Raw genomic sequence first — 115343 nt, forward strand, 5'->3', positions numbered from 1 at the left:
AAGAGTACCCGCATGATAAACGAATTAGAGTTAGTGCATGGGATCAAGCATCGGGTGTGGCACAACCACCGACGGCGTTAGGATGGCAATGCAGCTAACGCTGCATTGAACCACGAACATAGACTGAAGACAGGTGCCACGACGAACTAAGTAAGGTCTGCTCTGTTACTAGAAATAGTAATAATCAACGAATATCAGCAAGATAACCGACGACATTACTTGCTTCATCCTATGTATTAACTCGCTCTAATTCGAGCAGAAGTAATTATGGCTTAAAAAGTTAGGCAAGGGTCAGTGCGTTTAACTTGACAGTGGGAGTCATACCAACGCCCATTTAAGGGGCTGTTAATTGTTTGCTAAAATGTGTAGCGTAGCGAAACCGAGCAAACTGTTAGCAGTCCCGCTTTAAATTCTTGTTAGGTGTTTTTATCACTTTTGTCTGGAATATCATTGCACAAAGCACACTCTACACCTTTACGTGATTGATATAGTCTTGAACATATAAACACTGCTGTTGTAATCAATGACCAAGTACAAGCAAAAATTAATGCTTCTTGAACTGAGTGCTGTTTAAGCAACTCAACTATAAAAAGTAAGGCTGCTACTCCAAGAAATACTTTTAATGCTCTAACGAACCAAAACTTAAATCCCATTTGAACTCCAAACCTTAGAAACACCTAACAATTTGATAGTGCGCTCGTCGCGTATGTTTCTGCCAACGTCACGCTAATATATTTATTAATTACTTTTTTAACAAATAACTTAACTCATTGCCAGCTAAAATTTTTTCTTGCTACTAAATATAATAAGAAAGAAGAAAGTGCGCTCAGCGCTCATTTTCTTGAATATGGGAGCAAAACAACTAGACTGTATATTTATACAGCCTTCAATATTGGTGATGATATGAAAATGCGTTCCCCATTTTTAAATTATATCGCTGATTATATGTTGGTACGTCAGTATTCATTACGTACCGTAAATACCTACCTGTGATGGATTGCATCTTATATTCATTTTCATGATAAGCGCGATGACGTAAGAAGAAGTTAAGCTACTTATGACTCATTAAAAGCGCTGTAACATGGAGGTAATGCAATAAAAGCACATTCACCAAAAGGAGCTAACGTATGTTAGCACCTTTTGTGTGCATTCTATTTATAATGTGTTGTTTAGTAACAACAAACCATAGCCAGCGAGTTGCTCGCCATTGAGGTCGTGTTGCCAGCTAGGCGTAAAACCCTCGCGTTTAATACTGCTAATGCTTTGTGCGTTAGCGGTTAAGTTAAGCACAAACATACTTTTACTGCCGTTTAACTCGCGGGTTATTTCAACTAGGCCGTTGTTGTGTTGCGTTAATTCATAACTGCCTTTAATACCCAGCTCTGGGCGCTGTTTTTTCTGCGAAATTAAGTGCTGGTACAAGCGCCATAATGAGTTTGGCTGCATTTGCTGTACTTTAACATTGCGATCACCTGCGCTAAGCTGCTCGGCTAAAAATTCAGGCCACCAGCTTGTAAAGTCTTTACCAAATAATTCACTTTGTTCAACCCAGCTCGTTTTAGCTTTGGTAAAACCGGCTTGATTGCTGTTGTCCCATTGCATAGGCGCACGTTTATAAACATCGTGACCTGTGCCACCTTGTGTTAAGCCTATCTCTTCACCGTAATAAATATACGGCGTGCCAGGAGAGCTAAATAACATGGCGGCGGCAAGTTTTGCTTTATCGTCGTGCTCTGCAAGTTGATAAGCGATACGTTCTTGGTCGTGATTAGTTAAAAACGGTGCAAAAAAATCAAGCGGTGCATTTGAATCAATACGCTGTTGTAAATTTTGTTTGAGCACATTGGCATAAACTGTATTCACTTGTTGATTAGATTGCATGGTGCCAAATTGCGCTTCACCACTGGCATTGGGTTTTAATAAGCCCAGTATTTTATAGCCCACTTCAAAATCAAAGCCCTGATCAAGCCCTTTACCTTCGCCGTAGTATTTTGCCGCCACAGGAATATCTGCCCAGGCTTCACCCACCAAATATGCCTCAGGGTTTACACTTTTTACATACTGATTAAAGTGCTGCCAGTAAGCTATGGTTTCGTCTGTGTCGGCCTGTGTATTGCCGCCGCTTTCCATGGCAAAGCGTACAGCGTCTAACCTAAAGCCAGCAACGCCTTTATCAAGCCAAAACTTAGCCATTTTTTCCATTTCGGCAACAACATCTGGGTGGCGTAAATTCAAGTCAGGTTGGCTTGCTCCAAACGCACCATAGTAATACTGCTGGCGTGTTTCATTCCAATGCCATACTGCGTCGGGTTGGTCGTTATTACTCCAAGCATGCCCCCAACCACTTCCTGCTTTTGGCATATCGTCGCGCCAAATAAAGTAATCTGCATAAGGAGCTTGTTGTTTTGCTGAACGCTGAAACCATTCATGGTTACTTGATATATGGTTTATAACTAAATCAAGTATGACTTTCATGCCTTTGTCGTCAGCAGCTTTTATAAAGGCTTCAAACTCGGCCATGCTGCCGTAGTCGTTTTCTACTTGGTAAAATTCAGTAAAATCATAGCCATGATACGACGGTGCTTCAAACATCGGGGTTAACCACAATGCGTTAACGCCAAGCTCTTGTAGATACGGGAGCTTTTGGGTCATACCATTAAAATCGCCATGGCCATCAGCATCGCTGTCGTAAAAACTGCGGGGCCAAATTTGGTAAAATACCGCATTTTGCCACCAAGGCGTTGCGTGTTGTTCAGTATTTAGTAGCGATGTTTCGGTGTTATTCGTGTTGTTATTTAATGATGGTGCGCTTTGGCAGCCTGTTAGCATGATTGCTAATGCTAATGCGCTCAAGGTAAATGTTTTCATTTCAGCCTCGTTATTATTGTAATAAATAACATAGCCGTATTTTACTACGGCTATGTTAATTAACCTGAACTGCGGATAGTTTGTGGTTATTTTAGTGCGTTAGTTACCACCGGATAATGATCCCATACTTGTTTGTCGCTTAGTGAGCGCACTAGCTTCACGTATTCAGCATGCGTCCACGCCAGTGGTGTGGCCGAGTTTGTACCCTCGCCTAACGTGTATCCTGCTTTATTTACGCCTACGCCATCCCATACTTGTTCAGGTAGCATCATGCCTTCGTTAGCAAATTGCTCTAGCCCTTTTACATAGCTATTTTTAATAGCCTGTTGTTTTGTTGCATCTAAACTATTATTGGCATTTGCAGCGGCAATTTCGTAATGACCACGTTCACCGGTAAAAAATGGCCAAACTCGCCCACGTTGCCCTGGGCTGTTTTTTCCACCTTCGGCATAGTTAGCGCCCGTTACTTCGTCTTCACCGTATCCGTCGTTACCATAACGGCGGTAGCCTGCAAATGTGCCGCTGCCGTCAGTAAACTCAAAGCTGTATTTTACTTGTAGGTTATCGGTTAGGGTTTCGTCATCATATTCTGGGAGTGTTTTTACTATGCTAGGCGCTAGCGCATCACGAACGCCATAGCGAACGAGCTCTAAAAATCCACCATCGAGAATTTGCTTTTTATTAAACCCTTCACGGCCATTATTAGCGTTAATTTTAGTATTTGAATTGGCGTCTTTGTCTTGGCCAATACGTATAAAATACTCGCCGTCTGATGCGTTTGATTCTAAATTTCCTGCGGTGGTAAACATCATGCTTTCTATATCGGCGTTGTAACTTTTTGCTGTTGCAAGGTAGCGTTTAGCATTTACCTCATCACCTGCCATTTTTGCAATATCAGCGGCGGTAATTAAACCGGCAATAACAGCAGCGGTGGTTGATGGCGAATACCCTTCTTGCTCTTCCCAACGCTCTTGTTGAGTCGCAGGTGGGGTTATTTGCATGTCGTTCCATAGGATTTTAGCGCGCCCACCGTCTACCAAAAAGTCAGCGGCCGGTTTTAACATGCGGGTATACCAATCAGTTAGCTCAGCATCACTTAACACATCTGCCTGATGAAGCTTCCACGCTAGCATAATAGGCATAGCGGTTTGGTCTAGCTGTACGCCTACCCATTCAAGTTCGCCATCTACGTGCGTTTTTTGTAAAAACCAACCTGTGTCGCCGTTGTTGCCCGGGGTTTTGCTGTTTACTTGTACTTTTTCAAGGTATTCAAATGCGGTTTTAGCTGTTGCAGTATCGCCCATGGCCATAAACGCCATGGCAACTTGATAAAAGTCGCGCACCCATACCGCTTTGTAACCGGTAGAGCCGGTTTTCGCCGATACGGTTTCACCCCATGGGTTAGATAAAGAGGCAATAAGTGCCCCAGCATGAGTTTTGTCTTCTTGCGCTTTTAACACCATAGCACTGGTGTAAAGTAACTTGCCGTTATCAGCGGTTTGTTCGCTCATTTTATTTAGCGGTGCAAGGCTTTGCAGGTAGTCTTGCCAACCAAGCGCTTCGCCTTTACCGTTGTAATTATCAAGCACAGCTTGGTAACCTTTGGCTAGCGTAGCTTGCCCTTGTTTAAAGCTTGATTGCTGGTTGTTACCAAAGCTTAGGGTTAAATCGAACTGGCTGTTTTCACCAATTTCACCCAGCTCTGCAAGTAGGCTAACATTACCCGATTGTTCACCGGTAGTTTTATAAACACGGGTAAGCTGCTGAGTTTTTTTAAGCTGGCTTAAACCATCGCTCACACCTGTAAAACCAACACTTGTTTGTTTAAATGGCTGTGCACCTTGCAATGACAAGTAATTATCGCCCTGCCACGCTACCAACCCTTGCTCGGTGGTTTTTGCAAAGTCATCTAAGCCGTTGTTGTTTATATACGGGTTAATTGTTACATATGCTTTTACACCGTCAAGCTGGGTATTAAAAATACTGCGTACAAATAAGCTTTGACCGTCTGGATCGGTAAATATATGTTTTTCGAGGCTAAAGCGACCTTGCTTATCTTTGCTTACTACTTTGTATGCTAATGATAACGGGCGGCCTTTATCGTCTTTGTATAAGTAATCAATGGTAACGTCTAAATCGTCAGCTTCAGTGACTGTAAAATCTTTTCCGACTACAACAAATTGCATGTCTTTAATTTGCGCTTGATGAATAAGCCCGAACATGGTTTCGGTGATCATCCCTTTGGCAATCGAAAACCATACTTTTGACACTTTACCTGTAGGTGCTTCGTCACTGTAATGGCCATTTTGGTATTGCTCAAAAGACGTGCCTATCCCAGTTTTGCCTGCGTATGCCCAAAATGGGGCTTCGCCTGGTGCGCCTGGCGCACTCACTGATGTTTGCGCTACTGCACTGGTTTGCGTATTTTGCACGCCACAACCTACAAGGCCTGCGGCCAATATTGTCGCGGTAATTAGGTTATATTTTTTCATTTTAGCCCCTTAAATTAAGACTGTTTAACACGCAGTACGGCAACCGCTGCAAGTACAAAAGACACAGCACCTAGCATCAATGCGTAAATAGGTTGATTTTGGAAAAAGTGACGGAGTATCAGGCCAAGTACACTGGCGGCTAATAATTGTGGGATCACAATAAAAAAGTTAAATATTCCCATATACACACCCATTTTATGACTCGGTACTGAGGTACTTAACATGGCGTAAGGCAACGACAATATAGACGCCCACGCAAAACCAATTCCTATCATTGGCCAAATAAGTAAGCTCGGTTCTTGTATAAACATAAAGCTCGCCAAACCTAACGCACCTAAAATAAGGTTAAGTGCATGTGCTAGTTTTAAACCAACACGCTTAACGATGATCGGGATACATAAAGCCGCCAATGCAGCAAAACCGTTGTAAGCCGCAAATAAAATACCCACCCAGTCTGCACCATTGTTATACGCCGCTGAACTTGTGTCGCTGCTACCATAATGAAAACTTGTTACCGCTGAGGTGGTGTAAATCCACATGGCAAATAAGGCAAACCAGCTAAAAAACTGTACCCAAGCAAGTTGTTTCATCGCCTCTGGCATGGTGAACACATCGTTAACGACTTGGTAAAAGCCACCGCTGGTGTGGCTTTTTGCTTGTAGTGCGGCTGCAATAAATTGAATTACGCCAAAACTCACTAACCCAGCTGCTAATAGGTACAGCTCTTTTTCTAGGTTTAATCCCGTGACTAAACCAAGTACGGCAAGCCCTAACACGGTAAATACACTGCCGCCTTTACTAAAGTTAATTTGTGCACAAAGCGTCTGTTCAACTTGAGCTTGCTCTTGTTGATTAAATGCGGCCAATTCTTCAGGTGAATATTCTTTGGTGGTTATAATTGTCCAGCCCACTGCGACCAGCAATACAACTGCACCAAAGTAAAATGAGTACTTTACTGAATCAGGAATTTGCCCTGCAGCGGCGGTGTTGGCAATATCAAACCAGTTTGTCATCATCCAAGGCAGTGCAGAAGCAACCACGGCGCCTACGCCTATAAAAAAGCTTTGCATTGCATAGCCCGTAGCACGCTGTTTGTTTGGTAGGTTATCGCCTACAAGGGCGCGAAATGGTTCCATGGTGACGTTAATCGATGCATCCATGATCCATAACATGCCCGCTGCAATCCAAAGTGTTGGTGAGTTTGGCATAATAAATAACGATAATGTGGTTAAAATAGCGCCGTATAAAAAAAACGGACGACGGCGACCTAATTTACCCCACGTTTTATCACTCCAGTAACCAATAATTGGCTGTACAATTAAACCGGTAAGTGGTGCTGCTACCCACAAAATAGGAATATCGTCGACATTAGCGCCAAGGGTTTGAAAAATCCGACTTACGTTACCGTTTTGCAATGCAAAGCCAAATTGAATGCCTAAAAAGCCAAAGCACATGTTCCAAATTTGCCAAAAACTTAAATCTGGTTTGTTTTTATTGTTATTCATTTTTCAGCCTTATTAATTAAAACCGCACTACTAAATGCATCAAGGGTCAGTGTAAAGGTGGCGTTTTGTTGATCGTGATTAACCAAAATACCGTTATGCGCCTCTAACAGGTCATTTAACGTTGAATTAGGTTTGAGAGTTAAAGCTTGGTGCGGGCTAAGTGTAACGGTAACCGTTTGCGATTTTTGGCTAAAGTTACTCAGCACCCATAATGATTGTTGGCCTAAGGTACGCACAAAACCAACCACGCTGTCACTCCCCGTGATCATCAGTTGCGCCATATCGCCGGCAACAATCGCTGGTAAATCGTTAAGTGCCATAATTGAAATGTAATATTGGCGTAATTGCGCTTGTTCAGTTGTTAACTGACCGCCATCAAATTTACCGTTGTTCATCCACGCTTGGTGAGCAGGAACACCAATATAGTCAAAAATACTGGTGCGAGTTGGGCTACCAAACCCCGCGTTTTCTGAGCCATCTTCACCCACATCTTGACCAAAATAAAGCAAGCTTGGCGAGCGACTGATTAAGTGAGAGACCACCATTGCTGGCTTGCCCAACGCGGCATCGCCGGCAAAATCAGGACTTGCGATACGTTGCTCGTCATGGTTTTCTAAAAAGTGCAGCATATGTTGTTCTATGTCAGCCACTTTTTGCTGAGCATTAAAAATACTACTTGCGGCTTGCTTGCCTTGCATTATGGCTTTTAAGGTGTCGTAAAAGCCTACTTTGTCATACAAGTAATCCATTTTACCTTGGTGAATATAAGTTCGGTACATCAATGGGTTGTACACTTCTGCAAGTAAAAATGCATCGGGTTTATGCATTTTTATCGATGAATTTAAAAAGCTCCAAAATTCAACCGGCACCATTTCAGCCATATCATAGCGAAAGCCATCCACGCCTTTATCTAACCAATAAAGCGCAATATTTCTAAATTTATACCAGCTATTAGGCAACTCTTTATCTTGCCAAAAGGCGTAATGAGCGCGGTAGTCTTGGTTTTCTAGCGCCTTAGGTAAAGTTGGAAAATCTAGGCTACCATCGGGTTTAACACCGTAGTTTACTTTTACTGTTTCGTACCAGTCGTTTATATTAGGCTGTGGAGAGCGTGCACCGTTTCCTGTCCATTTAGCCGGTGTTTCATTAAATTTACCATCAGCTAAGGGATGAGAATTTCCGCCAAGCACTTGATAACTGTCGCTCGAAGGCACTTGAAATGACTCACCAGGTACATAATAAAAGTTATTATTAACATCATAGTCTTTGCTGGTATCGTCTTGTTCACCAAAGTCTTTAACGCCATAAGGCTTAGCCGTTGAGTGGTAATCACGTGCAACGTGATTGGGCACAATGTCTATTATCACTTTCATATCATGATCGTGGGTACGTTCAATAAGCGCGCTAAACTCTTCGAGTCTGTTGGTAACATTTACCGCCAAATCAGGATTTACATCGTAATAATCTTTAATTGCATAGGGCGAGCCTGCACGCCCTTTAACCACATCTGGATCATCCTGACTAATTCCATATTCGGTGTAATCACCCACTAAGGCATGATGTAAAACGCCGGTATACCACACATGGGTCGTTCCTAATTCTTTAATGCCTTTAAGCGCAGCATCGTTAAAATCAGCAAACTTACCCACCCCATTTTGCTCTTTAGTACCCCATGGAATGTTTGCGGTTTGAGTATTACCAAATAAACGGGTAAACACTTGATAAACAACTGGCTTTACAGGCTCTGTTTTATTAACAACCGTTTTTGCTTGTGTGCTTTTATTATCATCACTGCAGCCTTGCACAACTAATGTGCTTGATAGCAACAAGGGTATGTAAAATCTTTTTTTCATTGTGTGTGTCATTTTTATTTCAGTGTTGTCATTGGTTTATACTAAAGCTAACTGTAGTTTGGTTACAGTTGCTGCATACGTATTCACAGCTATATTCAGACCCTGTTAACCCAAGAATTAAACTGCTAAGCATGTTACTAGCCAAGGCACTTATTTTGGTTTTAAACTACTTAAAAATACTGTGTGACTTGGCAGTTGCTCTACTGTTGAATTTATTAATGTTTTTAAATTACTAAATAACTCTGTTAATTGCTCATTGGATAATGAATCTGCTAGCGCAGCGTAATCATCGGGTAATAGGCCTTGTCCTATCATGACTTGTTGCCACGCCACTTCGGCAAATAACTCATCGTCTTCACGGATGAGCTTGCCTGTATGTTTAAACAATTCGATTTTCTTTTTCAGTGAATCAGGAATGCTCATTTGTTGGCATTGGCGCCAAAACGGGCTATCGGTACGCTCGGTCAACTTGTAATGCAAAATAATAAAATCGCGAATATGTTCAATTTCGATTTGGCTTTGCTGATTAAATGTCTCCACTAATGGCTCACTAATGCCGTTATGGGGAAATAACTTAATTAAACGCGTTACAGCGCTTTGTATTAGGTGAATACTGGTTGATTCAAGTGGCTCTAAAAACCCACTCGATAAGCCAATAGCAACGACGTTTTTGTGCCACTGTTTTATACGACGACCCGTTTTAAACTTAATTAACCGGGGGTCAGTAATAGGCTCTGCGGGAAGGTTGTTGAGTAATAATTGTTTTGCATCGTCATCAGATATATGGCGGCTACAATACACCAAGCCATTGCCCATTCTGTGCTGTAATGGAATTTGCCACTGCCAACCGGCACTGTGAGCAATTGAACGTGTATAAGGTTTTAGTTCATTATTTGATGCTGTTTGCACTGCAATGGCGCTATCGCAGGGTAAGTAGTGCGACCAATCTACAAACCCAGTATTGAGTGTTTGCTCAATCAGTAAGGCACGCAAGCCCGTACAATCTAAAAATAAATCGCCACTGATACTGCTGCCATCATCAAGGGTTAGGCTCTGAATATTGCCACTGGTTGGGCACTGCGTAACCTCACTAATTTTAGCATCTAGGTGTTTTACACCCCGCTCTGTGGCTAAGTGCTTTAAAAACTCCGCATACAAACTGGCGTCAAAATGATACGCGTAGCTTAATCCTGGCAACGACGTGTTAGAAATGGTATTCAGTGGAGCAAATTTATTGTTTTTTGCAGCCTGATAATTTAATGAAAAGTCCCAAAAATCATCTTTGCACCCTTGCGTTTGGCCTTTAAGCCAAAAATTATAAAAATCACAAAAAGGAAAGTTTTTACCCAAGGTGCCAAACGCATGCATATAACTGTGCGCTGGTGTTTTCCAGTTTTCAAATTCAATACCTAGCTTAATCGTTGCGTTAGTGGCGTTTATAAAGTGTTGTTCATTGATACCCAATGCATTATTTAGCTGCATTATAGGAGGGATAGTAGCTTCCCCTACGCCCACTGTGCCAATGTGAGTTGATTCTATTAGGGTGATATTAATTACTTTACCTAATACTTTATTTAACAGTGCAGCGGCTATCCATCCAGCTGTACCACCGCCTGCAATTACGACGTGTTTTATTGGTTTCATATTATTGTCCACGTTTATAAATCAGAGTTTAAAAAGTTTGATAAAATTTAGGTAAAGTAGCTATAAAAAAGCCCTTGTAAAACAAATCACAAGGGCTTCTAAACACAAAATTTATTATAGCTTGTAACTAAAGCCTAACAAGTAAGTACGACCGTAATCTTGGTAGTCACGCACTTGCAGCGCATTATCGCCTGATAGCGATGTAAACGGCTCTTCTGTTAGGTTTTGTACTTGAAATTGCACGGTTAGTCCTTCAAGTCCTGTTATACCCGCTTCAGAGAAGTCGTAACCGGCTTGAATATCCCAAATAGTTTCACCTAAGATATTTACTTGGTCTGTGTTAAAGCCTAAACCATACACATCACCTTTAAAGCTACTGCGTTTACGCATGCTTGTACGTAATTGAAGACCGTGCATTTCATAATAAACAGTTAAGCTTTGGATTTTATCTGAAAGACCAGGTAGCTCGTATTCGTTACCGTTTTGATCTTCGATGTCTGATTCAATCCCTGTATGGCTGGCAATTAAACCAAAACCTTCAAGAGATGGATGGAAAATCTTAAATGGTAACGCTAAAGATAGTTCGTAACCCCATAGGTCACCACCGCCACCATTTACTTTACCACTACCTGTACCAACATTTGTTGCTGGCAACTGACCTGTAGATGGGTCTTCAACACCTGTCATATCAATTTCGTACGTGCCATCGAAAATCCACTGAGTTAAGTCTTTGTAGAAAAATGCAGTTGAGAAGTAACCTTCATCACTAAAGTAGTTTTCGTAAGTGATGTCGTAACCTGTTGCTTCTTTCGCTTCAAGTTCTGGGTTACCACCCGAAACGGACCAGTAGTTGCCGTTTTCGTCTGGTGTTTGATTATATGATGCATTAACCGAGGCATTCATTTCATCCAAACGTGGGCGAGAAATTGTTTTAGCTGCACCAAAACGTACGGTTTGCTGCTCATCAAGTGCTAATGATAAATTTAAGCTTGGTAATACGTTTGAGTAATCGTGGCTAATGTCTGTTGGTGACGTTAATACTAACCCATTTACAGAACCAAACGCGTTACCTTGTGAAGATTGCTCAGTTTGAATGTAACGAACGCCAACATTACCAGTTAACAAAAGACCATTAACTTCAGTGTTAATATTTGCTTGAACAAATGCAGAGGTAACTTCCTCTTCTACCGTCCATGATTTTGTCGCGTGGCTTGGATTAGTTAAACTCTCTGCAAGTAAGTTGTAGTAGCCATCATTAACCAGACCATTTGTGTCATAGGCAATCATATTACCCATACCTATAAAGTCTAAATCTACACTACCTTGGCGGTACTGCTCAGGTACACTCACCATTCCTGGGTTATCAAGTGAGAATGCTGAAAGCGTCATAAAGTAGCCTTCAGAGCTCTTTGATTTTTCACGTTGACGATGCGAAATACCAAATTCGATTGAGCTTAGATAATCATTTTCAAGTACTTTTGACGCTGCAAACTTTAACGTTGTTAGTTCGTCATCAATGGTAGGCGCATTAATAAAACCATCTTGAGCTTGGTTTTCATACTCTGTGCCTGTAATTCCATATTTATCATTTAGCGCTGAGCTTGCGCCCCACGAAAGCGGACCACCTAACTGGATCAGGTCATAGTCGCTGTAATCAAGATCGTGTGTAAATGTTGCACCTGTGTTGCCACCATTAAAAGTGTAGCCTAGGTTATCGGCAGCACCACGTGAATCACCACGCCCTGTACCTGAATAACTTTCAATGCTCCAGATTTTACGGTCTACTTGTGAGTAGCTTGCATCAAATTCTACTGACCAAGTATCATCGATGTCATATTTAGTATTAAAACCAAATGCTGTTAGTTCGGCTTTACGTTCTTCATAATCGTTACGAACTACAACGCGTTGACCTTGCGTGGTTGCACTGGTAATAAACCCTGATTCTGCATCAACAGTCGTTGAGTCTTCGTTAATCGAACCTTGACCCCATGCAAATGGTATCTCAATACCACGAAGTATTTTTTCGTCTGAAAAGTCTACATACAACGCATCAAATGACATATGTAGCTTATCTGATGGAGCAGCTTCTAAAACAAGCATTGCAGAGTCACGCTCAAGCGTTGAAGAACGCACATAAGGTTTTGCACCGCCTAAAATAGAGTAGTTATTTCCATCAGCAGTGAACTCTGGGTAACCCCAAGAATTCCAGCGCTTTTCTTGGTTTGGTGAGCTCATTGTGTTCAAGGCAAATGCAACACCAATTGTGTCATCTGCAAACTGATCGATATACGATAAAGTACCGCGGTAACCATCGTTGTTGCCGTCTGGGTTTAATTTATCAAAACTTGTTTTTTCGTACTGACCGTTAACCTGTACTACACGCTCGCCTTTACTTAAAGGCTTTACTGTTTGCATATTAATTACACCAGCGATACCTTCTGCATCAATGCTAGCACTTGGTGTTTTATATACGGTTACACCGCTCATTATTTCTGATGGGTAAAGGTCAAACTCAACGCCACGGTTATCACTAATTGAAACCTGTTCACGGCCATTAAATGTTGTACCACTTTCGTTTTCACCAAAACCACGAATAGTTACTCTGCTTGCACGACCATCAAGACGCTGCGCCGTTAAACCGGGTAAACGTGCGATTGACTCTGCAATTGACGAGTCTGGAAGTTTACCAATATCTTCTGCAGAAATTGACTCAACAACCTGTGTTGAAAAACGCTTAGTATTAATTGATTCAACAACACTACCGCGAAAGCCTTTTACTTCAATGATTTCTACATCATCATTTTTTATTGTTTCTTCTTGTGCCGCAGTGGTGGCAAAGCTTGATAGTCCGGCAGCAGTTAATGCTAGCGTTAGTATACTTGGTTTGAACATAGCCATAATGTTTTCCCGTTACCCATAATGTGATACCCGCTTACTTGCTTAAGTGATAGTTAAGCATGCGAGCTTATTTTGTTGTCAGGATGAATATTAACGCTCGTATTATTTTATTAACAACTTTATGCATACGTATTCAAAGTTACACCACACGCATTAAGTTAACATTAAATTTACACACTATTTTATAAGTGACTGTTTTATTATGAGTTATTTTAGTGCAATTAGCATTTATAGCTTTAATGATAGTCATTATTTATTTTTTGATAAAATAAGTGTGTCATTAAACATAAATAAAGTGACACGACGCTATTTTATTTTCTAATTTATTAGTATGGAGAACATTTATTTATGTACAATTGGTAAGACCAATATTAATAATCACCAATTTAGTGCACCCCCTTATTTTTAAGCACCTAAATAACGCAAACAATAAATTAACAATTTAACAAACCAAATTGGTAAAGAGATATTCAATAAACCGGCGTTAAAATCGATGAAATAAGCGATTGATTTAACCTCTTTTAATGGCCTTAAAACGGTGCATACGTATGCAGACTTTTTACAGTATGACGGGCTTCAAGTATGCTTTTTCAAATAAACGAGGATTAACACCTCTAAAAAAGAACAACACAAAGACAGTGTGAAAACGGAGAAAGGCATGGCCCAAAAGCAATGGTATAAAGGTGCGGTTATTTATCAGGTTTATCCGCGTAGCTTTCAAGATAGCAACAACGATGGCATTGGTGACTTAAAAGGGATAATTAATCGCATTGATTACATTAAAAGCTTAGGGGTGGATGCTATCTGGATCTCACCTTTCTTTAAATCACCTATGAAAGATTTTGGTTATGATATTAGCGACTATCGCGATATCGACCCCCTTTTTGGTAACTTAGATGATTTTGATGAGCTCATTGCGCAAGCACATCAACGCGATATTAAAATTATTATAGACCAAGTGCTTAGTCACACCTCAGATCAACACCAATGGTTTATTGATAGCCGTGAAGATTTAACCAACGATAAAGCTGATTGGTATGTATGGGCCGATGCTAAAGAAGACGGAACAGCACCAAACAACTGGTTGTCTATTTTTGGTGGCGGTGCATGGCAATGGGAGCCGCGTCGTGGACAATACTACTTACATAACTTTTTCACGGAACAGCCTGATCTTAACTTTCATAACCCTGATGTTCGCCAAGCTGTATTAGATAATGTTGAGTTTTGGCTTAAAAAAGGCGTTGATGGTTTTAGGTTAGATGCAATTAACTTTTGTTACCATGACGCACAGCTTCGTGATAATCCTGCAAAACCAAAAGAAAAGCGTCAGGGCCGTGGTTTTAGTGAAGACAATCCGTATGCTTTTCAGTATCACTACTACAACAACACACAGCCAGAAAACATTGAGTTTATGCGTGACATTCGCACCTTACTCAATAAATACCCAGGAACCGTGTCACTAGGTGAAATTTCATCTGAAGATTCATTAGCCACCATGGCAGAATACACCCAAGGCGGCGATAAATTGCACATGGGTTACAGCTTTGAGCTACTAACTGATGACTACTCGAGTGAATATATAAGAAACACCGTTACTACACTTGAACAACGTATGACTGAAGGCTGGCCTTGCTGGGCATTTAGTAACCATGACGTAGAGCGCGTTGCAAGCCGTTGGAGCGAAACGGGTGAAGTAAACCCTGCGCAATGTAAGATGTTAACCGCCCTATTGGCCTCGTTACGTGGTAGCGTGTGTATGTATCAAGGTGAAGAACTCGGGCTCGGTGAAGCAAGCGTTGCGTTTGAAGATTTACAAGACCCATACGGCATTACGTTTTGGCCAAACTTTAAAGGCCGTGATGGTTGTCGTACCCCAATGCCTTGGGAAAACCTTGATAGCTCACATGCCAATGCTCACAATGCGGGCTTTAGTGAAGTAAAACCGTGGTTACCTGTTGATCAACAACATAGGCTGCAAGCAGTTGCTGAGCAAGAGAATGATTCAAACTCAATATTAAATGCGTACCGTGAATTTATGGCATGGCGTAAAAACCAGCCGGTATTACTTGAAGGTGATATTGAGTTTTTACAAACCGAAGAGCCAATCTTAGCGTTTTACCGTACTCTAAACGATGAAAAAATGTTGTGTGTATTCAATTTGAGTGCTTCACAAGCAAAACTTACTACTAATGCAAGTGTTGAAAATGAACATAACGACCTTTCTCATCACAACGCAAAGCTTGATAATGAAACACTGACAGTTGAGCCATTTGGTTGTTATTACGCCCACTGCAGTTAATATTTACATTATTATAAAAAACCCGAGCACTGCTCGGGTTTTTTTAGCATTTTTTAATGGCTAATTGTTTTACTATTTAAGTAATCAGTAAATGCAAACAGTACACCCGACACAACAAAGGTAACGTGTATCAGCACTTTCCAGAGTAATTCATCATTTGAATGAGATGCAGAGCTTATAAACACCTTTAATAGCTCAACGGCTGAAATGGCGACTATTGCACTAATCAGTTTCATTTTTAAACCAGAAAATCCTACTTTTCCCATCCATACGGGACGGTCTTCATGATTTTCGATATTAAGCTTAGAGACAAAGTTTTCGTAGCCACTAAATATAATAATTAATAAAAGTCCAGCTAACAAAGCGGTATCAACCAAAGTTAATATACCCACCAACAACTCTTGATTACTGGCAGTAAACGTTGCGATCCCCATCAAATACAGCTGTTTAAAAAATTTTATTAGTAATAAAACCACAGCAAATAGTAAACCGACAAAAAATGGGGCTAATAACCAGCGTCCTTTGAATATAAACGACTCAAGAGCATGCTCTACTTTATGAACAGGTTGTATTTTTTTATTTATATTATTTGTATGTGGCTCTGACATAAGAACACCTAAAAATTAAAACGCGACATTAGCCTAAATTTAGCTGTAACACAATTAGTTAAGGTTAAACACTTTTACGCGATACGCTCATCTTGACGATAAAAATATTTCGTTTCCCTTTATTTTATATTCGATTAAAAATCAATATACCAACAGAGATGTTCTGGCTTGGTTACACTTGTTTTATGTAGGCATTGTATGAATGCATAACTCGATTGTTACTCCATTTTTAGGAATAAGAAAATGAATAAAGCATTACTCGCGTTAATCGTTGCACCATTTTTCGTTTTATCTGCTGCTAATGCAGTGGCAAACGATGCTACAGACGCTTCAGCTGAGACGATTCAGGAATTCACAGAAATGTGTGTTAGTTGGGCTAAAGAAGACGACGTAAGCAATGAAGAGCTTTATAACTATGTTTTAAAGTGTGTGAATGATGAACTAACATCTGAAGGCTATAACAAAGTCACTGCTGTTAAAATTTAATGAATAATTGAGTGAATTGAACCTAAATTGGTTACATTTTTTAATCCTGTAAAGTAAAAAAACAGATTAAAAATGCCATTGCGATAGGTTTGATTTGACAAAAAAAACCGGAACTGTCACAGGCTGTGCATTCCGGTTTTTTATTACTTAAAGCGGTGAATAATTAATTATTCATCGTCTTTTTTTACTTTTGCTTTCGCTTTACTTTTAGCAGGCGCTTTTTTAGCGGCGGCTTTCTTTTTAGGCGCGGCTTTTTTCTTAGCCTCTTCTACCCATTTACCACCTTCGTAGTGTGCCGTCCAACCAGTTGCTTTGCCATCAACCTCAGTCATTACATACTGTGATTTATTCTTACGACTGTAACGCACAACAGCAAGATTACCATCAGGATCTTTAGCTGGTGCATCAGCTAAGTAGTAAAACTTAGGCGAAATACGATCTCTAAAACGCTGTAACTCTTCTACTTTGGGGGCGCGTGTTTCTCGTGATTTAGGGAACGTATTTGCTGCTAAGAAAATACCTGCAGCACCATCACGTAATACAAAATAGGCTTCAGACTTTTCACATTCTAATTCAGGAATATGAACGGGATCTTCTTTTGGTGGCGCGGCTTCGCCATTTTTTAATAACTTACGGGTATTTTTACACTCGTCATTGTTACAGCCAAAATACTTACCAAATCGACCTGATTTTAATTCCATATCAGCGCCACATTTATCACATTCAATAATAGGGCCGTCGTAACCTTTAATTTTAAACGTACCCTCTTCAACCACATGCCCATGACACGCTGGGTTATTACCACACACGTGTAGTTTACGGGTTTCATCGATGAGGTATGAATCCATCGCTGTTTCACAAATTGGACAGCGCTTCATTTGCATTAATGTTTCTGTTTCAACGTCTTCAACATCAGCTGCAACCGCTTCATCACCCGACACTAAGTTCATAGTGGTAGTACAGCGCTCTTTAGGTGGCAGGTTATAACCAGTACATCCTAAGAATACGCCCGTTGAAGCAGTACGAATACCCATTTTTCTGCCACACGTTGGGCAGTCAATGTCGGTTTCTACCATTTGATTAAGACGCATACCGCCTTCATCGGGTTCACCTTTGGCAATATTCAATTGCGTTGAAAAATCAGCGTAAAACTTATCGAGAACTTGCGTCCAAACACGCTCACCTTCGGCGATATCATCTAAACGGCCTTCCATTTTAGCGGTAAAATCGAAGTTCATTAAATCGGTAAAGTTTTCAACAAGGCGATCGGTGACAATCTCCCCCATTTTCTCCGCGAAAAAGCGACGATTTTCTACTCGTACATAACCACGGTCTTGTATCGTTGATATAATAGAGGCATACGTGGAAGGACGACCAATCCCACGTTTTTCAAGCTCTTTAACTAAGCTTGCTTCACTAAAACGAGCCGGTGGCTTAGTAAAGTGCTGCTTAGGATCAAGCTCAACTAACGTGAGCACCTCGCCTTGCTTAACAGCAGGCAGCGATTGATCTTCTTCATTCTTTTTACGTACTGCCGGTTGCACTTTAGTCCAACCATCAAAACGTAAAACACGGCCTTTTGCTTTCAATGTAAAATCGTTGGCAGCGACCGTTAAGGTGGTTAAATCGTACTCAGCTGGCACCATTTGACAGGCCACAAACTGACGCCAAATAAGCTCATAAAGCTTTTTCGCATCGGCATCCACACCTTCAACATGCCCAGAAAGTACAGATACGCTAGAAGGACGAATCGCTTCGTGCGCCTCTTGTGCATTACCTTTAGAGCTATAGTTAATCGGATCAGCAGGTAAATACTTGGCACCAAACTCATTGGTTACGTATTCGCGACACATTTCAACCGCATCTTTCGATAAATTAGTTGAATCGGTACGCATATAAGTAATATAACCCCCCTCGTATAAACGCTGGGCAAGCATCATGGTCTTTTTAACGCCATAACCTAATCGGGTACTTGCTGCTTGTTGCATTGTTGAAGTAATAAATGGCGCACTTGGACGGCTTTTACTTGGTTTCTCTTCAACGCTGACAACTTTATATTCGGCATTCTCAAGGCTTTTAACTGCTGCACTAGCCTGAGTTTCATTTACTGGCTTAAATGGCTTGTCTGCTTGTTTAGTGACTTCTAAACGTAGGTCAGACTCGCTATTTTTAACATCGGCATGAATGTCCCAAAATTCTTCAGGAATAAATGCTTTAATTTCACGTTCGCGTTCAACTAATAAACGCACTGCAACAGATTGCACTCGACCCGCTGATAAACCACGCGCTACTTTAGCCCATAATAGGGGCGATACCATAAAGCCAACAACACGGTCTAAGAAGCGACGGGTCTGCTGTGCATAAACCATGTCGGTGTTTAACTCACCTGGGGTTTCGAATGCTTGTTGTATTGCATTTTTAGTGATTTCGTTAAAAACAACACGCTTATATTTTTCTGGCTCGCCACCAATTATTTCTTGAAGGTGCCAAGCAATAGCTTCCCCTTCTCTATCCAAATCCGTTGCGAGATAGATTTGATCAGCATTTTGGGCAAGCTTTTGTAATTCTTGAACAACCTTTTCTTTACCCGGCAATATTTCGTAATGTGGCTCCCATCCTTTTTCAGGATCGATGCCCATTCGCGCGACTAAGTTAGTATAGTCACGTTGCTGTTTATACGCTGCTTTCTCATCAGGTGGCATTTTACGCACCTCAGCAGGCGTTTTGCTTGCTGGTGCTTTGTTTTTGCCAGAACCTGAAGTAGGTAAATCTCGTACGTGTCCAATACTGGACTTAACGATAAAATCATTACCTAAGTATTTATTAATTGTTTTAGCCTTAGCAGGTGACTCTACAATTACTAGCGATTTGCCCATAGTTGCCTATTTCTAACCTAGTTTTTTAAATGTGTTTAGCCGACTCATGCGGCGCGAATATTTATAGGTATATCTACAAACACTAGTTCTTACAAGCTTTTAATACAAACTTTTCAGTATTTACTGAATAAACAAACAATTTCTGTTGTAAATTTAATCAAACCAGTGCTTTTTGAATAATTGATGTGGAATATATAGAATAGAAACAAAAATGCCAACCTTATTGGTTGGCATTTTCTATGCTTTATTAATTTTAAACCTTAGGCTCGTCTAAAATCGACATCACGGTATATTGAGTTTTCACTCCACCAGGGGTCACAAATTCGATGTATAAAAAGCCAGAATCAACATCATTTGGCTCAGCCTCTTTTGTAATATTTACTGAAACAGAGATAGGCACTTGTTGAGCAGTATTCACAACGGTGTAATCTGTTAACCCTCTTAACACACCATTGTCGGCAGTGACAGTAACTGTAGTACCTGCAGGCAATGGATTATTATGAATATCACTGAAGAAGATAGTCACTGAAATCGCGCTGTAAGGTGTGGAATTGCTAATATCAATAAGGTTTATGTCACACATACCCGCCATATCGGAAGCTTCTAAGCGAATACCATCACTTAAACTACAGTCATCTAAAGCCGTTACAGCTCTAATGTAAGGTGTACTTCCAGACATCACTAACTCTGAACGATCGCGTACATTTACTGTTTCACGCGTACATGCATTTGCAGCAAGCGCCTCGTCACTACATAACAAGCCATTGTAAATGCCATCGCCGGAATCAAACTGACCATTATTTAGTGCACCAGAGCGCTCCACATACCACTCATCCTCACCGCCATTAGAATTTACAGGGTTCGCAGGTGCGGGTAAATTTCCGTCAAAAATACCGTTTTCATTAAAATCTATAAATGCTTCAGGTAAATCTTGTAATGTAGAATCAAACTCGTTTTGATTAAATTCACCGTTAGCAGATACATCATTAAATGATTCTTCACCCACTGAGTATGCTAGCAAGCTTACACGACCACCTAATGGATAATCTATTGGCGCATTACTTGGCGCATCCGCAAGTGATATCGGGTTACCACTACTATCAAGATAGGTAAGTAGATTGCCGTTTGTGTCTAGTTGTGACTCTCTGATACCTAATGTACAAGGTGCTGCTTGACCAAAAAAACGGTCACACTTATCAGCCACAGAGTTTTTATAAATGCTGTAATGATAAGGAATTGGGTTTTGGCTACGCCACTGCGCTTTACACACACCATCTATGGTGCGACAAAGTAATAAAGGTGTAAATTGTTGATCATCTATTGTGCCTACTGCACCACCTTCGCTGGCTATATAAATTGCCGTGTTATCAGGAACAAAATTATTAAAGTGATCGGCTGCAAATACAGTTAAGTCTGTAGTCACCCCAGCTTCATTTAGTGATTCTGTATTAAATGTTTGTACTGCAAGCGTAAAACTGTCTTGATCTGGCACACCAGTGGTAATGGTTATGTCATTTGACACAATAGAGATCACATTATTTTGTGATGTATCGCCACTCACAACTTGATGTGATGCAATAACAGATAAAACTCCTGCGGCTCTTCCTGAGCGGACATTTACAGTCACTAAACCTTCATTATTGGTAAACTGAAATGCACTGTCTAGCAACGCGCCGCCGGGGTTTTGCGAAAGAGCAAAATCAATTTGCTTTTGACCAACAGGGTTACCATTAATATCTAAAAGTTTAAAGGTAAGCTCTGAATTTTCAGTGAGAGTCTGACCGCCAGCTCCTTTAATAGCTAACACTTGATTGGTCACACCCATAAACGCGATTGAACCCGTTTGAGCGGCAGCTACATTAATATTAATTGTTTTAGTGGCAACGTTGCCACCGGTAACCACGGTTGCTGTAATCGTATCTATACCATTACAACCATCCGCTTTATAAGTTGCGCTTGCCGTGCCGCCAATGCTAGTTACCACACTATCGATAGTGGCTCTAGGAGTAGATTCTTCTGCACATGCCGAGGTAAATTGTACTTCAAGTGGAGTGGTGAATAAGTTATTGCTGCCATCTACAATCTGAGCGGTAATAATAGTAGTAGAACCTGCAGACAACACATCACCAGTTGCAATACCCGCGCTTAAATTTACATTTACTTGGACAGCGTTAATTTCAAATAAAGCACTCGCAACGCCGCCCTGAGCGGTTAACTCAACTTGGCCAACACCTGAGCTACTGCCAGGCAATAAATTCAAAATAGCAACACCAAACGCATCCGTTTTAGCCGTTAAGCTTTCAGGTAATAAAATACCTAGCGTTGTTGTCGCTTGAACCAGTACATTACTTGCTGGCGTATTACTGCCAGGTTTGGTGATTTTTGCGTATACAATAGCTTGTTGCCCAAGTAAATTACTATTTTGAGAACAGTCAGATGGATCAAGCTCTATAGAATCTCTGTCTATATTTAACCAACTATCAGGGCAGTTTTGTAAAATTTTAATGTCAATATTTGCGGTTGAGTCATTCGATTGAGGCTCATCACCTGCCGTGTAAAAGCCAAGTTTACTTGTTGCGTCTTCGTAGCTGGCAACAATGGTTCCTGCTCCTTCAACACTACCCGCGCTAAGCTCGATAGTTGCAACACCGCTGGAATTTGTTAAAGCGCTACCTGTAGCCGGTATAAAAGAACCCAGTGTTGTGGTAAAGCTGACCTCTTGACGCACAACAGGTTGACCATCACTTCCGGTTACCGTTGCAACCACCTCTAGCGGGTTATCGGCAGTAACAATTCTATCTTCAAAATCAAGTTCAACTTGAATTGCTTGTTCGACAACGTCTCCACCGGTGCCTCCAGTATCACCGCCAACGGTTCCACTTTCTTTTTCCAGTGAGCCACCACCGCCACAGGCGATGAGTAATGTGCTGAGCCATATAATGCTGAGCAAACGAGTTAAAGGCATAGGTTTCTCCGTTGCGCTATTACTAAGTTAAACTTATTTACTTAATGTTAACCTATAACTTAGTCTAAAATCTCAGTTTTTTACTCCTTTTTTTGATAAAAATTTTTAAAAAGTTGACGTTTTTTCTGTAAAAAAAATTACATGCTGTTAGTCTATGCCAAATTTATAAAAAATAGATTGGAAATATGTCTAAAATCCGTTCAATGAGTTTAACTACTCGCATCATGATTGGTATGGTGCTTGGTGTTGCAGTAGGCTTTATATTTCAGGCTATATTAGCTGGTGAAGACGATTACCTAATTCCTCTTGGGTTATTCTCTTTGCCAATTAAAGCCTTTTTTGTTGATGGCCTTTTTCATGTAGGTGGGCAAATATTTATAGCCAGTTTGAAAATGCTGGTTGTGCCTTTAGTATTTGTATCGCTGGTATGTGGTACCTGCAGTTTAAGCGATCCGAAGAAATTAGGCCGTTTAGGCGGTAAATCAATTGGTTTATACTTAGTTACAACGGCAATAGCGATTACAGTCGCGATTACCTTAGCGCTACTATTCAACCCGGGTGAAGGCATTGGGTTACCCTCTCAAGCAAGTTATGATGCCAAAGAAGCGCCTACTTTAGCTCGCGTAATTATTGATATGTTCCCTACCAACCCTTTTGAAGCAATGGCAAAGGGAAACATGTTACAAGTAATTGTGTTTGCTCTATTATTCGGTATTGCAATGGCACTTAGCGGAAAAGCAGGTAAACGTGTCGCTACTGTATTTGAAGACTTAAACACCGTTATCTTAAAACTGGTTACTTTGCTAATGAACATTGCCCCTTACGGCGTATTTTTCTTAATGGCTAAATTGTTCACTACCATTGAACTTAACTTGATTGTGAGTTTAGCTAAGTACTTTGGCGTGGTTGTATTAGCCTTATTACTACACGCATTTGTAAACTACACCCTGCTGCTAAAAATACTCACGGGTCTAAACCCGCTCACTTTCTTGGCTAAAATGAAGCACACTTGTTTATTTGCTTTTAGTACCTCAAGTTCAAGTGCAACTATGCCTATTACACTTGAAACGGCAACTAAAAAGCTTGGCGCTAATAATTCGGTCGCTTCGTTTACTATTCCGCTTGGTGCAACCATTAACATGGATGGCACCGCAATTATGCAAGGTGTGGCTACGGTATTTATCGCTCAGGTATTTAGTGTTGACTTAACTATTTCTGATTACTTAATGGTGATACTAACTGCAACGCTTGCCTCTGTTGGTACGGCGGGTGTACCTGGTGTTGGTTTAATTATGCTAGCCATGGTACTTAACCAAGTTGGCTTACCTGTTGAGGGCATCGCCATTATTATTGGTGTAGACAGATTGCTTGATATGACCCGTACAGCAGTAAACGTAACGGGTGACTGTATGGTTACGTGTGTCGTCGCTAAAAGCGAAGGTGAACTGGATGAAAGTATCTTTAACGACCCAAATGCAGCAAAAGATTTAGAGGACTACCACAAATCTATTGATTAGTATTTCTGACAATAGTCATAAAAAAAGCCTTGCTACTTCGTTAAGTAACAAGGCTTTTTTGTTGGGTTTAAGTGATTAAATTATTAAGGGTTTAACGCCTTAAACTTTGACATTAAACTTACACCCGCTTTATTCACACCATGGCTCAAACCCATTGCCAGCTTGTCACTTAATCCTTTTTTAATCTTGTATTGCACTTTATAAATTTGATAGTGCTGTTGTTGCTCTAACAACGCATCATCGCTGGTTTTAATAGTATCGACTAACCCTTTTTCAATTGCTTGGGTTGCAAACCAATGTTCACCCGTTGCCACTAAATCCATATTTAAACTTGGGCGCTGAGTGCTCACAAAAGTTTTAAACAATACATGAGTTTGCTCTATCTCTTCGCGGAACTTTTCACGGGCTTTATCGGTATTTTCACCAAATAAAGTTAACGTGCGTTTAAATTCACCCGCCGTAATTTGCTCAAACTCGACATCATTTTTCTTTAAAATTTTATTAAAATTTGGAATTTGTGCAATAACACCAATAGAGCCAACAATTGCAAACGGTGCTGCAATAATATGATCAGCCACACAAGCCATCATGTAACCACCACTGGCGGCGACTTTATCTATTGATACAGTCAACTCAATACCGGCTGACTTTAAACGTTGTAATTGTGATGCGGCTAAACCATAGCCATGTACCACGCCACCACCACTTTCAAGGCGAACTAACACTTTATCTTTTTTTGCATCCGCTATCGAAATTATCGCGGTCACTTCTTCGCGCAAGCTTTCTACTTCATGTGCGTCCATACTGCCATTAAAGTCAATAACATAGAGTCGTGATTTAGGCGCTTCTTTGTCCGCTTTTTTTTGCTCTGCTTTTTGTTGTTTTTGATAGGCTTTTAACTCTTTTTTACCTAGCGTATTATTTAAAAAGCTTTCTTTTATATTGGTCAGCTGCTCTGATAGGTCATCAATTTCAATCTCACCTTTTTTCGCTTTTGGCTTAACAGCCGAGCTTACAATTAAGGTTAAAATCACAGCAATAGCAATAACAAAGGTAATGGTTTTTGCAAAAAATAAGCCGTACTCGTATAAAAATTCCAACTGTGTTCTCCGTTTATAAATTTCAGCCAATTTAGCATGCTTTAAAATAAAAAAAAGCCACTATACAGTGGCTTTTTAGACTTAATTGGGTGGTTGATTATTAATTAGTCACAATATCAGTATCTGATACAGATAATAAACGTCCACGCGATGCTAGATAAGTTGCAATTTGCAATTGCATTTCTGCATTAGCTGCTGCGCTGCCCGCTGCTGTAGACGACTGTCTTTCATCTTGCGCCGGTGTTAATACCGAGCCATGATGACCTGTGTTAAATTTAACTAAATAGCTAGCCCCCATCTCTGTTGGTGCTTGAGATGTACTCACTGTTTCTAACCCCATGAAGTTAGCTAGAGGCAGTGTACCTGCAATTGGGTTGTTAGCAGTCATCGGCGGAATAACTTGGTCTGGCTTGTTACTATCAGTGCCATCACCAACAACAACATTCATATACACAGGTGTTTCTAGTGCTTTAACGGTTGCTGCGTAGTTAGTCGGATCGCCGCTATCTAATGCTGTTTGTGCTGCAAATACAAACTGCGTCATCACGCCCTTAATGTTAGCCAATTTATCAGCTTCTCCCGCCATCGTTAGCGATGCTGCAAATTCATTAAAGCCACAGCTTAAGAAGTCCTGCATGTCTGGTAACAAGGCGCCACAGTTTGATAACGCACCAGCATTTAAGAATGCATTAAACTCGTCAGCTTCAGCAGTTCCAGCTTGAGAAAGTACAGAGCCTTGAATAAATGGACCAAACGCGGCTGACTCTAATAAGAAGCTAGCAATACCGCCACCGCCGCTTGCCAATGCAACAGCATTAACTTTAAAGAGTGGGTCTACTTGATCAGCCAATGGGCTATTCGCTTGTGCAATAAATGCAGGCGCTACAATTGAGCCCAGTGAATGGCCAATATAAGATACATCTCTAGAATTGAGTGAACTATCACCACTGAAGTTTAAGCCTAAACGTAAACCAAGTAAGTCAGCACTTGACTGGCGTAAGCTGTCTCTAGCGACCAATAACGAGCTTAGGTTCATGTAACTAAGTACAGAGCCTGATGTTGCGTTAAAGTCATCTGTGCCATCAACATCAACATCTATTCCACGCTCGCCATGACGAGGATGGTCAATTGCAACCGTTGCAAAGCCTTGAAGTGAAAGCTGCGCTGTTAGCGTTAACATGCTTTCTTTTTGTGTGGTAATACCGTGTTGCATAATAACCACTGGCCAGCCATTTTCTGGCATAGCAGCAAAAGGCTCTAAACCTAAGCCTGTTCGGTACGCATTAACAACCGGTAAAATCGGTTTGGTAATTTGTACTGGCACATTTTCCATACTTTGCATTTTAGGAAGTGAGTTATATTTAGTTAAGTGTTTAGTGCTATCAAGCCCTAAGTCACGAAGCTGTCCATCACTCAAAGCAGCACACATCGCATCGTTAGTGCTAATGGGATCAGTTGGGAACGCTTCACCCGCTTGCGCTTTGTAACCTAAAATAGCAACGGCACTGTCACACATACCTTGCCAGTAAGTATCATTTAAATCACTGATCTCTTTACCCGTAGGTGTACCTAAATACATAGGTAGCTGGATGCTGCCTTTTTGATACTGTGCTACTTGGAATACGTCAGGCACCGTTACACCTTGTATTGCAAACGCTTGTTGTACATTAGCCATAGGCTGTGTTGGAATTTGCAACGCAGGCGTTGGAATTGTTGGCTCTGTTAAGCTTGCTGCTAAAACCTTTTTAATCGTGCCAAGCACAGGACCTGCTGATTGCATTGTCATGGCAGCTGAGTAAATAATATCGTCTTTGGTGATATTTCCTGAGCTTACCACTACGTTTTCGTAGCTGTTAACAGCCCCTTGCAGCGCAAGTTGTGATGGCGTTACTAACGGCGCTTCTTGTTTAACAGTCGCATATGTTGATGATGGCTCAATTGAGCGACCTTCTGAATCTTTAAGCCCAGTCGTTAATACATTAATGTACGAGCTACCAGCCTTAAATGGCTTAAGTGGAATAATTGCAACCGCGTCTCCAGAGCCTTGTGTAACAAAATCAACACCAAAGGTTAATTCGCCCACTAATTTACATGCAGCACCGGCTGGTGCTTGTGAGCATTCGGCATCTGTTAGGCTTGCACCCATGATCACTTCAAAAATACGTACTGAGCCTGGTGAAGCTGCAGACGTTTCATCTAGGCTAATGCCCGGTGGAAACGTTAAATCTATTTTAAAAGGAACTTGCGTAGACCAGCCATCAAGTGCCCCTAGTGCAAGTTGCGGATCCGCATACGCAGCGCGAGGGATAGAAACATTTTCGTCATTTAGCTCACCAGGAATGTTTAATGTGCCATCGCGCGTACCGCTCATCAATAAATCATTAGGAACCGAAATTACACCATTTGCAGGGTCAAATTTTACCGTAGCTTTTGGAATAACTGTAACTGAATCGTTTTTAACATCTTCTAACGTTTCTCCGCCGCCACAGCCTGCTAATGCAGCTGCAACTGAGAGCGAGAGTAGCATTTTTTTCATAGTGTTCTCCGCACAAATCTTATTTTTATAGTGTGTTTATAGTCAGTGTAATTAAGTTAAAATAATGTAGCTAGTATATTAATGAGACATTAGACCAGTTAAACTTAACGTAAACTTTCTAGTTTCGCCACCTAAATTTGTAATAAATTCGATTACTTGTCGATTTGCTATGTTAAAATCAAAAAAAATTTAAACATTGGTACTTTTATGCATACCTATCAAGCAACTGAAAACGCACTTAAAGACAAAGTAATTTTGATAACAGGCGCAGGTGATGGTATCGGCCGTGTTGCAGCAATTACTTATGCTAAACATGGTGCAACCGTTATTTTATTAGGAAAAACAACTAATAAACTAGAATGTGTGTATGACGAAATCGTCAATGCAGGCTACCCACAGCCAGCGATTGTGCCTATGGACTTAAAAGGTGCAACTAAACAAAACTACCGCGACCTTGCTGCAACTATCGAGAGCCAATTTGGCCGCCTTGATGGACTATTAAATAACGCGGGTATTTTAGGTACTTTAGGGCCGTTGGAGCACTTTTGTTCATCAACATTCGAAAATGTAATGAAAGTAAACGTAACTGCACAAGCGATGATCACCAAAGCGTTGTTCCCTGTAATGCGTAAGTCAAAAAGTGCTTCAGTGGTATTTACCTCATCGGGTGTAGGTCGTAAAGGAAGAGAATTTTGGGGACCTTACGCTATTTCTAAGTTTGCGGTAGAGGGTATGATGCAAACATGGGCGTGTGAAGTTGAAAAAACGCCAATCCGTGTTAACTGCATCAATCCAGGCGCAACACGTACATCAATGCGTGCAAGTGCATTTCCAGGTGAAGATCGTGATTTACTAGCAACACCTGAAGATTTAATGCCAACTTACCTGTATTTAATGAGTGATGACTCAAAAAATATCAATGGCCAATCGTTAGACGCACAAGCTAAAAAGTAATATTTAGTTTTAAACGTAAAAAAGCCGCTATAAAAAGCGGCTTTGTTGTTTTATGCTTTAATTACTTACGTTTAGTCGGTTTTACACGTTGATTGTGCTTTTTAACCGCCTTGCGAATTTGGTTTATTTTAGCGCGCTTGTCTTTACGCTTTTCAGGAATAACCGACAGCTTAGTTTGTGTTTCTTTGCCAAGCTTTACTGTTTTACGTAAATAGTTAACCGTATCTAAATCATACTCAATCCAGCCACCTTGCGGTACACGCTTATCAAGCTCTAATTTACCGTAACGAATACGAATAAGACGTGATACTTCCACATCTTGTGATTGCCATAAACGACGCACTTCACGGTTACGACCTTCGTTAAGCGTTACATTATACCAACGATTAATACCTTCACCGCCCATAGGCTTGATACCAGTGAACTTTGCGGGGCCATCTTCAAGTTCTACGCCACGCAATAAGTTTTTCATTGTTTCGTCAGTGACTTCACCAAATACACGTGCTGAATATTCGCGTTCAACTTCATAGCTTGGGTGCATTAAGCGGTTTGCCAATTCACCGTCATTGGTAAACAGCATTAGGCCTGAGGTATTCACGTCTAATCGGCCTACTGCTATCCAGCGATCGCCATCAATACGAGGTAAGCGGTCAAAAACGGTTCTACGGCCTTCAGGGTCTTTACGCGTACTTAACTCGCCTTCTGGTTTGTTATACATAATTACACGACAAATTCTGTCTGCTTTTTCTTCTATTTTAACGGTATGGCCGTCAACACGAATTAAATCGGTTTCTTCAACCCTGTCGCCTAACTTAGCTACTTTACCATTTACACTCACACGATTTGCATCAATGTATTTTTCCATTTCACGGCGTGAGCCTACACCTGCACGGGCTAGGACTTTTTGTAACTTTTCACCTTGTATACTCATTCGGATGGTTCTCTCACAGAAGGATCACTTAATAACTGGGTAATTTTACTTTGCTGTTGCTCTGGCAATGCGGGTAAATCATGAAGTCCCGTTATCGAAAAATAATCTAAAAATTGTTTAGTCGTTGCATAAAGTGCCGGTTTACCGGGTACTTCTTTATGCCCAACTACTTTAATCCACTCTCTTTCAAGCAGAGTTTTAATAATATTTGAGCCAGTTGCTACACCCCGCACTTGCTCAATTTCACCACGGGTAATGGGTTGCTTGTATGCAATTAACGACAGGGTTTCGAGTAAAGCTCTCGAGTATTTAGGGGCACGTTCTTGCCATAAATTACTCAACCATGGGCTTAAACTACTGCACGCTTGAAAACGATAGCCACTGCCTACCTCAACTAAACGTATTCCACGCGTCTGATAGTGAACTTGAATGGCCTCTACAGCATCATTAATGCGCGCCATAGAAATTGCTAAGTCGTTTAAAACCGTGTCCTTAAGATGACGTTTTGATACGGGTTTGCCTGCCACAAAAATCGCCGCTTCAATGATTTCAATTAATTGTTCATCACTAATTCGCCGACCAACCATAATCACTCTAAAGTTAATAAAAACACACAGCCATCTATTATGACAGAACAACGGCAAACTAGGAAAACATATTAATAAAATAACATTTTATAGGTATAAAAAAGCCAGTGAAAAACACTGGCTTGGTATCAAGTGTATTTAATAATGTAATTTAGCTATTTTTAAATTGCTCAAGTGCATCGTCCTCTGCAACAGAATCACCATGCTTTTTGATATAGCTATTAAACTCTTTTTTACTTACTCGTTTATCTTTATTGCTGTCCATGTAACCAAAATGATTTGAAATATCATCATCGTCAGCTTCAGAAACTGAAATAAAACCGTTGCTATCATTATCTAAGCTTTTAAAGTCATTTTCTATTTTATCAAACTTCGCAATATCAGCCTTAAATGCAGACTCACTCACTTCACTATCTGTAGCAACTTTCCCAGCATTTAGCTGCATATAAGCATCATATTCATTACGGCTTATTTGATTATCCATATTTGTATCAATATTTGAAAAGTGCTGCCAAATACTATCATCGTCGGCTTCTGTTTTAGAAATAAAGCCATCGCTGTCGTTATCTAAGCTTGCAAAATCACTGTCGATTTTTTCTAAACCTTGATTTGAAGAACAAGCGGCTAAACTCAATGCGGCTAAAACAGTAGAAGCTATCGTTAATTTTTTCATCAGACGTATCCTTGTATTAATAAATTTCAAATCTAGTGATACAAATACGATGCCAAAAAAAATAAACCCTTAAAATCAAACAATTAACCAAAAACAACTTCTATTGCGATATTTAATAATGCAATTTTTGCAAGCTACTCTGGTAATTTTTGCAAAAAAAAGCTCGGTAAGAACCGAGCTATTTATATCTAATACGGTAATTTAGATTGCAGCGTTTTGGTAACGCTTAACAAAATCAGTAACGCTTTGGCCATTACACTTTAATGAATTTAAGTTACCAATTTGCTTACGTACTGGTTGTAAGCCTTGCTTTAATGCAGTCATACATAACTGTGTTTCTTGGTGTGAATCTTTTGCAAATACTTCTACTTTAGACACAACTGATTGTGTTGCTGCTTCTTTTTTTGCAATGTCACGGATGTCTTGACCGTTACATAGGATACTTTTTGAATAACGCGATAAATATACACCGTGCTTTGCTGCCATTTTACGAGCAGCCGAAAACCCCTCATTGGCGCTTACAACACATAAATTAGACTCTAATTTGTTGTCTTGGCTGTAATACGTATTGCTTTGCGCAGTAGCAGTTACAGAAACAAAAAGAGAGGTGGCTAAAAGTAATTGAGTTTTCATCAGGTGGTCCTATTTGAACGAGTTAAACAAACGATTTTTGCGCATTATATAGACAACTTTTAACATATCAATTGAATATTTTATTTATTTTATTATTTAATATTGCATTTACAATGTTTAAACATTAAGCAAAAATTGATCAACATTTGTGCAGCTATTTTCTCGTTTCAATCATGTTATGTCACTCCAAATACTGATACAATTTAGCTAACAATGAAAATAAATTTGAAGGTAAACTTTATGAAAGTGATTTCTTTTAATATCAATGGCCTGCGTGCTCGCCTACATCAGTTACAAGCTATTATTGATAAACACCAGCCAGATATTATTGGTCTTCAAGAGATCAAAGTGCACGATGAAGCATTTCCGCTAGACGATGTACAAAAAATGGGTTATCACGTTTATTTTCATGGACAAAAAGCGCATTATGGTGTGGCAATGTTATGCAAAAAAGAACCTAAGTCGGTATTAAAAGGCTTTACCACCGACACAGATGAGTCGCAAAAGCGAATGATCAGCGTTACCGTAGAGCAAGAAAATGGCCGTGACCTACATGTCATGAATGGTTATTTCCCGCAAGGCGATAACATCAACCACGAAACTAAATTCCCTTATAAACGTCAATTTTATCAAGACTTAATGACTCACCTAAATAGTCATTACACGCCTGATCAAGATGTAATTGTAATGGGCGATATTAATATCTCTCCAACCGATTTAGATATTGGTATTGGTGAGGTAAACGCAAAACGCTGGTTAAAAACCGGAAAATGTTCATTTCAACCCGTTGAGCGTGAATGGCTAGCAACGTTATTAAACTGGGGCTTTAAAGACACCTTTAGAGAGCAAAACCCAGAAACTAACGATCAATACTCGTGGTTTGACTACCGCTCTAAGGGTTTTGTTGATAATCGTGGACTAAGGATTGATGTGGTTTTGGCAACGCATGACTTAGCAGCTCGCTGTATCGACACCGGTATAGATTACGAATTACGTGCTATCGACAAGCCTTCAGATCATGCGCCTATTTGGTCTGAGTTTAATTAACGATTATGCTAAGCGTGCAATTACAGGCATTACTGTGGATTGGTGTTATTGCTATTGGCTTTTTAAGTGTTAATAAATCAACATACGCCAATTTATTTAATACGCCAGCAAGGCAAACGGGCGTTTTTGCCTGCGCGCTGGTGCTCGCTTTACTATGGCGTATAAAAGCCGGTATTTTACCTAGTCTTGATCTTCATATATTGGGCATTACTGCTGTTACGCTGATTTTAGGCTGGCGTCTGGCTATTTTAAGTTGTGTATTAGCAACAGCCCTGCTAACTGCTTTTGGACAAATAGCATTCGAGCTGATTGCGGTAAAATTACTAATAAGTGCGTTTATTCCAGTATTATTAAGCTACTTTGTATTTATGCTTTGTTACCACTACTTAGCGCGGCACTTTTTTATCTATATATTTGTTTGTAGCTTTTTAACGGCTGGTGTCGTTGCTTGCGTTAACATTATACTCGGGGGTGTTTTTTATTACGCAATTGGCGAATATAATTGGCATCAGCTAACAGAAAACTACATTTATCTCAGTCCTATTTTAGCGTTTCCTGAAGCAATGCTAAACGGTATGGCAATAACTGTTATGATCACATATCGCCCGCACTGGGTAAAAACTTTTTTTGATAAGGACTATTTAGGCTCATGAGTCTTCATTACCATTGCCCTATTTGCAAACTTCCATTGGCACTTAATGAAAAAACATTACGTTGTGATAATAATCACAGTTTTGATTTTGCCAAAGAAGGCTATGTAAACTTACTCCCCGTGCAAAATAAAAACTCTAAACAGCCCGGTGACTCTTTAGAAATGGTACAAGCAAGGCGTTCTTTTTTAGAGCAAAGCCATTATGCATTTTTACAGACGGCCTTAGCTAATTTAGTCAAACCGCTCAATGCAAATATAGTAATTGATTTAGGGTGTGGCGAGGGGTTTTACACCCATGCTATAGCAAATAACACGCAAGCTACTGTGTATGGTGTTGATATATCTAAGTCGGCGGTAAAATACGCAGCAAAACGATACAAACAATGTCAATTTAGCGTGGCATCAATAAGCCACGCGCCCTTTAATGATCACCTTGCTGATGTGTTAATTAGCGTGTTTGCCCCTTTGTTTGACGATGAACTTTCTCGCCTTGTTAAAGAGGATGGCTGTTTAGTGGTGGCAAGCCCTGGGCCTATGCACCTCAAAGAGTTGAAAAAATATATCTATAATACGGTAAATGAACATACTGAAGTTGCTACGCCAACAGGCTTTAAACAATCATCGCAACAGCTCATTACAGAGCAAGTGTCACTCACATTTAGCGACGTAAGAAATTTAATAATGATGACACCCTTTGCATGGAAGTTCAGACCCGAGCATTGGCAGGCACTTGAACAAAAACAGCATCATAAGGTTACCTTGTCATTTTATATTAGCCAGTTTGTTAAAACTGCTCTTTAGTAAAGGTTTTATCCATTTTATCAAACATGTCTTTTAACAATTCAGCAAGCTCCAAATAGCGGGGCTTGTTTTTCCCCATTTGTGCGTCGTAACCGTTGGCGATCATTTTTGCAAACAACTCGTTGTACCATTGCAGCATAGCGGGTTCTAATTCTGTTTGCGCACGTTTACCTAGCCATAAAAGCCCTTGTAACGGCAAGGAGATAAAAAATAGACTACTGGCAATAGCTTGAGGTAAAAAATCAGGGCCTAAATAATTAAGCTGAAAAAACAAAGTTAGCATGGCTAAAATAGGCATTACCGTAATCGCAAGCTCGGTTGCTCTGATCACTTTAAACTCGGCAAATAATGGCGCGACCTCTTTACGCATAGGCCATGTTTTAGCATAAGCGCGCCCTAATTGAACTTGTGATATCACACTTTTTTGCATTATAAATCCTCACAATCATGGCATTTAACACTTGTAAAAGCATCTTGCTTATAAAAGTGTAACACAACTCTCACTTTATCGGTAAAAATGCTTAATTTCATTAGTAAAACTCACAAAAAGCATAAATTATTGAAAGAATTCCACAAGGCCCTTTTAATAAAGTCAACTACACTTTAGTCTATACCCATTTAAGCTTACAATGCTTATATATCAACCAAGTGTACTGATTAATATTTAAATGGAAAATGAATCTATGCCAACTCTCCCAAAAAAACCAAACCATGTTTTGGTACTTAATTGTGGAAGCTCAAGTTTAAAGTTTGCAATTATTGATGCAAACACAGGAAAAGACATTATTTCAGGTTTAGCTGAGCGCCTAGGTGCAGATGCTCCCTCAATAAAATATAAATTTAAGGGAGAAAAGACCACCATTAAACTTGCTGCTAATCAGGCACACGCGCATGCCATTGATACGCTGGTTGATTTAATAAAAGATCACAATCTTGATGAGCAACTAGTTGCTGTTGGTCATCGTGTTGTGCATGGTGGTGAGCATTTTACCCAATCAGTATTAATTGACGAACGCGTTATTGCAGGTATCACGCAAGCAGCCACGCTAGCACCTTTGCATGGCCACGCTAACTTGCTGGGTATTTCATCAGCGCAAGCATCATTTAAAAACTTACCGCAAGTAGCCGTGTTCGATACGGCATTTCATCAAACAATGGATGAAGTCGCTTATCTTTATGCCCTTCCTTATCAGCTTTATAAAGACTTTGGTGTTAGGCGCTATGGTTTTCATGGCACCAGCCATTTTTATGTGGCAGGGCAAACTGCGAAGTTATTAGCACTTCCTATTGAAAACAGTAACTTTATTAGCGCTCACTTAGGCAACGGCTGTTCAGTGTGTGCGATTAAAAATGGCAAAAGTGTTGATACCAGTATGGGGTTAACCCCGCTTGAAGGGCTTGTTATGGGTACGCGCTGTGGCGACATTGATCCGGGCCTATTTAACTTTTTAACCACGCAACTCGATTACACTGCTCAGCAAATTGATGACTTACTCAATCAAAAAAGTGGTTTATTAGGCATAAGCGAGTTGTCTAACGATTGTCGTACCATAGAAGATGCCGCTATTGCAGGCAACCAGCAAGCTATGCTGGCACTTAATATGTTTTGTTACCGCCTCGCAAAACAAATAGCCGCTTACATGGTTCCGCTGCAACAGCTAGACGCAGTTATTTTTACCGGCGGTATTGGCGAAAATTCCGATATTATCCGTGATAAAGTACTTAAACAATTGGCCTTTTTAGGTATTAATTTAGACCCACAAGCAAACCTTGATGCACGTTTTGGCCAAGCTGGGTTAATTAGTACAGCTGATTCACGTAGCAAAGCGGTTGTTATGCCCACTAACGAAGAATGGGTGATCGCACTTGATGCCGCAAACATCACTAAGGAGTTATAATATGGCTCGTCGTATTATGTTGATCCCCGTTTCTACTGGGGTTGGTTTAACCTCAGTATCGGTGGGTTTGGTAAGGGCGCTGGAACAAAAAACTGTTAAAGTTAATTTTTTTAAACCTATAGCCCAACCACGCGCGGGTGAAACAGGCCCAGAAAAGTCAACACAAATTGTTACCCAAGGCTCACCTATTGATCCACCCACGTCATTTGCGCTGGATTACGCCGAGCAAATGATTGGCGATGGCAAAGGCGATGACCTGCTAGAAGAAATTGTAGAGCGTTTTCAAAGTAAAATTAACGATGATGAAGTGGCTATTATTGAAGGCATGGTGCCTACTCGTCGCCAACCGTATGCGGGCAGAGTAAATCGCGAAATCGCACAAACTTTAGGGGCGGATATCGTTTTTGTACTTACCCCTGGCAATTACAACATTACTCAAATTGAAGACCGACTAGAAATAGCCGCTGGCAACTATGGTGGCATTGACCACCCTCGCGTGCTTGGCTGTATTTTTAATAAAGTGAACGCCCCCCTTGATGAGGAAGGTCGTGCTCGCGCCGATTTAGTCGATACCTATAAGCCAGAAGCGCTTGATAACGAATTAAACCGCTTAGCTTCTTTACCTATTTTTAGAAAAAACCCGTTTATGTTACTCGGCGCTATTCCGTGGGATTTTGAACTGGTTGCCCCACGTGTTAAAGATTTAAGTGCCTATTTAAAAGCCACTATTATCAACGAAGGCGATATGGTACACCGCCGACTTAGACGAATTACATTTTGTGCCCGCACCGTATCCAATATTTTAAACTATTTTACGCCAGGTGCGTTATTGGTTACCCCTGGCGATCGCTCTGATATACTCGTTGCAGCTTGCTTATCGGCCATGAATGGCACAAAACTAGGTGCAATTTTACTTACCGGTGGTTTTGAACCTGAGCCGCGCATTATGGCGCTATGCGAACAAGCTATGCAAACTGGTCTGCCAATTTTGGCAACCGAGGGCGATACCTGGCGCACTTCTTTATTGCTGCATAACTTTAACCTAGAAGTGCCTAGCGACGATGAACAACGCATAGAAAAAGTAAAAGACCACAACGCTGCACATATCGATTCTGATTGGCTGGACACATTAGCAAAAAGTGTGGGAAAAACCCGCAAGTTATCCCCGCCGGCCTTTAGGTATTTATTAACCGATAAAGCACGTAAAGCGGATAAAACGATTGTACTGCCTGAGGGTAACGAACCTCGTACCATTAAAGCCGCTGCTATTTGTGGCCAGCGCGGCATTGCTAAAACAATTTTACTTGGCGATCGCGATGAAATATTTCGAATCGCGGAGCAACAAGGGATTGAACTGAACGAGCATGTGACTGTAATAGAGCCAACTAGTATTATTAATGACTACGTAGCACCTATGGTCGAAATTCGTAAAAACAAAGGCTTAACTGACGTTATTGCAAAGGAACAACTGCAAGATAACGTGGTACTGGGCACCATGATGCTAGAGCAAGGAAAAGTAGATGGGCTGGTTTCAGGGGCAGTCAATACCACGGCCAATACCATTCGCCCGCCTTTACAGCTGATTAAAACCGCACCGGGTTCATCATTAGTCTCGTCGGTATTTTTTATGTTATTGCCTGATCAAGTGCTTGTTTATGGTGACTGTGCTATTAATCCTGATCCTAATGCTGAACAACTAGCCGACATTGCAATTCAATCTGCCGATTCTGCTGCCGCATTTGGCATAGAACCTCGTGTAGCAATGATAAGTTACAGCACGGGTAATTCGGGCAGTGGCGCTGATGTAGAAAAAGTCCGCGAAGCAACAAAAATTGCCCAACAAAAGCGCCCAGATCTCATTATCGATGGGCCATTGCAATACGATGCGGCCATTATGGAAAGTGTAGCTATTAAAAAAGCGCCAGATAGCCCGGTTGCCGGTAAAGCAACCGTGTTTATTTTCCCTGATTTAAATACGGGTAATACCACCTACAAAGCAGTGCAACGAAGTGCCGATTTGATCAGTATTGGTCCTATGTTACAAGGGATGCGCAAACCCGTTAACGACTTAAGCCGTGGCGCATTAGTTGACGATATTGTGTATACCATTGCTTTAACAGCCATTCAGGCGGCGCAAGTAGAAGCGCTTAATTAAGGCCTGTAATTAACATGCCCTTTTTATAGCCTAGCCATTTTTTATTTAATAATTAAATGGTTAGGCTATTTATACCTCACAACCCCCAAGCTTATCCACAGAAATTGTGGACAATTATTTTTTAGCTAATAAAAATATAGCACTGCCTAAACTTGAGCCTTTAATTTAGCTTCAATACTCTATACTATAAAGCTATTATTTTGCTGCTGGCGATACGTTTAATGTCAAAACAAACATTACAATTACACAGCACCGTGTTATCTATTCATAGTTTAGCCCTTGATGCTGACATACCGCCTGCGCTGTTAAAACAACCGTTATTTTTTATCTCAAAAACGCATGATGAACTGTCAGTTGTTTGCCCTGTCGACTTTATTATTGATAGCCAAGATACTGAATCTAATTGGCAAGCACTGGAAGTGATAGGCCCTTTAGGATTTTCGTTAACTGGCATTATGGCAAATCTGTCAGGCGTATTAGCCAGAGCTGGCGTGTCCATTTTTTCGATATCCACATATGATACCGACTATATTTTAGTAAAAAAACAAACGGTCACCAAAGCAATTACAGCCCTTAAAGCCGATGGCTACAACGTGGTAACTGAATAAATAATGAAATCTGAAGACGTTAGCTATTTAACTAAAAATAAAATTGGCCGAAACGCGATACAAATCACGAGCCCATTCAGTGGTAAAGTGATGCCAATGGAAGAGCATCCACAACCCTTTTTTCGTTTTGGCACACTCGGCCCAGGTATTGTTGTTAGCTTATCGAGTCATAAAGTATTAGCGCCCTTTAATGGCAACTTACTGCAAGTAAAAAGTGCCGGTTGTGAATTTATTTTAAAAGCCAACAACGGCTTAAAAGTATTAATAAACCTAGCGGTGCCCGATTCACAAACTCTTACGCATACTCATATTGCTCAGCTTAACGGCAGCAAAATAACCAAAGGCCAACGCCTTGCCTATTTTGATTTACGTGAGCTCGACTCGCCTATTTTAGCCAGCCTTATAATTCTCAATGGCCATAATTTAGGCACTTTTCATTATTCTCACCCGCAAGTTAATGCCGGTGTAGATACCTTATTAACTATTATTAAAAAGAAGTAGATTTATGATCACTCTCTATGGCATTAGCAACTGCGATACAATTAAAAAAGCAAAAAAATACTTAAGCGATAACGACATTGCATTCACTTTCCACGACTATCGCAAAGACGGCGTTAATAACGACATGGTAAGCGACTTTGCAGAACATATTGATTGGGAACAATTGGTTAATAAGCGTGGCACAACGTACAGAGCGCTCACTGATGAGCAAAAACAAAGCTTGACTAAACAAACCGCTATAGATTTACTCGTTGAACAACCGGCGATGATCAAACGTCCTGTTCTTGTTAATAACGGGCAATATCACTTAGGCTTTAAAGCAGCACAATACGATGAGATTTTTAAATAATGACCCATCCAGTAATTACCCTAGCCCAAGCCTTAATTCAGCGAGAGTCGGTTACACCTGAAGATGCCGGGTGCCAACATATGATGAATGAACGCCTAAGCGCCATTGGCTTTGATATTGAATCGCTCTTTTTTACTGACACGCTCAATACTTGGGCACGAAAAGGCACGCAATCACCGCATTTTTGTTTTGCCGGTCATACTGATGTGGTGCCCACTGGGCCTGAAAAAAACTGGCAGCACCCGCCTTTTGCAGGCCTAATTGAAGACGGCTTATTACATGGCCGTGGCGCTGCCGACATGAAAGGCTCATTAGCAGCGATGATTGTGGCAACCGAACGCTTTGTGACTAAGCATCCAGATCACAAAGGCTCCATTTCGTTTTTAATTACCTCAGATGAAGAAGGCCCGTTTATTAACGGCACCACGCGCGTGATAGATACTTTAGAGGAGCGCGGTGAAAAAATAGACATGTGCCTTGTAGGTGAACCCTCTTCTCGCGATGTACTCGGTGATGTGGTTAAAAATGGCCGCCGTGGTTCACTCACGGGGTTTTTAACTATAAAAGGCGTGCAAGGTCATGTGGCCTATCCACATTTAGCACAAAACCCAATTCATTTAGCCACGCCAGCTTTAACCGAGTTAAGCCAAACTGTGTGGGATATGGGTAATGACTTTTTTCCAGCCACCAGCTTTCAAATCTCTAATATTAATGGCGGTACGGGCGCAGGCAATGTGATCCCTGGGGAGCTAGAGGTACAATTTAATTTTAGATTTAGTACCGAAGTTACTCATCAACAACTACAACAAAAAGTAAATGCCATTTTACAAAAACACAATTTAAATTATGAACTCAATTGGATTGTGAATGGCTTGCCGTTTTTAACCGATCACGGCCCATTGGTTGATGCCACCGTAGCCGCCATTAAATCGGTAACGGGGTTAACCACTAACTTAGAAACAACAGGTGGCACCTCAGATGGTCGTTTTATCGCACAAACGGGTGCTAAAGTTATTGAATTAGGGCCACGTAATGCCACTATTCATAAAGTGGACGAGTGTGTTAGCACCGACGACCTAATCGCGCTGGCCGATATTTACGAACAAATATTAGAGCACCTGTTAACTTAATGACTGCAAATAAAGAACTCATACAATGCATCACTGGCCAAAGTGATGCACATTTAGTTGCCATACAAAATCACTTTTTGCATGCCGATATTGTAAATGACTTTATTGCACTGCAAACAGCGGCTGCATCAGCAGGCTTTGATTTATGTATTGCATCAAGTTTTCGGGATTTTAACCGTCAATCAGCTATTTGGAACGCTAAATTTTCCGCTAAGCGGCCGGTATTAAACAAAGCGCAGCAACACGTTGATATTAATTCGCTCAGTGATATTGAGAAATGCATTGCCATTATGCTTTATTCTGCGCTACCGGGGGCAAGTCGCCATCATTTAGGGACTGATTTAGATATTTACGATAAAGGCGCAGTGAGTGACGATTATGTTTTGCAATTGAGCCCTAATGAATATCAGCAAGGTGGGCCTTTTGCTAAACTAAGCCAATGGCTAGACACTCATCTAGCAGAATTTGGATTTTATCGACCTTACCAGTATGACTTGGGCGGGGTAGCTCCTGAGCTTTGGCATATTAGCCACATAGCGCAATCAGCGCAGCTTATTCGTCACCTTACGCCAGAAGTGTTGCACGACTGCATTAAACACAGTGATTTATTAGGTAAAGACGCTATTTTAACCCACTTACCTGCATTGTATGAACGCTTTGTGATCAATGTAAGTCCACCAGCTAAGCAGTTTTAGTCTTTTTATTTAAAGTAAAAACTAATACCGCTAGTAAAATGATACTGCTGGGGAGCATAAATTGTACAGTTAATGTCTCTGATAAAAACACAGCCCCTGCAATAGCCGCCAAAACGGGTACGCATAACTGCACTATGGCTGCATGCGTGCTCTTTAATAGTGGCATAGCCACATACCAAATACTGTACCCTACGCCAGATGCGATGGCACCTGAGGCTATTGCAAGTAACGCCCCTTCGATACGTATATTTTTAAGCTGGCTCATTCCCACCACAATTAAAATAGGTAGCACTAATAAACTACGAATAAAATTAAAGGCAGTGGCTCTTAGCGGCGACACACACGCCTTGCCACGAATACTGTAAATTCCCCACGCAATGCCACTTATACTCATTAATAATGCAGCCATCAGCGGTGGTGCTGTCTGTGAGGGCAGCATTAAGTAAACAAATGCCGCAAACGCCACTATAAATGCAAGCCATTGCACAGCACTTAAACGCTCTTGTTTATATATGCCCCAGCCAATCATTGTAAATTGCACCGCCGAGAATAAAATAAGCGCCCCCATACCGGTATCAAGCTCGATATAAGCAACAGAAAAACACAGCGCATATATCAATAAGCTAGCACTGCTTCGCCAACTGCCAGTATCGTTAATAATAGGATTACTTAACTGCGCTTTTTTATTTAACTGCCTAGTATAGAGCAGCATAATAATGGTCAAACACACTGCCCCGCTCAGTAACCTAATAACGGTAAAATTCCACGCATCAATGTAGCCTTGCGCCAACGCTAACCGACATAATAACGAATTTGCAGCAAAGGCAACTAACGCGATAATAGTAAACAGTGTTGCTTTCAAATTAATTCCTAACGTATTGATAAATATGTACCGTACTTATATACCGATTAAATTAACGTCCAATGTTGTAAACGTTACCATGGTTATTTTTTAAATGATAAAGTTTTTATTAAGGGTTTTTGTTCTATGTTTATACACTACGCTTTTTTACAATCTTTCACACTTGTATTTATTGGCAGTATGTTAACCTTACAGAATAAATAAGAAGGAGTGCGCGTGCGTCACATTTTAATTTTTAGTCTTTGCTTTATCGTAAGTGGTTGCAGCACCATTGGCTTTGACGATCTCTTTAATGATTACGCCACTAATACCACCCCTATTAGACAAGCCATTACGAATAATAATATTGAGAGTGCACGCTCCTTAATAAGCAAAAACAGCAAAACACACAGTAATTATTTACTGAGCCAATTAGAACAAGGCCGTATCGCGGATTTAGCCAACAACCCCGATAACGCACTAGTTCATTTTGAAACTGTCTATCAACAAATGCAATCTAAGCGCCAAGCTGCAAAAATACAAGTAAGTGCTGGGCTTGAGCAAAGTAATGCGCTGTTAACCAACGACTCAGCTATTGGTTATACACCGCCCGCCTACGAAATGAGTATGTTGCATAGCTACAAAGCGCTCAATTATGTTTATAAACATGATATTGAAAGCGCCTTAGTTGAAATACGCCGTGCTAATAAAGTACAAGTTGATGAACTATTAAATAATCAAAGCGAATTTGATAATGCGGTTGCCCAAGCACAGCAACACTATCCCGATATGGATAACTTAATTCGCTCGGTCAAAAATGGCTTTCAAAATGCGTACACGTTTTATTTATCAGGGTTACTATATGAAACGGCAAAGCAAGGTGATGATGCCTACATAGACTATAAAAAAGCGCTCGAAATACAACCTAACAATCCGTATTTACAACACGATGTACTGCGTCTTGCTAAGCAGCAAGGTTTTGCTGATGACTATAACCAATTTAAACGCCAGTTTGGTGAAGTTAACACCTTAGAAAAAAACCAAGGCGAAGTGGTTATATTATTCGAACAAGGCCTAATACCAAAACAACACGAATTTAAATTACGATTACCCATTTATACTTCACAGGGAGACGCCCGCTTTTATAGTCTCGCCATGCCCATTTATATAAATAATGCCTATGAAAGCACCGTTAACAACGTCAAAATTAATGACCACGTATTATCACTAAGCCCGCTAGTGCACTTAGAAGCACTGGCCGCTAAAACGTTAGAGCAGCAAGTTGCTGGGCGCGTATCGAGGCAAATATTGCGCTTAGTGGCGAAAGAAAAGCTGCGCGCTGAGCTTGCCCGCAGTGGCGGTGATGTGGGGAATATTTTAGCAAACTTATATAATCTTGCTTCTGAGCAAGCCGATACCCGCAGCTGGCTTACCTTACCCAATCAAATTAGTCTTGCCCGCAGTGCAGTGACTGCAGGCGAACATACCTTAAATGTTGGCTCACAACCGCCAATAAATTTTACCGTTAGTAAGCAAAGGTTAACGTTAATCTACCTAACCTCTGTTAATAACTATTTTAACTCCCATGTAGTGCAACTTTAGGAGCCATCATGAAATACATACTCCCCATTATTGCGTTGTTTATGCTTAGTGCATGTAGCAGCCGACCTGTAACCTCAGGCATTGGAGTTGAACAAACTACCAACGCCTACAAAGAGCAGCTCAATGTTAACAATCCACAGTTAGCAAAAAAGCTATTAATCAGTGATGTAAAAACTCGTCAAACAAATAACCTAACCGACGTGGTAGTCACCTTGGCAAGTACCTATAAAAAGTCACAATATTTACAGTATCAATTTAACTGGTTTGATAAAGATGGCTTTGTAATTAAAGGCAACCACTCGCCGTGGCAAGCCCTCACAATATTTGGCTTTGCTAAAACTCAGCTTGCAGGGCTCGCGCCTAGCCCTAATGCTGTTACTTTCTCTTTAGCTGTAAGAGAAGTGTCTACTGAAGCACAAGAATTTAAAGATTAAGGAAACCATGATGATCAATAAACAATTCAAATCACTCTCTGGCTATGCAATTTTAGGCTTAGCCGCACTCACACTAACAGGCTGTGCTAATAAAGCAGTCGTTAGTTATGGTGATGCCCAAGCCGTAGAAACCACAGATATAAACTTTGGCTCTACCGACCTACAAAAAGTAGCCTCGCAAATGACCGACTCACTGCTCAGTTCGCCAGTGGTTGGTACTATGACTGCCAATACACGCCCTGTGGTATTTGTTGAGCGTATTAAAAACAAGACCAGTGAACACATAGACACTGAGTCAATTACCGACTCAATTTCGACTCAATTACTTCGCAGTGGAAAATTTAGATTTGTTGATATGACCCGTGTAGAAGCGGTTCGTGAACAACTTACATTTCAAAATGAAGATGCACTGATCAATCCAAGCACTGCGGTGGCCTTTGGTAAACAAATTGGTGCGCAATATATGCTGTACGGTAACCTATCGAGCATTGTTAAATCCAATGCTGACAAAGCCGATGTGTACTACAAATTTACAATGCGCTTAATGGATATGCAAAGTGGCCTTATTGAATGGGCTGACGAAACTGAAATTCGTAAAACCCGTGAAAAATCTACCTTTGGTTGGTAACTAACAGGAGCGAACCATGAAAACGCTTAGCTTATTTTTATGCACTTTATTAATATTTAGTGCCCCCACTTTTGCCAAGTATGAACGCAATAAAGCCGTCCCCGTGCAGCAGGTGTTATTTGGTAAAGTTAAATCGGTGCGCACCATTAGTGAACAACAATTGGTTCACGATAAAAGTAACGGTTGGAAAACCTTTGGCGGTGCCCTATTAGGCGGTGTTATTGGTAACCAGTTTGGTGGTGGCAGCGGTCGCACGGTAGCGACTATTTTAGGATCAGTGATTGGTGGTAATGTTGCGCATAATCAGCAACAGACACAACGCTATGAAAACCTCCAATTAGTTGAACTACTTATACAAGTAGAAAGTGGTGAACAATTTATGGTGGTACAAGACAGCGATCCCGCTATGCGTTTTCACCGAGGTGATAATGTGCGTCTTATTTATTTAACTAATAACACAGTGCGCGTAGATAGCGCTTATTAGAGTCGTTTATGTTTCGAGCTTAATTATTAAAGTTCCAACAAAAAACCTAACTTAGGTCACTAAGTTAGGTTTTTTTACACGTATTCACTTTTACTTATTAAGCGGGTTCTTTTGCCCACAGCTGCTCGTTTTCATGCATTTCATATAAGCCATGAGCACGGTTTATCAGTAAATTTGCAAAATCAGCTTGGGTTTTATCTCGCGCACCCGCGGTAATAATTTGATCGGCCTTTAACTGCCACTGCAGTGAAAAATAACGCATAGCATCGCGTGCATCTTTTGCTGCAGACGCTTCTGCGTGATCGGTTGGTAAACGACCGGTGATCACCCAGTAGCTTTTACCGTTTTGCGCTTTAAATTTCCAAAGCGCACATAATGGCGCTAAAAAGCGACTTTCTTTTTCAAGCAATGTTTTGGGCATAATGCCTTTTTCAGCTAAATGTTTTTGCGCATTTTGAAAACATTCGCGCTGCCATTGAATTTCTTGTTGCTGAAGTTCAGCTTGCTGCTCTGGTGTTAATGGTTTTTGTTCTTGTTGCTGCATTTTAATAACCTTTTTACTTCTTTGTTTACACTTTAAGGGCATAACAAATAAGGCGCAAGCATAAATAGCGTGCTTAACACCTTATTCGCAGCTGTTTGCTGGGTTTTTAAGCAAACCGATTATTTTATGTTGTGATCAAACGACCCCACATCACCGGGGAACACCACTGGCGATTCAACACCCTGTTTATTCACGCTAGCAACGCCAAAATAGTAGTTATCAATAACCACATTTTTAAGCGTAAACTCGCTAACATTATCAACCCATTGGCTGTATTGCCATTGTGGCTCACTCGTATAGCGCCAGTAAATTTTGTAACCGGCAATATTTTTATCATCCGATGGTTGCCAAGAAAGTGTGGTACTGGCGCGTACGGCACCACTAATTTTCACTTCTTTCGGTGGCGCTGGTGCCCATGCCATTGACGCTAGGCTCACCGCATTCAATGACGTGAGTTTTGCGGCGTAATCAAAATCAACCCCATCAATGGTATCACCGTACACTATGCCATTTTCGGTGCGTAGGTCTTGATGTTGACGGTCGTAATGCTCGTTAGTTTCCATTATACGTACAGCCGCAAAGCCCGCATCATTAAATGGGCGATGATGCCCTCCTCGAGCAAATCGGTCGAGTCTGTATACCAGCATAGTGTCTAAATTTTCAATGTATTTATCGGCAATGGTGTCTATGTAACGCGCTAAATTACGACTCGCTGAGTCAACTTCGCCACCTGTAAAACGACGAGTACGTGCTTGCTCTTTGGTTTCAACCACTCGCGTCCCTTCAGAAAAAATACGTGCAGTGGTGTTATCGGTTACGCCATTAATACCGGTAATATTACCAATCATGTCGTTATTTAAAACACCATGAACCTGCCAATTATTTTTTTGCGCATAAGCGGTTAAAATTTTACCGCCAAATAAACCTTGCTCTTCACCTGAGAGCGCCGCGTAAACAACCGAGCCATTAAATGTATATTTCGATAAAACACGCGCTGCCTCAATAACACCGGCAACCCCTGAAGCATTATCGTTTGCACCTGGCGCATCGCTGGTAAAATCCATTACATCACTAACGCGCGAGTCTATATCACCCGACATCATCACCATACGATTAGGCTCAGTACTGCCGCGCTGAATCGCAATTATGTTAACCACTTCTACAGGGTTAGGAATACGCTTTTCTCCCGAAATGGTTTGTTTTACTTCTATTATTTCTAAGCAGCCACCACATTGTGCCGAAATCGCTTCAAATTCTTTTTTTATCCAACGCCTTGCCGCGCCAATACCACGTGTATCAGACTTAGTCTCTGATAGCGTATGTCGCGTACCAAAACCCACCAGCGTTTGAATATCACTCTCAATACGCTGCGCCGAAATTTCTTGTGCAATTTTATGCAATGATGCTTGTTGTGTAGACTCGCCAGCAAAGCTTGTAAGCGTTACAGAACTTAATGATGCCAACACACCATACTTTATAAGTCGATTAACTAACTTTAAACCTAAATAAGACATAGCGTTTTTATCCTCATAATGAATACCACCAACATGACAGCAGAAACCAATAACCGCAAACCTTTTGAGATAGACACTAAAAATCACACGCTTAATTACATATTATTAACACCTTGAATTTTACTTAGAATTTAACCCACACCAAACAAGTCCCCTGTTCAAGCACACTATTTTAATAAAAATAATCACTTATACTGTTTTGACCGTATATAGTGCTAAACATAATTAATCAGCTATCATTTTATAAAGGCTAATTTAATCAATAAGGTGCTGAAATAACATGAAGAAACACGAAGAATTACCAGAGGATCATGTTGATCCCCTGATGCAGTATTTACATCATGCTATTCGCTTTGCAATTAAAATACTGGCAGTGCTCATGGTGCTGGTTATTTTTTGGAGTATTGCTGATGTAGTGTATGTTTTATACATGCGGTTAAGTTCTCCGCCTTATTTTTTATTAAATATTGAAGACATTCTGCAAACCTTTGGTGCCTTTATGGTGGTGCTAATTGCGGTAGAAATATTTACTAATATCCGGTTATATTTGGGCTCTAGCTCGCTGCCCGTTGAACTGGTTATTGCTACCGCATTGATGGCTGTGGCGCGTAAAATTATTGTCCTCGATTTAAAATTAGTGACCTCAGAGCAAATTGTTGGCCTTGCGTTAGTTACCTTAGCACTTGGTATATCGTATTGGCTGGTAAAAAATAAAACCGGCCACACCAAGCTATAAACGGTTAACTCAACTTGAGTTAACCGACGCACACCTCATTCCCACTGCGCCTTTGTGTTTTACAATGGTATAGTGGGACATCTTTATAAATATTTAATTAAGCAGTTAATATGTATCGACTATTTGAACGGATGACTAAACCGTTCCCAGAGCGTTCTCCATCTCAGCCTCCTAAAACCCTTTTTGCATTTTGTCGTCACTACACCAAAGGCATGGAATTGTCGTTAGTGCTTATGTCGCTCAGTGCCGCATTACTCGCTATTTTAGAGGTGTCTTTATTTAGTTATATGGGCCAACTGGTTGACTGGCTTGGCGAATACACACCTGAAGAGCTGTTTTCGCAGCAACAATCCGCGTTAATAAAAATGGGGTTAATGCTTTTAGTCGTCATGCCTGTAGTGGTGTTTTTTAGATCAGCTATTTTACATCAATCGCTATTGGGCAATTACCCTATGTCGATTCGTTGGTTGGCACACCGTTATCTACTGCGTCAAAGTGTCAGCTTTTATCAAAACGAATTTGCTGGGCGTATCGCTACAAAAGTATTACAAACCTCATTAGCAGTACGTGAGTCAGTCACTAAGTTACTTGATGTACTTATGTACATTGCTGTTTATTTTGGCTCAATGGTGTTTTTAGTGGCCGCCTCAGACTGGCGTTTAATGTTGCCATTATTAGTGTGGTTAGCATTGTATATTTGCGTGCAAATTTACTTTGTACCCCGATTAAAAAGTATTGCCAGTTCACAAGCTGATGCACGCTCAGAAATGACCGGCCGTATCGTCGACAGCTACACAAATATTTCAACCATTAAATTGTTTTCCTATACTCAACGCGAAGAACAATACGCTAAACAAAGTATGGATGTATTTTTACAGCCTGTTTATAAACAAATGCGCTTGGTCACCAGCTTAAACGTGGTTATTCAAAGCTTAAACTATTTGTTAGTGTTTTCAGTGGCAGCAGTGTCTTTGTATTTATGGTCGTTAAGCGCCATTAGTGCAGGAGCGATTGCCGTGGCATTGAGTTTATCGTTAAGGCTCAATGGCATGGCCCAATGGATCATGTGGGAAATTAGCAGCTTGTTTGAAAACATTGGCACCGTGGCTGATGGCATGCGCACCCTTTCTAATCCTATTGCGGTTGATGACAAACCAGAAGCCGAAACGTTAAAGGTCACCCAAGGGGCAATCGACTTTAATAATGTACATTTTAATTACGGTAAAGCCGCGAATGAAAATAACCGTGGCCCCGTAATAAACGGATTAAACTTAAACATTAAACCCGGTGAAAAAATCGGCTTAGTGGGTCGCTCTGGCGCGGGTAAATCCACCTTAGTTAACTTGTTGCTGCGCTTTTACGACACCGACAAAGGCAATATCAGTATTGATGGCCAAAATATCACGGATGTAAGCCAAGAAAGCCTGCGCCGCTATATTGCTATGGTTACCCAAGATACCTCATTACTGCATCGTTCAGTAAAAGATAACATTTTATACGGCAGGCCTGATGCAACCGAAGCCGAAATGCTCGATGCCACTAAGCAAGCAAAAGCCCTTGATTTTATAACCGATTTAGAAGACAGCAAAGGCAATAAAGGTTTTGATGCGCAAGTAGGCGAACGAGGGGTCACTCTGTCAGGCGGTCAACGCCAACGTATTGCCATTGCACGCGTACTACTTAAAAACGCACCAATCCTCATACTTGATGAAGCCACCAGCGCTTTAGACTCTGAAGTTGAAGCGGCTATTCAAGCAAGCTTAGATGATTTAATGACAGGTAAAACAGTAATCGCCATTGCCCATCGATTATCGACCATTGCACAAATGGACAGACTCATCGTGCTTGATGAAGGCGGCGTTGTAGAGCAAGGCAGTCACGATGAATTAATTGCCCAAGGCGGCATTTACGCTGCTCTTTGGGCACATCAAACCGGCGGCTTTATTGGCGTTGAGTAATTAAACTAATTGAGGGCGGGCCATTATTATAGCCTGCTCTTGTTTACTAAAATTAAACTTATTATTTGATTTTAAAGCTATTTATAGTTATTTAGTCGAATTTTATAGTCTACCTCTTGCCCCACTGTTTTTAAAATGTCACATTCGCGGCTGACTTTTTATCATTCATCAAGCAATTCACCATGTCATTTTTAAGCAAACATAAATACACCCTCTATGGGGTGTTCGCTATTTTACTTTGGAGCAGTTTAACTGCCTTTATTCGTGATTTATCAGAATTATTCAGCCCAATTGGCGGTGCTGCTTTAATTTACAGCGTCAGTGCGATTTTTTTAATATTAGTCATGGGTGTACCAAGGCTAAGCAATTACCCAAAACGCTATTTAGTCTTTGGTGGCAGCTTATTTGTTATTTACGAAATGTGTTTAGCGTTATCCCTCGGCTTTGCAAATAGTCGCCAGCAAGCGTTAGAAATGGCAATTATTAACTACCTTTGGCCAGCGTTAACCATTTTATTTTCGATTATTATTAACCGCACTAAAGTAAGCGTATTAGTCTACCCGAGCATACTGATTGCGTTTTTAGGCGTTGCATGGTGTATTGCTGGCAACAGTGGTTTATCTATGGCTGTATTAACCGCTAATATTAGCGACAACCCATTACCCTACTCTATGGCGTTTGCAGCAGCGTTTATTTGGGCTGTGTATTGCAGTGTAACGGTTAAACTTAGCGAGGGTAAAAATGCCATTAATGTGTTTTTTGCAGCCACGGCAATTTCTTTATGGATAAGTTACGGACTGAGTAATGAACCCAGCTTTGAGTTTAACGTATATTCTAGTTTTACTTTATTGCTGGCAGGGGTGGTTATTGGTGGAGGTTACGCACTATGGAACCAAGCAATCATTGGCGGTGACCTAGTGTTTTTAGGCACCTTGTCTTACTTTATCCCTGTATTGTCTACGCTATTTGCCTCTATTTACTTATCACTATCGCTCACCAACGCATTTTGGCAAGGCGTAGTATTAGTTACATTAGGCTCATTAATGTGTTTTATTGTGACGCGAAAAACAAAGCCAGCCCAATAAAATAAGTAAGCGAAAAGCTAGGGACTGTCTGCTTTTCGCTTTAATCATTTAATTAGCTTGCTAATCGCAGTCCTAACAGCACTAACATCACAATGTTTGCAATCACACCAATCAAAAAGAAGTAACTACGCGGGCTGGGGTTTTTCTCGGTGGCAATGGCGTAATACAGTGCCATATGAATTAAACGTGCAGTAACATAAATCCAAATACAGATTGCAAAAACCGAACTGTGGTAATTAATCACAAAGGCAAATAAAACCGTTCCTATAAATAACGCACTGTTTTCTAATGTGTTATGAAAGGTGCGATGCGCTCTAAATATAAAACTCTCATGAGATAGGTCTTTATCAATTTTTCCTGGTACAGCCCCAGGCTGTTTGGCTTTACTAAACGTTGCCACTGCCCACTGAACTAACATCATAATTAAATATAAATAAAATGCTATAAACGCTGAATGTGCTATATCGGTCATTGTTTAATCCTTTGTGTTGTTATTAGAGTAGTAGTTACAGCAACTATCAAGCCAAAGATAAGCCACTGATGTATATAGTAATTACTTTTTAGTAAAATAATTTTTTGTAATAGATTCATTCTTTATATAAAACTTACTCTATCACAGCGTCTTGGTATTTTTTTAGAGTCTGAGCGCAACTTAAAACCAGTACTAATTGCGTATTTTATAATTTTTATTTGAGTATTTATTCTAAGTGTTGTTTTATAGTGTTACTGATAACGGAACGGTAAAATGAATATGATGAATAAAATAACCAAATGCTTGGTAACCTTAGCGCTATTGAACTGTGTATCAGCGCCCGCTTTTTCAGCTCAATATGAAATCGAAAAAGGTGAAAACTTGGCTAAGTTGGCGCAATACAAAGACGTAGCCACCATTAAACGCAATTTCGCAAAACAAATAGCGCTTAATTACAGTGTATTAAACGCTGATCTTAAACAAACGCTAAGCCAATATAAACTGGTTTTGAATGCGGATCAGCTACCGTCTTTAGGTATGCACACACAACAAAATACTCGTTTAGCAAACAACGCGTTACAACAACTGAAAGGTTTACCACAAAACACAGGTAGTTTGTTACAAGTGCGTTTGGCAAGCGATAAAATGCTTAGCGCTTGGCAGCAAGGCGAACGCCCTTTATTTGCATTTGCACCCGCTGGTGACGATACGCAATGGAGCGAGATTGAAGCGTTCGATCAGTATGGTGACATTCATTATCTTAGTGTTGACCAAATGCCGACCCAACCTGTCTTTATTGTCGAATTAGATCAACAAAAAGTACAAGATGCGGGTATTGCAGTAATGAGAGGAATTTTATCTGCTAACAAATTAAGTAAAAGCACGGTTAGTCCAAAAAACCAGTTAAGCAATGAACAACCTCTGCAAACCAGTGTATTGAAAAAAATACGCTTAGAAGATGACAAAGAACCTTGGATCTCAGGTGGTGCTGAAATTTATGCCATTGTAACGGGTATCGACCCCACCCGAGATGAACCAATATTAGATATCGTTGATTTACCTTATTTAGATTATGACAAAACCGATTACAGCCCTAATCAGGTGCTAATTCATTGGCAGCGTTATCGTTGGCAGGCGGTTGATTTACTCTTAATGGAACAAGATGACAACACCAACTATAAAACTCTAGCAATAAAATTATTAGAAATATCAGAGCAAGTAATGGCGAGCATTCCTGATTTACAAGCGCAAGGTTATGCCATTATTCCTAAGCTGACCAATGAACTACTTAAAGCAATGCCGGATGAATGGTTTACTAATAATGACGATTATGTTGATGTTTTTTACACGCTGTTTGAAAACAAAGACTATCAAGAATATAAAGGAGCAAGCAGTAATGCGACCATTACGCTATCTCCTTTAGAAATTAACCCAAGACTAAACTAAGTCATCCCCATTCGCTTAATTATTATTGCGGATGGTATCACTCCCCCATACTTCAATAGCCACCCATTAGCGCTTTAACGTTAACGGGTGGCTTTATCACAGCCACTTTTTTGAAAACACGCGTTATATTTAATACCAATCTGCTTGGATATGGGATCTATTTTAACGATAAGAAAATTGCTCTATAACTAGGCAAAATTTTTGATATCTATTTGTTCTAAATGAAAAATTTTTAACAACGTTATAGGGTGATTTAATTCGTTAAATTGTTCAAATATTTATGCAGGTTGGTATATTACCCTAACCTTACGCCACTGATTTACGAAAGCGCATTAATGCAACAATAAAAAACACACTGCCAATAACAGTTAATGCTAAAAAGTAAGGCCAAACTACATCCCACCCTGCTCCTCGGTATAAAATTGCTTGAGCAAATTTTACAAAATGCGTTGTTGGCGCCAATAACATAATATTTTGCACTACCTCAGGCATACTTTCACGCGGCGTAACACCGCCAGAGAGCATTTGTAATGGTAATAAAATTAAGATCATCAGTAACCCGAGTTGCGGCATGGTGCGCGCCTGTGTGCCTAACAATATACCCAGCGATGTGGTCGCAAATAAATGAATAGCAACGCCAAATAAAAATAAGCCTGGCGAGCCATGAACAGGCACTTGTAACAAACCTTCGATCACAAGAAATAATGAAAACGCAGTTAGTAATAAAATCACTAACCCATTGGCCCAAATTTTCGCCATCACTATTTCAAAGGGGCTTAATGGCATCACTAATAAATGCTCTAATGTGCCGTGTTCGCGTTCACGGATCACCGCGGCGCCAGTTAAAATAATCGAAATCATTGTGATCACGTTCATCAATTCCATTACGCTACCAAACCATACGCTTGTCATGTTTGGATTAAACATAATGTGCGCCGATTGCTTTATTGGCAGTGAATAAACGGTTCGATAACCTTGCACAAACTCATTTACTTCACCGTTAATAATAGTTTGAATATAGTTATCACCAATAAATGCTTGCGACATACGCGTAGCATCTATATTTACTTGAATCGTAGGTTGCTTAGCTGCAAGTACATCACGCTCAAAATAAGGCGGGATATTAAGCACAAAAGTATAACGGCCATTATCCATAGCTGAGTCAACATCGCTCAATGAAATACTGTCTGGCGTTTTGAAGTAAGGCTCATAAAAGGCATTAATAATACGCTTGGATAATTGCGATTGGTCGTGATCAACAACTGCAATTGGTGCATTATTTAACTCTATCGACGTGGCTGAAGCCACTACATAAATCAGCCCAGTAAAAGCAAAAAAAACAAATAGCAGTAAAACCTTATCACGCCATAAACTACGCAACTCTTTAATACCTAAATTAATAATGTTTCCGCGACGTTGCATGGCTATTTGTCCTGCTTTGGAAGTAAAAATACACTGGCCAGAGTCAGCACGGGTATAAAAGCGAATAAAGGCAGTAGCTGGGCTGATAAATCAGAAAAATTAAGCGCTTTATTAAAGACCCCCCGACACGCCTCTAAAAAGTAGGTGGTCGGAAACAGTTTGCCAATAATCGCCCCAAACCCTTCCAAGGAAGAAACAGGGTCAATTAGCCCACAAAAGTTAACGGCAATCATTAACACCACCACCGTAGTGGCTGCCAGTGCTGAAATTTGTGTTTTTGTAAAAGCCGAAATTAACAGCCCCACTCCGGTAGTCGCTGTAACGTATAATAATGCAGCCAAACTAAGCGCCCAAAAGCTGCCTTTTAGCGCCACACCAAACACAGTAATAGCAAGTGCAACTAAGCCAAAAAAGCTAATCATACTCACTAAAATGTAAGGCAGCTGTTTGCCAATAATAAATTCCAGCCGATTAACCGGTGTTACATATAAGTTTATGATTGAACCCAACTCTTTTTCGCGCACTACGCCAAGCGCCATCAATATTGCAGGAATAAATACCAATAGTAGTGGAATAACCGCCGGCACCATGGCCTCAATGCTTTTAAAATCTTGGTTATAACGATAGCGAGATTCAATATTAGCTGGCACTAAGTTTGGTACTTGTGCATAAGTGCGCAAAGATAAGTTGGTTAAATAGCTGTAATACACGCCGCTCATATAACCATTAATCGTTTCTGCCCTAAACGGCATAGAACCATCAATCCACACTACAATTTCAGGTTTACGGCCGCGTTTAAATTGCTGAGCAAAGTTAGGTGGAATTTCAACGGCCACGCTTAACTCACCACTGCGCATTCGTTTATCAAGTTCTTGCGGGCTTTTAATATCTGCTTTTTGAATAAAGTAACGCGAACCTGCCATATTTTGAATGTAGTTGCGGCTCTCGGGTGATTGGTCTTGATCTAGTACCGCAAAGCTTAAATCTTCAACATCAAATGTAATGCCATAACCTAAAATAAACAGCAAAATTATCGAGCCCAGCAAAGCAAACGTTAGGCGAATAGGATCGCGCCATAACTCTAGCGTTTCGCGATGCGCATAACCAAATAACCGCAACAAACTAAATGCGGGGTTAATGTTATTTTTACGAGTAGCCGGCGCTTTAGCCAATGCTTTGGGTTTATCCGTTATCGATGCTTGTATCGCCGAGCTTGCTCCCGCTGCATTTACCGCCTCTTCTAAATATTCAATAAAGGCAGCTTCTAGTGTGTCGGTATTACGCGCTTGGCACAGTGCAGCTGGCGTATCGCTGGCAAGTATTTTACCTGCATGCATTAACGAAATTCTATCGCAACGTGCCGCTTCATCCATAAAGTGAGTCGAAATAAAAATAGTCACGCCTTGTTCGCGCGAAAGCTCTATGAGTAGCTGCCAAAAGTCATCCCTTGCAACGGGGTCTACCCCCGATGTGGGCTCATCAAGTATGAGCATTTCAGGGCTATGTACTACCGCAACAGCAAGCGATAAACGCTGGCGAATACCTAGGGGCAAATCGGTAGGAAAATCGTCACTGTATTTTTTAAGGTTAAACCGAGTAATTAAATCTTTAACGCGCGGCTCTATTTTCTCTGCAGGTAAGTGAAATAAACGCGCATGCAATACCAAGTTTTGCTTCACTGTAAGCTCGTTATAAAGCGAAAACGCTTGTGACATAAAACCAACGCGCTTGCGGCTTTCTATGTTATTGGCATCGACCTTTTCACCAAACAATTTTGCTTCGCCACTGGTTGCCGGTTGTAACCCCGTAAGCATTTTCATTGTGGTGGTTTTTCCACAGCCATTTGAGCCTAAAAAGCCAAAAATTTCACCTTGTTCAATACTCAAGCTCACCTTGTTAACGGCGGTAAAATCGCCAAATGTTTTACATAATCCATTTGCTTCTATAGCGAACTGAGTTGTGTTTAAGTCTTGTTTACGAGGTGGCACAACTAACCGCTGATGATCATGGCGTTTTTCTTCAGGAAGTAATGCTATAAAGGCTTCATCAAGCGAATCTTTATTAGTTTGCGCTTTCAGGTTTTGTGGGCTGCCCGTACCGATTACTTTTCCATCGTCCATAGCAACTAGCCAATCAAAATCATCGGCTTCTTCCATGTAGGCGGTCGCAACCAGTACGCTCATTTGTGTATTTTCAGCGCGAATACTGTTTATTAATTGCCAAAATTGACGACGCGATAGCGGATCAACTCCGGTAGTTGGCTCATCTAAAATTAATAATTGAGGGTCATGGATCAGTGCGCAGCACAAACCGAGTTTTTGTTTCATCCCACCAGAGAGCTTTTCTGCGGGGCGATCGGCAAATGCCTCTAAGCCTGTACTTTTTAAAAGGTTATTAATTCGTTGTTTTCGCTCGGCTTGATTTTGAGAAAATAGACGACCAAAAAAATCTATATTTTCAAACACAGAAAGTGTTGGGTACACATTTTTGCCAAGCCCTTGAGGCATGTAAGCAATGCGTGGCGACACCGTATTACGAAAACCACTGCTGCGCATATTGCCGTTTAATACCTCAACCTCCCCCTCTTGAATCGCCCTTGCCCCCGCTATAAGTGCCAGCAAGCTTGATTTTCCTACGCCATCAGGGCCTATAAACCCGACCATTTTCCCGCCAGGTAATGAAATACTAATGTTGTCCAGCACGCGATTATTAGCATAGCGATGGCTCACCTTAGTAAGCGTAACCACACTTTCACGTGGTGGCTGTTGAATGTTTTTATCGTCGTTATCCATTATTCAGGTACTCGTACCTGTAATGACGTAGGCCAATTTTTTTCAGGCGCTAACAACACATAAGCAAGCCCTGGCACCCCTGTTTTTACTTGTTTGATATGATCTTTTAATAACTGCGAGTCGAGCTTTACCTTAACTCTAAACATCAGTTTATCGCGCTCGTTTCGGGTTTCTACCGATTTAGGGGTAAATTGCGCCTGTGCAGATACAAACGTCACTTTAGCCGGCAATGTATACTCGGCAACAGCATCAATAACAATGCGCGCTTGTGAGCCTATTGTTACCTTGCTCGCTTGCGCTGTTGGTAAATATATACTCATATAAACATCGGTTAAATCCAATAACGATAAAACCTTACCACCACTACCAAGCACTTCGCCAGGCTCAGCTAATCGATACAATATGCGACCATTGATTGGTGCTGTGAGCGTGCTGTCGGCTATGTTGCTTTGTAATCGCTCAATACGTGCCTGCGCTGCTTCTATTTCAGCATCCGACTGCACAACTTTTACGTTTGCCGCGGTTAAAGCTGCTTGGGCAATAGCAGAGGTGGTTCGTTGTTGATCTACCACTTCTTTTGAAATATGGCCTTTTTCCAATAATTTTGCAGAGCGGCGCAATTCAGTTTGTGCAAAATTAAGCTCACTTTTATGCTGCTCTACAATCGCTAATGCGTATTTACGAGACTCATTAGCAACACGAAGCCCCGCCTGAGCTTCACGTAACTGTGCATTTAAATCATCAGTATCAATAACCGCTAACGTTTGACCCGCTTTGACCATATCGCCTTCTTGCACCATAACGTCAACTAAGCGGCCCGGTAATTTTGTAGCAATATCGTACTCAGTCGCTTCAATTCGCCCATTTCCATAGGCAACACTGTCAGGGAGTTGTTCAGCAAATGATGTAGGTTGCAAGGTTTGCCAAGCATACCAGCCAGCCCCCCACACAATGATCAATACAGCGAGCTTACTCAAAGATTTGAACGTTGATTTAATTGTCATGTGCTAAAACTCCATGTATGTATAAAGTAATGTAAGTGAGGGTAGTCAAGGTAAAAATTTTTAGGATACAGCACGCTATTTGTTATATAAAAGCAACCCTGCTTTGTAAGTACAACAAGGGTAGTTGTAATAAGCGATTTAAACGAACTTAAAAATCCATCGTCACTAATTTACCACTCTCACCGTTAATAAAGATGATGTGGATCAATATAAATTAGAGTTAATGCACTAATTATTAGTGATTTTTTAAAACAGCAGGATAAAAGAAAGGGAAAACATCAAGGCACCTACTGAGCGCCTTAATACTAATTATGTCAGCGGCAGATTAGCTTACAATTTATAGTAACAAAACCCGCTACGACCTTAATGCTAAGCTAATCAATACCACGCCATGATCGGTGCTTAAATCATCACGCTCAAATTCAGGGTTAATTAAATGACGATCGTAAGTATGGTACTGGCTCACCTCAAAAAAGCTGTCGTCGTAACTTGAGTCAAACTCGCAAGACAACAAAATGTAGTCAAGCACTGAGCTGCTCGCGCCAAAATAATGGGTAGGCTTTCGCTTTAAATCCACTGTATTTTCATTATTTTGATTAGCCAAATTTAATTGCGACCTTGTAAATAACTGCCACGCGTCGTTAAGGCAATATTTTGCAAGGTAAGTGTTACTGTCAAACGTGGGGGCAAAACGCAGTGTATTTGTTAGTAAATGGCTTAAAACGCCATCAGCTAGGTCGTTATTAAAATCGCCCATTAAAACCATTGGGTTTTGTGTAGATTCGCGGCGCGCAATGATGTCTATCATAAGCAATGTGGCTTCACTGCCGCGCTGAATAGTTGAGCCCCAACTCCCTGCTATATCGGCTTTTAATAGCTCGATAATATTTTTTTCGGGTGTGAGGTCTTTGTTTTGCTCATCAAGCTCTATCATTGAGCGCTTAGACTTAAAATGCACCACATAACAATCCGTGTTGCCGATATGCGGTAAGGTTATTGTAGCTCTAAGCACCTTTCGGCTAAATGTAAAATCCTCAGTTAAACCAAGGGTTTTAGCAAGCTCATGGTCATGCTCAACAGTTGCCACTTCAGCAATTGGGTATTTAGCAGCAAGTGCTACTACAGGGCGTTTGTAAATAAAGTCGTCGATTACCTGGGGCTCATCTACCACGCCAAAGTACGTATAACCTTGCTCTTTAACTAATTCTTTAAGCGACTCAATACTAAATACTTCCTGAAAACCAATCACATCAGGCTGATGCTCGGTTAAGTAATTAATAAGCCAACGCTGCTTTTTAGCCCACTGCTCTGCGGTGTATATGCGTTCAAATTCATAATAGGCATTAGGCGGCTCAAGGTAATTAAACAAGTTAAAAGTGGCAATTTTAAGAATCGTATCAGTAATAACCGAATCGTCTGCTGTGGTGTTTAAAGGTGTTTTAGTGTGTGATTCAAGGTTGCTGATAAGGCTGCCCTACTTAAAATATGAAAACGATTATAGCGGGTTATCGCTATAGTAATCTAAGCGGTGAAAATTTTTCAATATCAAATTCATAGTGTTAATTTACACTAACTTATCATTTTTTAAGGCACACGGTCATTATGGATTACTCAAACTTCGGCACTAAATTTACTCAACCTAATGGTATTACTCAGTTAATGGAAGATTTAGGCGATGCTAAAAACAGTAACAATCCAAATATTGTTATGCTCGGTGGTGGTAATCCGGCCCTAGTGCCTGAGGTTAATAATATTTTTATCAATGAGTTACAAAAGCTTGTTGCTAATAATACACTTTCCAACGTATTTGGACTTTACGATGGCCCAACGGGTAATGATGCATTTCGTGCAGCTCTGGCCAAGCAACTAAAAAGTGAATACTCATGGGATTTAACCGCAAATAATATAGCGCTTGGTAATGGCAGCCAAGCCAATTTTTTTGTGTTATTTAATCTGTTAGCTGGCAGTATGCCTGATGGAAGCCATAAAAAGGTTTTATTTCCGCTGGCACCTGAATATGTAGGCTATGCAGATCAAGGCTTAACTGACGATATGTTTGTAGCAATAAAGCCCGATATCGAAATTTTAAATACTGAAAGTGGCTCAAACCAATTTAAATATATCATTAATTTTAAAGCTGTTGAGCAAGTATTAGCAAGCGACAGCAGCATTAGCGCACTGTGTGTATCGCGCCCGACTAACCCAACAGGCAATGTCATTACTGATGAAGAAGTACAGCATCTCGATTTATTGGCTAAGCAATATAATATCCCACTGATCATTGATAACGCCTACGGCGACCCATTCCCTGGGTGTATTTATACCGACGCAAACTTAACCTGGAACTCAAACATTATTTTATGCATGTCACTTTCAAAGCTTGGCCTACCGGGTTTGCGAACCGGTATTGTAGTGGCTAACAATGACATAATTAAAGCCATTGGCCGTGTGAATGGCAGTATGGTTTTGTCGCCGAACAGTTTTGGCCCAAGTTTAGTAACGCGCCTTATTAATGAAGATGAACTCCTTCCGCTGTGTAAAAATTCAGTGCTGCCTTTTTATCGAGAAAAAGCACAAACAGCAATGAACTTGTTTGATGAAATATTTGCCCACCTCCCCGTTTACTTACACAAAGTAGAAGGCGCATTTTTTATGTGGCTGTGGTTTAAAGAGGCAAAAATAACCAGCGAACAACTTTACCAAAAGCTCAAAGAACAGGATGTTTATATTATTCCCGGGCATAATTTTTTTATTGGTATTGATGATGCTTGGGCACACAAACACCAGTGCATTCGAATTAATTATGCAACCGATGCCAGCACTTTGCGAAAAGGCTTAGAGGCCATTAAAGCCGTGATGGCATAAATGGGTTGATATTTAGGGCATTCAAACCCTTTGCTTGAATACAGTGCGTGCAAAGCGTTTATAGTGCCTATAGTTATTGGCATAAACCTGTGAACAATTTAAGGTTATTCAGTCATCCTCTAAGCCGTTAAATAAGCCCTAAACTGAGGTAAGCAGTTATTACTGTCATTTGTTGATTGTACTAATTTTGTGCAAACGCGCCACACCCCCTTTAAATTTATATATAAGTTGGTATGCTACGCGACCTTTTTTAACATATGATTATCATCAAAAAAGGGTTTGCCAAGGGGCGGCTATCGCTGCAAGGCACTTAATATAAGTGGCAGCAATAATACAGGCATCGCGTTATAAAACGTTAGATGTAACTTTAAATAGCAATATACAAAAGTACTATTAAGGTCAATTATGCGATTAGGACCAGGACTACTCGTCACCGCTGCCTTCATTGGACCAGGGACTATTACGACTGCCAGCGTGGCAGGTGCAAACTTTGGTTTTGCACTAATATGGACATTACTGTTTTCAGTTATTGCCACCATATTATTACAATCTATGGCGGCGCGCCTTGGCGTAGCCACCGGGCAAGATTTAGCGCAAGCGCTAAGAGCTCACATTGAAACGCCCCTATTTAAATCTCTCGCTATATTTTTAGTGATCAGCGCCATTGGAGTAGGTAGTGCCGCTTACGAGGCTGGCAACCTAAGCGGTGCCAGCATGGGATTAATTGAAATATTTCCTCATGTTAATGCCCAGCTTTGGACGCCACTCATTGCATTTTTAAGTGCGGTGTTACTTTACAGCGGTAAACACAAAGTCGTTGAAAACGCGCTTATTTTATTAGTGATTTTAATGAGCCTAGTGTTTATCTCTACGTTAGTTATGGCTGCTCCCTCGCTGAGTGATGTGTTAGCAGGCTTTATTCCTAGTATGCCAGAGGGTTCAATTACCACGGTATTGGCATTAGTGGGCACCACCATAGTGCCGTATAACTTATTTTTACACTCAGGTGTTTTAGCTGCAAGACACGACAGCAAAAGTGATAAGCAAAAAGTCATTAAGCAAACTAATGTAGATACGGGTGTGTCTATCACCTTAGGTGGCGTGATCACGCTGGCTATTTTATCAACCGCGTCAGTGGCATTTTATGGCACAGATGCAGGGCAAATTAGCGCTGCTAACATGGCGGTACAACTTGAGCCATTACTTGGCGATGCCGCCCATTACTTTTTTGCTATTGGCTTATTTGCAGCAGGTTTAACCAGCGCAATTACAGCCCCCCTTGCCGGAGCATATGCAGTATGTGGCATGTTAGGTTGGTCAAATAAAATGGATAACACCCGCTTTAAAAGTGTCGCCATTGTTATTTTATTATTTGGTGCCGCCGTGGCGTCTCTGGGTTTAGACCCTGTCGCGGTGATAATTTTTGCCCAAGCAGCTAATGGCTTATTACTGCCTATTGTAACCACCTACCTAGTGTGGCTGGTTAACCAAAAATCAGTAATGGGCAAATACACCAACTCAATGTTGGTAAACTTACTTACTTTACCGGTGTTAGTGCTTATTTTTGGCTTAAGTGGTTACAAGCTGTTTAGTTTGATTTTTTGATATCACGACGCAATTTATACACACAAAAGCCGCTATATTAATAGCGGCTTTTTACATTGCAGACCAATACTGACTTAAAAGCCGTGATGCGCTGCCTTGTGCTTATTTTCCTTAATAAGTTTTGCAAATACATAACCCCCTACTGCACCTGCACATAATTGCGCATAAAAACCCCAACCTCTTGCACCTGCAATAATAGTAATATTCATAATTGACTCAATCGCAATTAACGCGGTAGCAAATGCTACAATACCAGCAATAACAAATAGTTGTGTACCTTGCTTGTTCATTTTTTTAGCAATAAACCAAGTAACCAAAAACGCGATAGCAAGTGCAATCGCAATAATAGCGCCATAGGTCGGTAGCAAGCCGAGCCAATCTTCAAGGATTAAGTTAACACGGTCATTAAAGCCCACTACAACACCTACATTAACTAATTGATTGACAACGTATTGACTATGAAACAAGCTAGCAAGAGTGAATGTAAGTAACCAAGAAACTAAAAATGACGGGAGTATACGTGTTAAAAACTGCATGGTTATCTCAACTTAAAATGAAACTTTTTCCTTACACTAGCAAAGGCTTGCAGGGTAAACAATCTCTATATTGTATTACGCTACTGTCACTTTTAGCGTTTTCTTGTCACGCCAGTGCCGAGCTACCAACACAGCAATACACAGCTAGTACTTTAGCAACAGGGCTCAATTCACCGTGGAGTATGGTTAAACTCCCAAACAATACTTGGTTAATCACCGAGCGTGATGGCCATGTTGTTATCATTAAAAACAACCAACAAACCCGAGTTAAAATAAACTTCGAGGGCTTATACGTTGCAGGGCAAGGTGGTTTACTTGATGTAGTGCTTTCGCCAAATTACAGTGAATCAAAAGAAATTATATTCACTTACGCCCAAGGTGAGCTTGATGCAAACAGGCTAGTAATAGCCAAAGCCACGTTTGATGGTGCGCAATTTTCAACGCCAAAAATTATTTATAAAGTCGCCACCGATAAGGGCACACCGCAGCATTATTCTGGCCGCGCGCTTGTATTGCCTGATAGTACCTTATTATTTTCAAGTGGTGATGGTTTTGACTACCGCGAGCAAGCACAGGTTATTACCAGTCAACTTGGTAAAACATTACGCATAAACTTAAACGGCACAATACCAAGCGATAACCCGTTTCTTAGTCACAAAAACGCTAACGCGCATGCCATTTATTCACTCGGGCACCGTAACTTGCAAGGCTTGGTTTATGATCACGATACACAGCAAATTATTTGCCACGAACACGGCCCCGCAGGCGGTGACGAGCTCAACTATTTAACAGCTGGCACCAATTACGGCTGGCCAGTAATAACCAACGGCGACGATTATTCACAAGCACGTATTTCCCCCTTTAGAGACTACCCTGGAATGGCTAAACCAGCCGTAGATTGGACGCCCTCAATCGCCCCATCAGGCATGGCATATTATGGCTCTAACCATACAGCCTTCCCTTCACTGCAACGTCACGTGCTTATTACTACATTGGTCGATAAAAAGCTCTACAGTGTTAATTTAGCTAATGGTGAATACACCCAGACTCATATTTTTCCAGAAGCCACAGGCAGGCTCAGAGATGTGTTTGTCACTGCTGAAGGTAATGTAGCGATATTAACGGATGGAAAAGAGGCAAAGTTAATGCTGGTAACGCCAAATTAGTCATTTATTTAAACTTATGAAACTCAAAGAAGGACTGAGTTACTTGATTTGGTTGTTCTAATTGCGGGTAATGTCCTACCCCTTCTAGTTCAATAATATCTGGATTAATGATTAATTCGCGATAACGTTTAACCATATGACGACCCGAAACAGGGTCGTCCATACCGCAAATTAAACGCATGGGTACATCTGCTTGTTGTAAAGCGCTCACCCAACGAGCGCGATGTAATTTACGCTCTGTGATGTAATAAATCAGTTTTGCCATTACTGGTTTACCCTGTTTGTATTCAATTAACTGCCACAATTCGTTTAGCTCTTTTTCAGCAAGTGGTATAGAACATATATTGTCGAAATTACGCTTAAAACTTTTATAGTTCGCAAGTCGCGACACAAATCCGCCAAGTGGACTAAGTAGCAGCTTTTGCAGTAATACCGGTTTATGTGTTTCAGGGAATAGCCCGCCGTTGAGAAAGCAAACGCTTTGTATTTTTATGGCATATGGCTCATTTAAGTTGCTTCGAGCAAGTAGTTCCTGCGCTACCGTATCACCGTAATCGTGGCTTAGAATATGCGCTGCTTTTACATTGAAAAGCTGTAAAAAATGAGTCAGTAAATCCGCTTGCATGCTAATGGTGTAACGACTATTTTTTGGTTTATCACTAAAACCAAAACCCAGCATATCGAGGGTAGACACCTTAAAGTGCTGTGTTAGCGCAGCCCATTGATTATGCCAATCCCAACTTGCAGTTGGATAACCATGAATCAGCAATAAACACGGCGCGCCCTCTTTACCTTGCACATGATATGCAATGTCATGACCTTGAAATTGAAACGTCGATTGGCTCTTATGCCACGAAGCTAATGAGTCAGTGATTATTGTAGTGTTGCTAATGACATTCATGACAATTTCTCCGCTTTAATAGGGGTTATAAACACATAAATTAAGTAACTACCGTAATTGAGGGTTAAAGTTGTGTCACTTAAATAAGTAATGAAAAATATACATAAGCCGATTATTTGCGGGTAGCCATTTCCATGGCTATTATATTGAAGAAGGATGAGAATAGTTAAATTTAGGAGAGCATGTGAAAATATTGTCCGTCGATGATAACCCTCAAAATAGAAATATCATGGAAATGGTCCTATCCAAGCAACATGACATTACCTCATCTGATGGCAGCGAGCCTATATTAGCTTTAATGGAGGAACATCAGCCTCAAGTAGTCCTAATGGATATCTTACTTAGTAATGATTTCACGGGTTACGACTTGGTTAAAGAAATAAAAGAATGTGGTGCGTACGACGACTGTGAAATTATATTTATTTCAGCCTTAACATCGAGTGAAGACAAACTAACAGCTTATGGCTATGGCGGTGATGATTATATTGCCAAGCCAGTAGATTTTAAGGAACTTAACGAAAAATTAAAGCGTGTAGAACTGCGCATTACAGAGCGAAATAATCTAAAAGAAATGTTCGAAGTCGCTTCATCTACCGCTTTTACATCAATGCAACAAGCAAGCGAACTCGGAGAATTAGTCACATTTTTTACTGACAATCTTGAGGTAACGGATTTAGACACATTATTTGCTAACGTACAGCGCTATTTTACTAATGCAGGCGCCAGCTGCTGCATAGAGTTTAGGGTAGCAAACCAATATCACCAATTCCCAAAACATACTATTTCTGACTTAGAAAAAGAAATTCTAGAACTAGGCAGAAGAGCCAAGCGAATAGTTCCATTTAGCTCTAATTTATTATTTAACGCGCCTTCTTGTTCAATGCTTGTAAAAGGAATAAATACAAAGGATGAAGGTTTACTCGGTCGCCTTCGAGATAACTTCGCTATTTTGCTTACCATTATAGAAAGCCGGATAGAATTTATTGAACAACAATTAGAAAAAGCCAACATTCGCCAACAAGCTTTAAACACTCTAAAAAGTCAACTTGCTGATGATTTTAGTACCATAAAAAAGCTATGCTCAGAGCAAGATAAACAAATAAAAATACTCGTAAATGACTTATCTCAAGCTATACAATCAAAAATGATCACTCTAGGCTTAGATGAAGAGCAAGAGTCGGAGCTAGTAGGCTTAGTTGATGAAACGAAAGAAATTGTAGAAGAAACCTTAATTCTGTCTTTTACACTAGAAGATAAACTTCAAGCCATTACAAAACGCTTAAAAGCTGTTGAATAATATAAGTACAATTTATAGACCAAGCCCGACAGAACCATGACGTTAAAACTTCAACCTTACTTCGCTCTTTTACAATTAAGCTCAAGAGTCAGTGATTATTGTAGTGTTACTAATGACATTCATGACAATTTCGCTGCTTTTAGAGGGTTATAAACACATAAATTAGTAACTAAATTAATTAAATCATCAACTTGTGTCACCTAAATTAGAACTCTGTTGGGTGGCGCCTTCGGCTTAACCACCCTACCTTTTAACGTAGGTCGGATAAGTGGCGAAGCCACGCCATCCGACAAAAATGATAAATTCACTTGAGACAACCCGATTTATCACGCTGTGTATAATATGCAAAGAGCGGCTTAAATAAGTCGCTTTAATTACTCATAATCAGCTAACGGCTCTCTAATTGTCACTGTATTAGTGCCAAAATCTAACACAGCTTGGTATTTTCTAAAAAATGGAGAACCTAATAATCCATGGATAATATTATCACCACCTGCTACCTGAACATGGTCAAGGTTTAGTGAAACAAACTCTGTACTTTCAAAAAATTGCTCTGCTAATTCAAATTTTAATAATTCAATCAGGCCCATTTCATGCTCTGAGGTACCCAAACCAGCAGCATTTTCTTCACTAAACACTTCTTCTATTCCAAGCTTTTTAATACATGCCCTATCTAAAACAGATGCACCCGCCGCTGTATCTAAAATTAAATTTACTTTATGTTCGTTGATCTTAGCCTGAATAATTTGATGACCTGTTTCTGTTACTTCAAATTTCAAACTTGTGGTTTTGACTAATTCCATGAATATTCCTTATTCTATATTAGGTTGATTAATAGACACTATATTACAAACACTTATGAAAACAACCCACCTTATAAATAAGTAAACAAATGGCTTTTCACCAACGTCTATATCGTAATTATAATATGCTAAAAATAACTACCCCCAAACGCACAAAACTTATGTTAGCAAAGCAACATTAATTCACAAAGAGGATAAGAGACGCTTCGCTTTTAGAGGGAAATAATAGGTTGAATTAAGTCGTTTGGAGAAATTTAAGTTCTGATGTCTGAAGTCAAGATTTGACCCCTTTGGTTTCAAAGAGGATAAGAGACTCTGCGCTTTTAGAGGAAAATAGCGGCTTGAATTAAGCCGCTTTGAAGAATTTAAGTTCTGATGTCTGAAGTCAAGATTTCACCCCTTTGGTCTTCCTTTGGTCTTCCTTTGGTCTTTCTAGGTTGAGTATATCTAGGCATTTTAGTCTACTCAAAGTGATGAGGAGGTGCCCACTAAAACGGGTAAGGAGCATTGTCTTTTGGAACGACTTGTTAGCCTTCATTATCAGCAAGCCATTTTTCAAATGATTCTTTGGAAGCATTTGTAAGAACTGAAGCGTATGCATCTTTATTACCATAATATAAACAATGCCTTATCATGGTGTATGGATTTAAAGTATCTTTTGAATTTTCATTTGTTTCAAAGTCTGTTTTATAACGTTTAACTTTTGCAATCCCTTCTTTCATATAGGTATTCAACTTAGTTCTTGTTATTTCAGGCTCTAAAGAAACAATTTCCTCTGTAAAGCCATCAACTTTATGTGCTTCCGCATCAAAATCAGAGAAAAAGTGGTTAGCTATTTTTAGAAGTCCGAATGCAGTTAACAACCCATTTCCATTAGATGATACTAATTTTTGTGGACCTGCAACGGTAGGGTCTAAAACTTCATCCGTATCATCATCTTCCGCTTTTTGGATTTCAAGTTCAGTCTCAGTTCTTATTGCTAGGAATTCCCTATCAGCTAATTCAAATAATGCAGCTAATGTATTGATTCTTCTTTTTAATTTGTTCGGGATTTTTTTCTTGTATTTGATTTTATGGTCTAAGACGCTCCAAGAATCCTGTACAATAGTTCGTATTTGTATCTCAAAATTAAAATCCACAAATGCCTTATATTCAGGCATTTCCTTGCGCTCATCTCCTAGTTTTAAATCTAAGTGCAACCCCTTATAACCGAATGAACCTTCAGTTTTCTCCATTTGAGCAATTTTGTCAGTTACGTCAATGACAGAAAAATGCTGGTCTAATACAGCCTTTATTTTTTCGATGTCATCCTCATATAAGCAAACGACTCTGAGACCAATTAAGTCAGAAATATGATCTTTGATCTCATAATCAGTTTCATTCGCTTCAAGCTCTTTTCGATACTTTAGATTAAATTTTCTAAGGCATTCTTCTTTATCTTTAACTCTGCCTTCTATTTTGGAGATTGCGATATCGCCAGTGTGTGAAACCAGTGCATTTATCAACGCACAAAAAGAAGTCTTTGCATCATCAAGGACTTGCAAGTTATCACTATAAAACTCTCTAAAATGGTTTTTTTCGAAATCGTAATCTAAAGATGCCATTGGAACTCCTTTTGATGGCTAATGCCCCGATAATGGGCAAATATCAGTTGGTTAAAATAAGCGACGAAGGAGCAAAAGCCAACTGTTTTTTGTCCTTTTGAACGACATGTTAGAAGTACTATACCGCCGTACTTATTGAGAACTCTGAAGCAAGTGACTCATAAAATTTTATAGGACCTTTAGTTATTACCTTAGATAATTCAGAGATTCTCTCTGGTTTAAGGTTGGGGCCGTATGCAATTACTTCTCGAGTAATTTCTACATACTCTTCAAGAAAGCTTTCTGGTTCAGTTAAGCCTAATATTTTTAAAGTCATTCGCGCACGACGAAGGGCTTGATTGTTATTTACAATTGCCTTTCTTGCAGCTTCCATGTTGATAGCACCATCAAGTTTTCTTATGTGGTTACTAACTGCTGTGGCATAAGTTCCGATTAAATGCTCAAACTCTGTTACATCGTTTGCAATTTGTAGAACTAACTCATGTCTCTTTTTGATTGCTTCCTTCTTATTTTCATTACCATGATTTAGCTTTGTAATTAAGTATGTGGAAAACGCTCCAATAACACCACCCAACACTGTTCCCAATACAGGAAGACCAATCTTTACTATATCGTTATATAACTGAATTTCTTCGCTTGCCACCTAAACCTTCCTTGTACTTCTAACGCCTCAAGCAGAGGCGCCAGCTTCGCTGGCGTCCTGCTGACTTGATTTGTTATGTTCTTTGTCGGTGGCTACCACACCATCTAAGTACAATGGTACACCTTGTAGGTCTGTTAGCTCTTTGGCATTAAGTGCATATGAAAGGGCTTGATTGCCTTGGCCGTATCCCCATAAATACAATTCAGCGCCAAAAGCGCTTGGAGCAACAACAATTCCGTCGGAGACAGCGTCCGCAAAATTCTTCTTGATATCTTCTTGGGGGCCATACTGAAAGCCCTCAATTAAGTCATCGTTGTTCAAACCAAATAAAGCATGGTTTAAAATGGCACCGAATTGTTGAATTTCCTTCTCATCAAATTGCATAGAGGCAATATAAATATTCATTGGGATGAAAAGTGTCATCTTGTGCCTGTCATCTTGGTTGTACATATAACCTGATTCAGAGAAGACTTTCTTGATTAATGAGTAGATTACATAATGCGAGCGAATTTGATATGTAGACATGCCATCAAGTATCTTAGCTATTCTCGCTCCACGATCATCCCTACCAAGCTCTGTTCTGGATGACGCAAGAATTCCCCCAAAATAGTCTACTGCGACTTCATCTTCACAGTAAGAGCCCTCGTTGACAATTGTCTTTAACACCTTCGGAGGAACATGCCCCGGAGAATCAATATTTTCTCCTAGCTTTTCTTCAGCTTTGCTGAATATTTTCCCAACATTTTCGATTCTTTTCTTGGTGAACTCTTGCAGCTCACCGCCAAGGTAATCTGCCGTCGGGCCTAGCAGTTTTTGCAGACCATCTTTTCCTAAATAGGCTGCAATCGCTCCTATTCCGACTGTCGTAATTGGTTCTGGCATGATTACTCCTTGTGAACATAACAACTTTGCATCCGACATTTGTCGCTTTATAAACCGAAAAATGTCTAAATATTACAATTAATCTAATGTAACCAGCGAATAAGCACATGTAAACAATTAGTTAGCTCTCACCTAAATTTACTGGATGTAGAAAAACACCAAAATGGTGGAGATCAGTAATATTAGACAAAAAGTGTTGTGCAAATAAACAATAGAGGCAGGTTTATTATTTTTACTGACAAATAGCGTAACTTTTACTTTCGCCTTTCTCCTTTTACCTTTCACCTTTTTCCTTAACCCACAACAAAAAAAGCCGCTGTTCATTACAAACAGCGGCTTTCTTTCTAAAGCTTTTAGCTAAAAACTGACAGCTATTACCTTAAGCTTTACCAATCACTTCAAGTCCACCCATGTATGGGCGTAATACTTCTGGTACGACTACTGAGCCGTCGGCTTGTTGGTAGTTTTCTAGTATTGCTACAAGTGTACGACCAACCGCTAAACCTGAGCCGTTTAGTGTGTGTAAAAGCTCTGGTTTTTTAGCACCTTCACGACGAAAACGTGCTTGCATACGGCGTGCTTGGAAATCAACCATGTTTGAACATGATGAAATTTCACGGTAGGTGTCTTGTGCTGGTAACCATACTTCTAAATCGTATGTTTTAGCTGCGCCAAAGCCCATGTCGCCCATACATAAAATCACTTTACGGTATGGCAATTCTAGCGCTTGTAAAATTTGCTCAGCATGGCCTGTTAGCTCTTCGAGTGCTTGCATTGAATCTTCTGGTTTTACAAGCTGTACAAGCTCTACTTTATCAAACTGGTGCTGACGGATTAAACCGCGTGTATCGCGACCGTAGCTGCCAGCTTCACTTCTAAAACATGGCGTGTGCGCTGTTAAGCGAATAGGTAAATCGCTTTCTTCGTAAATTTCATCACGGGCGCTGTTTGTAAGCGGTACTTCTGCCGTAGGAATAAGGCTAAAGCCAGCTTGCTGCTCGCCATCATCGTTCACTAGGCCTAACGTGTGGAATAAATCGCCCGCAAACTTAGGTAATTGGCTGGTGCCGTAAAGGCTTGCGCTATTCACTAAGTACGGTACATACATTTCTGTGTAGCCGTTTTTATCTGTGTGGGTGTCTAGCATGTATTGGGTAAGTGCACGGTGCATACGTGCTACTTGGCCGCGCATTACGGTAAAACGTGCGCCACTAATTTTAACGCCCATTTCAAAGTCTAGGCCGTTTAGGTCTTGCCCTACGTCAACGTGGTCTTTAACTTCAAAATCGTACTTTTTAGGGGTGCCCCAAGTTAAAATTTCTACGTTGTCGTCTTCGTCAGCGCCTTCTGGTACCGACTCGTCCGGTAAGTTTGGAATTGCTAAGGCAATTTGTTTAATTGCTTCTAACACTTCGTCTTGCTCAGCTTTAGCCGCGTCTAACTCGCTGCCTAAGTTAGCAACTGCGTCTAGCAATGGTTGTGCGTCTTCGCCTTTTGCTTTTGCTTGGCCAATGGCTTTCGCACTGGCGTTACGTTGACTTTGAAGTTCTTGCGTTTTTACTTGTAATGTTTTGCGTTTTTCTTCAAGTTCAGTCACTACCGCTACATCTAGCTCATAACCACGTGCGGCTAATCGAGCGGCAGTTTGTTCGACATCTTGACGTAAATATTTAGAATCTAACATGTTAGTTTTTTAACCTTTTTGCATTACTAGCTGAAGGCCCAGCCAAGCCATAAAAATACACACCATCACGTTTAAGATGATATTGAGGGCCATTTTAATAAAGTGACCTTGTTGTAATAACAACAACGAATCCATTGAGAATGTTGAAAAGGTGGTTAACGCACCTAAAAAGCCAATTCCGATGAGGGTTTTAGCAGGACTGACGGCAATAACTTGTTTATCTATTAAACCGTATAAAATGCCCATCAACAATGAACCCAGAATATTAACCGTCAACGTGCCAAAAGGGAATCCCCTACCGAGGAGTTTTAGCATGGTTTCGCTAATAAAAAACCGTAAACAGGCTCCTGACGCTCCGCCAAGGGCTATCATCATGTAAAGTTTAATCATGCTCATAACGTTTTATTGGGCTTTGTGCGTCGCGCTCTTTTAAATAATCGAGCTTTTGTTTAATTTTTTGCTCAAGTCCACGATCACTTGGCTGGTAGTATTGTTTTCCATCCATTTCTGGCGGTAGGTATTTTTCGCCAGCAGCAAATGCGCCTTCTTCGTTATGCGCGTAACGATACTCTGCGCCATAGCCTAAGTCTTTCATTAAATTGGTGGGGGCATTACGTAAATGCTCTGGTACCGGGTAGCTTGGCTCGTTTTTAGCGTCTTGTTTGGCTTGATTAAACGCCATATAAACCGCATTACTTTTAGGTGCACTAGCCAAGTACAAAGTGGCCTGTGCAATGGCGCGCTCACCTTCGCTTGGGCCAACACGCTGAAAAATATCCCATGCGTTTAAAGCCACTTCCATCGCTCGTGGATCGGCGTTGCCGATGTCTTCTGTAGCAATTGCTAATAAGCGCCTTGCAACATAAAGCGGGTCGCCGCCACCGGCTAAAATACGGCAGTACCAGTAAAGCGCACCATCTGGCGAACTGCCCCGTACTGATTTATGAAACGCCGAAATTAAATCGTAAAATTCATCGCCGCCTTTATCGTATTTGGCTAAATGGGTGGGCAGTACTTGGCTCAGTACCTGTTCGTCTACGTTGTACTTGCCGTTTTGCTCGGTGGTTAAATCGACTGCTTGCTCGAGTAAATTAAGTACTTTACGGGCATCGCCACCGCTTGCTTGGCACAGTGCTTGTTTAGCGTTGTCAGCTATAACAATGTGTTTTTGACTAAGTTGCTCATCTTGTTTGAGTGCGCGCTCTATTACTGTGTATAAATCGCTTTCTTGCAAGGATTTTAATACATACACCCTTGCGCGAGATAAAATCGCATTATTAAGTGCAAACGAGGGGTTTTCGGTGGTGGCGCCTACAAATATAAAAGTGCCATCTTCAATATGCGGTAAAAACGCGTCTTGCTGAGATTTATTAAAGCGGTGTACTTCATCAACAAACATCAAAGTGCGCTGACCACGGCTTTGTAAGTTATCGCGCGCTTGGGTTACGCTATCGCGAATATCTTTTACGCCAGCGGTTACTGCCGACATTTGAATTAGTTCAGCGTCTGCATGGTTGGCAATAATTTGCGCCAGCGTAGTTTTACCTACCCCCGGCGGCCCCCATAAAATTAAACTATGGCAGCGCCCTGCTACTATCGCTTGATGAAGAGGTTTATCAGCGCTGAGTAAATGTTGCTGCCCTATGTAATCGTTAAGCGATAAAGGGCGCATACGCGCAGCGAGTGGGCGCACATCGGGCCCAAAGTTAAATCCTAAATTACTCACCGTTACTCTGATCGTCTATTTCTACACCCGCTGGCGGGGTAAATTCAAAAGTTGTTTTATCAAGCTCAGTATTAACCTGTGCATTGCTAAATGTAAACGCAGACAGCTGGCCTGAGTTATCTTTAACTACCAGTTTTGCAAGCCCTTGCTCGTTATCAGCAAAAGTAATATCAAGCTGCTCTACTTGGCTTTCTACGCCTTTATTTGGGGTAATGCTAAAGCCTAAGTCAGTAGCGATCACGCTGTATTTTTCCCATTGCGCAGGGTCTTTAGAGGTGAGCAATATAAACGGCGTTGAGTCAATTAAACCGCTGGTTTTCATAATGGTTACTTGCTCAGCAAAGCTATCAAAGTAATAGGTTTTATCGCCGTTTGATACAAATAAAGTGTCGTCTGGGTTAGTTTGCTGCCAGCGGATCATTAATGGCTGTTGCAACGCAATATTGCCTTGACCTTGCATTACCATTTGGCCTTCACCGTCGGTTACGTTTTGTTTAAATTGTGCTTTAAAGCTTTTTAAGGTCGATAACTTATCTTGTAATGCTTGGCTGTCGTCAGCAAAGCTTGGCATCGCCACTAAACTGCCCAATACCAATAATAAACTGTTTAATTTTTTCATTAATTTGCTCCATTAGGTACTAATACATCGCGCGCGCCGTTGTGTCCTGGTGCACTCACGATACCTGATGTTTCCATTTGTTCTACTAATCGTGCAGCACGGTTATAGCCTACACGTAATTTACGTTGCACTGATGATACCGATACTTTACCGGTTTCTATTACAAAGGCGACCGCTTCGTCGTATAACGGATCTGACTCTTCATCGCCATTTTCGCTGGCTTCCCCTGGTAATAGAATATCTTCCGTGGCATCACCATTTAAAATCTCGTCTATGTAGTTTGGTTTAGCACGGGCTTTCCAATCGTTTACTACAGCATGTACTTCATGGTCGTCTACAAACGCGCCATGCACACGCTCGGGTACACTGGTACCTGGCGGTAAATAAAGCATGTCACCCATGCCTAATAAATTTTCTGCGCCTTGTTGATCCAGTATGGTGCGCGAGTCTATTTTACTTGATACCTGAAACGCCATACGTGTAGGTATATTCGCTTTAATTAAACCGGTTATTACATCAACCGACGGACGCTGCGTTGCCAAAATTAAGTGAATACCCGCAGCACGCGCTTTTTGCGCAATACGAGCAATTAACTCTTCAACTTTTTTACCTACAATCATCATCATGTCGGCAAATTCGTCAATAACCACCACTATGCTAGGTAATTTATCTAGCTCATCGGGGCCATCTTTCATGCCGTCGGTGTCTTTAAATAATGGATCCATAATTGGGTAGCCCGCTTCTTTGGCTTCCATTACTTTTTGGTTGTAACCTTTTAAGTTACGTACACCTAAAGCCGACATCAGCTTATAACGGCGTTCCATTTCACCTACACACCAGCGCAGTGCGTTGGCCGCTTCTTTCATGTCAGTTACAACTTCACACAATAAATGCGGAATGCCTTCGTAAACAGAAAGCTCAAGCATTTTCGGGTCAATCATGATCATACGAACATCTTCAGGGCCCGATTTATACAGTAAGCTTAATATCATTACATTAACGCCCACTGACTTACCTGAACCGGTTGTACCAGCTACCAGTAAGTGTGGCATTTTACCTAGGTCGGCACACACAGGTTGCCCTGCAATATCTTTACCTAGCACCATGGTTAACGGCGAGGGGTTTTGCTCAAACTTAGGCGCGTTTATGACTTCTGATAAACGTACAATTTCACGGTATTTATTAGGCAGCTCAATACCGATATAGGTTTTACCTGGAATAACTTCAACCACGCGCACACTAATTGCCGAAAGTGAACGCGCTAAATCTTTTGACAGCCCAGTAATTTTAGACACCTTAATACCCGGTGCTAAATCAAGCTCAAAACGGGTAACAACAGGCCCGGGATATACTCCAACCACGGTTGCTTGTACGTTAAAATCAAGTAATTTTGTTTCTACAAGGCGCGATACGCTATCGAGCTCTTCTTGCGAAATGGGGTTTTTTGCTTTGTCGGGTCTGTCGAGTAAATCAAGTGATGGCAATGGCCCCGGAGGTGGCTCTTGCTCTAATAATTGCTCAAACTTTTCTTTTGCAGTTGGCGGCGGTTGAAACCCTGATTTTGGCTTGTTAATTGGCCTTGCTGGTGAAACCACGGTTGTTGCTGGTTTTTCAGGTTCAACCACAGGGCTTTGATCCAGCGCGTTAAGTGCTGCCTCGGTGTCCATAGGTTCATCGTCTATGGCGCTAAAGCTAATTTCTTGATCGAGTATTTGGTCAAGCTCGTCAAACGGCATAAATTCGTCGTCTTGAGGGGCGTTTACTTTAGTTGTTGGTTTGTCGAGTGCTTTTGGTCTGTCTGCTTTTTTATCAGCAAGTTCAGGTTCTTGTTGGCGTGTATCGTCTTCAAAATAAGCATCGGGTTGCTCGTCTTGTACTTTACCTGCAATGCGTTCACGTTGCATCCAGCCTCGGGCATAGGTCACCAAAAAGCGGTATAACCGAACAATTAAATCTCCTAAGTAATCAACAAATTGTACCCACGACACACCCGTTAACAGTGTTAAGCCTGCAAAAAAGAAACACAGTAGTAAAATAGAGGTACCGGTAAAATTAAACGCTGGCATCATGGCTGATGCAATCACATCACCCACTACCCCACCGGATGAAAAGTTATAAATATCATCAAAATTAATACTGCTAATAGCGGTTGCTGAGGTAATAAACAGCGCAAAACCAATAATGCGTAATCCAAGTGTGGTGTAATCGAGTTGTAAAATACGGTGTGGCTGCTTAAACACCAAGTAACCTAGCAGCTGAATAGCCGCTGGCACAAAATAGGCAAGCCAGCCAAAGGTAAGTAATAGTATGTCGGCCACCCACGCGCCCGCTGTACCCGTAATATTTTGTACGTTGGTAAATTCACCCGTTTGCGACCAAGCAGGATCGGCAGGATGAAAACTAATTAAAGCACATAAAATAAACACCGCTGCAAAGGTGCTGACGATGAGCCCCGTTTCTAATAGTCTTTGTACACCGTTTAGGCGCATAATTACCTATCCCTCATTATTATTTTTTACACTCACTTGGCAATAGAATACCTTAGCAGGAAATGTATTTTGATGCACTTTATCTTAACCATGATGGCCTGATTATGAACAAGTTTTTATTATTTAGTCGCACACTTATTAAAAAAGCAAAGTTGGCTGCAACAACAAAAGTATATTAAAGGCTGTTACTCTATCATTAAGCAACAAAAGGACGGATCACCACGCCCTCTTCACCTTTTACTTCTTCCATGACTACATAAGTGCGGCTTTCACTCACATTAGGCAGTTTTAATAATATATCACCGAGCACGCCTCGGTATTCTGACATATCGTTAACCCGGGTTTTTAATAAAAAGTCGAAATTACCCGAAACCAAATGACATTCTATAATTTCTTCGTGCTTTCTAACAGCGGCACTGAACTCTTCAAATACGTCGGGCGATGTTTTGGTAATGGTTACTTCCACATACACAGAAAGCCCTTGACCAAGCTTGGCAGGGTCAACCACAGCTTTGTAGCCTAAAATATACCCTTCTCGTTCGAGCTTTTTCACTCGCTCTAGACAGGGCGTGGCGCTTAGGCCAACTCGTCGGGCCAGTTCAACATTTGACAGGCGGCCATCGAGTTGTAATTCGACTAAAATCTTGCGATCAATACGGTCTAATAAGTTATGCATAGCTTTTTAGTTTTTTATTCTAACAAAATCGATTTAATAGATACTAACACTACAAAGACCTTAAAAAAAGGTGAGACACACTACCCTAGCATGAATATAATAGTGAAAAATTTTTATCCCGTTCTAACAAGGCAAAATTATGATTATTGGTGTACCTAAAGAAATTAAAAACCATGAGTACCGTGTAGGTATGGTTCCTGCGAGTGTTCGCGAACTTGTAAATCACGGTCACCAAGTGATTGTTGAAACTAACGCTGGTATGGGCATTGGTTTTACAGATGATGATTATGTTCAAGCAGGTGCTGAAATTTTAGAAACAGCTGCTGACGTTTTTGCAAAAGCAGAAATGATCATCAAGGTAAAAGAGCCACAAGCTGTTGAACGTGCAATGTTACGTGAAGACCAAATTCTTTTCACTTACCTTCACCTTGCACCGGATCTTCCACAAACTGAAGACCTTGTTAAAAGTAAAGCAATCTGTATTGCTTATGAAACAGTGACTGACGCACGCGGCGGTTTACCACTATTGGCACCAATGAGTGAAGTAGCGGGTCGTATGTCTATTCAAGCAGGTGCACAAGCGCTAGAAAAAGCAAACCACGGTCGTGGTATGTTACTAGGTGGTGTACCAGGTGTTGAGCCAGCTAAAGTTGTTGTTATTGGCGGCGGCATGGTTGGTCGTAGCGCTGCACAAATGGCGGTTGGCTTAGGTGCTGAGGTTGTTGTACTTGACCGTAACATCGACGTACTACGTGCACTAGACGCACAGTTTGGTAACAAAGTTAAAGCTATTTACTCAACAGCTGACGCGCTTGAAAAGCACGTACTAGAAGCTGACCTAGTAATTGGTGGCGTGCTTATCCCAGGTGCTGCTGCACCTAAACTAGTGACTGCTGAACACATTAAAGCAATGAAGCCAGGTGCTGCTATTGTTGATGTTGCGATTGACCAAGGTGGTTGTATTGCAACCTCTAAAGCAACTACGCACGCTGATCCTACTTTCATCGTTGATGAAGTTGTTCACTACTGTGTTGCTAACATGCCTGGTGCTGTTCCACGTACATCTACGTTTGCACTTAATAATGCAACATTACCGTTCATCATTAACCTTGCAAACAAAGGTTACAAAAAAGCACTACTAGATGACGCTCACTTCTTAAAAGGCTTAAACGTAATTAAAGGCCAAGTAACTTACAAAGAAGTAGCTGAAGCGTTCAACATGGAATATGTTGACCCACGCACTGCAGTAGAAAACGCGTAACTATTATTGTTACCGCTTATACCTAAGTCATTATTTAGGTATAAGCATTAAAAAAGCAGCTAATTAGCTGCTTTTTTTGTATCTAAATTTTAGGGTCTGTGGTCAACAGACCCTCGTATTATATAAATCGTTTAATAATAAAATCGACTTTTACGCGCTTAGCTTGACCAAGCAGTTTTTTCACCGGTTGCGGGTAATCGTCCATGGTTTCTAAATCATTTGGACCGGTTAAACGACGACAATGCTTTAAAATTTCTTGGCGTTCATTATCAATGTCGCGCATTATCGTTTGCTCAGGATCTTCTATCAGGATGCCATTTTCGATATCGAGCCCCCACGCGCGCGGATTTAGGTTATGCCCACTGAGTAAATGTACTTTGCGGTCGCAGCAAATCCCTTTTAGATGGAACGAGTTACTCTCGTGTTTCCAAAGGTATACGTTTAGGTTGCCATTATCTATGTGGCGTTTTTGCGATTTTACAAACTTGTGCAAAATAGTTTCGTATAAATAAGGCAGTGCACCAATTTTACTAAATGGCTCGCTAGGTGGCAGATAAAAATCGTTTGCGGTTTTATCGCCCACCACAATAGTAACCTGCTTACCTTGCTTTAATAAGCGACGTAAAGAGCGCATTAAAGGCGCTGGAAAATTAAAATACGGCGTGTATAACACCAACTCTTGCTCGGTGGTATCAAATAACGCTTTAATTAAGCGATTGAGCTCGTTATTACGACGGCCTAACCCTAAAAATAAACGAATACCCATTGCATGGGTATTAAACTCTTGCGCATTTTTATAACTTGCCGATTTAAGCTCACGCATAAGTTGCTTTTGTTCAAGCTTAAAGTCAGCCATACGTTTAAGCGGTCGTTGATCAATTCTTGGTACCGCTTCAGAACTTAATAAAGTTGATTCGATAAAATCGACTACTGAGTCACATAATTCGCTTTGCGATACTAAAAAGTAGCGATCGAGCCGGTATCGGTCGCTATATTGCAAATACACATTATTTAAACTGGCACCGCTGTAGAGCAGTGTGTCGTCAATAACAAAGCCTTTTAAATGTAACACCCCAAACAGTTCTTTTGCCTTTACGGGGACACCATACACTTGAACGTTTGAATTAAATTTTTCTAAATCGTCGCAATATAAGCTTGCATTGCCCTCTGACTTTTCAGCTCCAATTAAACCGCGTTGCGCACGATGAAAATCCACCAATACTTTTATCTCAAGCGCAGGATTAGCTAACGAAGCACTGTGCAGCGCAGCTAATATTTCACGACCCGCTTCATCATCTTGTAAGTAAAGTGTGGTGATATAAATTCGTTTTTTTGCGTTGGCAATTAAATCTAACAATTGCGTACGGTATTCTTGCGCATTGGTTAAGACGTTAACGTCTTTTGAAGTCAACCCAAATGCGGGTTTCTCTTGCCAAAATAACATAGTTGCCTATTCACTTAGGTCACATAATTAAGCAGTGACAAATCAAAATTAGTTAAAAGATAACAAAAAAAATCAGGCTGGTCATGAATTAACGTCGTTTTATTGGCTAACAGTCTATTTATTAGTCGAGCACTGCTTGTAAGTCATTTGCTAGTACACATTAATGAACAGCTTCGGAATTTGCGAAAAAAAATAATCTCATCTTTTATTTACTTCCTGCTTGTTTTTCTTAGAATCGGGCGCATTAAAACCGTATTAAACGTTTAGGAAAAGATCATGACTGAAGCAAAACATTGTAAGTTACTTATTTTAGGTTCGGGCCCTGCAGGCTATACAGCTGCAGTTTACGCTGCACGTGCTAATTTAAACCCTGTTTTAATTACAGGTATTCAACAAGGTGGTCAGCTAACAACCACTACTGAAGTTGAAAACTGGCCTGGCGATGCACACGGTTTAACCGGCCCTGCATTAATGGATCGTATGAAAGAGCATGCAGAACGCTTTGAAACTGAAATTGTGTTCGACCACATCAACAAAGTTGACGTATCTAAGCGCCCTTTCACACTAACCGGTGACCAAGGTACTTACACCTGTGATGCTTTAATCATTGCAACAGGTGCTTCTGCGAAATATTTAGGCTTAGAGTCTGAGACTAATTTCCAAGGTCGCGGCGTTTCAGCTTGTGCAACCTGTGACGGCTTTTTCTATAAAGGTCAAAAAGTAGCGGTTGTTGGTGGTGGTAATACAGCGGTTGAAGAAGCGTTATACCTGTCTAACATTGCTGATGAAGTTCATGTTATTCACCGTCGTGATAGTTTCCGTAGTGAAAAGATTCTTGCTGACCGCCTTGCTGAAAAAGCAGCGAACGGTAACGTTGTCATGCACTACAACCGTACACTTGATGAAGTGCTTGGTGACCAAATGGGTGTTACCGGCGTTCGCATTAAAGATGTGGCATCAGATGCTACTGAAGAACTTGATTTAGCGGGTGTGTTTATAGCCATCGGCCATAAGCCAAACACCGATATGTTTGAAGGTCAGCTAGAAATGAAAGACGGCTACTTAGTAGTTGAGTCTGGTCTTAACGGTAATGCAACACAAACTAGTGTGCCAGGCGTATTTGCTGCCGGTGATGTGTCTGATCATATCTACCGTCAAGCAATCACTTCTGCGGGTACTGGCTGTATGGCTGCACTTGATGCAGAACGCTTTTTAGATAACCTATAAGTTTTCATAACATATAGTAAGGGCTGAATTTTCAGCCCTTTTTTTGTGGCCAAAAATTATAAAGGCTCATCCAACACCGAAAAGTACTCATTGCAGCCGTATAAACATTCACAAAATTTATACTGAAAATCAATCGTATTTATACAATTAATGGCTTAGGTACGATAGGATCTAAGGGTGAGCAACGAATACCGTCAAATTATATAAGTAAAACTAACTATAATTATCGTCAGGAATAAAAGCTTTATTCATTTAGGCATTACTAGAGACTGTAAAATCAGTTAAAATGCTAAACTTCATATCAAGTAAATTACCGAGAGTTTTCTATGAGTTTGTATACAAAATATATGGAAGAAATCCAAACCCGTAAAACGGAGCTTGGATTAAACCCACAACCAATCGATAGCGCTGATCTAGTTTCTGAGCTAATTAATCAAATTAAAGATACTAACAACGAGCATCGTCAAGATTCACTGCATTTCTTTATCTACAACACACTACCAGGAACAACTAGTGCTGCGGGCGTTAAAGCACAGTTTCTAAAAGAAATCATTCTTGGTGAAGAGCACGTTGCAGAGATCACTCCAGAATTTGCATTTGAACTGCTTTCACACATGAAAGGCGGCCCGTCAATTGAAATGCTAATTGATTTAGCATTTGGTGATGACGCAGCAATCGCAGCACAAGCGGCTGATGTACTTAAAACTCAGGTATTCTTATACGATGCTGATATGGAGCGCATAAAAGCGGCCTACGAAGCAGGTAACGCAATTGCTAAAGAATTACTAGAGAGTTTCTCAAAAGCTGAATTCTTCACAAAACTACCTGACATCGAAGAAAAAATCGAAGTAGTAACTTACATTGCTGGTGAAGGCGACATCTCAACTGATTTACTGTCTCCAGGTAACCAAGCACACTCACGTGCTGACCGTGAATTACACGGTAAGTGTATGATCACTGAAGAAGCACAACAAGAAATCGTTGAACTTCAAAAGAAACACCCTAATGCTAAAGTAATGCTTATTGCTGAAAAAGGCACAATGGGCGTTGGTTCATCTCGTATGTCTGGTGTAAATAACGTTGCACTTTGGGCAGGTAAACAAGCAAGTCCATACGTTCCTTTCATCAACATTGCACCTGTTGTTGCAGGTACTAATGGTATCGCACCAATCTTCTTAACGACGGTTGATGTAACCGGCGGTATTGGTCTTGATCTTAAAAACTGGGTTAAGAAAGTAGATGCAGACGGCAATACTGTAACTGATGAAAATGGCGATGCAGTGCTTGAAGAAGCTTATTCAGTTGCCACAGGTACTGTATTAACAATCAATACAAAAGAGAAAAAGCTTTATAACGGTGATAAAGAACTGGTTGATGTATCATCAGCGTTCACACCGCAAAAAGTTGAATTCATGAAAGCTGGTGGTTCATACGCTGTAGTATTTGGTAAGAAACTACAAACGTTTGCTGCTGAAACGCTCGGCATTGAAACTCCTCTTGTGTATGCACCTTCAAAAGAAATTTCACATGAAGGCCAAGGCTTAACAGCGGTTGAAAAAATCTTTAACCGTAATGCGGTAGGTGTTCTATCTGATACACCACTTCATGCAGGCTCAAACGTTCGCGTTAAAGTGAACATCGTTGGTTCGCAAGATACAACCGGTCCAATGACAGCACAAGAATTAGAAGCGATGGCGGCTTCAACGATTTCACCACTTGTTGATGGTGCTTATCAGTCTGGTTGTCACACTGCATCAGTATGGGATAGCAAAGCGCAAGCAAATATTCCAAAACTAATGGCGTTCATGAATAAGTTTGGTTTGATCACTGCACGTGACCCGAAAGGCGTTTACCATGCAATGACTGACGTAATCCACAAAGTATTGAACGATATTACCATTGATGATCGCGCTATCATCATCGGTGGTGACTCGCATACTCGTATGTCTAAAGGCGTTGCCTTTGGTGCCGATTCAGGTACTGTTGCTGTTGCACTTGCAACCGGTGAATCAGCGATGCCGATTCCTGATTCAGTTAAAGTGACGTTTAAAGGCAAAATGGCTAAGCACATGGATTTCCGCGACGTTGTACATGCAACTCAAGCGCAAATGCTTAAGCAATTTGGTGGCGAAAACGTATTCCAAGGTCGTATCATTGAAGTACATATTGGTACCCTTATGGCTGACCAAGCGTTTACTTTCACTGACTGGACTGCAGAAATGAAAGCGAAAGCGTCAATCTGTATTTCAAATGATGAAACGCTAATTAAGTCAATTGAACTTGCTAAATCACGTATCCAAATCATGATCAACAAAGGTATGGATAACGAAGCGCAAACGCTACAAGGTCTAATCGACTTAGCTGACAAACGTATTGCAGGTATTCAATCTGGTGAAGAGCCAGCACTTTCTCCAGACGACAACGCTAAATACCACGCAGAAGTTGTGGTTGATTTGGACCAAATCGTTGAGCCAATGATTGCCGATCCAGACGTGAACAACGATGATGTTTCTAAGCGTTATACTCACGATGTGATCCGCCCTGTTTCTTTTTACAACGACAAACCTGTTGATTTAGGTTTCGTTGGTTCGTGTATGGTTCACAAAGGCGATATGAAAATTATTGCTCACATGCTGCGTAACCTAGAAAAGAAAAACGGTTCTATCTCATTCAAAGCACCATTAGTTGTTGCGCCACCAACATACAACATTGTTGATGAGCTTAAAGCGGAAGGCGACTGGGATATTCTTGCTAAATACGCAGGTTTTGAATTTGACGATGAAAAACCAAAAACAGCGGCACGTACTAAGTATGAAAATATCCTATACCTAGAACGCCCTGGTTGTAACTTATGTATGGGTAACCAAGAAAAAGCTGAACCTGGTGACACTGTTATCGCAACATCAACTCGTCTGTTCCAAGGCCGTGTAGTAGCCGATACATCTGAGAAAAAAGGTGAGTCACTACTAGGTTCTACGCCGGTTGTAGTACTTTCTACTGTACTTGGTCGTTTCCCGACTATCGAAGAGTATAAGTCTGCGGTTGAAGGTATTGACCTTACCTCGTTTACACCTGTTGAAGAAGCAATGACAACTAAGTTTAACGCAGGACAAGCAGTACCTGTAAAAGTGGTTAGCTAATTCGATTAGTTTACCATTTAATTAAGCGCGTTTTTTAACGCGCTTTTTTTATGTCTAAAATTTACCTAACAGGAATGTAAGCCCTGCTCAACCCTATGGACAACAAAATAATTTGTGGTTTGTGATTTTAAAGCAACAGGTTACACTTTACCTTGACCATGCAGTTATTCAATCGGTGTTATGACTAAACAACTCTATCAACTCGCTCAAAGCCACTTTGCTTTTCCTGATCCCAACCATGCATTAGATGATCCCGATGGTTTACTTGCCATTGGTGGATGCTTATCGGTAGCGCGATTAAAAAATGCCTACAGCCAAGGTATTTTTCCGTGGTTTAGTGAGCACGAGCCAATTATGTGGTGGTCGCCTAGTGAGCGCGGTATTGTTGAGCTCAATGACTTTCATGTTAGTAAAAGCCTACGTAAGCATTTAAAAAAGCACCCGGTCACCGTAACCATAAACCATGCCTTTGAAGAAGTGATAGAAGCATGTCGCGATCAACGTATTGATACCGATGGCACCTGGATCACTCCGCAAATGCAACAGGCGTACATAAAAGCCCATCACCATGGAATTGCTCATAGTTTAGAGGTTTGGCGCGAGGGAGAGCTTGCAGGTGGCTTATATGGCATCATGCAAACCGGTGTTTTTTGTGGTGAATCAATGTTTCATCATCAAACAAATTGCTCCAAACTGGCTATGTGGGCGCTGGTTAATTGGCTTAAACGCCATAATGCGCATTTTATTGATTGCCAATTAGAAAATCCTTATTTAATGTCGTTAGGTGCTAGCGTTATTCCACGTGAAGAATTTTTAACTAAACTTAATAAAGCACAGTGTTACACCCCAGCTGCCAGTATGTGGCAGCCACAGGAGCTAATCGCGATTTATGAATGAACAACTTCCCGCTCGTATTGGCCTAAGCCAACCATTTGAATGCAGTTATTTGCCTAACCGCCAAGAGCAACTGTTGGTCATACTCGATCCAAGTTGTTACAGCAGCAATAAGTTTGAGTCATTATTAGGATTGGGCTTTCGTCGCAGTGGTAACCAAATTTACCGTCCGCACTGCCCTATTTGCAGCGCGTGTAGTTCTGTGCGCGTTTTAGCTGATGAGTTTATGCCGACAAAATCGCAAAAACGTAAACTTAACAAAGCAAAAAACCGCTTTGAGGTAAAATATTCTCAAGTTGAACGGGAACAATACTATCCACTTTACAGTAAATACATTAGCTTGCGCCACCAAGACGGTAGTATGTATCCACCTGATAAATCACAATTTCAAAGCTTTTTGTTTTGTAGTTGGTTAACCATTACTTTTATAGAGCTTTGGGATCAAGATAACTTAGTGGCTGTTGCTGTAACTGATTGTATGGACAACGCTATTTCGGCAATTTATACATTTTTTGACCCTGACTATGAGCACTTTAGTTTAGGCACTGTAATGATATTACAGCAACTTAAATTTGCTAAACTACAACAAAAACAATTTGTTTATTTAGGCTATCAAATAGATGAATGCGACAAAATGAACTATAAAACGCAGTTTTTACCTGCTCAAAAACAGTGCAATGACCAGTGGCTGGCTATTTAATTTACAAAAATAGCCCCTGCGCCTTTACTTATTGGCGTATTTTGGGCAAAATCTGCAGCGTTTAACTATTAAAGAGGTGTTACGCTAAACATGGCGAAAGAAGACGTAATCGAAATGCAAGGGACAGTCCTTGATACTTTACCAAATACAATGTTCCGAGTTGAGCTAGAAAATGGTCACGTAGTTGTGGCTCATATTTCAGGTAAAATGCGCAAAAACTATATCCGTATTTTAACCGGCGATAAAGTAACGGTAGAAATGACTCCTTACGATTTATCGAAAGGTCGTATCGTATTCCGTGCTCGCTAAGTAAGTGCGTAAACGAGATTTAGTTTTTGGCTAGTGCAAACTAGCTTTAAGCGTTTATTAAATGTAATTAATGGATACTCGCCAGTAATTACATTTAATAAACAAAAAACCCAGCCTTTGCTGGGTTTTTTGTTGTCTATTTCTTTGGCAAATAAAAAAGCCTGCATAAAGCAGGCTTTTTAAATTGCTAACTTTTATAGGTTAGGCTGGCGTTAAGTCACTCTCGTAATCAAAACGCAGCTTTTTATCTTTAACCGATACTTTTACTGTACCGCCAGAGATTAGCTCGCCAAACAGTATTTCGTTTGCCAATTGCTTTTTAAGGTCTTCCTGAATAACACGTGCCATAGGGCGTGCGCCCATTGCTTTGTCATAGCCTTTGTCAGCCAACCATTCACGTGCTTTAGACGTCAGCTCAAGATTAACTGATTTCTTGTCTAGTTGCGCTTGAAGCTCCACAACAAACTTATCAACCACTTGTAAAATAACTTCTTTATCGAGGTGATTAAACCAAATAATGTTATCTAAGCGGTTTCTAAATTCTGGTGAAAATACTTTATTAATTTCACCCATTGCATCGTGCGTATGGTCTTGCTCACTAAAGCCAATCGACTTACGTGTGGTTTCTTGCACGCCGGCATTAGTGGTCATCACGACTACGACGTTTCTAAAGTCGGCTTTACGGCCATTATTATCAGTTAGCGTACCGTGATCCATAACTTGCAATAAAATGTTGTAGATATCTGGATGGGCTTTTTCAATCTCATCCAAAAGTACAACAGCGTGTGGATTTTTAATGACCGCTTCTGTTAGTAAGCCGCCTTGTTCAAAACCAACATAACCCGGAGGCGCACCAATTAAACGGCTCACCGCATGGCGCTCAACATATTCAGACATATCAAAACGAATAAACTCAACGCCCATACATTTAGCTAATTGCTTGGTAACCTCAGTTTTACCGACCCCCGTTGGGCCTGCAAATAAGAACGAACCAACCGGTTTGTTCTCATTCGCTAAACCTGAACGCGACAAACGAATGGCAGAAGTTAATGCATCAATAGACTGATCTTGCCCAAACACTAACATTTTTAAGTTACGGTCTAAGTTTTTCAGCGTTTCTTTATCAGATGATGATACATTTTGTGGCGGGATACGCGCCATTTTTGACACAATCAGCTCGATATCAGAAACACCAATCGTTTTTTTACGTTTAGAGGTAGGTAACAAGCGTTGGCTTGCACCCGCTTCATCAATAACATCAATCGCTTTATCAGGCAGATGACGTTCGTTAATGTACTTAGCGCTAAGCTCGGCTGCCGCCTTCAACGCTTTTTGCGTGTAACGAATACCATGGTGTGCTTCATAACGCTCTTTTAAGCCGTTAAGAATTTTAGTGGTGTCTTCCACACTGGGCTCAAGCACATCAATTTTTTGAAAGCGACGTACCAAGGCACGGTCTTTCTCAAAAATATTTTTGTACTCACCATAGGTGGTAGAACCCATACAACGCAATTGTCCACTAGAAAGTAGCGGTTTAATTAAGTTTGAGGCATCCATTACCCCACCCGATGCAGCACCTGCACCGATAATGGTATGAATTTCATCTATAAATAAAATAGAGCCTGGTTTAGCTTGCAGCTCTTTTAATAAGCTTTTAAAGCGCTTCTCAAAATCGCCTCGGTATTTAGTACCTGCAAGCAAAGCGCCCATATCTAATGAGTAAACAACCGCATCAGCAATAACTTCAGGCACTTGTTCGTTAACAATTCGATACGCTAAACCCTCAGCAATAGCGGTTTTACCCACGCCAGCTTCACCAACCAGTAATGGGTTGTTCTTTTTACGACGACACAACACCTGTACAGTGCGTTCTACTTCGCTGTCGCGACCAACTAGAGGGTCAATGTTGCCCTCTTTGGCTTGTATGTTGAGATTAGTGGTGAAGCTGTCGAGCTTACTCGCTTCTTCACTGGCAACTTCTTGCACTTCTTCATGTATATCGTCAGTATCATCGCCTAATTCGTCGTCACCTTTGGCAATCCCATGAGAAATAAAATTAACAATATCAAGGCGAGAAATATCATTCTTTTTAAGTAAATAAACTGCTTGGCTTTCTTGCTCAGAAAAAATAGCCACCAGCACATTTACACCAGTCACTTCATTTTTTCCCGAAGATTGCACATGAAATACCGCGCGCTGTAATACACGCTGAAAACCAAGCGTTGGTTGAGTTTCGCGTTCTTCTTCTAAATCAGGAATAACCGGTGTGGTTTCATCAATAAATTCAAGTAACTCTGTTTTTAATCCAGAAATGTCAACACCACACGCATTAAGCGCTTCTCCAGCTGATGGATTATCGAGTAGAGCTAATAAAAGATGCTCTACGGTCATAAACTCATGACGACGTGTGCGCGCTTCACGAAACGCGGTGTTCAAAGTTAGTTCTAAGTCTTTATTTAGCATTGGCAACCCCTTACAGAGATAATAATTTTATACCGCACTTCAAAGATGAAAGTTCACCTTTGTGGTATTTATTCCTGCTCACAACTACATAGCAGTGGATGCTCGTTATCCCTTGAGTAGCGGTTAACTTGCTCAGCCTTGGTATGTGCTACATCTGCGCTGTAAACACCACAAATGCCCTTACCTTGCTGATGTATTTGCAGCATCACATCAGTTGCTCTATCGCTATCCATATTAAAAAACGTCATCAAGATCTCAATTACAAAATCCATCGGCGTGTAATCATCGTTGTTTAACACAACTTTATATTTTCGCGGTGGCTGCAACTTTTGCTTTTCACTATCGCGAACGGTGTCGATAACACCAGAATCTTTCATACCACTCATAATTAAATATAGTCTTGTCTTTGTAACTCAAGCAAACTTGAATAAAAAAATAAATAAAATGTTAAAAAATAACCCAAAACACTTGACTGGTTGCTTAAATAAACTACAGTCAAATGGTGATTGATTAAACCTTAGTCAGTCTAGCAAACAATACAGTTTAGGATAACTAAATTAGTCAACTTATAGAAGGATGTAGAAGTATGGCTTGTGGTAAAGTCAAATGGTTCAACAACGCCAAAGGTTTTGGTTTCATCGTAGAAGACGGTTGCGAGAACGACATTTTTGCTCATTACTCAACTATTGTAATGGACGGATACAAGACGCTTAAAGCTGGTCAAGATGTTACCTTCGAATTACAACAAGGCCCTAAAGGTCTACACGCTACTAATATAGCCCCTAACGGCGATATTTTAGAGTGATTGTAAATATGAGACTAAAGCGAGCGACCTATTTAGATCCTCGCTTAATTCCCTAAACCCCCTAACCACTTCCATATTAATTGCTTCATTGTTCGTTAATTCAACCCCACTCCTTGATTTTATTTTATCTACCCCAATAATTTCACTATTAGATGTTTAACTGCTGGCGTTTAGCGCGTAATCCTAGCCCTTTTTAGCCAAGCTTGTTACACTCTTTATCCTGTAAAACGTAATTACTTTAGCCTAATGGCTAGTTTAGATTTACATAAATTTTAGTTATAAAAGACACTAGTCCGTCAGGTGTGATTATTCTTACCTTGTTTAGGTTATACGAGTACCAACACCTAACAGACTACTCATTGCATACATTAATACTTTATTTATAAGGTATTAGGCGATGATTTCTTTGCATTGTTGAATTTGGCCAATGCGGCCTACTATCTAGGAATGATGATGACATCAAAAATTATCTATACAAAAACGGACGAAGCTCCGGCATTAGCAACGTATTCGTTGTTACCAATTATCCAAGCGTACACAAATGCGGCAGGTGTTGAAGTTGAAACACGCGACATCTCACTCGCTGGTCGTGTTATTGCGAGCTTCCCGGATTACCTAACAGAAGAACAACGCATTGGTGATGCACTTGCAGAACTTGGCGAAATGGCGAAAACACCAGAAGCTAATATCATTAAATTACCGAACATCAGTGCCTCAGTTCCACAACTTCGCGCTGTAATTAAAGAGCTTCAAGAAAAAGGTTATGCACTTCCAGAATACCCTGTAGAACCTAAAAACGATGAAGAAAAAGCGATTCAAGCCGCCTATGACAAAATTAAAGGCAGTGCAGTAAACCCTGTACTTCGTGAAGGTAACTCTGACCGTCGCGCACCAAGTTCAGTAAAAGAATATGCACGTAATAACCCACATTCTATGGGTGCATGGAGCAAAGATTCACAGTCTTATGTTGCAAGCATGGAAGAAGGTGACTTCTTTGGTTCAGAGCAGTCACTAACTGTTGATGAAGCAACGGATGTTCGTATTGAACACGTAGCGGCTAATGGCGATATCACTGTACTTAAGCAAAGCACACCGCTACTTGCTGGTGAAGTTATTGATGCTTCACGTATTAGTGCTGCAAAATTACAAGCATTCCTTGAAGCTGAAATTAATGCAGCTAAAGAAAAAGGCGTGTTATTTTCGCTTCATATGAAAGCGACCATGATGAAAGTATCTGATCCAATCATCTTTGGTCACGCTGTAAAAGTATTTTACAAAGACGTTTTTGCAAAACACGGTGCACTTTTTGAAGAGCTAGGTGTTGATGTAAATAACGGTTTAGGCGATGTGTACTCTAAAATTCAAACTTTAGATGACGCTAAGCGCGAAGAAATTGAAGCTGACATTCAAGCTGTTTACGCTGACCGCCCTGCTATCGCAATGGTAGATTCTCATCGCGGTATTACAAACTTACACGTACCAAGTAATGTGATCATCGATGCCTCTATGCCTGCTGCAATTCGTTCAAGCGGTCAAATGTGGAATAAAGACGATAAATTACAAGACACAAGCTTTGTAATTCCAGATCGTTGTTACTCTGGCGTTTACCAAGCAACGATTGATTTTTGTAAAGAGCACGGTGCATTTGATCCTACGACTATGGGTAGCGTACCAAACGTTGGCCTTATGGCTCAAAAAGCAGAAGAGTACGGCTCACACGATAAAACATTTGAAGCAAAAGCTGACGGTACTATCCGTGTTGTAGACACAAACGGTAATACGTTACTTGAGCACAGTGTTGAGAAAGGCGATATCTGGCGCATGTGTCAGGTTAAAGATGCACCTATTCAAGATTGGGTTAAACTTGCAGTAAACCGCGCTCGCGCAACAGGTAATCCGGCTATTTTCTGGTTAGATGCAGAACGTGCACACGATGCTGAGCTAATCAAAAAAGTAAATAAATACCTGCCAGATCACGACACTGCTGGCCTAGATATTCAAATTTTATCGCCAATGGATGCAACCTTGTTCTCACTAGCACGCATCAAAGAAGGTAAAGACACAATTTCTGTAACGGGTAACGTGTTACGTGATTACTTAACAGATTTATTCCCAATTTTAGAATTGGGTACCAGTGCTAAAATGCTTTCAATTGTGCCACTAATGAATGGCGGTGGTTTATTTGAAACTGGTGCGGGTGGCTCTGCTCCTAAGCACGTTCAACAATTTGAGAAAGAAAACCACTTACGTTGGGATTCTTTAGGTGAATTCTTAGCACTTGCTGCGTCACTTGAGCACCTAAGCACAACAACAGGTAACAAAAAAGCACAAGTACTTGCAGATACGCTTGATAAAGCTACCGGCACATTCTTAGCTGAAAACAAGTCGCCTTCACGTAAAGTAAAAGAGATTGATAACCGTGGTTCTCATTTCTTCTTATCTTTATTCTGGGCACAAGAACTTGCTAAGCAAAATGATGACAGCGAGCTTAAAGCGCAGTTTACGCAAATTGCTAGCGACCTTGAAACTAACAAAGAGCAAATTGTTAGCGAGCTAAACGATGCACAGGGCCCAGCAATGGACATTGGCGGATACTTCCAGCCAAATGACGATGCAGCTTTTAAAGCAATGCGCCCAAGCACAACATTTAACGAGATTTTATCTAAACTGGTATAAATCCATTAAATGAATGAAAAGGCGCTCCAAAGAGCGCCTTTTTTTTGTGCCTAATACCAATTCGCTTATTTAAGTGGTTTACTTTACGGATTGGTATAAGTAAAAGCTGTTCATAAAAAAGGCCGCTAATGCGGCCTTTAAATTCAACTAAACAAGTTTATTTAGTGTATGCACGTGGCATGTTTGATTCTGTTGTATAGCGCTCACGCAGTTTATCTTGGCGAGATTCAGTACTTACCTCAACCCCATTAATAAACATTTTATTTACGTGGCTGCTCAGCTCAAACGGGTCGTTACTCCACATTACAACATCAGCGGCTTTACCCACTTCTAAGCTACCGGCATTAATACCAAATACATCAGCCACATTTGAAGTCATCGCTTTTAATGCGCCTTGCTGGCTCATACCGTAAGACACTGCATTACCGGCATCATAGCGGAGCTGGTAAACATTATGACTGGCATCGCCACCCACAGTTAAAAGTACTTTAACACCTGCTTTTTCTAGTATGCCGGCATTATTTAGGCTTGCATGTAATGAATCAAAACTGCCTGGTAAGTTATCCATTGCACTGATGATCACAGGAATACCCGCTTTTGCGATACGATCTTTAACTACAACGGCATCTTGCGCACCATTAAGAACAATATTTACCCCAAACTGCTGTTTCACTTTTATAAGTTCAACAATATCCGATGCACGCGACACACTAATTAGTAATGGCATATCGCCTTTTAGTACTTTAGCCATTATTTTATCTTCAGCACTTGGCTTAGCATCGTCTTTTTTAGCTTCTTTGCTTGCTTTGGTTTGGTGCTCATCTAACTTATTGATCAGTGTTTGCAACGTAAATGCACGAGAGCCTTTGCTTCGCTCACCCAAATGAATAACCAACGCTGCTTGTTTTTTAAGTACGCTTTCAAAGCTGCCGCTTAAATCCACCACACTGGCAAGGCCTGCAAATATGCTGTCACCGCCGTACGGGGTGATCAAATCGCGAGTAACACCGCCTTTACGTGCATAAGGGATTAGGCTTGAACGAGGGTTAAATGCCAAGCTTGCATCAAAATCAATACCTGCTTTTTCTTCTCCCGCATCGCGAGAGCCCGCAACCGCACCTACTTCAACTAAACCAAGTTGATTTACAGTGGCAATAAAACCAGGGGTCACGATTTGACCTTTGGCATCAATAATTTTATCTGCTCTAACATCGCTAGGATTAATTGCAGTAATTTTGCCATCATTCATTACGATGCTGGCAGACTCTAATACGCCTTGATCTGAGGATGTATGCAGTGTTGCATTAATTATAGCAAGAGATTGAGCGCTCAGCGCACCCGATGCTAGTAACCCTGCAGCAACCAGAGAAAGCGAAAACGAACGTGATAATTTTTTCATTCTGGGTGCTCCTTATTGTTGACCTAACATAAAATCACTTTGTGCTTGGAATGCGCTATCGTTTCTATCGTAAACTTTTGCGCCATCAACAAACACTTGCTCTGCTTTTGCGTAAACGCTAAATGGGCTTTGATTCCAAATAACCACATCAGCTTGTTTACCTGCTTCAAGTGAGCCTGTTTTATCTTCAATGCCGAGTGATTTAGCGGCATTAGCCGTGATCCACTTAATTGCATGCTGCTCAGAAATATCAAAACCATTTTGGTTTGCACTGTACATTACTTTTGCGGCTTCTTGGTTTAAGCGCTGAATGGTCGTGTCTGAGTCTGAATGCACAACGGCACATGAGTTTTTAACTGCATCAACAATCGCTACGTTCTCTTGTACCATATCGTAGGCTTCCATTTTAAAGCCCCACCAGTCTGGCCAAAGTGCTGCACACGAGCCATTTTCAGCCAGTAAATCTGCGATTTTATAGGCTTCAATACCGTGATGGAATGTACCCGCATGGTAATTAAACTCTTTAGAAAGGTCGATCATCATCGCCATTTCTTCAGCTTTATAACAGTGATTGTGAATACGAACCTCACCTTCTAAAACACCGCGAAGGGTATCGTATTTAATATCGCGGTGTGGAGCTTCTGGGTTTTTACCCGCAGCGTAATCAGCATCGTATTTGTCCCAAGCACGTTTGTACTCTTGAGCGCCAATCCAAGCTGTGCGATAGCCTGCCATATTACCCATACGTGTCATCGGTAATTCACCTTTACGGCCATAAACGCGTTTAGGGTTTTCACCACACGCCATTTTTAAACCGTATGGTGCATCAGGAAACTTCATCCCTTGCATGGTGTGAGCCGGTACATTTTTAAGGGTAACGCCACGTCCACCAAATAAATTAGCTGAACCTGGTAAAATTTGTAACGAGGTAATACCGCCTTCACGTGCGCGATTAAAACCTGGATCTTGTGGCCAAATTGAATGCTCAACCCATACTTCTGCTGTATTTGGGCTAGTCATTTCGTTGCCATCTTGGTGAGACTCAACCGACGGATTTGGATAAGCACCTAAATGAGAGTGAACATCAATAATACCTGGTGTTACCCATTTGCCTTGCGCATCGATAGTGGTGTCTGCGTTAGCGGTTAAATCTTTACCAACTTGCTGTACTTTACCATCAACAAGTAATACATCGGCTTCATCTAAACGCTCACCCGTGCCCGTTAATACAGTGGCATTGGTAATTAATGTGCTTGATGTAGCAACGGGTTGATAAGTACTTGGGTATGGGTTTTTATTAATGGTTACTTTTGCATCTTGCGGGCCGCTTTCTTGGCAACCAACAAGAGCCGCTGCTAAACCAACAGCTAACAATGAGGGAGCAAATTTTTGCATGTTTTTAGGTTCTCCTGTTTTTTTACTACTTTAGCGAAAGCAAACGCATAAAGCTAAAAAAACAGGTGAAAAGGCGGTTATTTAAGGTGAGTTTCTGTAATTATTTTTTTATATAATTGTTATAAAGCTTATCCAGTGCCCCTTCAGTGGTGAGCGATGGATCTTTACTAATAAAGTGTTTAACCGTTCGGGTTACAAAATCCGAATTTTGCTTATGTAATTTTGAAAAATCTTTAATTAATGTATTACCATCTTTTGCGGCGGTGACTTTATCATGACGATGCCTGTATTGGCTCAATGCCTTATTAAAATCGCCTTGATAATCCTCGACTAAAATTTTATAAAAATCACTTTTTTGTACTTTTAATACAGTAATGCAATAGTTAAGCGCTTCTTTAAAGTCGGTAAATATGCTGCCTTCTACATCAAACTCTTTGGTTTTTTCGCGCACCGTAACGCGCGCTTCTTCAGTGGCATAACTAAACCCTGTAAAGGCGAGTCGCTCAGCCGCTTCTTTACCGAGTTTCATGCCCGCTTGAATGCTGTGCGCAAATTCATCGCTCATGTCGCCAAGCTCGCTTTCTTCCCACATGTTGTATACACGTAAGGGCTTGGCGTATTTATTTGATAGTTTCTTTTTAAGCTTACTAAAACGCTCATCAATGGTCATTAAGCGTTCATTATGAAGTAATGCATGGCATTCATAACAAGCCGCAATAGCAACAAAATCTGCTTCTTCGCCTAAATCAATAATACTTTGTAACATGTGCAATGGTGGGCAATGATCGCGCTCTGTTGCCTCACAGCCGCAATAAAAACATTGGTTAAAATGCTGTTGCTCACACGCATAAGCTTGCTGGTAGTAACTGGCTAACGTTTTATTCACAATTGCGCTCCAAAAATATAAAATGCCACAAATTTAGGGCGCGATAATAACAGTCTGAAAAAATATTTCAGTATGAAAACGCTAAAGTGTGTCAAAAATAAATTACTTAACCTGAACTTTGGTTAAGATATTTACTAACATATTGAATTATATTAATAATTTAGTTCGTTTTCTCCAGCTAGAAATTTACAGTGAAAACAAGGCGAATTTTCGCGTCAATAGCGGGCCTATTGCAAGTAAATTCAACGCAGTTAGCGCTGAAAATAGCTGCTTGAGATAGATTTATTATCCATAGTTCAGGTTACTTATGAACAACTTTTCATACACCTACAAAATTGCATAATTTATATACACATCTTCTTACAGCTTGCCCCATTCAATTAACAACATTCTGGCTACATTAAACAATACTTAAGTTGCACATAAACAAAGAGGAAAATACTATGATTTCTTTCAAAGCAACACTATATTCAACTGTATTATTGGGCGCAGCAACATTAACAGCGCCTGTAATGGCAACCACTTTTGTTGCCGCTGATTCATCACCCGGTACACAAGTTTGCATGGCCGTTGCATCTAACAAACAACTGACACTGCACAAAACAATTAAAGAGCTCCATACCAACAAGCATGTAATTGGCAAAAAATTACGCTGCAATGATTTATCAATGAATGATTTTGTAGCGCTTTATGATTTAAACAAATCTGCACGCTTTTTCAATATTGAGGCTACCACCAGCACATCAATAAGGGATTTGGCAAAGGTAAATAAACCGATGGTGGTTATTATGGCGGGATCTAAATAACCCAAATTATAACTAGGAAATCGGTTTTAATACGTTCAATTTACGCGAATCAAACACGTTAAGCAGGGCTTAGTACCTGCTTAACGTGTATTTATTATTAAATAAGCGCTGCCAACAAACCAAACAAGCCACCAAATACCCCACCCCATACAACGAGCCAGCCTAAGTGTTCGCGGATCATAGTTTGAATTATTTCTTTTACCATTTTAGGGGTGAGTTCATCTAGGCGTTCATCCACTAATTTGAGTACTGTATTATGTAAGCTTTCCGCGTTATTTCCTTGAGTAAGCATATCGCTTAGTAGCATTTTAAAATCGTCGGTGCCGCTTATTTGCATCAGTGATAATTGCATTTTTTCGATAAATTTTTCTCGCATTGGCTCTACCGCTTCTGTACCGCCAAACATTGCCAGCATGCTGCCAAATTGTGATTGCTCTATCACCACTAACAAATTATCGAAAGCGGGATTTAAATCTACCTTATCAATTACCGATTCAAAGTCTATCGTTGGCTGCGCCTTGCTTAGAAGCTTGTCTATTTTATGCTCAGAAAAGAACTCCGTAAGTATTAAATTTCTTATAGCTACTTTAAAGCTTTCAAACTTGAGCGCAATCACCCCCGATCCATATAAAAACGGGACTTTTTCAAATAGCATATGAATAGCGAGTAAGTTTGTAACCGCACCAGAGAGTGCAAATAAGCCCACCGAAAGTACAATGGCTTGATCAAATACAAAACCAATAACAACACAACACGCTGCCAATAAGTTAGTGATAAAACTTTTATTCATTTTTATTCCGTTTCAGTGATTTGTATCAGAAATTGATAGTCTTAATTTTACACCGATTAATTTGTTTATTTAATCCCTTTTTGCCATAGTTTATTTATAGGTTTAAAAGGTGAGCAATTGTTATGTGGAAAACAATCAATCAACAGATCAGCCAAGCTATCCATTACGATTTTAAACACACCCATAAACGTCAGTTGCAAAACACATCAACCGATAAGCTTTTCCATATAAGTGATGGCAAGCACAATTATTTAGTTAAAATTGCGCAAAAGAATGAGCTCGATCGCTTTGAAGCACAAGCACAGGGCTTAAAACAACTCACTCAAAACAGTATATTTATGGTGCCCGACTGCATTACAACTGGCGCCAATATAGAATATGCGTTTATTGTATTAGAGTGGCTTACACTTGATGACCTTCCCCACACGCATTGGTCAACGATGGGTGAACACCTTGCCATGTTACATCAAAAACACGAGCAAGCGATGTTTGGTTTTGATACAGACAATTATTTAAGCTCTACGCCTCAACCAAATCAATGGCATAAAAAATGGGATGTATTTTTTGCAGAAGAACGTATTGGTTGGCAATTACAGCTATTAGCTGAAAAAGACATTGTGCTGGCAGACCCCGAACAACTGATAAATTTAGTAAAAGAGCAACTGCATAATCATCATGTTTTGCCCTCGTTATTACATGGCGACTTTTGGCGCGGAAACATGGGATTTGTAAATAATATTCCGACCCTATTTGACCCTGCCTGCTATTACGGTGATCGGGAGGTCGATATTGCTATGAGTGAGCTTTTTGCCCCATTACCCGATGAATTTTATAGCGCTTATGATCACCGTTACCCTCTCGCTCAGAATTACCAACATCGCAAGCTTATTTATCAGCTTTACCCTATTTTAAACCATGCCAATATTTATGCAGGCCATTACTTAAATCAGGCTAAAGAACACGTTGAAAAACTACTAAACTTAAATAAATGAGTAAACAAAATATAAGCACTATACTTATACTTGAACTCTAAAAAATAAATCTATTCAAGCGTTATTTTTAGGGCTAATTGCATTGAATTTATTTGTAATAAATCAATGTTGATAGCTCAATATGAGTAAATCATTTAGTCAGAGTTCAAGCTACTTAGTATTAAGCCGTTATGTGCTATCTAGGTAAAATAACTTAATTTTTAAGGGGGTGTTATGAAAGACTTTTTATCACAACGTATCGCCTGCCCACATTGTGGACACCATATTCATTTAGACCTTGATGCCAGTATGGGCGACCAAGACTACTATGAAGAATGCAGTGCTTGCTGTAATCTAATTCATTTAAATATGCATATAGACTATGCACGTAATAAGTTAGAGTTACACGTGGACAGCGATGACGAACAAATATTTTAGCTATGTTGGCGCATGTAGTTTTCGACGGTGTTTATAATAGTGTATGTTTGCTGATCAACTTCTATATTAAATTCATCACCTACAACGGCTGCACCTAAATTAGTAATATCGAGTGTTTCTGGTATTAAGTGTAACCAAAAGCCATGCTCATCAATATTGCCAACCGTTAAACTGGCGCCATTAATAGATACAAACCCTTTGTATAAAACATATTTTTGCCATTTTTTTGGAAGGCTAAGCTGCATTTTGTAGTTATTTTCTAGTTTAACTATTTGCACTATTTTGGCAGTACAATGAATATGACCAGAGACTATGTGCCCACCCAGCTCAGTACCAAACGACACAGAACGCTCGTAATTGACTAAACTACCCAATTCCAGTTGTCCAAGGTTAGTAAGCTGCAAAGTTTCGTCAATAACATCAAAATGCACTTGAGCCACTACATCTTGATTACTAAGCTCTACTTTAACTACCGTCAAGCAGCAACCATTTATAGCGATGCTAGCACCTAAGTCTAAATGCTTTACGTATTGCTCATTAACAGAAACGACTAAACGTAATACACCCTGCGTATGGGTTCTAGAGACTACTGTTGCTTGAGTTTGAATAATACCGGTAAACATAAAAATCGCTTCTCTTTCTAACAAAGTGCTAGTTTAACGTATCAATCGCTAAAATAATTCACTTAATAGCACTTTTATTCGCAACAAAAGTAAGCTTATGCAGCAATTTAATAGATTCGCTGATTGTCTACATAGATAGAGTAATCACAATAGATTACAATGCGCCCATGTTTTTCTGAATAGCTGTTTTTTATGACTTTTTGTAGTTGGGAAGCTAAACGTTTACTTTCCCTCGCCTTTCCCGTTTTTTTAGCACAAGTGACCTTAGTATTAATGTCAGTGGTTGATACCATTATGGCCGGACAAGTGAGTCCAACCGATCTCGCTGCCCTCTCAATTGCTACAGGAATATGGAACCCAATTTTATTAGCAATACAAGGTATTCTATTAGCCCTAACGGGAGTCATTGCTCAATTTGCGGGTGCTAAAGACCGCAACGGCATTAGCCATTATTTTCAGCAAGCGCTTTATTTAACGCTCCTTTTGAGTATTGCAGGTTTTTGTGCTGCCCAGCTTGCCAACACCGTTATTTTACAGCTTGATACTAGCCCGGCGATTGCGGGACTTGCTTTTGATTACATTCATTTTGTTAAATGGGGTGTATTTGGTTTTTTAATTTTTACCGTGTATAGAAATATGACCGAAGGCATGGGGATGACCAAGCCTGCGTTTTATATCAGCCTACTCGGACTTGCGGTAAATATCCCACTCAATTATATTTTTATTAAGGGCTTATTTGGTCTACCCGCATTTGGGGGCGCTGGCTGTGGTATTGCCACCGCACTGGTATTTACTGTAATGGCTATTGCGCAAGTTACTTATTGCCAGCTGAGTAAAAAAATAGATGCCAAAGGCTTATTAACTGGCTTTGAAAAACCCAATTTTAAAACCATTGGTATTATTACCAAACTCGGTATTCCTATTTCACTCGCTACTTTTTTTGAAGTGACCTTGTTTGCCTGTATTCCCCTGTTTATTGCGCATTTGGGTGCGGTGGCTGTGTCTGGCCATCAAATTGCAGCCAGTGTGACTGCACTATTATTTATGATGCCTCTGAGCCTCTCAATTGCCATTAGCATACGAATTGGTAATTTATTTGGGCAAAATCATTTAGATCAATTAAAAGTAGCGGTATCGACAAGTTATATTATGGCGGCTATGGTCGCGTTGTTTATCGCTTTTATTACATTTATAGGGCGTGACGTGATCAGCCAATTATATAGCGATAGCCCTGCGGTACTTGCGCTTGCTTCATCAATTATGATTTTAGCCTGTATTTACCAACTTCCTGATGCATTACAGGTAGCTGCAAACGGTATTTTACGTGGTTTAAAACACACAGCGCCGATTTCGTATATCACTTTTATTTCTTATTGGTTAATCGGCTTTAGTTTAGGCTACGTATTAGCAAGAACAGACATGATAGTGCCAGCAATGGGCCCGCATGGTTTTTGGATAGGCATTATCGTTGGCCTATCAGTTGCAGCTATACTACTGATGCTGACCGTTCATAGGCGATTTAAACGTGAACCATTTATTCTCACTTAAACAATCAATCTATACCAAACTGCCGCTTAATTGGTTATTGGCGGCATGTTGTATGGTGCTTTTGGGCTGCTCAGAGCAGCCCAGTGAGGCAAATAAAACCTATTTGTCTCGCTTGAGTAATACCTTACAAACGCCTGAGCCACACACAAAGCCACTGCAACAATTAGCCTTAGTAGAGCCAGTTGAAGCGTTGCAACCTGCCATTAAAATTGGCATAACTGAACTAGCTGGTATTAGCCAATGTAAACTTAACGTTCTGATAAGCGAGCATAATAATCAATTAGGCAAAACAGCCACCGCTGCTAGCCAATTGAAGTACCAAATAGATTTTATTCAAAGCGCGCAAAACTGTTTAAACACCTTAGATAAACAAAGCAACGTTCACAGTAAAATTGCAGCGGCAAAAACCCAAAAACAAACTCAACTCGCTCATTATTTTAATAATGTTTTATATAGTGAACCTGAACTGAGCAGCACTTGGCAGCTTACTGGCCAAGAACTCAGCACTCAACCGGCTGGGTTTAGTGACACGGTTGAGGCGCTTAAAAAGCTAACGACCATTAAACACCAAATAGAAACTAAAGGGAGTATGGCAATAAACAGCGATGATATTTTGTCAGCGCTTGAACCGCTCAACAGATACAAATTTGACCAACAGCTTATTCAAGCTGCGCGAGAACAAATTAGCTTAAATCATACAGCAACCCAGTTTGTAAATTCATTAGTAGTAGAAGATATTTGCCCTAAAGGGAAAAACAATCAGCAGGCTAAAATTGTCAGTAATATATTTAATAAATATTATTTAAAACAAATACAGCCTTATCAAGCACAGCTGAGCGGGTATTTAGAAACATTGCAGCCGCTTTATATGCAGCTATGGTTTAATCAAGCAGTGAGTAGTGAAGCGGTAAATGCCCTACTTGACCCAAATTCTAACAACTTACTCTCTCAGCTAAAAGCGTCAGCAAAAGAGCATGTTATCTGGTGGCAAAAATTTTATAAAACGTGCGAAATCAGTCCAATATGAATAAAAAAACGGCAAATAAACTTAAAAACCATAAACATGCTTGATTCACCACTCATCACGCTATATATTAGCGACCGTTGTTAAGCAATTAACAATTCTTAAATACATGCAGTACGACTGTAGCTCAGTTGGTTAGAGCACTACCTTGACATGGTAGGGGTCGGTGGTTCGAATCCACTCAGTCGTACCAAATTTTTAAAGATTTAATTAAAGTACGTTGAAGGAAAAAGCACTACCTACTCTTGATCACCCGGTCCAGAAGTCGGTGGTTCGAATCCACTCAGTCGTACCAAACAAAGTTTAAGAATTTCATATTGTACGACTGTAGCTCAGTTGGTTAGAGCACTACCTTGACATGGTAGGGGTCGGTGGTTCGAATCCACTCAGTCGTACCAATTCAAAAAAACACCTCAAGAAAAAGCACTACCTACTCTTAATCACCCGCTCCAAGGGTCGGTGGTTCGAATCCACTCAGTCGTATCAATTCAAAAAGAACGTAGGTCGGTTAAGTGGCGAAGCCACGCCACCCGACATTGGTAAAACACCATAAATTAGGTAACATTCCAACACCAAACGCCATCCAACATAAAGCAAAGCCTGAACCGGTAATGACCAATACCAACATCGTCGGATGACGCCTCCGGCTTATCCAACCTACGTTAATTATTAAGGACGTAGGTTGGTTAAGTGGCGAAGCCGCGCCACCCGACATTGGGGAAACACCCGCCATCAAGCAACGCCAACATCAAAAAGCTCCAAAAAAACGCTCACGATCCAAACTTCCTTAATAAATATCAGGTAACATCCATATAATCACGTTGCAAAGTCAGAATTTATTGCTTGAAAATTAATACTATGTTAACAAGTAGGCTATCTTATAAGATGAAATATCAGAAAGTATTCTAGGAAAGGATTTACCTGTGAAGTCTGCCGCACTCATTACATTACTATTGCTATTTATTTTTGCTGGGCAAGTTCAAGCTAAAACCCTAGTCAAAGTGGGTGGCTATGAATTTCCTCCCTACATAGAGATTGTTGACAGCCGTGCTTCAGGCCTTACCGTAGAGCTAATTAGCGAACTCAATAAAATACAATCTGACTATCATTTTGAGCTTGTGCTCACCACACCTATTCGGCGCTTTAAAGATTATCAGCAAGGTTTGTTCGATGCGGTATTTTTTGAAGATCCAAACTGGGGGTGGCTGCAAGGCAACCATATAATCAGTAACTCCCCTGTGATAGCAACAGACAGCGAAGTATTTATTGCTTTAAAGCAATTTGCAAAGTCACAAGCTTGGTTTGATAACTTAGACGATAAAACCCTCATTGGGATTTTAGGCTATCACTATCAGTTAGCAAACTTTGAAAACAATCCATCAATACTTGAAAACGAATATAAAATGACGTTACTGAGCAGTCATAAAAAAAGTATTGAATTAGTATTAAAAAAACGCAGCGATATGGCGATTGTTACCCGTTCTTACTTAAATCAATACCTAAATAAATACCCAGAAAGTAAAAAAAAGCTGCTTATCTCTGAACGCGTCGCGCAAACCTATAAACACCAATTATTAATTCGCCCTACACACCAACTTAATGTAAACACACTTTATAAAATAGTAAAAAAAACACTTGCACAAAATACCCTAGCAACCAAATTAAAAATACTTGGCCTACAACAACATGATATTTAGTGATGCTGCTTTAATACTTAATAACATTACTAATAACTTAATGGCAATAACTAGAAAATTTGCTATTTTCATCGTGTGTCGCAAACTCAACCAGCGTCATCAATAAATCACTGTGTTTATGGGTAAAGCCAGTACTAGAAAGGCGTTTTTCTAAATAGGACGTAAAGTTTTTTCGTTGCAGGTGTTGGCTATGTAATTTTATTAACAGCTCTGACTGCTTTTGGTTAATTAACCGCGTCTCGTAAATCGGGTCTTCATCTGGCCAATTTTCTACAGGCGAGCCCTTTTGCTTAAACACAAAATCACTAAGTGAACGCTCGATTTGATTATAATCGTGCTCCCCTAGCAGTTTTTCAATTTCTTTTAATAAGCTTGAGTACAAAACACGCGGGAAAAGCTTGTAAAAATCATGATTTTTAAAGGGCTCTCCTTGTGGAGTTTGCTGCCAATTTTCAAAACTTGCTCGCAAAGCCTGAACTAATATACGTCCTACATAATGGCTTTTTTGGAATGAGACACCTTGCGATTCTAGCCTTGAAAGTACGTGATTTAAACGTTGCTTTAAGCTACGTACTTCTAGCTGCAATTCGCTTTTTTCTGTCTCTAACAATTGTATTTCTTGAGCACTGGTTGTTATTTTTTGCTCTAGTTTATTTATTTTAACTTGCGCGCCATAAAACAAATCACGGGTATCATTAAGCTCAGCCATAACACTGGCATTTTTTAATTTAATACTCGAATTACCCTCGATAGTATAAGTAGTAAGCTGTTTGCTCTGAGAGAGCGCTTTATTTAAAGTACTTTCTAACTTACTCTCAATAACTTGCCCAGACTTACTGCCTTTAAGTAAAGAATGTAAGGTTGAAGAAATATGCTTTTGGTACCAATTTTGGATCTGCTCACACTGCACATCAGATAAATTAGCAAATGGATTGTCTTCACTTATTGGCTTGTTAGCCATAAAAATTCCCTCTAGTAAAAAGACTTTTTGTTGTTATGTCGTATTAAAGTGAAATTACTTACCTTTGCATGTTAATAGCTATCGCTTTTTAAGGCTATATTTAATTGTTTGTATACTAGAAGAACCTCACTATTTAAGTTGTTTATTCCAAATAACGCACTAAACTTAAAATTAAAGATAAAAATGCATTATCCTTATGAGAATATTTTTAATCGCTGCCTTAGTACTATCATTTTTCACTTACGCACAACCGGCGCCAGTAACCTATACGGTCGACAATAAAAATATCACACTTCCCGGAGAGAAATACAAAAGCGGCTATGGCTATAATTTAAAAGCCGATACAGTTCTTCGCTTAGTTACACTTAATTGGCCCCCTTATATAGACGATCACTTATGCAATAAGGGCTGGCTATATCAACTCACAGTAAGCATGTTAGTAAAACGCGGCTATGGTGTACATATAGAGTTTTACCCTTGGGCGCGTGCCGTTCGTGAAGCTGAATTAGGTAAAGCTGATATTTTATTTCCTGAGTATTTTATTAGTGACGATGTAATGTCAGAAAACATTTTAACCAAAACACGTAATCAGTTATTGGCGTTATCTGAGCCCATTCCTGGTGGCGACTTATCATTTGTAGCACTTAAAGGTCACAGCATAAATTACGATGGCAGTATTGAGTCTGTAAAAAACAGGGTTATGGGGGTGGTACGTTCATATAAAAATAGTAAAGAATTAGATCAACTTATTGAACAAGGCGGAATAAAAACCATCGTTGCTAACAGTGAGTATCAGCTTATTCATTTGCTTTTAAATGGTCGGGTTGAGCTTATTGTTGCCGACTTAGAAGTGCTAAGAGCCAGTATTTATAAATCATTATTATCAGCTAGAGAAAAAAAGAGGATGCTTAGTGCGCTAGTTGCATTAACGCCAAGCATAGAATACAAAGCCCTGTATTATGAAATCAGTAAAAGTACGCCTAATTGGCAATTTATCTTAGATGATATCAACGCAGAAATAGCGAATATGCGTGCAAATAATGAATTTGAGCGCTTTATAAAAAATAAAAAACAGCAGTGTTATAACCTCGATTAAGCCGTAGGCAGCTAAATTTGAGCGTGCCTGTTTTCAGTTATATCTACTCATAGTCTAAGGCTTTGATTAAACACCACCGTTTGGTTCCGTCCGGTTGTTTTTGCATTATAAAGTGCGGTATCGGCATTTCTTAATAATCCCTGCAGCGAACACGACTCAGAAGTCAAACTTGATACACCACTGCTTATTGTATAACTCACCTGCCCGCCACTTGATAACTGCACTGGGTTATCTTTTAAATGATCTTGCAACTTTGCTAAGGTTTTAACAACGGTACTGACACATTTGGTAGGCGAAACAATGCAAAACTCTTCTCCTCCTAAACGCGCTATAATATCATCACTGTCACAAAATGATTTAAACGTAGCAGCTATGCTTTGCAACACACTATCTCCGCCTTCGTGGCCAAATTGATCGTTAATGCGCTTAAAGTGATCTATATCTATCATCGTAAGGGTTAAGTGCTGGCTGTCTTTAATACACTCATCAAGTGCAAGTTTAGCTGTTTCCATAAACCCTCTTCGGTTGAGCAAATTAGTAAGCGGATCTTTAATGGTTAAATCTTTTAGTTGTGCTTGATACTGCTTCATTTTTGTAATATCGCGCTCAATCGCTGCATAGTAAGCCACCTCACCTAACGCATTTTTTAATGGAAAAATATTCATATCAATCCAATAAGGCTCACCTGATTTTTTATAATTTAGTATTTGCTCAGATACTTGCTGTTTATTTTCTAACGCATGCCTTATTTTATCGCGTGTGGCTTGTTGAGTTTTAGCGCCTTGTAAAATGCGCGGCGTTTTACCTCTAACTTCATCTAAATGATAACCCGTTACTTTAGTAAACGATTGGTTTGCATAAACAATTTTAGGGCCATCATTAGTAATAGGGCTTGCCTCGGTAACTAAAATAACGTCGCTGGCTAATTCAACAATTTCTTTAAATGGAATAGCTTGTTTTTGATGAGTAATATCGATAAAAGTGACGACTATTTCAGCAATGTTGTTCTGCTCGTCAAACTCTGGATAAGCGTTACATAGCACCCATGTAATTTCGTCGCTTGAACTATCACATATACCTATTTCAAGATTCATCAGTGGTTTTTGGGTTTCAATAACAATGCTAACAGGATACTGAGAACTCTGCAGTGGTTGACGAAATTCATCCAGTAATTTCCATTTACTATCAAACGAGTCGCGCCCTAACGCTTGCTCTTTTGTTAAACGTAAAATATTTAAAGCCGCAGGATTTGCATACAAAATTCCTGTGTCTGGTGAATGCACCACCACACCGGTTTGTAAGTTTTGTATTAACCTTTCTGCATTTAGCCTTGATAAATCCATTAATGTACTCCGTACAAACTGTATTGAAAAAATACACGGGCTAATATTCATTTTAATATAAGTGAATATTTGCCGACATAACAGAAAAAATGTTGCTGTTTATTGAGCCCCCCTCAACAAAGTACATTTTACAACCTATTGAATGACTGAATAAAAAAGCCGCAAACTAAGTTAAGTTCGCGGCTTATTATTTTACTATAGTACGTATTTTGGGTGCTAGTTAGTCATAATCAAATGGCGCTCTTACCCAGCCTTCCATTAATACACGTGCGCTGCGGCTCATACTCGCTTTAGTCACTTGCCATTGGCCATTTGTAACAACCGCCTCGGCACCTACTTTAAGTGTGCCCGATGGGTGACCAAAGTTAACCTCGTTAATAGCACCGCCACCAGCGGCCAAATTAACTAATGTTCCGTCAATTGCGGCTGCTGTGCCAATAGCCACGGCGGCTGTGCCCATCATTGCATGGTGTAACTTACCCATTGACATTGCACGTACTAACAAATCTATATCGCTTGCATTAACCTGCTTACCACTTGATGATTTGTAATTAAGCGGTGCAGCCACAAACGCCACTTTAGGTGTGTGTTGGCGTGCTTGCGCTTCATTAATAGTACTAATTAGTCCCATTTTTACCGCGCCATAGGCACGAATGGTTTCAAGCTTAGTGAGTGCGGCTTCATCAGCGTTTATATCATCTTGTAGCTCAGTACCGGTATAACCAATATCGCTGGCATTTACAAAAATAGTCGGGATACCTGCGTTGATCATAGTTGCTTTTAATGTCCCCACACCTGGTACTTCTAAATCATCAACCACATTGCCTGTTGGAAATAGCGCACCATTACCATCAGCAGGGTCAATAAATTCAAGCTTTACTTCAGCGGCAGGAAACGTCACACCATCTAACTCAAAGTCACCGGTTTCTTGTACTGCACCGTTGGTCATGGGTACATGCACTAAAATACTTTTTTTAATGTTCGCCTGCCATACGCGCACAATAGCAATGCCATTATCCGGTACGCGAGATTTATCAACTAAACCATTGCTGATGGCAAACGCGCCCACGGCAGAGGTTAAGTTTCCGCAGTTACCACTCCAATCAACAAACGCTTTATCAATGGCGACTTGACCAAATAAATAATCAACATCGTGTTCGGGCTGTTCACTCTTACTCAAAATAACCGTTTTACTGGTACTTGAGGTTGCTCCGCCCATGCCGTCGGTTTGTTTACCGTATGCATCTGGGCTACCAATAACGCGCAATAATAAGCTATCGCGCGCCGCACCTGCCACTTGGGCAGGTGCGGGTAAATCGGTTAAATTAAAAAAAACCCCTTTACTCGTGCCACCACGCATATAGGTCGCAGGCACTTTAATTTGTGGTTTAAACATAAACGTGTGTCCTTATGATGCTTGCGTGGCTTCTAAAAAGTCTTGCGCAAAGCGTTGTAACACACCGCCTGCCGCATAAATAGAGAGCTCTTCTTGCGTATCTAGTCGACATTTCATCGGTACGTTTAATACCTCGCCATTTTTACGCGTAATAACAAGCTCTAGGGTTGCGCCTGGTGTTGGTTCGCCCTTCACGTCGTAGCTTTCGCTACCATCTAGGTTAAGTGTTTTACGCGTTGTGCCTGGTTTAAATTCAAGCGGCAATACGCCCATACCAATTAAGTTAGTACGGTGAATACGTTCAAACCCTTCGGCTGCAATAACCTGAACACCAGCAAGCCTAACGCCTTTTGCTGCCCAATCGCGCGAAGAGCCTTGGCCGTAATCAGCGCCTGCCACAATAATGAGTGGCTGTTTACGCTGCATGTAGGTTTCGATTGCTTCCCACATACGCGTGTTTTCACCTTCTGGCTCTATGCGTGCATATGAGCCTTGCTTCACTTCTCCGTTTTCATCTAATACCATTTCGTTCAATAGTTTAGGGTTTGCAAATGTAGCTCGTTGTGCGGTTAAGTGATCGCCTCGGTGAGTGGCGTATGAGTTAAAGTCTTCTTCTGGTACGTTCATTTTAGTTAAGTATTCACCTGCCGCGCTGCTTGCCATAATCGCATTAGAGGGTGATAAATGATCGGTTGTAATGTTATCGCCAAGTACTGCTAACGCGCGCATACCTGTCATACTGCGCTCACCTGCCAATGCTCCTTCCCAGTAAGGTGGGCGGCGAATATATGTACTTTCTGGGCGCCAATCGTAAAGTGGGTCGTTATCTTCGCCGTAATCAACAGTTAAGTTAAACATTGGCTCGTATACTTTTCTAAACTGCTCTGGTTTTACGCTTTGTTTGATAACCGCATCTATCTCTTCATCAGATGGCCATAAATCTTTTAAGGTTACATCGTTACCTTGTTGATCTTTACCGAGTATATCTTTTTCTATATCAAAACGAATGGTACCCGCAATTGCATAAGCAACCACAAGCGGTGGTGACGCTAAAAACGCTTGCTTAGCATACGGATGAATTCGGCCATCAAAGTTACGGTTACCCGAAAGCACCGCTGTTGCGTATAAATCGCGGTCAATCACTTCTTGTTGAATTTTAGGGTCCAACGCACCACTCATGCCGTTACAGGTAGTACAGGCAAAACCCACAATACCAAAACCGAGTTGCTCTAGTTCAGTGAGTAAGTTTGCATCTTCAAGGTACGACTGCACCGCTTTTGAACCCGGTGCCAGGGATGTTTTAACCCACGGTTTACGCATTAAGCCTTTAGCGTTTGCATTTCGCGCTAATAAACCTGCAGCAATTACATTGCGCGGGTTACTGGTATTAGTACAGCTGGTAATAGCGGCGATAATACAGGCGCCATCTGGCATTAAGCCTTCTTCATTTTCAACAACACCCGAAATACCTTGCGCTGCTAAATCGCTGGTAGATACACGACGATGCGGATTTGAAGGCCCTGCAATGTTGCGCCCTACGCTTGATAAATCAAACTTGAGTACGCGATCGTATTGAGCAGTTTTTAAGCTATCACTCCATAAACCTGCTGTTTTAGCGTAGTTTTCTACCAGGGCAATTTGATCTTCATCACGGCCTGTTAAACGCAAGTAATCAATAGTTTTATCGTCAATGTAGAACATAGCAGCGGTGGCGCCAAATTCTGGGGTCATGTTCGAAATGGTCGCTCTATCACCCAGGGTTAGTGCATCAGCCCCTTCACCGTAAAACTCAAGGTAAGTCGATACCACACGTTGCTCACGTAAAAATTCAGTAATCGCCAGTACAATATCGGTTGCAGTTATGCCAGGCTGGCGTTTACCGGTAAGCTCTACGCCCACTATATCTGGCAAACGAATATATGATGCGCGCCCAAGCATTACGCTTTCGGCTTCAAGGCCACCTACGCCAACAGCAATAACGCCTAAAGCATCAACATGTGGGGTATGGCTGTCGGTACCTACTAAGGTATCTGGGAACGCAATGCCATCGCGGTTTTGAATCACCGGCGACATTTTTTCAAGGTTAATTTGATGCATGATGCCATTACCCGGTGGGATCACATCAATATTTTTAAACGCGGTTTTGGTCCAGTTTATAAAATGAAAACGGTCATCGTTGCGTCTATCTTCAATGGCGCGGTTTTTTTCAAATGCATCGGGATCAAAACCTGCATGCTCAACAGCTAATGAATGATCCACAATCAGTTGAGTCGGTACAACCGGATTTACTTTTGCAGGATCGCCGCCTTTTGCAGCAATAGCATCACGCAGGCCTGCTAAATCAACCAGTGCGGTTTGCCCTAAAATATCGTGACATACAACGCGTGCCGGATACCACGGAAAGTCTAAGTCTTGTTTACGCTCAATTATTTGGCTCAGTGCATCGGTTAGCATTTCGGGCTCACAGCGACGCACTAAGTTTTCGGCAAATACACGCGAACTGTAAGGTAGTGTAGCGTATGCGCCTGGCTTAATGGCATCGACGGCGGCTTGGGTATCGTAGTAATCAACATTTGAGCCTGGTAAAGGCTTACGGTATTGGGTGTTATTAATAATGGTCATAATAAATTCGCTAATTTGGTGACGGAGGAGAGTACGCTAAAGCGCTATAATGAGTAATCATCAGCGCTATAAACAATAAAAGGTGAGCTAGGCTCACCTTAAACGCTAACTAATTAGCCTCTTGATTCAATTGGCGTGTAGCTACGCGCATCTGGCCCGGTGTAATCAGCACTTGGGCGAATAATACGGTTATTTGCACGTTGCTCTTTTACATGCGCTGTCCAACCAGTTACACGGCTCATTACGAAGATAGGCGTGAACAACTTGGTAGGAATACCCATAAAGTGGTACGCCGATGCATGGAAAAAGTCAGCATTACAGAATAACTTCTTCTCACGCCACATTACTTCTTCACAACGAACAGATACCGGGTAAAGCACCTCATCTCCTACTTCTGCCGCTAACTTTTCAGACCACTTTTTAATAATAACATTACGTGGATCTGACTCGCGATAAATTGCGTGGCCAAAGCCCATAATTTTATCTTTTCGCTCCAGCATCCCCATCAGTGCATCTTCAGCTTGATCGGCGCTGGTAAAGCCTTCAATCATATCCATGGCGGCTTCGTTGGCACCACCATGCAGTGGGCCACGTAAGGTACCAATTGCGCCAGTTACACATGAGTGAATATCAGAAAGCGTTGATGCACACACGCGACCGGTAAAGGTAGAGGCATTAAACTCATGCTCTGCGTACAAAATTAGTGATACATTCATTACTTGTGCAAATAATTCACTTGGCGCTTTATCGTGTAATAGCGTTAAAAAGTGTGCACCTACTGAATCATCATCAGTTTGTGTTTCGATGCGAACACCGTCATGAGTAAAACGATACCAGTAACAAATAATACTTGGGAAAATTGCCACCATGCGATCAATCGCATCGTTTGCTTCGCTAAAGTCGTTTTCCATTTCAAGGTTACCTAGCATAGAACACCCTGTGCGCATTACATCCATTGGATGTGCGTCTTTAGGAATGTTCTCAAGCACTGTTTTTAGTGCCTCTGGTAAACCGCGCAAGCTTTTAAGTTTAGCTTTGTACTCTGCCAGTTCGCTTGATGTTGGTAGCTCGCCGCGAGAAAGTAAAAACGACACTTCCTCAAACTGTGCTTTTTCAGCCAGTTCACTAATATCGTAACCACAGTAAGTTAAACCTGAGCCTGTTTGCCCTACTGTACATAATGCGGTTTGTCCTGCTACTTGGCCACGTAAGCCTGCGCCACCTAATGCTTTATCTACCATGATGTGTCTCCTGTTGAAATTTTTATTATTTGTCAGATTTTGCTGAAAAAAGGTTATCGAGTGTGTTTTCGTACGAGTGATAATCTAAAAAGTCGTAAAGCTCTGCACGCGTTTGCATGTTTTCAATTTGGCTTTGTTGAGAACCTTCATTCAAAATTGCCGAATACACATTGAGTGCGGCTTTATTCATTGCTCTAAACGCACTAAGTGGGTAAAGCACCATTTCTACGCCCACATCGCTTAGTTGCTCTTTGGTGTAAATTGGGGTTTGGCCAAACTCAGTAATATTGGCCAAAATAGGCACATTAATCGCCTTAGTAAATGCTTGATAATCAGCAAGATCATGAACCGCTTCTGCAAAAATCGCATCGGCACCGGCTTCAACACAAGCTGCTGCACGGTCTATCGCCGCATTTAAGCCTTCTTTTTGAAACGCATCGGTACGCGCCATAATGTAAAAATCGCTATCGGTTTTAGCATCAACCGCAGCTTTAATTCGGTCTACCATTTCAGCTTGGGTAACTATTTCTTTATTAGGGCGATGGCCACAACGCTTTTGCGCCACTTGGTCTTCAATATGAAAGCCTGCTGCCCCCGCTTTAGTCATTTCTTTAACGGTACGGGCAATATTAAACGCCCCACCCCAACCTGTGTCGGCATCCACTAACAAAGGTAAATCGCTAGCACCGGTAATACGGCGAATATCTTCAAGCACGTTATCAAGGCTGGTCATCCCTAAATCTGGCATACCAAATGAGGCATTAGCCACACCCGCACCCGATAAATAAATAGCCTGATGGCCCATTTTTTCAGCCATCATCGCGGTGTACGCGTTAATAGTACCTACCACTTGTAACGGGTGGTTATTTGCAATTGCCTGTTTAAATTTTAATCCTGCTGACATTACCTTCTCCTAACTTTGAACGGGGCTGCTCTTTGGCAACTTAGTATTTTTTAATATTGTTACACCTGTACTAGTTAGCCACTTCATTTTGAGTGGCTTGTACTGATTGATATCTATCAAATTTTGTTTGTATATTTGCCTGTGATGCACTGATATGGCGCTTCATTAGCATTTCGGCCAGCTCACCATCATGATTTTCTATGGCGTTAATAATGGCTAAATGCTCATCAAACGCTTTCGATACCCGCGGCCCTACCATACCCATTTGTACACGGTACATTCTTATTAACTGGTACAGATCGTGGCATAACAAATGAATTAAGTGCGCGTTTTTACTGCCTTTGATTATTCTGTAATGAAAATCTAAGTCGCCTGCTTCTTGATAGTACGACTCACCTTCTTTAACACGCTGAGTTTGCAAATGCTGATTAAGTAATTGTTTCAAGCCTTGTACTTCATCTGGTTCCATATTGTCGGCAGCTAACCTACATGCAAGTCCCTCAAGGGCACTGCGCACTTGGTAAACCTCAATTAAACGCTCTGCGGTTAATGCCACAACACGGCAACCTATATTGGCTTTGCGCTCAACTAAATAACAACTTTCTAAACGGTTTAATGCCTCTCTAAGCGTTGCACGGCTGACACCATAACGCTTTGCAAGCTCCGGCTCAGATATTTTACTGCCTTGTGCAATGCTGCCCTCTACAATTTCGCGGCGCATATCTACAAACACTTTATCGGAAGCGGTTGTGATAGATGTTTCATTTAACAAGTGCTGTGTCATAAAGTATTTTTATATTGTCGACAATTTATGCTCTAACTATGTGCTTATTATTTATACCTGTCAACCCTAGAACCACTTAAATCGAGTGAAAAACCACCGTATTGTCGACATTATTAGCCGAAAGTATAATAAAAAATGTATTTAAGCTGTTTTACTAAACAAGATGTCGACAACTTTTAAGGGTTACTATTTCGTTTTTAACACTGAAAAAAATCGTTAAAAATGCTATTATCCTGCTTTATTTTGACTGTATGAGCCAAATCGTGGACGCAAACACTTACATCCCTGAGCCATTTATTAACGACGTAAAAACCTATTTACCCGAGCACCTAAACTTAGATGACTTTTTAAGTGCGTGTCGTCGTCCACTGCGTAAATCTGTTCGCGTTAATACATTAAAAATGAGTGTTGAAGAGTTTAAGCAACAAGCGGCTCAAAAAAACTGGCAACTTACCGCTATTCCTTGGTGCGATGAAGGTTTTTGGTTAGAGCGCCCAAACGATGAAGAGCAAAACCTAGCGCTGGGTAATACCGACTTACACATAAGCGGGGCTATGTACGTGCAAGAGGCAAGCTCAATGTTGCCGCCAATGGCACTAAAGCAAAGCCTTAAAACCAGTAATACAGTGCTCGATATGGCCTCGGCACCGGGCTCTAAAACCTCACAACTTGCCGCGATAATGGACAATCAAGGCGTGCTAGTAGCCAATGAGCTGTCGTCATCACGTTTAAAAGTACTCAGTGCCACGCTAAAGCGTATGGGTGTAGGTAACTGCGCGCT

At 40.7% G+C, this 115343-nt stretch carries 95 protein-coding genes and 2 tRNA genes (1 of these 97 running past the window's edge); 44 read left to right on the forward strand and 53 right to left on the reverse strand.

Going from position 1 to position 115343, the window contains the following annotated elements:
• Nucleotides 1-416: 416 nt before the first annotated feature.
• The 7 genes from N523_RS0106640 to N523_RS0106670 all read right to left on the reverse strand — a co-directional run bounded on the left by N523_RS0106640 (nt 417) and on the right by N523_RS0106670 (nt 13260).
• Nucleotides 417-653: a hypothetical protein gene (locus N523_RS0106640; protein WP_028835826.1), complete on the reverse strand. Its 237-nt coding sequence runs from the start codon at nt 651-653 to the stop codon at nt 417-419.
• Between the two features lie 502 nt (nt 654-1155).
• Nucleotides 1156-2868, reverse strand: a complete 1713-nt coding sequence (locus N523_RS0106645) for an alpha-amylase family glycosyl hydrolase (protein ID WP_028835827.1) — start codon at nt 2866-2868, stop codon at nt 1156-1158.
• Nucleotides 2869-2954: 86 nt separating this feature from the next.
• Nucleotides 2955-5360, reverse strand: coding sequence for a glycoside hydrolase family 15 protein (locus tag N523_RS0106650; protein ID WP_028835828.1), 2406 nt, complete (start codon nt 5358-5360; stop codon nt 2955-2957).
• Nucleotides 5361-5374: 14 nt separating this feature from the next.
• Nucleotides 5375-6865, reverse strand: a complete 1491-nt coding sequence (locus tag N523_RS0106655; RefSeq protein ID WP_028835829.1) for an MFS transporter — start codon at nt 6863-6865, stop codon at nt 5375-5377.
• Nucleotides 6862-8718: an alpha-amylase family protein gene (locus tag N523_RS0106660; protein WP_028835830.1), complete on the reverse strand. Its 1857-nt coding sequence runs from the start codon at nt 8716-8718 to the stop codon at nt 6862-6864. Before N523_RS0106660 ends, N523_RS0106655 begins: the two co-directional genes overlap by 4 nt.
• Before the next feature lie 150 nt (nt 8719-8868).
• Nucleotides 8869-10362: a tryptophan halogenase family protein gene (locus tag N523_RS0106665; RefSeq protein ID WP_028835831.1), complete on the reverse strand. Its 1494-nt coding sequence runs from the start codon at nt 10360-10362 to the stop codon at nt 8869-8871.
• A gap of 114 nt (nt 10363-10476) precedes the next feature.
• On the reverse strand, nt 10477-13260 hold the full coding sequence (locus N523_RS0106670; protein ID WP_028835832.1) for a TonB-dependent receptor: 2784 nt from the start codon (nt 13258-13260) through the stop codon (nt 10477-10479).
• Nucleotides 13261-13918: 658 nt separating this feature from the next.
• On the opposite strand from N523_RS0106670, the gene N523_RS0106675 reads away from it, so the two are divergent.
• Nucleotides 13919-15559 (forward strand): alpha-glucosidase family protein, encoded by a 1641-nt coding sequence (locus N523_RS0106675; RefSeq protein ID WP_028835833.1) that lies wholly within the window; start codon nt 13919-13921, stop codon nt 15557-15559.
• A 53-nt stretch (nt 15560-15612) separates the two neighbouring features.
• On the opposite strand, the gene N523_RS0106680 is transcribed toward N523_RS0106675, so the two are convergent.
• Nucleotides 15613-16167, reverse strand: a complete 555-nt coding sequence (locus N523_RS0106680; protein ID WP_028835834.1) for a TIGR00645 family protein — start codon at nt 16165-16167, stop codon at nt 15613-15615.
• Between the two features lie 243 nt (nt 16168-16410).
• On the opposite strand from N523_RS0106680, the gene N523_RS0106685 reads away from it, so the two are divergent.
• Complete coding sequence (locus tag N523_RS0106685; protein ID WP_016899532.1) at nt 16411-16653, forward strand: hypothetical protein; 243 nt, start codon at nt 16411-16413, stop codon at nt 16651-16653.
• Nucleotides 16654-16820: 167 nt separating this feature from the next.
• Here N523_RS0106685 and topA read toward each other — a convergent pair whose 3' ends face one another.
• Nucleotides 16821-19529, reverse strand: a complete 2709-nt coding sequence (topA, locus tag N523_RS0106690) for a type I DNA topoisomerase (protein ID WP_028835835.1) — start codon at nt 19527-19529, stop codon at nt 16821-16823.
• Nucleotides 19530-19782: 253 nt separating this feature from the next.
• Complete coding sequence (locus N523_RS0106695) at nt 19783-22494, reverse strand: Ig-like domain-containing protein (protein ID WP_028835836.1); 2712 nt, start codon at nt 22492-22494, stop codon at nt 19783-19785.
• A gap of 185 nt (nt 22495-22679) precedes the next feature.
• On the opposite strand from N523_RS0106695, the gene N523_RS0106700 reads away from it, so the two are divergent.
• A complete protein-coding gene (locus tag N523_RS0106700) occupies nt 22680-24011 on the forward strand; it encodes a dicarboxylate/amino acid:cation symporter (RefSeq protein ID WP_013464802.1) in 1332 nt (443 codons plus the stop codon).
• An 83-nt stretch (nt 24012-24094) separates the two neighbouring features.
• Here the strand turns inward: N523_RS0106700 and sohB are convergent, their stop codons facing one another.
• Together sohB and N523_RS0106710 are read right to left on the reverse strand one after the other, a co-directional pair.
• On the reverse strand, nt 24095-25111 hold the full coding sequence (gene sohB, locus N523_RS0106705; protein WP_028835837.1) for a protease SohB: 1017 nt from the start codon (nt 25109-25111) through the stop codon (nt 24095-24097).
• A 100-nt stretch (nt 25112-25211) separates the two neighbouring features.
• A complete protein-coding gene (locus tag N523_RS0106710) occupies nt 25212-27647 on the reverse strand; it encodes a VolA/Pla-1 family phospholipase (RefSeq protein WP_028835838.1) in 2436 nt (811 codons plus the stop codon).
• A gap of 207 nt (nt 27648-27854) precedes the next feature.
• Here N523_RS0106710 and N523_RS0106715 point away from each other — a divergent pair, with 207 nt between their 5' ends.
• Nucleotides 27855-28601 (forward strand): YciK family oxidoreductase, encoded by a 747-nt coding sequence (locus N523_RS0106715; protein WP_028835839.1) that lies wholly within the window; start codon nt 27855-27857, stop codon nt 28599-28601.
• Nucleotides 28602-28662: 61 nt separating this feature from the next.
• On the opposite strand, the gene rluB is transcribed toward N523_RS0106715, so the two are convergent.
• The 4 genes from rluB to N523_RS0106735 form a co-directional block, all read right to left on the reverse strand.
• A complete protein-coding gene (gene rluB, locus N523_RS0106720) occupies nt 28663-29532 on the reverse strand; it encodes a 23S rRNA pseudouridine(2605) synthase RluB (protein ID WP_008110001.1) in 870 nt (289 codons plus the stop codon).
• Nucleotides 29529-30119, reverse strand: a complete 591-nt coding sequence (gene scpB / locus N523_RS0106725; protein ID WP_013464798.1) for an SMC-Scp complex subunit ScpB — start codon at nt 30117-30119, stop codon at nt 29529-29531. The genes rluB and scpB overlap by 4 nt, the downstream gene beginning before the upstream one ends.
• A gap of 151 nt (nt 30120-30270) precedes the next feature.
• A complete protein-coding gene (locus N523_RS0106730; protein WP_028835840.1) occupies nt 30271-30792 on the reverse strand; it encodes an EF-hand domain-containing protein in 522 nt (173 codons plus the stop codon).
• A 201-nt stretch (nt 30793-30993) separates the two neighbouring features.
• Nucleotides 30994-31425 carry a hypothetical protein gene (locus N523_RS0106735; RefSeq protein ID WP_028835841.1) on the reverse strand — a complete coding sequence of 144 codons (432 nt, stop codon included), beginning with the start codon at nt 31423-31425 and terminating at the stop codon, nt 30994-30996.
• Between the two features lie 240 nt (nt 31426-31665).
• Between N523_RS0106735 and xthA the strand changes: the two genes are divergently transcribed.
• From xthA to rlmA, 3 genes are read left to right on the forward strand one after another with little or no spacing between them, the layout of a single operon-like run.
• Nucleotides 31666-32472 (forward strand): exodeoxyribonuclease III, encoded by an 807-nt coding sequence (xthA, locus tag N523_RS0106740; RefSeq protein ID WP_028835842.1) that lies wholly within the window; start codon nt 31666-31668, stop codon nt 32470-32472.
• Nucleotides 32473-32477: 5 nt separating this feature from the next.
• Nucleotides 32478-33125, forward strand: a complete 648-nt coding sequence (locus tag N523_RS0106745) for an energy-coupling factor ABC transporter permease (RefSeq protein WP_028835843.1) — start codon at nt 32478-32480, stop codon at nt 33123-33125.
• A complete protein-coding gene (gene rlmA, locus N523_RS0106750) occupies nt 33122-33925 on the forward strand; it encodes a 23S rRNA (guanine(745)-N(1))-methyltransferase (protein ID WP_028835844.1) in 804 nt (267 codons plus the stop codon). The genes N523_RS0106745 and rlmA overlap by 4 nt, the downstream gene beginning before the upstream one ends.
• Here rlmA and yfbV read toward each other — a convergent pair.
• The gene (gene yfbV, locus N523_RS0106755) at nt 33909-34355 is read right to left on the reverse strand and encodes a terminus macrodomain insulation protein YfbV (RefSeq protein ID WP_016899917.1); all 447 of its coding nucleotides are present in this window, start codon (nt 34353-34355) and stop codon (nt 33909-33911) included. The genes rlmA and yfbV overlap by 17 nt on opposite strands.
• A gap of 253 nt (nt 34356-34608) precedes the next feature.
• Here yfbV and N523_RS0106760 point away from each other — a divergent pair, with 253 nt between their 5' ends.
• The 7 genes from N523_RS0106760 (at nt 34609) to N523_RS0106790 (ending at nt 41261) form a co-directional block, all read left to right on the forward strand.
• Complete coding sequence (locus N523_RS0106760; RefSeq protein WP_028835845.1) at nt 34609-35823, forward strand: acetate kinase; 1215 nt, start codon at nt 34609-34611, stop codon at nt 35821-35823.
• A gap of 1 nt (nt 35824) precedes the next feature.
• Nucleotides 35825-37978 carry a phosphate acetyltransferase gene (pta, locus tag N523_RS0106765; RefSeq protein WP_013464790.1) on the forward strand — a complete coding sequence of 718 codons (2154 nt, stop codon included), beginning with the start codon at nt 35825-35827 and terminating at the stop codon, nt 37976-37978.
• 221 nt (nt 37979-38199) lie between these two features.
• A complete protein-coding gene (locus N523_RS0106770; RefSeq protein WP_024602576.1) occupies nt 38200-38586 on the forward strand; it encodes an ACT domain-containing protein in 387 nt (128 codons plus the stop codon).
• A gap of 3 nt (nt 38587-38589) precedes the next feature.
• The gene (locus tag N523_RS0106775; RefSeq protein ID WP_028835846.1) at nt 38590-39087 is read left to right on the forward strand and encodes a PTS glucose transporter subunit IIA; all 498 of its coding nucleotides are present in this window, start codon (nt 38590-38592) and stop codon (nt 39085-39087) included.
• Between the two features lie 4 nt (nt 39088-39091).
• The gene (locus N523_RS0106780) at nt 39092-39436 is read left to right on the forward strand and encodes an ArsC family reductase (protein WP_013464787.1); all 345 of its coding nucleotides are present in this window, start codon (nt 39092-39094) and stop codon (nt 39434-39436) included.
• Nucleotides 39436-40566: a succinyl-diaminopimelate desuccinylase gene (gene dapE, locus N523_RS0106785; RefSeq protein WP_013464786.1), complete on the forward strand. Its 1131-nt coding sequence runs from the start codon at nt 39436-39438 to the stop codon at nt 40564-40566. Before N523_RS0106780 ends, dapE begins: the two co-directional genes overlap by 1 nt.
• Nucleotides 40566-41261 (forward strand): M15 family metallopeptidase, encoded by a 696-nt coding sequence (locus N523_RS0106790; protein WP_028835847.1) that lies wholly within the window; start codon nt 40566-40568, stop codon nt 41259-41261. The genes dapE and N523_RS0106790 overlap by 1 nt, the downstream gene beginning before the upstream one ends.
• On the opposite strand, the gene N523_RS0106795 is transcribed toward N523_RS0106790, so the two are convergent.
• On the reverse strand, nt 41248-42123 hold the full coding sequence (locus N523_RS0106795) for a DMT family transporter (RefSeq protein WP_028835848.1): 876 nt from the start codon (nt 42121-42123) through the stop codon (nt 41248-41250). The two genes, N523_RS0106790 and N523_RS0106795, sit on opposite strands and share 14 nt — an antisense overlap.
• Before the next feature lie 216 nt (nt 42124-42339).
• Between N523_RS0106795 and N523_RS0106800 the strand changes: the two genes are divergently transcribed.
• Genes N523_RS0106800 through N523_RS0106815 form a run of 4 tightly spaced genes read left to right on the forward strand, consistent with a single transcriptional unit; the run spans nt 42340 to nt 45250 of the window.
• On the forward strand, nt 42340-43704 hold the full coding sequence (locus N523_RS0106800; RefSeq protein ID WP_028835849.1) for a COG3014 family protein: 1365 nt from the start codon (nt 42340-42342) through the stop codon (nt 43702-43704).
• An 8-nt stretch (nt 43705-43712) separates the two neighbouring features.
• Nucleotides 43713-44138: a YcfL family protein gene (locus N523_RS0106805; RefSeq protein ID WP_028835850.1), complete on the forward strand. Its 426-nt coding sequence runs from the start codon at nt 43713-43715 to the stop codon at nt 44136-44138.
• 10 nt (nt 44139-44148) lie between these two features.
• Nucleotides 44149-44766, forward strand: a complete 618-nt coding sequence (gene lpoB / locus N523_RS0106810) for a penicillin-binding protein activator LpoB (RefSeq protein ID WP_442960091.1) — start codon at nt 44149-44151, stop codon at nt 44764-44766.
• Between the two features lie 16 nt (nt 44767-44782).
• Nucleotides 44783-45250, forward strand: coding sequence for a glycine zipper 2TM domain-containing protein (locus tag N523_RS0106815; protein WP_028835852.1), 468 nt, complete (start codon nt 44783-44785; stop codon nt 45248-45250).
• A 97-nt stretch (nt 45251-45347) separates the two neighbouring features.
• Here the strand turns inward: N523_RS0106815 and N523_RS0106820 are convergent, their stop codons facing one another.
• Nucleotides 45348-45794 (reverse strand): DUF4826 family protein, encoded by a 447-nt coding sequence (locus N523_RS0106820; protein ID WP_008110031.1) that lies wholly within the window; start codon nt 45792-45794, stop codon nt 45348-45350.
• Nucleotides 45795-45913: 119 nt separating this feature from the next.
• On the reverse strand, nt 45914-47308 hold the full coding sequence (locus N523_RS0106825) for a M28 family peptidase (RefSeq protein WP_028835853.1): 1395 nt from the start codon (nt 47306-47308) through the stop codon (nt 45914-45916).
• A gap of 280 nt (nt 47309-47588) precedes the next feature.
• On the opposite strand from N523_RS0106825, the gene N523_RS0106830 reads away from it, so the two are divergent.
• The 3 genes from N523_RS0106830 to yddG all read left to right on the forward strand — a co-directional run bounded on the left by N523_RS0106830 (nt 47589) and on the right by yddG (nt 51087).
• Nucleotides 47589-48044: a phosphate-starvation-inducible PsiE family protein gene (locus tag N523_RS0106830; RefSeq protein WP_013464778.1), complete on the forward strand. Its 456-nt coding sequence runs from the start codon at nt 47589-47591 to the stop codon at nt 48042-48044.
• A gap of 110 nt (nt 48045-48154) precedes the next feature.
• Entirely contained in the window at nt 48155-50002 is a 1848-nt protein-coding gene (locus N523_RS0106835; RefSeq protein WP_028835854.1) for an ABC transporter ATP-binding protein, read from the forward strand.
• A gap of 182 nt (nt 50003-50184) precedes the next feature.
• Nucleotides 50185-51087 (forward strand): aromatic amino acid DMT transporter YddG, encoded by a 903-nt coding sequence (gene yddG / locus N523_RS0106840; protein WP_028835855.1) that lies wholly within the window; start codon nt 50185-50187, stop codon nt 51085-51087.
• 52 nt (nt 51088-51139) lie between these two features.
• On the opposite strand, the gene N523_RS0106845 is transcribed toward yddG, so the two are convergent.
• Nucleotides 51140-51559, reverse strand: a complete 420-nt coding sequence (locus N523_RS0106845) for an MAPEG family protein (RefSeq protein ID WP_016899903.1) — start codon at nt 51557-51559, stop codon at nt 51140-51142.
• Between the two features lie 279 nt (nt 51560-51838).
• On the opposite strand from N523_RS0106845, the gene N523_RS0106850 reads away from it, so the two are divergent.
• On the forward strand, nt 51839-53005 hold the full coding sequence (locus tag N523_RS0106850; RefSeq protein ID WP_028835856.1) for a DUF3103 family protein: 1167 nt from the start codon (nt 51839-51841) through the stop codon (nt 53003-53005).
• A gap of 306 nt (nt 53006-53311) precedes the next feature.
• On the opposite strand, the gene N523_RS0106855 is transcribed toward N523_RS0106850, so the two are convergent.
• The 4 genes from N523_RS0106855 to N523_RS0106870 form a co-directional block, all read right to left on the reverse strand.
• The gene (locus N523_RS0106855; protein WP_028835857.1) at nt 53312-54427 is read right to left on the reverse strand and encodes an ABC transporter permease; all 1116 of its coding nucleotides are present in this window, start codon (nt 54425-54427) and stop codon (nt 53312-53314) included.
• Between the two features lie 2 nt (nt 54428-54429).
• Nucleotides 54430-57219 carry a ribosome-associated ATPase/putative transporter RbbA gene (rbbA, locus tag N523_RS0106860; RefSeq protein ID WP_036950976.1) on the reverse strand — a complete coding sequence of 930 codons (2790 nt, stop codon included), beginning with the start codon at nt 57217-57219 and terminating at the stop codon, nt 54430-54432.
• Entirely contained in the window at nt 57219-58223 is a 1005-nt protein-coding gene (locus N523_RS0106865; RefSeq protein ID WP_028835859.1) for an HlyD family secretion protein, read from the reverse strand. Before N523_RS0106865 ends, rbbA begins: the two co-directional genes overlap by 1 nt.
• Nucleotides 58224-58578: 355 nt before the next feature.
• On the reverse strand, nt 58579-59592 hold the full coding sequence (locus N523_RS0106870; protein WP_028835860.1) for an endonuclease/exonuclease/phosphatase family protein: 1014 nt from the start codon (nt 59590-59592) through the stop codon (nt 58579-58581).
• A 233-nt stretch (nt 59593-59825) separates the two neighbouring features.
• Between N523_RS0106870 and N523_RS0106875 the strand changes: the two genes are divergently transcribed.
• A complete protein-coding gene (locus N523_RS0106875; RefSeq protein ID WP_028835861.1) occupies nt 59826-61088 on the forward strand; it encodes a valine--pyruvate transaminase in 1263 nt (420 codons plus the stop codon).
• Nucleotides 61089-61493: 405 nt separating this feature from the next.
• The gene (locus N523_RS0106880) at nt 61494-62693 is read left to right on the forward strand and encodes an Nramp family divalent metal transporter (RefSeq protein ID WP_024602559.1); all 1200 of its coding nucleotides are present in this window, start codon (nt 61494-61496) and stop codon (nt 62691-62693) included.
• Between the two features lie 74 nt (nt 62694-62767).
• On the opposite strand, the gene N523_RS0106885 is transcribed toward N523_RS0106880, so the two are convergent.
• Nucleotides 62768-63229: a hypothetical protein gene (locus N523_RS0106885; RefSeq protein WP_028835862.1), complete on the reverse strand. Its 462-nt coding sequence runs from the start codon at nt 63227-63229 to the stop codon at nt 62768-62770.
• Between N523_RS0106885 and N523_RS0106890 the strand changes: the two genes are divergently transcribed.
• Nucleotides 63214-64395 carry a PQQ-dependent sugar dehydrogenase gene (locus N523_RS0106890; RefSeq protein ID WP_028835863.1) on the forward strand — a complete coding sequence of 394 codons (1182 nt, stop codon included), beginning with the start codon at nt 63214-63216 and terminating at the stop codon, nt 64393-64395. The genes N523_RS0106885 and N523_RS0106890 overlap by 16 nt on opposite strands.
• Before the next feature lie 4 nt (nt 64396-64399).
• On the opposite strand, the gene N523_RS0106895 is transcribed toward N523_RS0106890, so the two are convergent.
• The gene (locus N523_RS0106895) at nt 64400-65296 is read right to left on the reverse strand and encodes an alpha/beta fold hydrolase (protein ID WP_036950980.1); all 897 of its coding nucleotides are present in this window, start codon (nt 65294-65296) and stop codon (nt 64400-64402) included.
• A 184-nt stretch (nt 65297-65480) separates the two neighbouring features.
• On the opposite strand from N523_RS0106895, the gene N523_RS0106900 reads away from it, so the two are divergent.
• Nucleotides 65481-66593 (forward strand): response regulator transcription factor, encoded by a 1113-nt coding sequence (locus N523_RS0106900; RefSeq protein ID WP_231485800.1) that lies wholly within the window; start codon nt 65481-65483, stop codon nt 66591-66593.
• Between the two features lie 374 nt (nt 66594-66967).
• Here the strand turns inward: N523_RS0106900 and N523_RS0106905 are convergent, their stop codons facing one another.
• The 10 genes from N523_RS0106905 to lrp form a co-directional block, all read right to left on the reverse strand.
• A complete protein-coding gene (locus N523_RS0106905; RefSeq protein ID WP_028835866.1) occupies nt 66968-67396 on the reverse strand; it encodes a retropepsin-like aspartic protease in 429 nt (142 codons plus the stop codon).
• A gap of 527 nt (nt 67397-67923) precedes the next feature.
• On the reverse strand, nt 67924-69000 hold the full coding sequence (locus tag N523_RS0106915; protein WP_028835867.1) for a GTP pyrophosphokinase: 1077 nt from the start codon (nt 68998-69000) through the stop codon (nt 67924-67926).
• 118 nt (nt 69001-69118) lie between these two features.
• The gene (locus N523_RS0106920) at nt 69119-69643 is read right to left on the reverse strand and encodes a hypothetical protein (protein ID WP_028835868.1); all 525 of its coding nucleotides are present in this window, start codon (nt 69641-69643) and stop codon (nt 69119-69121) included.
• Between the two features lie 27 nt (nt 69644-69670).
• Complete coding sequence (locus N523_RS0106925) at nt 69671-70525, reverse strand: hypothetical protein (RefSeq protein WP_028835869.1); 855 nt, start codon at nt 70523-70525, stop codon at nt 69671-69673.
• 379 nt (nt 70526-70904) lie between these two features.
• Nucleotides 70905-72209: a serine--tRNA ligase gene (serS, locus tag N523_RS0106930; protein ID WP_024601694.1), complete on the reverse strand. Its 1305-nt coding sequence runs from the start codon at nt 72207-72209 to the stop codon at nt 70905-70907.
• Between the two features lie 9 nt (nt 72210-72218).
• A complete protein-coding gene (gene crcB / locus N523_RS0106935) occupies nt 72219-72599 on the reverse strand; it encodes a fluoride efflux transporter CrcB (RefSeq protein ID WP_010389726.1) in 381 nt (126 codons plus the stop codon).
• Nucleotides 72592-73935, reverse strand: a complete 1344-nt coding sequence (locus N523_RS0106940) for a replication-associated recombination protein A (protein ID WP_028835870.1) — start codon at nt 73933-73935, stop codon at nt 72592-72594. The genes crcB and N523_RS0106940 overlap by 8 nt, the downstream gene beginning before the upstream one ends.
• Nucleotides 73928-74554, reverse strand: a complete 627-nt coding sequence (gene lolA, locus N523_RS0106945) for an outer membrane lipoprotein chaperone LolA (RefSeq protein WP_028835871.1) — start codon at nt 74552-74554, stop codon at nt 73928-73930. The genes N523_RS0106940 and lolA overlap by 8 nt, the downstream gene beginning before the upstream one ends.
• The gene (locus N523_RS0106950; protein WP_013464760.1) at nt 74554-77043 is read right to left on the reverse strand and encodes a DNA translocase FtsK; all 2490 of its coding nucleotides are present in this window, start codon (nt 77041-77043) and stop codon (nt 74554-74556) included. Before N523_RS0106950 ends, lolA begins: the two co-directional genes overlap by 1 nt.
• Nucleotides 77044-77239: 196 nt before the next feature.
• Nucleotides 77240-77719, reverse strand: coding sequence for a leucine-responsive transcriptional regulator Lrp (gene lrp / locus N523_RS0106960; RefSeq protein ID WP_008110073.1), 480 nt, complete (start codon nt 77717-77719; stop codon nt 77240-77242).
• Between the two features lie 139 nt (nt 77720-77858).
• Between lrp and ald the strand changes: the two genes are divergently transcribed.
• Nucleotides 77859-78980: an alanine dehydrogenase gene (gene ald / locus N523_RS0106965; protein ID WP_013464758.1), complete on the forward strand. Its 1122-nt coding sequence runs from the start codon at nt 77859-77861 to the stop codon at nt 78978-78980.
• A 118-nt stretch (nt 78981-79098) separates the two neighbouring features.
• On the opposite strand, the gene pssA is transcribed toward ald, so the two are convergent.
• A complete protein-coding gene (gene pssA, locus N523_RS0106970; protein ID WP_028835872.1) occupies nt 79099-80424 on the reverse strand; it encodes a CDP-diacylglycerol--serine O-phosphatidyltransferase in 1326 nt (441 codons plus the stop codon).
• 276 nt (nt 80425-80700) lie between these two features.
• On the opposite strand from pssA, the gene trxB reads away from it, so the two are divergent.
• The 5 genes from trxB (at nt 80701) to infA (ending at nt 86694) form a co-directional block, all read left to right on the forward strand.
• Nucleotides 80701-81651: a thioredoxin-disulfide reductase gene (gene trxB / locus N523_RS0106975; RefSeq protein WP_008110078.1), complete on the forward strand. Its 951-nt coding sequence runs from the start codon at nt 80701-80703 to the stop codon at nt 81649-81651.
• Nucleotides 81652-81977: 326 nt separating this feature from the next.
• Nucleotides 81978-84791, forward strand: coding sequence for a bifunctional aconitate hydratase 2/2-methylisocitrate dehydratase (locus N523_RS0106980; protein ID WP_028835873.1), 2814 nt, complete (start codon nt 81978-81980; stop codon nt 84789-84791).
• A gap of 180 nt (nt 84792-84971) precedes the next feature.
• Nucleotides 84972-85688: a leucyl/phenylalanyl-tRNA--protein transferase gene (aat, locus tag N523_RS0106985; protein WP_028835874.1), complete on the forward strand. Its 717-nt coding sequence runs from the start codon at nt 84972-84974 to the stop codon at nt 85686-85688.
• The gene (locus N523_RS0106990; RefSeq protein WP_028835875.1) at nt 85681-86385 is read left to right on the forward strand and encodes an arginyltransferase; all 705 of its coding nucleotides are present in this window, start codon (nt 85681-85683) and stop codon (nt 86383-86385) included. The genes aat and N523_RS0106990 overlap by 8 nt, the downstream gene beginning before the upstream one ends.
• 90 nt (nt 86386-86475) lie before the next feature.
• The gene (gene infA, locus N523_RS0106995) at nt 86476-86694 is read left to right on the forward strand and encodes a translation initiation factor IF-1 (protein ID WP_002962494.1); all 219 of its coding nucleotides are present in this window, start codon (nt 86476-86478) and stop codon (nt 86692-86694) included.
• Between the two features lie 201 nt (nt 86695-86895).
• Here infA and clpA read toward each other — a convergent pair whose 3' ends face one another.
• On the reverse strand, nt 86896-89157 hold the full coding sequence (gene clpA, locus N523_RS0107005; RefSeq protein ID WP_016899877.1) for an ATP-dependent Clp protease ATP-binding subunit ClpA: 2262 nt from the start codon (nt 89155-89157) through the stop codon (nt 86896-86898).
• A 68-nt stretch (nt 89158-89225) separates the two neighbouring features.
• The gene (gene clpS, locus N523_RS0107010) at nt 89226-89534 is read right to left on the reverse strand and encodes an ATP-dependent Clp protease adapter ClpS (RefSeq protein ID WP_008110102.1); all 309 of its coding nucleotides are present in this window, start codon (nt 89532-89534) and stop codon (nt 89226-89228) included.
• 209 nt (nt 89535-89743) lie between these two features.
• On the opposite strand from clpS, the gene cspD reads away from it, so the two are divergent.
• The gene (gene cspD, locus N523_RS0107015) at nt 89744-89962 is read left to right on the forward strand and encodes a cold shock domain-containing protein CspD (RefSeq protein ID WP_013464751.1); all 219 of its coding nucleotides are present in this window, start codon (nt 89744-89746) and stop codon (nt 89960-89962) included.
• Nucleotides 89963-90415: 453 nt separating this feature from the next.
• A complete protein-coding gene (locus N523_RS0107020; RefSeq protein ID WP_028835876.1) occupies nt 90416-92638 on the forward strand; it encodes an NADP-dependent isocitrate dehydrogenase in 2223 nt (740 codons plus the stop codon).
• 157 nt (nt 92639-92795) lie between these two features.
• On the opposite strand, the gene N523_RS0107025 is transcribed toward N523_RS0107020, so the two are convergent.
• From N523_RS0107025 to N523_RS0107035, 3 genes are all read right to left on the reverse strand, one after another.
• Nucleotides 92796-94037 (reverse strand): amidohydrolase family protein, encoded by a 1242-nt coding sequence (locus N523_RS0107025; RefSeq protein WP_028835877.1) that lies wholly within the window; start codon nt 94035-94037, stop codon nt 92796-92798.
• 12 nt (nt 94038-94049) lie between these two features.
• Nucleotides 94050-95432, reverse strand: a complete 1383-nt coding sequence (locus N523_RS0107030) for an amidohydrolase (protein ID WP_016899875.1) — start codon at nt 95430-95432, stop codon at nt 94050-94052.
• A gap of 100 nt (nt 95433-95532) precedes the next feature.
• The gene (locus tag N523_RS0107035) at nt 95533-96318 is read right to left on the reverse strand and encodes a hypothetical protein (protein WP_028835878.1); all 786 of its coding nucleotides are present in this window, start codon (nt 96316-96318) and stop codon (nt 95533-95535) included.
• Nucleotides 96319-96761: 443 nt separating this feature from the next.
• Here N523_RS0107035 and N523_RS0107040 point away from each other — a divergent pair, with 443 nt between their 5' ends.
• Nucleotides 96762-97124, forward strand: a complete 363-nt coding sequence (locus tag N523_RS0107040) for a DUF3718 domain-containing protein (RefSeq protein WP_028835879.1) — start codon at nt 96762-96764, stop codon at nt 97122-97124.
• A gap of 97 nt (nt 97125-97221) precedes the next feature.
• Here the strand turns inward: N523_RS0107040 and N523_RS0107045 are convergent, their stop codons facing one another.
• Nucleotides 97222-97914, reverse strand: a complete 693-nt coding sequence (locus N523_RS0107045) for a hypothetical protein (protein WP_028835880.1) — start codon at nt 97912-97914, stop codon at nt 97222-97224.
• A 122-nt stretch (nt 97915-98036) separates the two neighbouring features.
• Between N523_RS0107045 and N523_RS0107050 the strand changes: the two genes are divergently transcribed.
• Together N523_RS0107050 and N523_RS0107055 are read left to right on the forward strand one after the other, a co-directional pair.
• Nucleotides 98037-98906: a fructosamine kinase family protein gene (locus N523_RS0107050; RefSeq protein WP_028835881.1), complete on the forward strand. Its 870-nt coding sequence runs from the start codon at nt 98037-98039 to the stop codon at nt 98904-98906.
• A gap of 213 nt (nt 98907-99119) precedes the next feature.
• The gene (locus N523_RS0107055; RefSeq protein ID WP_008464077.1) at nt 99120-99323 is read left to right on the forward strand and encodes a CPXCG motif-containing cysteine-rich protein; all 204 of its coding nucleotides are present in this window, start codon (nt 99120-99122) and stop codon (nt 99321-99323) included.
• Here the strand turns inward: N523_RS0107055 and N523_RS0107060 are convergent.
• Nucleotides 99320-99946, reverse strand: coding sequence for a riboflavin synthase (locus N523_RS0107060; protein WP_028835882.1), 627 nt, complete (start codon nt 99944-99946; stop codon nt 99320-99322). The genes N523_RS0107055 and N523_RS0107060 overlap by 4 nt on opposite strands.
• A 192-nt stretch (nt 99947-100138) precedes the next feature.
• Between N523_RS0107060 and N523_RS0107065 the strand changes: the two genes are divergently transcribed.
• The 4 genes from N523_RS0107065 to N523_RS0107080 all read left to right on the forward strand — a co-directional run bounded on the left by N523_RS0107065 (nt 100139) and on the right by N523_RS0107080 (nt 102916).
• Nucleotides 100139-101494: an MATE family efflux transporter gene (locus N523_RS0107065; RefSeq protein ID WP_013464741.1), complete on the forward strand. Its 1356-nt coding sequence runs from the start codon at nt 100139-100141 to the stop codon at nt 101492-101494.
• A complete protein-coding gene (locus tag N523_RS0107070) occupies nt 101472-102521 on the forward strand; it encodes a DUF3080 family protein (protein WP_028835883.1) in 1050 nt (349 codons plus the stop codon). Before N523_RS0107065 ends, N523_RS0107070 begins: the two co-directional genes overlap by 23 nt.
• Nucleotides 102522-102634: 113 nt before the next feature.
• Nucleotides 102635-102711: transfer RNA gene (locus tag N523_RS0107075), tRNA-Val, on the forward strand.
• Between the two features lie 128 nt (nt 102712-102839).
• A tRNA-Val gene (locus N523_RS0107080) sits at nt 102840-102916 on the forward strand.
• A 110-nt stretch (nt 102917-103026) separates the two neighbouring features.
• Here the strand turns inward: N523_RS0107080 and N523_RS19475 are convergent.
• Nucleotides 103027-103251 (reverse strand): hypothetical protein, encoded by a 225-nt coding sequence (locus tag N523_RS19475; protein ID WP_155949128.1) that lies wholly within the window; start codon nt 103249-103251, stop codon nt 103027-103029.
• Between the two features lie 190 nt (nt 103252-103441).
• Here N523_RS19475 and N523_RS0107090 point away from each other — a divergent pair, with 190 nt between their 5' ends.
• Nucleotides 103442-104215 carry a transporter substrate-binding domain-containing protein gene (locus tag N523_RS0107090; RefSeq protein ID WP_028835884.1) on the forward strand — a complete coding sequence of 258 codons (774 nt, stop codon included), beginning with the start codon at nt 103442-103444 and terminating at the stop codon, nt 104213-104215.
• Between the two features lie 37 nt (nt 104216-104252).
• On the opposite strand, the gene N523_RS0107095 is transcribed toward N523_RS0107090, so the two are convergent.
• The gene (locus N523_RS0107095) at nt 104253-105176 is read right to left on the reverse strand and encodes a hypothetical protein (RefSeq protein WP_028835885.1); all 924 of its coding nucleotides are present in this window, start codon (nt 105174-105176) and stop codon (nt 104253-104255) included.
• 196 nt (nt 105177-105372) lie between these two features.
• Here N523_RS0107095 and N523_RS0107100 point away from each other — a divergent pair, with 196 nt between their 5' ends.
• Entirely contained in the window at nt 105373-106272 is a 900-nt protein-coding gene (locus tag N523_RS0107100; RefSeq protein ID WP_028835886.1) for a substrate-binding periplasmic protein, read from the forward strand.
• Nucleotides 106273-106319: 47 nt separating this feature from the next.
• On the opposite strand, the gene N523_RS0107105 is transcribed toward N523_RS0107100, so the two are convergent.
• From N523_RS0107105 to N523_RS0107130, 6 genes are all read right to left on the reverse strand, one after another.
• A complete protein-coding gene (locus N523_RS0107105) occupies nt 106320-107615 on the reverse strand; it encodes a sensor domain-containing diguanylate cyclase (RefSeq protein ID WP_028835887.1) in 1296 nt (431 codons plus the stop codon).
• A gap of 220 nt (nt 107616-107835) precedes the next feature.
• Nucleotides 107836-109011 carry a 2-methylaconitate cis-trans isomerase PrpF gene (prpF, locus tag N523_RS0107110; RefSeq protein WP_028835888.1) on the reverse strand — a complete coding sequence of 392 codons (1176 nt, stop codon included), beginning with the start codon at nt 109009-109011 and terminating at the stop codon, nt 107836-107838.
• 12 nt (nt 109012-109023) lie between these two features.
• Complete coding sequence (gene acnD, locus N523_RS0107115; protein WP_028835889.1) at nt 109024-111633, reverse strand: Fe/S-dependent 2-methylisocitrate dehydratase AcnD; 2610 nt, start codon at nt 111631-111633, stop codon at nt 109024-109026.
• 113 nt (nt 111634-111746) lie between these two features.
• Complete coding sequence (gene prpC / locus N523_RS0107120) at nt 111747-112874, reverse strand: bifunctional 2-methylcitrate synthase/citrate synthase (RefSeq protein ID WP_028835890.1); 1128 nt, start codon at nt 112872-112874, stop codon at nt 111747-111749.
• Nucleotides 112875-112899: 25 nt separating this feature from the next.
• Nucleotides 112900-113778 (reverse strand): methylisocitrate lyase, encoded by an 879-nt coding sequence (gene prpB / locus N523_RS0107125; protein WP_013464731.1) that lies wholly within the window; start codon nt 113776-113778, stop codon nt 112900-112902.
• 70 nt (nt 113779-113848) lie between these two features.
• Nucleotides 113849-114562, reverse strand: a complete 714-nt coding sequence (locus tag N523_RS0107130) for a GntR family transcriptional regulator (RefSeq protein ID WP_016899861.1) — start codon at nt 114560-114562, stop codon at nt 113849-113851.
• A 263-nt stretch (nt 114563-114825) separates the two neighbouring features.
• Between N523_RS0107130 and rsmF the strand changes: the two genes are divergently transcribed.
• Nucleotides 114826-115343: the 5' portion of a 16S rRNA (cytosine(1407)-C(5))-methyltransferase RsmF gene (rsmF, locus tag N523_RS0107135; protein WP_028835891.1), read on the forward strand. It continues 922 nt past the right edge of the window; 518 of the gene's 1440 nt are visible here — the first part of the coding sequence; the start codon lies at nt 114826-114828; the stop codon falls past the right edge of the window.

This window comes from Pseudoalteromonas sp. 23_GOM-1509m, assembly GCF_000518425.1.
Taxonomy (GTDB): domain Bacteria; phylum Pseudomonadota; class Gammaproteobacteria; order Enterobacterales; family Alteromonadaceae; genus Pseudoalteromonas; species Pseudoalteromonas tetraodonis.

Coding starts and splice junctions, on each gene's coding strand:
- N523_RS0106640 (WP_028835826.1), bottom strand. CDS start 653: ATGGGATTTAAGTTTTGGTTCGTTAGAGCATTAAAAGTATTTCTTGGA.
- N523_RS0106645 (WP_028835827.1), bottom strand. CDS start 2,868: ATGAAAACATTTACCTTGAGCGCATTAGCATTAGCAATCATGCTAACA.
- N523_RS0106650 (WP_028835828.1), bottom strand. CDS start 5,360: ATGAAAAAATATAACCTAATTACCGCGACAATATTGGCCGCAGGCCTT.
- N523_RS0106655 (WP_028835829.1), bottom strand. CDS start 6,865: ATGAATAACAATAAAAACAAACCAGATTTAAGTTTTTGGCAAATTTGG.
- N523_RS0106660 (WP_028835830.1), bottom strand. CDS start 8,718: ATGAAAAAAAGATTTTACATACCCTTGTTGCTATCAAGCACATTAGTT.
- N523_RS0106665 (WP_028835831.1), bottom strand. CDS start 10,362: ATGAAACCAATAAAACACGTCGTAATTGCAGGCGGTGGTACAGCTGGA.
- N523_RS0106670 (WP_028835832.1), bottom strand. CDS start 13,260: ATGGCTATGTTCAAACCAAGTATACTAACGCTAGCATTAACTGCTGCC.
- N523_RS0106675 (WP_028835833.1), top strand. CDS start 13,919: ATGGCCCAAAAGCAATGGTATAAAGGTGCGGTTATTTATCAGGTTTAT.
- N523_RS0106680 (WP_028835834.1), bottom strand. CDS start 16,167: ATGTCAGAGCCACATACAAATAATATAAATAAAAAAATACAACCTGTT.
- N523_RS0106685 (WP_016899532.1), top strand. CDS start 16,411: ATGAATAAAGCATTACTCGCGTTAATCGTTGCACCATTTTTCGTTTTA.
- topA (WP_028835835.1), bottom strand. CDS start 19,529: ATGGGCAAATCGCTAGTAATTGTAGAGTCACCTGCTAAGGCTAAAACA.
- N523_RS0106695 (WP_028835836.1), bottom strand. CDS start 22,494: ATGCCTTTAACTCGTTTGCTCAGCATTATATGGCTCAGCACATTACTC.
- N523_RS0106700 (WP_013464802.1), top strand. CDS start 22,680: ATGTCTAAAATCCGTTCAATGAGTTTAACTACTCGCATCATGATTGGT.
- N523_RS0106710 (WP_028835838.1), bottom strand. CDS start 27,647: ATGAAAAAAATGCTACTCTCGCTCTCAGTTGCAGCTGCATTAGCAGGC.
- N523_RS0106715 (WP_028835839.1), top strand. CDS start 27,855: ATGCATACCTATCAAGCAACTGAAAACGCACTTAAAGACAAAGTAATT.
- rluB (WP_008110001.1), bottom strand. CDS start 29,532: ATGAGTATACAAGGTGAAAAGTTACAAAAAGTCCTAGCCCGTGCAGGT.
- scpB (WP_013464798.1), bottom strand. CDS start 30,119: ATGGTTGGTCGGCGAATTAGTGATGAACAATTAATTGAAATCATTGAA.
- N523_RS0106730 (WP_028835840.1), bottom strand. CDS start 30,792: ATGAAAAAATTAACGATAGCTTCTACTGTTTTAGCCGCATTGAGTTTA.
- N523_RS0106735 (WP_028835841.1), bottom strand. CDS start 31,425: ATGAAAACTCAATTACTTTTAGCCACCTCTCTTTTTGTTTCTGTAACT.
- xthA (WP_028835842.1), top strand. CDS start 31,666: ATGAAAGTGATTTCTTTTAATATCAATGGCCTGCGTGCTCGCCTACAT.
- N523_RS0106745 (WP_028835843.1), top strand. CDS start 32,478: ATGCTAAGCGTGCAATTACAGGCATTACTGTGGATTGGTGTTATTGCT.
- rlmA (WP_028835844.1), top strand. CDS start 33,122: ATGAGTCTTCATTACCATTGCCCTATTTGCAAACTTCCATTGGCACTT.
- yfbV (WP_016899917.1), bottom strand. CDS start 34,355: ATGCAAAAAAGTGTGATATCACAAGTTCAATTAGGGCGCGCTTATGCT.
- N523_RS0106760 (WP_028835845.1), top strand. CDS start 34,609: ATGCCAACTCTCCCAAAAAAACCAAACCATGTTTTGGTACTTAATTGT.
- pta (WP_013464790.1), top strand. CDS start 35,825: ATGGCTCGTCGTATTATGTTGATCCCCGTTTCTACTGGGGTTGGTTTA.
- N523_RS0106770 (WP_024602576.1), top strand. CDS start 38,200: ATGTCAAAACAAACATTACAATTACACAGCACCGTGTTATCTATTCAT.
- N523_RS0106775 (WP_028835846.1), top strand. CDS start 38,590: ATGAAATCTGAAGACGTTAGCTATTTAACTAAAAATAAAATTGGCCGA.
- N523_RS0106780 (WP_013464787.1), top strand. CDS start 39,092: ATGATCACTCTCTATGGCATTAGCAACTGCGATACAATTAAAAAAGCA.
- dapE (WP_013464786.1), top strand. CDS start 39,436: ATGACCCATCCAGTAATTACCCTAGCCCAAGCCTTAATTCAGCGAGAG.
- N523_RS0106790 (WP_028835847.1), top strand. CDS start 40,566: ATGACTGCAAATAAAGAACTCATACAATGCATCACTGGCCAAAGTGAT.
- N523_RS0106805 (WP_028835850.1), top strand. CDS start 43,713: ATGAAATACATACTCCCCATTATTGCGTTGTTTATGCTTAGTGCATGT.
- lpoB (WP_442960091.1), top strand. CDS start 44,149: ATGATCAATAAACAATTCAAATCACTCTCTGGCTATGCAATTTTAGGC.
- N523_RS0106815 (WP_028835852.1), top strand. CDS start 44,783: ATGAAAACGCTTAGCTTATTTTTATGCACTTTATTAATATTTAGTGCC.
- N523_RS0106820 (WP_008110031.1), bottom strand. CDS start 45,794: ATGCAGCAACAAGAACAAAAACCATTAACACCAGAGCAGCAAGCTGAA.
- N523_RS0106825 (WP_028835853.1), bottom strand. CDS start 47,308: ATGTCTTATTTAGGTTTAAAGTTAGTTAATCGACTTATAAAGTATGGT.
- N523_RS0106830 (WP_013464778.1), top strand. CDS start 47,589: ATGAAGAAACACGAAGAATTACCAGAGGATCATGTTGATCCCCTGATG.
- N523_RS0106835 (WP_028835854.1), top strand. CDS start 48,155: ATGTATCGACTATTTGAACGGATGACTAAACCGTTCCCAGAGCGTTCT.
- yddG (WP_028835855.1), top strand. CDS start 50,185: ATGTCATTTTTAAGCAAACATAAATACACCCTCTATGGGGTGTTCGCT.
- N523_RS0106845 (WP_016899903.1), bottom strand. CDS start 51,559: ATGACCGATATAGCACATTCAGCGTTTATAGCATTTTATTTATATTTA.
- N523_RS0106850 (WP_028835856.1), top strand. CDS start 51,839: ATGATGAATAAAATAACCAAATGCTTGGTAACCTTAGCGCTATTGAAC.
- N523_RS0106855 (WP_028835857.1), bottom strand. CDS start 54,427: ATGCAACGTCGCGGAAACATTATTAATTTAGGTATTAAAGAGTTGCGT.
- rbbA (WP_036950976.1), bottom strand. CDS start 57,219: ATGGATAACGACGATAAAAACATTCAACAGCCACCACGTGAAAGTGTG.
- N523_RS0106865 (WP_028835859.1), bottom strand. CDS start 58,223: ATGACAATTAAATCAACGTTCAAATCTTTGAGTAAGCTCGCTGTATTG.
- N523_RS0106875 (WP_028835861.1), top strand. CDS start 59,826: ATGGATTACTCAAACTTCGGCACTAAATTTACTCAACCTAATGGTATT.
- N523_RS0106880 (WP_024602559.1), top strand. CDS start 61,494: ATGCGATTAGGACCAGGACTACTCGTCACCGCTGCCTTCATTGGACCA.
- N523_RS0106885 (WP_028835862.1), bottom strand. CDS start 63,229: ATGCAGTTTTTAACACGTATACTCCCGTCATTTTTAGTTTCTTGGTTA.
- N523_RS0106895 (WP_036950980.1), bottom strand. CDS start 65,296: ATGAATGTCATTAGCAACACTACAATAATCACTGACTCATTAGCTTCG.
- N523_RS0106905 (WP_028835866.1), bottom strand. CDS start 67,396: ATGGAATTAGTCAAAACCACAAGTTTGAAATTTGAAGTAACAGAAACA.
- N523_RS0106915 (WP_028835867.1), bottom strand. CDS start 69,000: ATGGCATCTTTAGATTACGATTTCGAAAAAAACCATTTTAGAGAGTTT.
- N523_RS0106925 (WP_028835869.1), bottom strand. CDS start 70,525: ATGCCAGAACCAATTACGACAGTCGGAATAGGAGCGATTGCAGCCTAT.
- serS (WP_024601694.1), bottom strand. CDS start 72,209: ATGTTAGATTCTAAATATTTACGTCAAGATGTCGAACAAACTGCCGCT.
- crcB (WP_010389726.1), bottom strand. CDS start 72,599: ATGATTAAACTTTACATGATGATAGCCCTTGGCGGAGCGTCAGGAGCC.
- lolA (WP_028835871.1), bottom strand. CDS start 74,554: ATGAAAAAATTAAACAGTTTATTATTGGTATTGGGCAGTTTAGTGGCG.
- N523_RS0106950 (WP_013464760.1), bottom strand. CDS start 77,043: ATGCGCCTAAACGGTGTACAAAGACTATTAGAAACGGGGCTCATCGTC.
- lrp (WP_008110073.1), bottom strand. CDS start 77,719: ATGCATAACTTATTAGACCGTATTGATCGCAAGATTTTAGTCGAATTA.
- ald (WP_013464758.1), top strand. CDS start 77,859: ATGATTATTGGTGTACCTAAAGAAATTAAAAACCATGAGTACCGTGTA.
- pssA (WP_028835872.1), bottom strand. CDS start 80,424: ATGTTATTTTGGCAAGAGAAACCCGCATTTGGGTTGACTTCAAAAGAC.
- trxB (WP_008110078.1), top strand. CDS start 80,701: ATGACTGAAGCAAAACATTGTAAGTTACTTATTTTAGGTTCGGGCCCT.
- N523_RS0106980 (WP_028835873.1), top strand. CDS start 81,978: ATGAGTTTGTATACAAAATATATGGAAGAAATCCAAACCCGTAAAACG.
- aat (WP_028835874.1), top strand. CDS start 84,972: ATGACTAAACAACTCTATCAACTCGCTCAAAGCCACTTTGCTTTTCCT.
- N523_RS0106990 (WP_028835875.1), top strand. CDS start 85,681: ATGAATGAACAACTTCCCGCTCGTATTGGCCTAAGCCAACCATTTGAA.
- infA (WP_002962494.1), top strand. CDS start 86,476: ATGGCGAAAGAAGACGTAATCGAAATGCAAGGGACAGTCCTTGATACT.
- clpA (WP_016899877.1), bottom strand. CDS start 89,157: ATGCTAAATAAAGACTTAGAACTAACTTTGAACACCGCGTTTCGTGAA.
- clpS (WP_008110102.1), bottom strand. CDS start 89,534: ATGAAAGATTCTGGTGTTATCGACACCGTTCGCGATAGTGAAAAGCAA.
- cspD (WP_013464751.1), top strand. CDS start 89,744: ATGGCTTGTGGTAAAGTCAAATGGTTCAACAACGCCAAAGGTTTTGGT.
- N523_RS0107020 (WP_028835876.1), top strand. CDS start 90,416: ATGACATCAAAAATTATCTATACAAAAACGGACGAAGCTCCGGCATTA.
- N523_RS0107025 (WP_028835877.1), bottom strand. CDS start 94,037: ATGAAAAAATTATCACGTTCGTTTTCGCTTTCTCTGGTTGCTGCAGGG.
- N523_RS0107030 (WP_016899875.1), bottom strand. CDS start 95,432: ATGCAAAAATTTGCTCCCTCATTGTTAGCTGTTGGTTTAGCAGCGGCT.
- N523_RS0107040 (WP_028835879.1), top strand. CDS start 96,762: ATGATTTCTTTCAAAGCAACACTATATTCAACTGTATTATTGGGCGCA.
- N523_RS0107045 (WP_028835880.1), bottom strand. CDS start 97,914: ATGAATAAAAGTTTTATCACTAACTTATTGGCAGCGTGTTGTGTTGTT.
- N523_RS0107050 (WP_028835881.1), top strand. CDS start 98,037: ATGTGGAAAACAATCAATCAACAGATCAGCCAAGCTATCCATTACGAT.
- N523_RS0107055 (WP_008464077.1), top strand. CDS start 99,120: ATGAAAGACTTTTTATCACAACGTATCGCCTGCCCACATTGTGGACAC.
- N523_RS0107060 (WP_028835882.1), bottom strand. CDS start 99,946: ATGTTTACCGGTATTATTCAAACTCAAGCAACAGTAGTCTCTAGAACC.
- N523_RS0107065 (WP_013464741.1), top strand. CDS start 100,139: ATGACTTTTTGTAGTTGGGAAGCTAAACGTTTACTTTCCCTCGCCTTT.
- N523_RS19475 (WP_155949128.1), bottom strand. CDS start 103,251: ATGGCGGGTGTTTCCCCAATGTCGGGTGGCGCGGCTTCGCCACTTAAC.
- N523_RS0107095 (WP_028835885.1), bottom strand. CDS start 105,176: ATGGCTAACAAGCCAATAAGTGAAGACAATCCATTTGCTAATTTATCT.
- N523_RS0107100 (WP_028835886.1), top strand. CDS start 105,373: ATGAGAATATTTTTAATCGCTGCCTTAGTACTATCATTTTTCACTTAC.
- N523_RS0107105 (WP_028835887.1), bottom strand. CDS start 107,615: ATGGATTTATCAAGGCTAAATGCAGAAAGGTTAATACAAAACTTACAA.
- prpF (WP_028835888.1), bottom strand. CDS start 109,011: ATGTTTAAACCACAAATTAAAGTGCCTGCGACCTATATGCGTGGTGGC.
- acnD (WP_028835889.1), bottom strand. CDS start 111,633: ATGACCATTATTAATAACACCCAATACCGTAAGCCTTTACCAGGCTCA.
- prpC (WP_028835890.1), bottom strand. CDS start 112,874: ATGGTAGATAAAGCATTAGGTGGCGCAGGCTTACGTGGCCAAGTAGCA.
- prpB (WP_013464731.1), bottom strand. CDS start 113,778: ATGTCAGCAGGATTAAAATTTAAACAGGCAATTGCAAATAACCACCCG.
- N523_RS0107130 (WP_016899861.1), bottom strand. CDS start 114,562: ATGACACAGCACTTGTTAAATGAAACATCTATCACAACCGCTTCCGAT.